Genomic DNA, 109504 nt, shown 5'->3' with positions numbered 1-109504 from the left:
GGGACCGCCTTCTACGCCCAGGGGGGGACGCCATGATCGACATGGTCATCGCCGAAGATCAAGCCATGCTGCGCGACTCGCTCGCGTGCGCCATCGACATGCAGGATGACATGCGCGTCGTCGCGGCCATCGCCGATGCTGCCGACGCCCTTTCCGCGGTCGAGAAGCACCACGCGAACCTAGCGCTTTTGGACGTGTGCACGGAAAACGATTCCAGCGGCATCGTCGCTGCTGCCGCCATCAAGGAGGCGCACCCCAACGTGCGCGTGGTCATCATGACGGGCATGCCAGAGATCACGTTCGTCGAACAGGCCCGCGCCGCCGGCGTGGACAGCTTCATATACAAGAACGTGGGCACTGCCGAGCTGATCGCCGTCATCCGCTCCACCATGGAGGGCTATTCCACGTTCCCTCGCCCCCAATCCAACGCGCTTTCCGGCGCCGCGGCGCTCACGCAAACGGAAATCGACATCTTGCGCCTGGTGTGCGAGACGAAAACGCGCAAGGAGATCGCGCAGGAGCTGTACCTGTCCGAAGGCACCGTGAAGCGCCACATCTCCGAGATCCTGGCGAAAACCGGCTACGACAACATCCTGCGCCTTGCCGTGCACGCGGTTGCCAGCGGACTCATCATCCCCGGCATGGGCCGCACCGGCGAGCAGACCGAGGAATAGCGCGCATAACTGCGACCCTTCAGGGCCTTACGTGTAGTCGGGCACCGCTTTCGCGCGCCCCTTCCCGTTCATTCGCACAAGACGCCCCGAGTAGGGCGCAGCTGCGCCCTACTGGGCTTTTGCACACCCCTTCTCGTGCACTCGCCCGAAACCCCTAACGCGAAACGCAAGCTTTTGCGGCTCCCCGAACGACAAGCTGGGCCGTTCGGTCCGCTTTCGCACCCCTTTTCGAGCCGTAGGGCGCTTCTTCGCCTTCCCCGCTTCTGCCATTATCGGGGTACGGAGTTGGAGACGACGAAAGGGGCGCGACATGGGGCTGTTCGGAAAGATGTTCGAAAAGAAAACCTGCAGCATCTGCGGCGGCGAAATCGGGCTTCTGGGCAATCGCAAGCTTGAGGACGGCAACCTGTGCAAGGAGTGCGCGGGCAAGCTGTCGCCGTTTTTCAGCGACCGACGCGCGAGCACCGTCGAGCAGATCGCCGAGCAGCTGGAGTATCGCGAAGCCAACCGGCAGAAGGTGGCGGAGCTCAACGTCACCCGCACGCTTGGCTGCGACATGAAGGTGATGCTCGACGAGGACGCGAAGCGCTTCATCGTCACACGCAATTCCCGTTGGCGCGACACAAACCCCGACGTTATGGACTTTTCCCAGGTCACCGGCTGCGACACTGAGATTCGCGAGACGCGCAGCGAGCTCACCTGGAAAGACGACGAGGGCCATTCGCAAAGCTACGACCCACCGCGCTACGACATCGACTACGACGTGTACGTCACCATTCACGTGAACTCGCCGTACTTCAACGAGATCACGTTCAAGGTCAACGACTACCGCATCGAGGAGCGCAATTCCGTGGAATACCGCGAGGCAGAGCGTCAGGCGCAGCAGATCCGCGAGGCGCTCACCCAGCTGCGCGAGACCGTGCGCGAGCAAGCGGCGGCAGCCGCTGCGCCGAAAACCGCGCAAACCTGCCCGTTCTGCGGCGCCACCACCGTCCCCGACGCGCAAGGTCGCTGCGAATACTGCGGCGGCGCCATGGGATAAGCGCCCGCCGATTCGATTTGCGGCAACCGCATAAGCAGGGCACACGCCTTCGGAAAGGGACCGAAGGTTCGCCATAGGAGCATCAACAGAAAGGGAGTGAGGGACATGAAGAGGAAGCTATTGGTATGCGCGTTGGTAGCATGCGCGATGACGCTGTGCTTGGCACTGACCGGCTGCGGCGGTGGCGCGGCCAACGACAAGGACGCAAAAGAGGCGTTCATCGGATCGTGGAAGCTGGCGGGCATGGTGTCCGACGGCGAAGAGGCAACCGCCGAGGACATCGCCATGCTCGACGCGTTCGGCATGAGCGTGGGCTTGGACGTCAACGAGGACGGCACCTGCGCGCTCATCATGTTCGGCGAACCCCTTGACGGCACGTGGGAGGCGAAGAGCGCTACGGAGGCCAAGTTCACCATCGACGGCAGCCCCATCACTGCGACCATCACCGACGGCAAGCTGCAGATGACCGACGACGGCTACGCCATGACGTTCGAGCGCGGCGAGGTTAAGGCCAATAGCAACGACGGCGATTCCAAGGCTGCAAGCACCACCGACAAGAACACCGTTGCCGTTGACAAGGTGCTCGTCGACGACGAGAACTGCACCATCACGGTGCTGAACAAGAAGCAGGATTTGCTCGACGACTGCGGCTACACCTTCAAGGTTGAGAACAAGACCGCCGACAAGACCATCCTGTTCATGGCCGAGTACGGCACCTTCAGCATAGACAACCAGATGGTTGACTTCACCCTGACCGAGACCGTCAAGCCCGGTATGTTCGTCGAGACCTTCGGTTACTTCGACAACACCAAGGTTACCGACATCGACGCCATGAAGAACGTCGCCGGCACCATCAGCCTGATGGATAACGACACCTACGACACCATCGCCAGCTATCCGATCGAGATCGCATAGCACTATGCGGAGGCGAACAAAGCGCCTCGCTGTCACTGCACGAAATGCGACCGCCTTGCTTCGCCGACACCGCGCGCAACGCAAACGAAGCGCCTCCCCCCCCGCGGGAGGCGCCTTTCGTTTCTCCACAATTTCAACGCTTACGAAACGGCTACGGTTTCTGCTAGGCTGAAAGCAATTAGTGGTAGTCGGTAGCGCCCTTAAGCGGGGGCTGCAAAGGATGAAAGCTTCCTTTGCAGCCCCCGCTTTTTGTTTTGTCGGGCACGTTTGCCCGCGCGGGCGCTGCGCAAAAGTCGGAAAGGAATGTACGGAAAACAGTATGCAAGGTTTTGATCCCCATAAGGCGCACATCGAGGTTGCGCACCCCTACCTAACCATGATGGGCCTGTATCTGGGCGGTTTCACGGGCATGTTCAGCGAGACGTCGCTCAACATCGCGCTGCCGCAGCTGACCGAGGCGTTCGGCGTCGACGTTGCCGTGATGCAGTGGATGGTCGTCGGCTATATGCTGGTCATCGGCATCGTGCTGCCCTTCGCCAGCTTGCTCATGAAGTGGTTCAGCGTACGCAAACTCACGCTGTTCGCGCTGGGCGCGTTCTTCGTCGGCTCGTTGATCAGCGGGTTCGCCCCCAGCTTCGAGGTGATGCTGGCCGGCCGCCTGGTGCAAGGCGTGGGCACGGGCCTGGTGCTGCCCATGATGTTCGCTGTGGTGCTCGAGGTGTTCGCCCCGGTGAAAATCGGCGCGGCCATGGGCCTGACGGCGCTCATCATCATGTTCGCCCCCGCCATCGGCCCTACCCTCTCGGGCATCATCCTGGGAGTGCTGAGCTGGCGCTTCATCTTCTTCACCTTCGCCGTGGTGCTGGCCGTGGCCATGGTGTTCGCTGCGAAGTTCCTGGTAAACCCCTACGAGCTGACGCGCCCGCGCGTCGATGCGATCTCGTGCGTGCTCTCGTGCCTGGGATTCGGCGGCGTGGTGCTGGGCGCCGGGCTCGCCAGCCTGTATGGATGGACCAGCGTCGAAGTGGTATCCGCGCTGGTCATCGGCGTGGTCTGCATTGCGACCTACGTGTATCGTCAGCTGCACATGGAGGTGCCCGTGCTTGATGTGCGCGTATTCTACCAGCAGGGCTACCGCGTGGGCGTGACGCTGGTGATGCTGAACTTCGGCATCACGCTGTCGGCCATGTACCTGCTGCCGCAGTACATCCAAAGCGGCATGCTGCTGCCTGTGGCCATGGCCGGTATGCTCATGCTGCCCGGCGGCGTGGTGAATTGCATCGTGTCCGTGATTGCCGGCAGGCTGTACGATCGCATCGGCGCCCGCATCCCGGCACGCGCCGGCTTCGCCCTTTCCATTGCGGGCACGGTGATGTTCCTGTTTGCGACGCCCGAGACTCCGATCGCGTACGTGGTTTGCGCTCACGTGATCTTGATGATCGGCGTGCCGCTGGCTATGTCGCCGAGCCAGACGAGTGCCTTGAACTCGCTGCCGCACCGCATGAACGCGGACGGCTCCACCATGATGAACACCCTGCAGCAGGTGCTGGGCGCCATCGCAACCGCCGTCGCCACCAGCCTGCTGGGCATGGGCCAGGCGGCAAACGCGGAAGGCGGCGCGGTCGCGTTCACCAACGGCGTGCACTGGGGTTTCACGTTCACCCTGGTGCTCGCAGTTGCCGCACTGGCGGTATCGATGCTGCTGAAGAAGCACAGCTATGCCGACGAGGCTGGGGCGCCCGAAGGCGGCGATGCGCCAGCGCATGGCGACGCTCCCGCAAGCGCCCCACAGGCCGAGGGCGCAACGGCGGCCGAGGGCTGCTAGCAATAGGAGCAGGTAGCCCACGCGGCTCTGATGTCCGCGTGGGCTAAGAATGCAAATCAGGCAAGAACCGCAAACAAGAGAAATCAACTGCCGATATAGATAATTCTCTGACGTTGTCTATTCCCCATCCGTGGCGTTATATGCCACAAATAATGACTCATTCACTCACTGTGCAGAAAATGCACAGTTTTCGACCCCTTTTGGCTCCTAAGCCCTGTAGATCACTGCCCGGTGACCGGCTTACACCGGTTACCTTTATATAGCTGGATATACCTTGCGCTGGTGGGTTGTCGTGTCCACCCATCCCTACCCGCGCACGTCCCAGCCAGCACGCACACCGAGCTGTACGCGGGGGCCGAGCCGTAATCTCGTTCTGCCAGGGTCCGACGCGATTGCTGCCAATAATTGCGCGAGTGCGTACGAGCAGACGGCGATCAGGGCCCATTCGGCGCCAAACGGCCGCGTCCCGCAACGCCGAGACGCGGCGAACCCCGATGCGCACGCGCTCGTTACACGAATCGGCTCGTTTATCAAATACGTTAGAGAAGGCGAACACGCACTCGCGCACTATTTGGCAGCGAGCGCATCCAAGCATACGAAAAAGGGGGCCGCAGGCCCCCTTTTTCGTATGCTTGGATGCAACGGCAGCTGAGTACACCGCAACCTCCGCGTCCGCTGCGACAACTGCGCCTGCGGCGCCGGCCATCAACAACCCTGGTGCTGCAACTATGCACGCAACGGCGGCTATATACGCCAAAGCTACCGCGTACGCTATGGCAATCGCAATTGCAGCGCTAGCAAACGATCGCCCGCCGTCTCTACTCCCCCATGAGCTTCTGGATGCGCTCCATGGCCTCGACCGTGGCGTCGGCGTCGCCGAAGGCGGTCAGGCGCACGTAGCCCTCGCCCGAGGGGCCGAAGCCTGCACCCGGCGTGGTGATGATGTTCGCCTCGGTCAGCAGCTTGTCGAAGAACTCCCAGCTGCCCACGCCCTCAGGCGTCTTGCACCAGATATACGGGCTGTTCACCGCACCATACACGGTGAACCCGACGGCCTCGAGACCCTCCTTGATCACGCGTGCGTTGTTACGGTAGTACGCAAGCGTCTCCTCGATCTGGCGCTCGCCTTCCTCGGTGTAGATGGCCGCGGCACCGCGCTGGATGATGTAGCTGGCACCGTTGAACTTCGTGCACTGGCGACGGTTCCACATGGCATTGAGGCTCTGGCCGTCGCGGACCAGCTCCTTGGGCACCACGGTGTAGCCGCAGCGCGCGCCGGTGAAGCCCGCCGTCTTGGAGAACGAGCGGAACTCGATGGCGCAGGTCTTGGCGCCTTCAACCTCATAGATGGAGTGCGGCACGCCCTCTTCGGTGATGAAGCGCTCGTAGGCGGCATCGAACATGATGATGGCGTCGTTGGCGTTGGCGTAATCGACCCATGCCTTCAGCTGCTCGGCGTTGAGCACCGTGCCGGTGGGGTTGTTCGGGCTGCACAGGTAGATGACGTCCGCGCGGCCCTCGGGCAGTGCCGGGCAAAAGCCGTTCTCTGCGGTGGTGGGCATGTACACAATGTTCGTCCAGCGCTCGGCGGCTTCGTCATAGTCGCCCGCGCGGCCGGCCATAGCGTTGGAGTCGACATACACGGGATACACCGGGTCGCACACGGCCACCACGTTGTCAACGTCCAGGATGTCGCCGATGTTGCCGCAGTCGGACTTTGCGCCGTCGGAGATGAAGATCTCGTCGTCGGCGATGTCGACGCCGAGCGCGTGGAAATCGCGCTTGACGATGGCGGCGCGCAGGAAATCGTAGCCCTGCTCAGGGCCATAGCCGTGGAAAGTCTCGGACTTGGCCATATCCTCGACGGCGGCGTGCATCGCCTCGATGACTGCCGGGACCAGCGGGCGCGTGACGTCGCCGATGCCCATCTTGATGAGCTTCGCCTCGGGATGCGCCTCGGAGTACGCAGCGGTACGGCGGGCGATCTCGGAGAACAGATAGCTGCCGGGAAGTTTCTGATAATTCGGGTTGACCTTAGCCACGAAGGGCCTCCTTGCACGTTCGGTTTCCGCAAGCGGCGGCGCAGCCGCGACCGCCGCAGTTTTCATACGGGCCCATTTTGCGGCGAATTTCCCCAAGATTTCCGAAATGTAACGTAGAGGTTCCCGGATTTAACACGGAAGCGCCGGCACAAGGCCGGCGCTTCACGAATGCGTCAAATAACGGCGCGGAGCCAGGCAAACTAGCGGATGCGGTTCGCAATCTGGCCGATCGAGATAACGGACGCGGTTCGTCATCCGACCGCACGAACTAGCGGAGCTAGCTCGTCGTCTAGCCGCCTGAGCTAGCGGATGTAGTTCGTCATCTGGCCGCGCTCGGCGACGGGGACGTCGATGCCCGCGGCCTTCCCGGCTTCGATGCACTTGAGCAGCCACGCCATGTTCTGCCCGATGTTGCGCATGGTCCGCAGGCCCTCCGCGTCCTGCGCGGCCTCGCCCGGCAGGCGTCCGTGCACGTTGTTCCAGTAGGTGGAGGACACAACGGGCATCTCGCAGATGGTGAAGTACTTGTTCAGCACGTCGAACGACGCCGTGGTGCCGCCACGGCGCGCAACGGCCACCGCTGCGCCGGGCTTATGGCGAAACGCCGCGCCACCTGCGTAGAACGCGCGATCGAGCGCGCACAGGATGCGGCCCGAGGGATGCGCGTAGTACACCGGCGTGCCGAACACGAAGCCGTCGGCCTGCGCAGCCTTGGCGATCAGCTCGTTGACCACGTCGTTGTCGATAGCACACTTACCGCCCAGCTCAGCGCACTTGCCGCAGGCGATGCAGTCGTTGACGGGCTTGTTGCCCAGCCACACGGTTTCCGTCTCAATGCCGTGCCCCTCAAGCGCGGCGGCAACCTCGGCGAGCGCAACCGACGTGTTGCCCTCCTGCCGCGAGCTGCCGTTGACCAGCAAAACCTTGCTCATAGGAATATCCTCTCGTCTGGATGACCCGGTAGATGTCGATTCCATTGTACAAGCGCCAACCGCCGCCAACCAAACAAGCACACACCCCGGACACTTCGGGAACGTAGCACTATGTGTCCGGGTGGGCGGAATGGCTAACATACGGACAAATCAATCCGGACAGTTAGCGCTATGTCCCCAAGGTGCCCGACCGTGCCCCCACCCCGGGCTCGCCTTATAATGAAAGGCAACCTTACGCCATCGCCTGAAAGGCCCCGCCATGAATCACCTGCCCACCGGCAAAACCAGCATCACGCCCGCCAGCCCTTCGCATATCGAGGTGCGCGGGGCGCGTGTCCATAACCTGCGGAACGTGAACGTCGACATCCCGTTGGGTCAGCTGGTGGGCGTGTGCGGCGTCTCGGGCAGCGGGAAAAGCTCGCTGGCCCTGGGCGTTTTGTACGCAGAGGGCTCGCGTCGCTATCTGGAGGCGCTGTCCACGTACACGCGTCGGCGCATGGGGCAGGCCGCGCGCGCCGACGTCGACGAGGTGCGCTACGTCCCCGCCGCCCTGGCGCTGCACCAACGCCCGAGCGTCCCCGGCGTGCGCAGCACCTTCGGCACCATGTCCGAGCTGCTGAACAGCCTGCGCCTGCTGTTCAGCCGCGTGGGCAGCCACCCGTGCCCGCACTGCGGCACCTACGCCCCGCCCTCCATGTCGGTGGCCGCCGAGCAGCCGATCACGTGCGCGACCTGCAGAAAAACCTTCTTCGGGCCCGGCGCCGAAGAGCTTGCCTTCAACAGCGGCGGCGCCTGCCCCACCTGCGGCGGAACCGGCACCGTGCGGCGCGTGAACGAGGCAGCACTGGTCCCCGACGAGAGCAAAACCATCAACGAGGGCGCCGTGCTTCCCTGGGGAAGCCTGATGTGGGACCTCATGAAGCAGGTGTGCGGCGAGATGGGTGTACGCCTTGACGTGCCGTTTTCCGAGCTCACGCCCGAGGAACGCGACATCGTCTTCCACGGCCCGGCCGAAAAGCGCCACATCCTGTACAAGGCGAAGAAAGGCGACAACTTCGCCGAACTCGACTTCACCTACTACAACGCCGTCTACACCGTGGAGAACGCGCTGGCGAAGGCGAAGGACGAGAAGGGCCTGGCGCGCGTGGCCCGCTTCCTGACCGAGGGGCCGTGCCCGGATTGCGAGGGCACGCGCCTGTCGGCGGCGGCGCGAGGCCCGCTCGTGCGCGGTATAAACCTGGCGAAGGCGTGCGAGATGACGCTCGACGAAGCCGTGACCTGGGTAGATAGCGTCCCGGAAACGCTCGCCGAGAACCTGCGCCCCATGGCGGTCTCCATCTGCGAGTCGTTCCAGCATACGGCGCGGCGGCTACTTGAGCTGGGACTGGGCTATCTGTCGCTCGATCGCGCAGGCTCCACGCTGTCCACCGGCGAACGCCAGCGCGTGCAGCTGGCGCGCGCCGTGCGCAATCGCACCACCGGCGTGCTCTACGTGTTGGACGAGCCCTCCATCGGCCTGCACCCCGCCAACATCGACGGCCTGCTGGGTGTCATGCGCGACCTGTTGGCCGACGGCAACTCGGTGGTGATGGTCGATCACGACACGCGCATCCTGGCCGCGGCGGACTACCTGGTGGAAATGGGCCCGGAAGCCGGAGCCGGCGGCGGGCATGTGGTAGCCTGCGGCACGCCGGCCGAGCTGCGGGCCGATGACCGCTCGCTGATCGGGCGGTATTTGCCGGATGGCGAAACGAAGGGCGCCGCAGTCGCGCCGGCGGGAGCTGCCGCGACGCCGAATGCGTCCGCCGCATCGGCGGGGGCAAGCGTTTGCATGGCGGAAGCCCCCGAAGCTGCGCCCCTTTCCGTGTCCGCGCCCGACCCCATGTCCAACGTGCGCCCGCGCTGCCCGGAGGGCCAGCTATTCGAGCGCGGCACCATCCATCTGGAAACCAGCCCGCTGCATACCGTGCACGAGCTGTCGGTCGACCTGCCCGTAAACCGGTTGACAGCGGTGACCGGCGTGTCCGGAAGCGGCAAGACCACGCTGGTGCTGGAGGAGCTGATTCCCGCACTGAACAGCGTAAACGCGGACGAAACGCTGCCATCCAGCGTGCGCGGGATCGACCCCGCCGGCATCGTCCGCGCGCAGCTCATCGACGCAACCCCCATCGGTGCGAACGTGCGCTCGACCGTCGCCACCTATTGCGGCGTGCTCGACGACCTGCGCCGCGCGTTCGCTCGCACCGACGAGGCAAAAGCCGCGGGCTTGAAGGCGGGCGCGTTCTCCTATAACACCGGCAAGCTACGCTGCCCCACCTGCGACGGAACCGGCCAGGTGTCGCTTGACGTGCAGTTCCTTCCCGATGTGGACGTCCCCTGCCCCGACTGCCGCGGCCGCCGCTACGGCGCCGAAGCCGACGCCATCACCTGGAACGGGCACACGCTCGCGCAGCTTATGGCCATGAGCATCGACGAAGCCCTTAAAGCGTGCGCCAGCCTGAAGAAGGCGCACGCCATGCTGCAAACGCTCCATGACCTGGGGCTTGGGTACCTCACGCTCGGCGAGGCCACGCCGGCGCTCTCCGGCGGCGAGGCGCAGCGCCTGAAGCTGGCCAGCGAAATGGGCAAAGCGCAGGACGGGGCGCTGTTCGTGTTCGACGAGCCTACCATCGGCCTGCACCCGCGCGACGTGCGCACGCTGCTGAACGTGTTCCAGCACCTGGTCGAGCAAGGCGCCACGGTGGTGGTGATCGAGCACGACCTGGACTTCATCCGCAACGCCGACTACGTGGTGGACATGGGTCCGGGCGGCGGCCAAGCGGGCGGTCGCGTGGTGGCGCACGGAACCCCGGCGCAAATCGCCCAAAACCCTGCCAGCCTGACCGGCAGCTATCTATAGAGGGAAAACGCCGCGTTTTGCGCAATGCAAAGGTACTTTCCTGCACCGTGGTTTTGAGGGCGATCAGAGCGCCCCCAAAACCACGGCAAGCGCAAGCAGCGCCGCCAAGAACGCAATGTTCCAAGCCGTGAACACAAGCAGATAGCGCCCGCGGATACCGGGGCGACCGACCATGACCGCCTTGAACGTGATGAGGCTTGCCATGGACGCGATAAGCGTGCCCAAACCTCCCAAATTCGTGCCCACGATCAGCGCCTGCCACTGATCGGTGAACCCCGAAAGCAGCACCGCCGCCGGCACGTTGCTGATAACCTGGCTGCCCCCTACCGCAGCAAGCAGCGCGTTGCCGCCCACCGCCGCGGAAAGCGCCTCGTGGAGCACCGGAACGCGGCCCATGTTCCCCACGAACACGAACAGGGCCGCAAAAGTGGCCAACAGCCCCCAGTCAACGCGCCGCAATAAGCTTGCATCTGAAAGCGAAACGCCTACCAGCACCAACGCCAGCAAAACGCGAACATCCAGCACGCCCAAAACCGCAGCCAAGCAGCACGCGAACAACACGCCGTACACCGCCAACCGCTTACGCGAGCGGGCGGAAAAACACCCGGGGGGAGCGGATTCAATCGACGAGGACGCCGGCGAGGCCCCGTTCCCTGAGCGGGCGGGCATGCAATCAGGCGCGGAACCTTCCGGGGCCGTCCAGCGCGCAGGCGGAACCTGCATCGCTGGATTATCGGCGGTGCCATCGGACGCAAAACCACCCGATGATGCAAATCGGGCAACGCCACCCGCGCCGCGCACTTCGCCGCCTCGAAAACGCAGCACGCACGCGAGCGCCAGCATCGCACCTGACGCAGCGGTATACGGCCCCATGAGCTGAAGAAACTCCCCAACACCCATGCCCGAGGCCGTGAACAGGTACAGGTTCTGCGGATTGCCCACGGGCGTGAACATGCTGCCGAGGTTCGACGCGATGGTCATGAGCGTGGCAACCAGGCACATGCGGCCCTCCATGCCCGCGCGGCGCAAAACCACCAAAGCCAGCGGCACGAACGTGATGAGCGCAACGTCGTTGGTCACCGCCATGCTGGCGAAGAACGCAAGCCCGACCAACACGCCGGCAACAGCGCGCTGCGTCCGAGCACGTGCGACCAACCACGCCCCCACGGCGTCCAATACGCCAAGCGAGCGGAATCCCGCCACCACCGCCATCAGGCAGAACAGCAGCGCCAACGTATGCCAATCAACGTAGGCGGCATACCCGGCATCGGGCGGCACAAGGGCGCACGACGCCAAGGCCGCCGCAACAGCAACGACTAGCACGGTCTCGCGCGCCGCAAAAGCCCGAATCACGCGCACAGCCGACCGAAGCGATATGTTTTCCGTCCTAATCATAAGATGCAAGGGTATCACGTTGCCTTCGAACGCAACGGGCAAACCTCCCGTCGCATTATCGCGATTCCGTCAGCTTTTCGCCGATTGAAACATGACGCCGCTATGCTAGATAACCGTACGCGCTAAGCGCGGTACGCCAATACCGTCCCGAAGGTGGTTCCAACGCATGTTATTCGCCAAGATCAAGCAGCATTACGAGGCCGTGGTGGCCGTGTGCTGCTTCCTGATATTGTTCACGAACGTGGGCCTGCCCTCTACGTCGTTTTCCGTATACCAGCCCTACCTGGTCGATCTGCCGGGCGTCGGGCATTCGGGTGGGTCGATCATCGTGTCGGTACGCACGTTCGTGTCGCTTCTGGCCATGTTGGTGGTCGGACGCTACTACGACCTGGTCGATTGCCGCATCGGCGCGTTTTTGGCAACGCTGAGCGTCAGTGCCGGGTTTGCGCTGTACTCGCTTGCCGGCAGCAACTTCGGCATGCTGTGCGGCGCCTCGGCGCTGACGGGCCTGGGTTACGGCTTCGGCGGCATGATCGCCTCAACCATGCTGATCAATCGGTGGTTCAGGGCGAACGTGGCCACCGTGGCCGGCGTCGCCGCGGTGGGCTCGGGCGTGGCAGCCATCGTCATCCCAAATGCGGCGGTGGCGCTCATCAGCGCTTTCGACCTGCAAACCGCATTCAGGGCAGAATCGGCGTTGGCCCTGGTCATCGGCGTGACCGTATTCGCTCTGCTGAGAAACGACCCGCGCGACATGGGCCTTACCCCCTACGAGGGAAGCCCGAAGGCGGTGAAACGCGAGCAAGAGAGAAGCGCCCAGCAGCTTGAACGCGTAAGGAAACGCCACGTCAACCGCGATCTTTCCCCGCGCACCATGCCGCTTCTGTTCCTGGCCATGATCATCATCGGCTGCGTGTCGGTCGGCGGCGGCAACTACCTGGCCGTGCTGTTCACCTCCGAAGGCTTCTCCGCCGAGCATGCCGCGACGCTCGTGGCCGTCAACGGGGCGTGCCTGACGGTGGCGAAGCTGGTCAGCGGCATGGCGTTCGACCGCTTCGGCACCAAACGCGGTTCGGCGGTCTTCTTCGCCCTGTATATCGCCGGCACGGCGGTGCTGTGCCTGTCGGATATGGGCAACACCGGGCTTGCCGGGCTGGGCGTGCTCATGTTCGGCATCGGCATGTCGCTTGGCACCGTGGGCATTTCGGTATGGTCGATCGAGCTAGCGCCGCGCGGCAAGGAAGCGCGCACCATCAAGAACTTCCAGGTGTGCTACGCGCTGGGCGGGTTCATCTTCACCTTCCTGCCGGGCTTTTTGACCGAAGCGTTCGGCACCTACCTGGTGTCATACGCGGCGCTGCTGGCGATGCTGGTGGTGGCGGCCGTCATCGTAATCGGCGTCTACACCGCCACCGACAAGCGAGCAAACCCGGACACTTAGGGGACGTAGCGTTAAGTGTCCGAAACGCGCTCGGCGCATGGCATAGCCGCGAACCGTTTACGCGATCGCCAGCGCCATGGAGCCGCACTGCTCGTAGAGATATTTGAACCAGTCGTAGTTGACGGTCACGTAGCCCTGCGTGGGGTCCATGATGCACGCCCGGTGGCCTTCCACACCCAGCAACACTACGCAATGCTCCAGGTCATAGAATGAGTTCGCCTCAAGTGGCTCGTCGAAATACGGGTCCTCGAAATCGAGCGTGGTCCACACGAGCACGGGCGTTCCAGACGACGCCTTGCTGGCAAGCTCGTCGAAATCGGTGCCGGTGAGGTTGGCGAAGCGCTCGCTTGCACCCGCTTCCTCAAGGAAGGCGTTGCCCGCCGCCATGATGGCGGGCGGCATGCCCTCGCCCGACCAGTACGGGTCACCCCAAAACGCTGAGGCGTAATCGTCGCCCTCCACGTCGAAGGGCAGCTGGTTCGCCACGATGGAATCGGGGTCGGCGTCGTGATCCATTGCTTGCAAAACCGCGGCGAGGGAATAAATCTCGCACCCTGCCGGCATGCTAGGATACTGGAACAACTCGGGCACGCTCGCGCTCGCGCCGCTCAAGCCGGTGAAGCTTACCACCTGCATCACATTGGGGCGGCCGAAGCCGCTCGGAAGCTCCCGCTCCATCGCACCCAGGGCGTCGCGACGATTGCGGGGGAACCCGTCGGCATTATCGGGGCGCATGCCGGGAGCAACAGATTCTGCAGCCTCGGCGTCCTGGGACTGTTGGTCCTGCTGCGTTTCCATCGAGTCATCGGCGGCATATGCCGTCTCCAGCGTTTGGGCTTCCAGAGCTTCCTGCGCGGCGCTCTGATCGCCGTCGCCGCTTGCGCCGGCGCGCCCATGGGCCGCCAAAACGCCGACGATCATCAACGCAGCCATCGCCGCAGCGATCGCCGCCACCAGCGAACGCCTGCGAACAGACCAGCTGCTAGCGCCGGTCGCCATGCGCGCATGACGGCCCGAGCGTGGAGCCGTGCGCGCATGACGCCCTTGCGACGTCCCCCGCTTGTCGAAATGAGTGTCGATAGGTTCTCCCATCACGTTCTTCCTAGAATTGCGCACACGCAAAAGCGCGGCTCATGTTCGTTTCGGAACATGATACCGACCGCAGCTTAAGCCTTTCTGAAAAGCCACGGCCCTGCTGCAGTTAAACCACAATTGGGGAGCAAACGCTCACTCGAGCTTCTGCTGGACACCTACGTCCTCGGGCTGGATATCGCGCACGATGTGCATAGTGACAGTAGCGGTCAGGCGCACGTTGCCCTGCTCGTCGACGATGCGCACATCGGCGATGGAGCTCGTGCGGCCCGTGCGTACGTCGCGTGCCTCGACGAACACGTGCTCGCCCAGCATAACGCCCCTGATGAAATGCACATCGCAGGTTTGCGTGACCACGTACTTGCCCAGCGTCCAAGGCACCGCGCATCCGCAAACGTCCACCAGGCTCATAAGGTAGCCGCCGAAGGCGTTGCCGAAGAAGTTGCAGGCCTTCTCGGGCACGACGACGGAATTGCGCACGAAGCCCTCTTCCATGACCTCGGGCTCAAGGTTACCGAGCCACTGGCGGTTCGTCTCGTACATCTCCAGCAGGCTCTCGCGCACAAACGCTTCCATGTGCAGCTTCCTCTCTTCAACCATCGCCGCAAACGAGCATCCCAAATCGCCGGCAAAATCCGGACACTTAGTGCTACGTCCCCGAAGTGTCCGAAGCGGACATTTCGGGGACGTAGGGTTATCTGTCCGGGTTAGCGTTGTTCGCGTTGACGGTTCTTCTCGGCGAAGTGCTCTTTCGTGACGATCTTGGTGATGAAGGTGCCTTCGGAAACCACATCGCCGGCGTCGTCTTTGGCCACCACGTGCCAGAACTGCTTGCGACCGCCGTAGCTGGGATCCTCGTGCTCAAGGTCGGCGAAACCGTGCAAAACGCCGGATTTGCCCGGCTTCTTGTGGCGGATATCGGACTCCAAACCGAACGGCAACTCCTTGTCGAAATCGGTGCGTGCCTCGGCGCCGCGGCTTGCGCACGATTCCAGCAGGGCAAGCGTGGCACCGCCGTGCAAAAAGCCATGCGGCTGGTAAATCTCCTCGGAAATGGGCATGGACATCTCAACATGCTCGGGAGTGACCACGTCGTAGGTGATGTGCAGAGTATCCAGAAGGGTCATGAAAACCTCCGAAAACGAAGGGGCCGCGAAAACCGCGGCCCGCAGGCTATTGTTTATCCGTTTCAGTATACGTTGGCGAACCCGGACCTTCCCCGGGCAAATCCCCCGACGTGACCGAAGGCGAAACCTCCGGAAGATCGACAAGGCGATCGCCGACCCTTGCGTCGCCGACCTCGAACGGCACCGTCGCCGCAGCGCCAGCGCGCCCGGCCCCCTCCGCAAACGGCACGGTCTTGGCGGCGCCGCTCGCCGGGCGCGGCGCATCCAGCGGCACCGTCACGCTAGCGCGCTCGGACCCGACTCCTTCCGCAAAAGGCACCGTCTGAGCAGCGGCACTCGCCACCGCGGCGCCGCCTTCCGGCACCGCACCTGCGGCCTGCTGCGCGCCATGCGTCGCATGCGCACCGGCCGCACCCGCCATACGCGAACGCAAAGCCGCCGCGCGCTTGAAACGAACAGCGTCGGCATGCGCCTCTTCCTGCAAACGCGCCGCGGTCGCAGCCGTACCGGCGACGGCTCCCATGTCCTGGTCGTATGCCGCCTTCTTCACGTCGCCCTTGAACGCCTTCGTGGTGTTGATGAGCACGGCGCCGATGATGAACGGCATCCAGAACACGATGCCGCGATACACCAGGCCGATTGCCGTGCCCGCCGCCGCCGACTCGCCGAAACTGGTGAACGCCACCACGACGGCCGCCTCGACCACGCCCACGCCCTGCGGCGTGACCGAAATCATGGCGAACAGCGTTGCCACCACGTAACCGCACACCAGCGCCGGCGCCGTGTCGACGCCGAACCCGATGCCCACCAGCGCGAAGCACGAAAGCTCGCACAAGCTGGCGATCAGCGAGCACCCGTACGCCTGCAGCGTGGGTTTGGGGCTATGGCCGATCATGCCGGCCGCCTCGGAAAACGCCTGCGCGATGCGCTCGGCCCACGGCTCGAGCGGCTTTTTGCGCACACGCCCGACCACCTTGCGGCTCACGCGTTCGACGGGCCGCAAAAGGCGCATAAGCGAACCGGGCTTTTTGTGCGCCAGGATAAGCAGCGCCACCATGGTTCCCACCAAGCACAACACCACCATGCCCATAAGGAACCACACAGGCGACAGCCCCACCGTGACGGCTAGGAAAATGAACGCGCACACCATGAGCGTGGAGAACGCGCCGTCGATGGTGATCTGCATGAGCAGCGCCGCGCCCGTGGCCTTGCCGGCGGGAATGCCGCGCCGTCGCGCGTCGTCGACCACCAACGTGGTGCCCGCCAGGTTCATGGACGGCGCGATGGTGTTCATGAAAAACGTGCCGAAGACCAGCGGCAACGTGGATTTCGGCTCCATGCGCTCGCCCACGGCGGCGAAGCTGCGCGAATAGGCGAAGCTTTGCGCGAAGTACTTCCCCAGCTGTGTGAGGATGGCCGCGACCAGCGGCAGGGGGCTTCCCTGCTTCATGGTCTCGCCCAGCTCCACCAACTGGTCGCCGCGCAAAAACACCACCGCAAGCACGATGATGAGCACCACGCCCATGAAAAGGTTCTTGACGTTGAATTTCATGCGGCCGCCTAACGTTGGCCCGCGGCGTCGTCGCAGCTCAGGAACTCGCGCAAATCGGTATGCATCAGGAAATCGAGCTCGGCCTTGCCGCGTTCGTCAAGGTCGGTTTCCACGAACAGGAAGCCGTAGCAGCCGAACGTGGGCACGTCGAACTCGCGCAGCTCCAAAACCCTATCGAAGCGCTCGGAGAACGCCGGGTAATCGAACTCTTCGTTCCCCGTCACACCCTCCGGCGGGTTAAGCAGCGACATGGTGTACACATGGTCGCCCGCATAAGCGAACGCGGCATCGTAATCGGGCAGCGCGTCGGTCAAAAACGCCTCATAGCTGCGGAAACCATAAGCGTGCTGGGCAACATCGGTGCCGCCCAAGCCGGCGAATCGCAAGGGGTTGAACTCGATGGGCCGGATAACGCCGCCGTCCTGCTCGTCCACGCGAACCTCGACATGCACCGGGAAGTTCCGCGCCCCCACCAGGGCGTTCACGCGCGAAAGCCACTCCTCGAAGGCGGGCGCCTTCTCGCGCACGATCGCCGCTGACGTGGTGTACATGCGATCGGACGTATCATCAGGACCGGCGAAATCATGACGCAACACGTTAAGCACGTGCGCCGCACCCTGCTCGTCGAAAAACGCATCCAGGGCATATTCTTGCCCCGTGATGAACTGCTCCAGGATGAAATCGCTGCCAGCAACAACGCTGTCGGGGTACATGTCCGCCCAAGCGGCAGCGTTCGACGCGAAATCGGCCAGCGCCTCGTCCCAATCGGCACGGCAGCGCACCGTGTGCACGCCCATGCTGCAAAACCCGCGTGCGGGTTTCACCACGAACGGCATATGCGGCTCAAGCTCGGGGAAGTCGAGTTTCCCCAGCTCATCAGCTGTGCATGCGCGGAAAAAGAAGTTCTCACCCATCTGCGCCAGAAGCTTGCGCATGGCAACCTTATCCTTGAACACGGTGATGGCGTGCGTAAGGCTGGGATTGTCAGCATGCGAGCAGATCCACTCGAGCGTGTTCTCGGAATTGGTGTACACGCGCTCGCCTGCGGAAAGGCGCGAGGCCGCCTCGTCCTCGTCGACCAGGTGCAACGCCCGCCCGGACGCAAAAGCCGTGCGCTCGGAGAACGCATTGCGAAGCACGGGGTGTTGCGAAGATTCAAGCCATTCCAACAACTGCGGCGAAGCATACGGTTCGTCAAGGATGACCATGGCAACCCCCTTCTCTAGCGGCCGACGCAAACGCGGCCCTCTAAGCATAATAAGGAAGTATACCCCCCATCAGCGCTACGCAGCACGACCAGCGCCCGGCCCTCACGCAAAGAGTATGCCGCAAGCCAGAAACGGGTGCCAGCTGCATTTGAGGAAGACAGCCTGCCGCGACGATGCGTTATTTGAAATAACTGCGCAAACACAGACCTTTTGATATGTAGGGACACCCCCAATAGTCCACATTTCTTCCTGGAGGATATCAATACTGGCGAAGGCCCCCGACACGCGCTCAATCGTTCTCGCAAATCAGATAGATCGGCGAATTGAACTATCCAAACATATCCGTTCGCCATAGCATTAAAAGCAGAGGCATAGAGCCACAACAACGATCTCGAGCGCAAACAACCCATACAACAGGCATAACGACCCGCGAGAACGCCATACTCCCAAACCTTTGCAAACAACACTGCAACGGCAAAAGCCTTGTTAATGCAAAAGGAGGTGAAACACATTGTCGCGATATGCCGAAATTCTCACATAAAGCCAGGAAAACGCGCTAAACTGGCAGAGCATGAGCTTAATAAATCAAAGTTCTGCGCTGGCGTTTTTCCAACCTGTACGCCATCTCGGAAACAGCCGACAAGGGGCATAAGCTCCGGAAAGCAAGCCGAGAACAGTTCGCGCAAGACGGAAAGCGCATAGGGAAAAGGAACAGGAATACGATCGCAAAGGGGTTCGAGAACAGCATGGCAAATCTGAAGAACGCCAAGCACGCGAAGATCGAAACGCGCGAGCCGGGCATCGTCGCCCGCGCCGGCATGGCCGCCTTAATGGCCTCCACCGTGGCGACCCCCGCCATCGGAGCCGCAACCGCATTCGCCGATGAGGTGAAGACGCAGCCCGCCGAGGGCCAGGACAAGCTGACGCAGGAGGGCGCAGCCCCCGAGCAGCAGCAGGCCCGCGACGAGAAGGCCGCCAGCGAGGAGAACCTCGCCGCCAAGCAGGAGGCCCAGAGCACGGCGGCGGCGGCCGAGAAGGCAGCAGGCGCCGAGCTCGCCTCCTCCAAGGCCGACGTCGCCGCCGCCAAGCAGCGCATCGACGCCTCCCAGGCGGAGGCAGACGCCGCCAAGCTCGCCGCCATCCAGGCGACCTACGACACCGCCCGCGCCGCGCTCGATGCGGCGGAGGCCGCCCTTGCCAAGTCAAACGATGCGCAAGCTACCGCAGATAAGGCTGCCAGCGCACTTGACGACGCCAGGAACAACGCCAACGCCAAGCAAAAAATCGCAAACGACGCCGCAGATGCGCTCAAAGCTGCTCAGGATGCCTACACCGCCGCGGGCGGCACCGCAGAGCTTGAGAAGGCGCAGGCAAACGCCGAGTCCGCTTCCAAGGCTCTTGCAGACGCAAAAGACACCCTCGCTGCCGCCGAGGCAGCCAACAAGAAGGCACAGGCTGCCCTCGTTACTGCTAACGAGAAGGCCGCTGCGGATGCTTCCGCGCTGAGCGCCGCGAAAACCCAGGCACAAACGACAGCCAACGCCCTGGCCTCCGCTCAGGCCGAGCTGGATGCAGCGAAGGCCGACCTCGCCCGCATCGAGGCCGGCGAGACCTCCGCAGAGGTGACCGCCGCCAAGGAGCGCATCGCCGCAGCAGAGCAGACCGTAAGCGCCGCTCAGGCAGCAAAGACAACGGCCGACAACGCACTCGCCACTGCGCAAGCATCCTCCGATGCATCGGCCGCCGCAGCAGCAACGGCAAAGGCAGAGTCCGACGCCGCTAACGAGGCAGCCGAGAAGGCTGATTTCGAGGCAACAAAGGCGAAATCAACCGCCGACAAAGCTGCCTACGAGCTGGCCGAGTTGAAGTCCCACCTTACCGTCGACGAGGCGTCGCTTGCCAAAGCAAAGGATGAGCTCGCAAAAGCCGAACAGGACAAGGCATCCGCCGACAATGTTGCCAAAGACGCCGCCGACCGCCTGAACGACGCTCAACGCGCCTACGACGGAACCGTTGCCGCGCTAAACGCCGCAAAGGCAGAACTCTCCCAATACCAAGAGAAGGCCAAGCTCGGGTCGGCAGGCTTCTTCCAAGAGGTCGGCGCCGATCTTGCCTATAAGTTCGTAACCGAGCCCGAGAAGTCGTCCGGAGTGGCGGACACGAACACGCACCTGGGCCAGACCGGCGATGCCACGAGCCTGGAGAACATGAAGAAAGCGCTCGAGCTCATGGGAAAGATCAACGAGATTCGACGGGCGAACGGGCAGGAAGAGCTCAAGGTCCTCGACTCCCTTGTGGCGATCGGCCAGGTGCAGGCGAACTACGGAGCGAAGAACTTCGATCATATGGGATGGGCCGACGGTTACAAGTGGGACACCGTATGGTCCGTCGGCGAGAACCTTGCCTGGGGATACCCCGACCCCTTCAAAGGGTGGTACCACGAGGAAAAGGCCCTGTTCGACAAGGCGGCTGCAGCTCTTTACGGCAAAACCGGGCTGGTCGGTGACGACGCATATCGACTGTACCACGCACATGCAGTTGAAATCGACAATTATATCCGGAACCTCGATCCTACGGAGACGGTAGGCCACTACATCGCGGTCATCGCGCCGTACAACACCTATTACGGCTGCGGATACGTTAACGGGTATCCGACATGCGAGCAGGCGTTCGGCGACGCAGCCATCCAGAAGCGCACCGGCGAAACAGCCTACACCGCCGGCGACTACTACGCTCGCTTCATGACGTACTACAACAAAGTTAACGGCAAGGTCGATCAGAAGCTTTACGACAACGTGGACAAGGCACTCAAGGACCTGAATGATATGAAGGCTCTCAAGGCACAGGTAGATGCCGATGCCGTTCAGAAGGCCCAGGCGGTCACGGATGCGACCACGAATGTCAAATACGCCGAAAAGGCTGTGAAGAGCGACAAGGCCCTCATTGCCCAAGGCGAAACCAACGCTGCTCAGGCAAACCAGGCTAAGACCGACGCCCAAACTGCAGCCAGCGCAGCCAAGCAGACAGCAACGGAAAAGCAAACCATCGCCACCAAAGCTGCCGAGACCGCCAAGGCCGACGCCAAGGCAGCCGAGGATGCCCGCGCCAAGGCCGACGATGCCGCTGCCGCCCTCAAGGCCGCCGAGCAGGAGCTGACGGCTGCGAAGGACCACCTCGACCAGGTGTCCTCCGACCAGCTCAAGGCCGCCCGCGACCGCGTGGCCCGCGCCGAGGCCGGCGTATCCAAGGCCCAGGCCGACAAGGACGCCGCCGATAAGACGGCCGAGGCCGCAGACGCTGCGGCATCAGCCTCCAAGGGCGCGGCGGGCGACGCCAAGGATGCGGCGGACGCCGCCGACCTCGCGCTCGACAACGCGAAGGGCGACCTCGCCAAGGCGGAGTCGGCCGACAAGGCCGCGCAGGACGCCCTGGCCCCCATCCAGGCCGCGAAGGACGCGACGGATGCCGCGCAGGCCGCAGCCGACAAAGCCATGTCCGAGCTGAACGCCGCGCAGATCGCGGCGCAGGACGCCCAGAGCGCCAAGGACGCCGCAGATAAGGCCGCCGAGGACGCGGAGGCCGAGCTCGCCAAGGCCGAGGAGCGCGCCGAGCACCTGGGCATCTACGCCGATCCGACGGCTCGCACCGCCACCACAGCCGAGCAGGCCTTCGAGGACGGCACGTTCGGCGACGAGTGGATCTCGGCCAACGCGCCGGAGCTGGAGGCCCTCGTGGCAGCCAAGAAGGCGGCCTACGACAAGGCGCTCGCCGCGAAGGCCAAGGCGGAGGCCGACCTGGAGAAGGCCACCGCAGACCTCGCCGAGAAGCAGGCAGCTTACGACGAGGCTGCCGCCGCGCTCGCGAAGGCCGAGGCGGAGCTCGCCGAGGCGCAGCAGTGGTACGACCGCATGCACCCCGAGGAGAAGAAGCCCGAGGGCAAGGGCGAGGCCGAGACCAAGCAGGTCGACGACAAGATCGCCGGCGCGAAGCACGCCAAGGCCGATGACAAGGCCGCAGGCGAGACCAAGCTCGCGCAGACCGGGGACACCGACGAGGTGTTCTGGATCGGCGGCATCGCGTTCGTGGCGGCAGGCGCCGCAGCCGCAGGCGCGGCCATGAAGCGCCGTCGCGAGATGCAGCAGTAAGATCCGCTCAGACAGGCCGGCAGGGACTTCCCTGCCGGCCTTTTTGCTGCCGCAAGCACGCCCCTTGCAAGCGGCGGTATACTGCTGCGCAGCAAGCTCGATTCGGACAGGGGGCATCAGTGCACGGCAATATCCCAGATGCGGTGGACCATGCGCTGCGCAGCCCTCGTTCCCTGGCGCCGTTGGTGCTGGTCATGGGCTTTTTGGGCGCCGCGGCACGTTATGCTCTGGAGATGCTCCTCCCCGCGCAGTGCGGCTTCCCCGTCGCCACGCTCGCGGTGAACATATTCGGTTGTTTCACATTGGAGATCATCAATCAATTCGTCGCACGGCGCACAAGCCTGCCGGCGCCGTTGGTGAAGTCGATGGGCATCGGGCTTATCGGGGCGTTCACCACTATCGCCGCGCTTTCCACCGAGAACCTGGCGCTTTTGCAGCAGGGGCGTTTCGGCATGTTCGCGCTGTACCTGGGCATCACCGTGCTCGCCACGTTCGGTGCCGCCTACGCGGGAAAGCGCCTGGCCGACGCCATGGGCCCGCGCTACAGTGCGCATCACCGGGCCGCGGCCCCGCAAGCGAACTCCCACCAAAACAAAGGCGGTGCGCAATGAGCCCGCTGACATTGATCATGGTCGGCCTGGGCGGAGCCGCAGGCGCGCTATGCCGCCATAGGGCGCTTTCGTTCATGAAACCTCGCTCGAACAGCTGGTTTCCTTGGCCGACGCTGCTGGTGAACCTTGCGTCGTGCACCGTCGCCGGGACGGCGCTTGCGGGAGCCGCCGCGCTCGGGCAAACCGCCTACATAGCGCTGACCATGGGGTTTCTGGGCGGCTTCTCCACGCTTTCCACCATGAACTGCGAGGCCGTCGATATGGCCACGGAAGGGCATCGCGGGGAAGCAGCCGCATATCTGGTGGTCACCTACGGCTCAACCCTAGGCGCCGCCGCACTGGGCTTCGCCCTAGCGCACGCAATCCTGGGAAGTTAACGCAGGCCGGCAGCCCTTTCAAGCACACAAGCCTTAGCTTTGGTACCGTCAATGCTTTTGCGCAAACGCACAAAGCGGCGCAGCGCGAGCACAATCGCCCACGCTGCGCCATTCGTCTACCGCAAGCTTGCACAGCACCGCCAACGCAGCGCGCAGAACCCGGCGCCACTACTCCGCACGCCTGCAACGCACCCGTTCCGCTACAGCCCCACCTTCGCTGCTTGGTACGTGCGGATGCGGTCGCGGAGGTTCTGCACGTCGAACAGCACCGACACCAAAAAAGCCACGGTGAGCGGAGCGCCCACGAAGCCATTGCGCGGCGCCAGCATAAAGATGAGCGGCGCGCCAAAGATCATGATGGGCACCAGCAGCATGACGAGCAGGCTTCCCATGCGCTTGTACAGGCCGTAGATGATGGAGGCCATCACATACAGGAACAAACCCGTTGCCGAGGAACCGGCGATGGAGAGCACCGCAAGGGCCACCACCTTGGCGGCCACCATGAGCGCCTCGTCGCGCAGACCCTTCTTCGCGCGAGCGAACACCTCTTCGCCGGTCTGTTGCTGCGCGCGTGCGGCGCGGAACGGCGCAAACGGGTCGAAGGGGTCGTATTCAACGGTGAACCCGCCGAACGGCCACTCGGCGCCACCAGTGCGCTGACCTGCGTCGTTCTGCCCCGAGCCCGGACGCTGCGAGCCAGCCGCACCGCTGAAGATGTCGTCCCAGCTGGTCCACACATACGTGGTCTGGCCCTGTGCCGCACCGCCGAACGGCCAGCCGGCGAACGGGTCGAACGGGTTGCCCTGGCCGGCGGCGCCGCCCTGCCCCGCCGAACCCGTCGGGTGCGCGTAAGGGTTGCCCGCATACGGACGCGGGTCGCGGCGCGGGTCGAACTCGGGCGACCAGCTGCGGTTGATCAGCACGTCGCGCGCTTCGTTGATCTGCTTGGTGAGCTCCTCGGCCTCGGCGTGCTCCTTCGAGTCCAGAGGAAATTTGTCGGGATGATGGGCGATAACGAGCTTGCGATGAGCCTTCTTGATCTCATCGTCGCTAGCCCCGTCGACCAAACCCAGTATTTTGAGCGCTTCTGATTTCTTCATAACGCCGACTATACGGGACGATGCCCGCCGCACAACCAAAACGCCGGGGATGTCACGCATTCGTCAGAAAAAACCGGCGCGAAAACCGCACGGACTCGCCAAAATCAGCGCATACAGAAAGCGGCCCGCCGAAAAGGCGGACCGCTCGCAGGTTGCCAGGTTTAGTGGCGGAAGTGGCGATGGCCGGTGAACACCATGGCGATGCCGTGCTCGTTGCACGCCTGGATGGACTCCTCGTCGCGCACGGAGCCGCCGGGCTGGATGATGGCAGTGATGCCCCACTCGGCCAGCGTGTCCACGTTGTCGCGGAACGGGAAGAACGCGTCGGACGCGCACACCAGGCCCTTGGGCTCCACGCCCATGCGCTCGCACGCCTCATGGGCGCGCTTGCATGCCAGCAGCGCGCTGTCCACGCGGTTGGGCTGGCCCGGGCCCATGCCGATGCCGGCGTGGTCGCGCGACACCAGGATGGCGTTGGACTTCACGCCCTTGCACACGCGCCATGCGAACATGAGCTCGTGCATCTCGGCGTCCGTGGGCTTGCGATCGGTGGGAACGGTGAAGGTTGCGGGATCCTCGGACACGTGGTCGACGTCCTGGACCAGCACGCCACCGTCGACGGAACGGACCTCGACGGCAGCCGGGGCGTCGATGCCGCCGGTGCGCAGCACGCGCAGGTTCTTCTTCTGCTGCAGAAGCTCAAGCGCGGCGGACTCGAACTCGGGGGCGATGAGCACCTCGACGAACTGCTTGTTCTCGTTGATGTGCTCGACCATCTCCAGCGTGACCTGGCGATTCGCCGCGATAATGCCGCCGAAGGCGCTCTTCGGGTCGCAGGCGAAGGCCTTGTCGTAGGCCTCGGTGATGTTCTCGGCCGTGGCGGAGCCGCAGGGGTTCTGGTGCTTCAGGATGATGACCGCCGGCTCGTCGAGCTCGCGCACGAGCGACCAGCATGCGTCGGTGTCCAGGATGTTGTTGTAGGACAGCTCCTTGCCGTTGAGCTGCTGGGCGTTGACCAGGCTGTGCTCATGGGCGAACTCGTCCACGCGGTAGAAGACGGCCTGCTGATGCGGGTTCTCGCCGTAGCGCAGGTCCTGCTGCTTCTGCATGTACAGAGCGCACTCGGGCGGGAACTCGCCCTGGGCCTCGATGCCCTCCTCGCAGCCGCAGCCCTCGCCGTGCTCGTGCGGATGCGCGGCCTGGACCTGGTCGAACAGGAAGTCGGCGATGGCGCCGTCGTAGGCGTTGGTGGTCTCGAACACCTCGAGGGCCAGCTCCATGCGGGTCTCGCGCGTGGTGGCGCCGCCGTTGGCGCGCATCTCGGCAAGGATGCCCTCATAGGTTTCGGGGTCGGTGACCACGGTGACGCTCTCGAAGTTCTTCGCGGCGCTGCGCAGCATGGAGGGGCCGCCGATGTCGATGTTCTCGATGCAGGTGCCGAAGTCCGCGCCGGACTCGACCGTCTTCTCGAATGCATACAGGTTCACGACCACCATGTCGATCATCTGGATGCCGTGCTCGGCCGCCTCGGCCATGTGCTTGGCGTTGTCGCGCTTGGCCAGCAGGCCGCCGTGCACCATCGGATGCAGGGTCTTCACGCGACCGTCCATCATCTCGGGGAACTTCGTCACCTCGTCGATGGGCGTGACCGGCACGCCAGCCTCCGCGATGACGCGGGCGGTGCCGCCCGTGGAGATGATCTCCGCGCCGAATTCGTCATGCAGCGCGCGGGCGAACTCGACGACGCCCGTCTTGTCCGTCACCGAGATAAGTACGCGCTTGACCTTCGGATCTGCCACTTGCTCTCTCCTTACCTTGAACCGTTCCTTGTAAGTCCGTTCCTTATCGCAAAGCGGGGCTTTGCGCCGAAGCGCTGCCCGCAAGATGCCTGTTTCGGGGTTGCCTGCCGGGCCCTAACGGCCCAGGCTTTCCTCGTGACGCGCCCGCGCCTCGGGGCTATAGCGCTGCGTATATCGTACATCGACCAGCTCGGCCACGATGGAGATAGCCAATTCCGCCGGGGTTTTGGCGCCGAATTTCAGGCCGATGGGCCGCTTGATGCGTTCCCAATCCGCCTCAGAGGCGCCGCGAGCCAGCACCAGGTCGTGCACGGTGGAGTTCTTCCCCTTGCAGCCCATCATGCCAACGTAGCGCACGTTGTGCTTGACGGCCCACACGCAGCCCTCGGGGTCGAACATGTGGCCGCGCGTGAGCACGCACACGTAGTCGTCGGGCGCGGGGGTGAGTTTGTCCAGCTCGTCGAAGTTGCCGCCGTCGAGCAGCACGCGCTCGGCGTCGGGGAAGCGCTCGGGCGAGAGGTACGCCGGGTCGTAGTCGACCGCGGTGATGGCGAAGCCCACGTGCGCGGCCAGCGCGCTCACCTCGGCCGCGGCGTCGGAGGCGCCGAGCAGCCACACGCGCACCTGATCGAACAGCGGCACGGAAAGCCAGGTCAGGCCATCGAACTGCTCGTTGTGCATGCCGGGGCCGCGGGTGATGTCTTTCATCTGGAACGCGTCGCGCGGGCTGGGCGTGCGCGCGGAGACGATCTCCTTCGCATCGTTGCAGAAGAACACCATGCCGGCGCCGTCGGCCGAGCCGGTGTCGCCGTACTTCTTCGTGACCTCGTTGTCGGTGTTGGCCTGGGCGGCGGCGGGGTCGAACACCACTTTGAAGCCCAGCCACGCCAGGTCGCCCTCGGCCATGGCGCGGGCGGCGCGCTCGAAGGTGGGCGCGTCGGCGGCGGTGAGGGCAGCAGAAAGCTTCCCCAGGTCATCGGGAGAAACGTGCATGTTGCCCTTCAGCGCCTCGGCGGAAAAGCACGGGAAATCGGCGGGCGAAAGCTCCACCGCGCGCCCCGCGCGAAGATCGGCGGCGATTGCCGCCAGCGTTTCCTTACTCACCAAGGTGCACCTTGCCCTCCGCGTCGACGCTCACGCGGCCGGCGGCCAGCCAGCCCAGCACGCGCGGATACAACTCGTGCTCCACCTGGTGGATGTGGGCTTCCAGGGTTTCAAGCGTGTCGCCCTCGCCCACGCGCACCGGCTCCTGCGCCACGATGGGGCCCTTGTCGTAGTCCTCGTTGGCGAAATGGACGGTGACACCCGTGACCTTCACGCCGGCGTTGAACGCATCGGCGATGGCGTGCGCACCCTTGAACGAGGGCAAAAGCGCCGGATGCAGGTTAAGCACGCGGTTGGGGAAGGCGTCGAGCATGACGGGCGTGACCTTGCGCATGTAGCCGGCCATGACCACGTACTGCGCGCCGGCTTCCTGCAGCGCGGCCACAATCTGCGCATCAGCCGCCTCGGAGTCGGCGTACTTTTCGCGGTTCATGACCAGCACGGGGATGCCGGCAGCGTTGGCACGCTCGATGCCGTACGCATCGGGACGCGACGCGACCACCTTCACCACCTCGACGGGCAGGCCCTTTTCCGCCTCATCGAGGATGGCCTGGAAATTCGTGCCGCTGCCGGAGAGCAGCACGCCGATCTTCAACTTTTCGGACACGAGACAGCCTTTCATCAAGCGGCGCCCAACCAGCCCCGCGATTCGCACTATGTAACCAGTATACGTGCAGGCGGCGAAGCAAGCCCCCGCTCTCGGCAAGCGCCATCAAGTATTCAAGGGGGAAGGAGAAAGGGGAAGGACCCCTTCGCCAAGCACGCGCGGCGCGTTCGCGCGGGAGCACTTGGAAACGCGAAGAGTCATCGCGAACACACCCCCGTCCCCTGTTCACCGCGAGAGGCCTTCGCGAACACGCCCCTGTCCCCTGTTCGCACGCAGAGCAGGCGCACATCTGAGCGACGTCGACGGTTAGCGTGTTATCATGTTCCGATAACGCACAAGCGTTCGCGATTGCGGCGCAACCATAGGAAGGGCTCCTACGCGGAGCGGGGTGACCCAGGTAACCGTTATGTCCGCAGACAGCTACGACGATTTCGAATATCGACCGGCTTCCGAATACACCTCGGAAGAGCGACGCAGGCACTATTGGGCCGTCGCCATCGGCTTGCAGGACGTCGATGGCCTGAAGGTGTCCGACTACCTGCGTGACCAAGCTCATGCCTACATTCAGGGCGAAAAGGGGCTCGACGAAGTTGGGGAGCTCGTTCGCGGGCGATACGCCGACGCCGGCGCAAGCCGGGAAAACAAGGAAGCCGACCTGGTAAGCCAACGCATCGCCGAGCTGCTCACGCGCGGCGCGTTCTTCCTTTCGCCCGACATGCTCACCACCATCCACGCGTACCTGTTCCAGGACCTCGACCCCACGGTTTACCACCCCGGCCAGTTCAAAAGCGAGCGCCTGATCAAGCAGGAGGAGATTCTCAACGGTGACAGCGTGCTGTACGCCGACCCGCTGACCTACGAGATGTCCCTTCGCGGCGCGTTCGCGAACGAGGCAGCCGCGGCGTACACGACGTTCACAGACGAGGAGCTGCGACGCTTCTGCCACACCATCGCGTTCCTGTGGCAGGTCCATCCGTTTTACGAAGGGAACACCCGCACCATCGCCGTGTTCTCGGAGCTGTACCTGAACAGCCTGGGGTTCCAGGTGGCGAACGACCCCTTCGCCAAACACGCGCGCTACTTCCGCGATGCGCTGGTGCGGGCGCAATACCGCAACGCAGCGGCGAAGATATTTCCCGACGACTCGTTCCTGATGCGGTTCTACAAAAACGTCATCGGAGAAGACGGCGGAGAATTGAACCGCACGGAAATGATCTGCGCCCGCCTTTTCGAGGACCCCAGCCTGCTGCGCAACGTCGACCCCAAGGATGCGTTGCGCACAGGGAAGGACGAAGGGCCGCGAGCCATCTAAACGCGTAAGCGCCTACAGCCCCAATTCGCCGATGACCTGCTTCATGGCAAGAGCCCACTCGAGCTGCTTGGCTATGAATCCTGGCCACGCGGCCTCGTTGTTCTTGATCTTGCAGCCATCTTTGTAGAAACGAAGCCCCGATGCCTTCTTGGCGTCGAAGGGCGTTGCCGCAAGGCCGAGACGTTTTTCAAACAAATCAGTGTTGTCTATGGCCTTGTAGCCGATTTCCTTGTCGTCGGGCGCGTAGAACTCGATGCCAATGCGGCCGTGCTGCGTGTCTATGAGCAGCGCGATGTGATAGGCAGACGTGCCGCAGCGCAACGTGGTCCAATGGTCTTTCGAGGGCTTCTGCGGGTTGAAAACCTTCAAAAACCCAGGTGTTGTCTGGGCCACCTCGCGATATTTGGTCCAGTACGATAGCTTGACGCGCTCGGTCTCGGAGAGGCCCTCGCTGAGCTTGATGACCTTCGTCCACTCGTTAGGCTGCTCGACCACGTTGAAGCGCGGGGCGGGCAGGGAGTCTCCGATGGACCAAAGCTCTATCTCCACTAGGAAGAACCCGAAATCGCTATCGGTGTGTTGGTTGAGCCACTCAATGGCCTGACGGTGCTCGTCGCGTGCGCGCGCCACCACCCATACGACAACCTCGGCGCCCTTACCGGCGGCGTAAGTGATTACTTTGCCTAGGTGATCGTGGTTAGTGTCCTCAAGCTGGTTCTCGACGATCACCTTGCGTCCGGTGCCAGCTTCCTGCGCATAGATGTCGACGTTGAACGAGCCCACCGACGACTCGGCCTCTATAAGCTCAAGCTCAATGCCGACTGCCGAGCTCAACATGACAAGATTGGGCTCCTGGGAGAGCCACTTGGTGAAGTCAAGCGCCTCATGTGGCCACACATCGCGCAGATCGACTTTCTTTAGCTTGTCGAGGTTATATTTCATCGCATTCCTATCAAATCATTAGCGCGTAGCCGCTTCGTCCGTATCAATTGAGAATTGAGCTATGCGCTATCGTTGCCCCAGTGCTTCCGCCAATTCTCCATCCGCGCGCTCTTCTCTGATGGATTCATCCCGCCAATCGCCTTAAGAACATCCTGCGGTTCAACATTCCCGCTTGTGTGCTTCAAGGAGTCTTTTGCTACGTCGTAGGCAAGCTGAACGGACATCGTTGCAGCAAAGGGTTTTTTCCTCCGTGCCAGATTGAACGCCTCAGCGGCTCCGCTTATCGAGTTGTTGAACAACTCGATAGCATCCATCTGCTCGGACGTGTTTTCGACCAGATAGTCAACAACGTTGTTTCCGACGTCGAAGCCAACCTTTCCTTGTCTATCCTGTTTGCCGAAAGGCGCCTTTTTCCCAAGGCCTAAATATGGTGTTTGAATTACGCCTTGTCGAGCGGCACTCGTTTCGAACATGCCATTGTTGCATCTGATAATTGCAGCATCTCTCACTTCGTTGCCGAAAAGCGGGCAAAACGCAAGCAAGATCCAATCAACGTAATCCGATGCTTTCTTGAGAAGCTCAAAGGCTTCGCAACTTATTGGGAACCGACCTAGAGATACCTTGATCTCCTTAAATCCATCATTAAGGAACCATTGACGCAAATCCGTATGGAATTCAATCAGGAATCCAAGCCGGATATCGGCATCGGCGTCAATCTGCATTATTTTCTCGCGATACGCATCGAGCTTGGACACATGCCCGCGACCATCCTTACCGAACAGTCCGGCGTCGAGCGAAGTGCTGATGTCGCCAACACAGGCGTTCGATTGCTCCCGTATCGCCCGACTAATCAAATCGCCAAGCCCTTGGTAAGCATCTTCCGCCAAAGCACCCCTACGAGCTGCATCCTCGTGTCGTTTTCGAAACCGCTCTGCATCGGAAGAGAACCTCGCAGACTTAGATTCAACCTTCTTACCCCTCCCGATATGGTGGTCAACGCGGAAGTGCTCTATGCCGACCATCCTTCTTCCACCTTCGGCTGTGATGAGAATATCGGGCCTATCGAATAAGCGGGCCTCGCCAGACAGTCGAGAGACATTCCTTCTCGCTTCTCCGCCTTTTGCCTTCGCAACTTTCAACGATTGCTCATAAATCGAAAGCTCTGCCTCCTCTTGATTCTCCTTGTGGCTCATGGTCAACCCCCGATTCATCCCTCCATCGCTTCAAGCAAGTCCTCGTACGTTGCCCATTGTGGCAGAACACGTCGTTCATGCCCATCTTATAAAAGAGCTTCCTGACGCAAGCGATTTTGACGTTCTCCATGTCGAAGATCCCCACTGCACCCATAGTGCCCTTGTTTTCGGCAACAAAGAGCACATAGCGCGTTCGCCTCTCCATTTGCATCGCATTTACGATATATACCCACTTCTATCATGGGTTTTACGTCCTGTTGAATGCTAAACTGATGCGGAAAAGATTTTCACGAGCGGTTGGTTCCCCTATCTTACGCTTCCCGCTTTTCAACCTCATAGGAGCCTTATGCCACGCAAAAGCACCAAGAAGAAGGATTCTGAGCTTACGCTCGAGCAAGTGCTGTGGAACTGTCGCGTTGCGCTTCGCGGCGTCGGCAGCATGGAGAAGAACCGCGACGCCGTCATCAGCCTCGTATTCCTGAAGTTCGCTGGAGACAAATTTAATAATCGTCGCAAGGAGCTCGCCGAGCAGTACGGCGACATCCCGGCATTCCTTGAGAAGCCTTCTTTCTACAACGCGGTCAACGTATTCTATCTGCCCGAACCTGCACGGTGGACTTACCTTGTCGATCACGCAGGAGACAACGCGATCGCAACTATCATCGATAACGCCATGAGCGAGGCGGAGAAGGCAAACCCCTCGCTCAGGGGCGCCTTGCCGCTGGGCCTGTTTGCCACGCTCGGCGCAACCAAGAGTTCCATTAAGTCGCTCATAGACGAGATTGCCAAGATCAGCGAGAAGCGCTACCACGAGGAAGACCTTATCGGACGCGTGTACGAGTACTTCTTGCAGACGTTCGCCGTCGGCAGCTCGAAGGAGGACGGAGAGTTCTACACACCCGCTTGCGTTGTTCAGCTCATCGCTGAGCTCATCGAGCCTTACGAGGGGGTCGTCTACGACCCGTGCTGCGGTTCGGGCGGCATGTTCGTGCAGTCTCACAAGTTCGTGGAACGTCACCACGGCAATAGCAGCGCGATCTCGGTCGTTGGACAGGAATCGAACCCCGATACGTGGCGCCTATGCAAAATGAACCTGGCCATCCGCGGCATTTCGAACAATCTCGGCGAGGAAGCCGTCTCAACCTTCGAGAAAGACCAGCATAAGGACAAGAAGGTCGACTACATCATGGCAAATCCGCCGTTCAACCTGAAGAACTGGCGCGGCGCCGATGAGCTTCTTAACGATCCACGCTGGAAAGGCTATCCCATACCGCCCGCGTCCAACGCGAACTACGCGTGGATCTTGCACATGCTCTCGAAGCTCGACGTTAACCATGGGGTTGCGGGCTTTCTGCTCGCCAATGGTGCCCTTAACGCCGACGGCGACGAAGGCGCTATACGCCAGAAGATCCTCGAGAACGACAAAGTCGAGGCCATAATCGTACTGCCTCGCGACATGTTCTACACCACCGATATCTCGGTGACGCTTTGGATCCTGAACATGAATAAGGGAGCCGGCGAAAAGGCCGGCCGCAAGCTGCGCGACCGCCGCGGCGAGGTGCTGTTCATGGATTTGCGCACGTGGAATGAGAATATCGAGAAATACACGTACGACAAGAATAAGAACAAGAAGAAAACGGTGCTCACGTCTGAGCAGATTTCTCGCGTTAAAGGCATCTTCGAGAGTTGGCGTTGCGTCGACGGCGGCTATGAGGACGTACCAGAGCTGTGCAAATCCGTCCGCATCAAGGGTGACGACTCTGATGGGCTCGCCATCGAGAGCCATGGATTCGCTCTCACGCCGAGCAAATACATTGAGTTCATTGACCATGATTTGGGCATCGACTACGAGAAAGAGATGGGCCGTATCCAGTCCGAGATGAAAGAGCTTTTGGCTACCGAGAAGAAGTCTCAGGCCATGCTCGAGGCCGCGTTCGAGGGTATCGGTTATGGGATTAATTAAAGCTAGACTGGGCGATTATATTGAGCAAGTCACTCAAACCAATGCTGATTGTGCGCTTAGCAAAGACGCTGTTGTTGGCATGACCATTACCAAGGAGTTAATTCCGACGAAGGCGAAACTAGAGGATGCCGACATATCAAAATATATTGTTGTACCGCCCAATACGTTTGTTTATAATCCACGGACCCATGGCAAACATATTGGATTTGGATTTAACGACACGATGCGTTCAGTCCTTATCAGCTGGAACAACGCCGCATTTCGAATCTCCCCCGCTAAGCGCGGCGAACTCGATGCGAGGTATTTGTTTCTTCATTTTTCGCGGGATGAATGGGACCGCGAAGCCTGTTTCTGCTCATGGGGCAGTTCTACAGAAGTTTTTAGCTGGAATGCCCTCTGTGACATGCAGATTTATTTGCCGCCGATTGAGGTGCAACGGAAGTATGTCGCCATCTATGAGGCGATGCTGGCTAACCAGCGGGCATACGAGAAGGGCCTCGACGATCTCAAGCTGACGTGCGACGCGCTTCTTGATCGGTGCAAGAAATCGAAGACGTGGGAACCTGTCGGTAACTACTTACGTGAAGTCGACGTTCGCAACTTTGACGGCAAGTGTGACGTAGCTTACGGTGTCAACATCAAGAAGGAGCTTATGCTCTCCAAGGCAAGCAGCGACGACTTGCTTAAATACAAGCTGGTCAAACCAGGTCAGATTGCATGCAATCTGCTTCATGTCGGTAGAGATGCCTCTTATCCGATTGCGGTGAACGAAACGGACTCCTGTATTGCTGTTTCACCAGCGTACTCTGTTTTCATGGCATCGAATACTGATATGGCAGTGTTTCTAATGGCTTGGTTCTCTCGTGCGGAAATTGGTCGTAATGGCTGGTTTATTTGCGATGACAGCATTCGAGGCAGCATGGCTATTGACCGCTTCTTATCTTGCGAAATGCCAATCCCCGACGGTGAAACAATTAAAGCTATCGCTGAATTAAGGAGAGCGTATTGGACGAGGGCGCGAATTAACGCCCGCCTCATAGCCCAGCTCAAGGACTTATGCCCCATACTTATCCGGGGCTCAGTCGAGGAGGCGTCGAGGTAATCATGGGACACCTATTCTCTGAGCGTTATGAGGAGTTGCTTCAGGACGAGTCAAACTGGTTTGGCGGAGATGACGGCGGCAGCGTTCCCTATAGCGCTAAAGTCCTAATCGCACGCGTCATGGAGGACTTCCGTGAGCCGATTAGTCTCCAGCCCAGTCGCTACGATAACTATACCGTCGATACCGACGCCCTTGATCTTGCGATACGCGAGCTCAACGAGAGCGTCGATTACCGGGTCGTTGACCTGGATATGATGTGCATGGGTTCGGGCCTTGACGAGGTTCATGCCCTTGCAAACGTTTGCACGCCGCACTTCTTCGACCTCATAGAACTCCAATACGAGGAGCTTTCCGACGACGCCGAAAACGGCAAGGGCGGTTTCCGCGACGAGATCAACAAGGTGCTCCGCGAGCAAGATATCCCCTGGATTCTCGTCGATGGACGGTTGGTCAAGATCGATTCCAGGCAGTTTGAGCAAGACCTAAAGCTCAAGACTCTCGGTGAGATGAAGGAACTCGAGGATGCGTGCCCTCTCTATCAGGGAGCTTACGACGAACTGAGGAAGGCCATCGATTTCCTGGGGCGCGGCGATTACGCCGAGGCTGTGATCAATGCCGAGAAGAGCTACGAGAGCGTCCTCAAGGTCATCTTGGGTTCGGGGTCCGAGACGGAGGCGGCCAACGGCCTTACAAAGCGTTTGCTCGAGGCCGGCAAGCTGTCCCTCCCGGAGGGCCTTAAGCCCGAGGCCTTCCAGAACAGCGTTCTTATGTCGCTTCCCATCATTCGCAACAAGGCGGCAGCACATGGCTCCGGAGCGACGGGGTGCGAGATGAGCAGGCCCATGGCCAACCTTGCCGTCAATCTGGCGTGCGCCCTTAACACATACCTCATCCAGGAAACGACCGACAAAGAGTAGGCAAGCATGGAAGCGGCAGACCTTAAATTCGAAAACAGCAAGTTCACCGAGGACGAGCTTGAGCAGGCGATCATCGAGCTGTTCCAGCAGCAGGATGCCGGCGGTGTTCATTGGAGTTATGCCAATGGCGAGCTGCTGCACCGCCGCTTCGACGAGCCGCTCATGGAAGACCGGTTGAAGTCGAGCCTTCGACGCCGCTATGCCGATATCGACTTAACTGAGGGCGAGCTCCAGACGCTCGTGAGCGAGCTCAAGCGTATCCCCTCGACTCCGCTCTACGACGGGTGTCAACGAGGGTTCTGGCTCATCAACGAGGGGTACACGCTTCTTCGCGAAGATGCGAACAGGCCTGCTGTCTATATCGAGTACATCGACTTCGACGACATCTCGAGTAACGATTTCCTCATCGTGAACCAATATACGGTCGAGGACGTGCGCACCCGTCGCCCCGACCTTTTGTGCTTCGTGAACGGCATACCACTCGCTATCCTCGAGTTCAAGACCGCCATAGAGGAGGATAAGACCATCCACGACGCGTGGAAGCAAATCGCCATCCGCTACGCGCGCGACATCCCGAGTCTGCTCAAGTACTGCTGCATCGCCGCGGTCAGCGATGGCGCCAACAGCAAGATCGGCACCGTGTTCACTCCGTACTCGTATTTCTACGCCTGGAACAAGGCCAATGACGTCGATAAGGTGTCGAACGGCATCAGCTCGCTTTACACCATGGTCGAGGGCGCGTTCGCGCCCGACCGCTTCCTGGCAATCGTTCGCGACTTCGTCTTCTTCCCAGACGACAGCAAAAACTCCACCGAGATAGTCTGCCGCTACCCGCAGTACTTCGCAGCGACGAGGATGCTCGACAACATTTGCGAGCACCTGCGGCCCGAGGGCGACGGCAAGGGCGGCACGTACTTCGGCGCCACTGGCTGCGGCAAGACGTACACGATGCTCTTCCTCTCGCGCCTGATGATGCTTCGACGCAGCGAAGAGCTGGGCAATCCCACCATCGTGCTCATCGTCGATCGCGAGGACCTGGACAACCAGGCAAGCGAGCTGTTCGTGACCGCGAAGCGGTTCCTGCACGACGAGAACGTGCGCAGCATCGAGACGCGCGACGACTTGGCTGAGACGCTGCGCGGGCGCGAATCGGGCGGCGTCTACATCACCACCATCCAGAAGTTCAGCGAGCAGATGGGTCTCCTTTCCGACCGCTGCAACATCATCTGCATTTCCGACGAGGCACACCGCACCCAGACGGGCGTGGGCTCTAAGCTCATGATCACCGAAGAGGGCGCCTTCACCCGCTACGGCTTCGCCAAATACCTGCGCGACGGATTCCCGAACGCGACGTATGTCGGCTTCACGGGCACGCCCATCGACGAGACGATCGCCGTGTTCGGCCCCGTTGTGGACCGCTACACCATGAAGGAATCGAGCGACGACGGAATCACCGTGCGCATCGCCTACGAGCCAAGGTTGGCGCGAGTGCTCCTCTCCGATGAAGAGGCGAAGAAGATCCAAGAATACTACGACCGCTGCGCCGAGGAGGGCTCGACCGAGGACGCCATCGAGGAGAGCCAGCGCGCCATGAGCTCGATGGAGGTGCTGCTGCGCGATCCCGACCGCCTTAAGAAGCTCGCAGCCGACATGGTCGAGCACTACGAGCGCCTCTGCGGGGAGAAGCCGGGCGTGGTGCAGAAGGCCATGATCGTCTGCTCTAACCGCGCCCATGCCTTCGACCTGCTCAACGCCATCCTGGCCATACGGCCCGAATGGGGCGTGGCGAAGAAGGCAGAAAATGAGAGCAAGCTTTCGCAAGAGCAGCTGGAGGAGCTCGAGGCGCTGCCCAAGATCAACATCGTGGCTACGCGCGGCAAGGACGACCCGAGGGGCCTCTTCGACGCCTGCGGCAACAAGGAATGGCGCAAGAAGCTGGACAAGCAGTTCAAGAATAATGACTCGAACTTCAAGGTGGCCGTCGTATGCGACATGTGGATCACGGGCTTCGACGTTCCCTCGCTCGCCGTCATGTATATCGACAAGCCGCTGCAACGCCATACGCTGGTACAGACCATCAGTCGCGTGAACCGCGTGTTCGAAGGCAAAGACCAGGGGCTTGTGGTCGACTACATCGGCATCAAAGAGAACATGATGAAAGCGCTCAAGACCTATGGCGGCGATGATTCCAGCGCTATTGACGATCTGACCGTCGCCCTAGGCATTTTCCGCAACCACCTGGCTATGATCGACGACCTCCTGGTCAACTTCGACTCGAGCGCCTTCCATACGGGCAAGCCCCTTGAGCGCCTCGGGTGCCTGAACAGGGCCGCCGAGTACGTACAGCTTTCGAAAGAGTTCCAGACGCGATTCATGGGACTCACGCGCATCCTGAAATCTGCGTACCAGATATGCTTCCCCTCGGGAGAGCTTTCCGACCGCGAGACCGTGATGTCCCAGTTCTACCTGGCAATCCGCTCCATCGTCTACAAACAGACCAAGGGCGATGCGCCCGATGCTGAGATGATGAACGAGGTCGTTGAGGAGATGGTACGACAGGCGATTAGTTGCACGGGCGTGGAGAGCGTTATCGACGCCGACGGCCCCGAGGACCTCTTCGGCGAAGCGGCAGTTGCCGAACTCAACGCCATGAAAATGCCCATCACTAAATTCAACGCTTTGATGAAGCTCGTAAAGCGGGCAATTAAGGATTACGGACGCACCAACAAGGTGAAAGCGCAACAATTCGATGAGCGCCTTCGCAAGGTGGTGGACGCCTACAACTCACGCGACAACCTTACCTTTACGAGCGAGGTCGTATCTGATTTTGTTGATAACCTAAGCGAGCAGCTCATTGACATTCTTCGCGATCTTAAGGAGGACAAGGACTCCTTCGAGAAGATGGGCATAACCTACGAGGAGAAGGCGTTCTACGACATCCTGGTTAAGGTGCGCGACGACCACGGTTTTATCTTCAACGACGAGAAGTGCATTGCGCTTGCAAAAGAGATTTCGAAACTCGTAAACGACAAGGCGCAATATGCCGACTGGTCGACGCGCGACGATATCAAAAGCCAACTCAACATGGATCTGACCGTACTGCTCTATAAGAACGGCTATCCGCCCGAGTGGGATGAGGAGGTTTTCGAGAAGGTCATGGAGCAGGCAGAAAACTTCAAAAGCTACGAGTAGATAGGTGGTCGAGGGCGTCCGCCTATCGTTCCGGAGTTATGCAAAAGGGCAACGATTAATAGCAGGTGCTGGATGGAACCAAGATATACGAATGATGAATCATTGCCAAAATTAGTGGCAGACCTTGCCAACCTCAAGCGCGAAGGGTCCTATTGGGATTTCAAGCGTGAGTGGCATGAAAACAAGGCGGACTTACTTCACGACATAATCTGCATGGCGAACAATCCCGAAGACACAACAGGGCTTTTGATTATCGGCATTAACGAAGAAGAGGACTTTCAGCCAACCGGCGACGTTAATCTCTTGGGCGAACGGAGGAATACGCAAAGCATCGTTAATATGCTGCGTGCAAAGCACTGGGCCGATGGGATTCCCAAAGTTCGCGTCGCATCGATTAAGCTGGGCAACGCTTGTATTGACGTTGTCCTAATTGACCACGATAGCGAATCCCTGCCTTATTATTTGACCGTTGATTATGGAGAGGGGCGCAGTGTTGTTCGTGCCGGTGCCGTCTATACGAGGAACGCTGACAACAATACCCCAAAAAAGGAGACGGCCAACCCGCTCGAGACCGAGCGACTTTGGCGTAGGCATTTTGGTTTGGACAAAACGCCACTTGAGAGGCTCCCTCAGCTGCTGTCCGAGCCTTCCAAATGGGTTCATACCCTTCCTGTTTTAGCGAGGGATGAGGAATATGGCGGGTACTGCTATTGCCACGCCGACTTTCCCGAGTTCACTTTTGTTCGCAAGCCTGAAGAAGGCTGGACCGGAGTCGAGTACTTTATGCTGGCTAGCCCGTTTTTCTCGCACCCAAACTGGTGGACAGCCTACTTCTACTACCATCAGACAATGATTCATAAAATGCCCGGTGCATATTCCGACCATCTGTGGATCCCGGCGCCAAGTATCTCCACCCTTCACAATTCTTACCGCGCGGATTTTTCCGAAGCCGCTCATTTCTACGCCTATTACCTTAAGGGCTCCATTGAGCGTATCGCGATGATGTTTGAGCTAGATGAAAGTAAAGAAGGTCCCAGCGCAGTCGAAGAAGTTCGTTTGCTTGATACGCTTATCCCAACATTCGAGGATGAGAATGAGCGTACTTGTTTTGAGGAATGGATCAAAACTCACTGGGATGAGTTCCTTGACCGTTGCGGGCAACAAACACGTTCGCGCCGTGTGCCTGGTAATCTATCTGGTTCAACGAATCGCTACGAGAGCATAGAGCGCCATGCAAGGGAATCGGCAACTTTGGTCGATCTACTGGAGGAGTATCGCGAGCATATGTGGAATGGGGACATGTAGTTGTGCGGCGGGCGGATACATCGAAGTTGGCGAGGCGGTAATCGCTGCAAGCGCAATCGGGGCTTTCTCTATAGCGGCATAGAGCCACCTCCGTGTGTTCACATTCCGCATGCAAGAAGGTCGCATGAGCGCAAGCTACCTAGACCATGATTATGACACCTGTTTCGCTTGAGACAACTTAATCCCCCGCACCTCTAGCGACGCAAAAGTCAGCACAAGCAAAAGGAGCAGCACCAAGATACATTCCGACTCCGTCCCAAACAGATGAAATAAACCCGGACCGATGTCCATCGTCGCTCGCTTGTTCAAGGACGACTTCTCAGGCACGGAAAGCTACATCACGTTGCCAGCGCGCCTCTACACTGCGCTGGAGATGCTAGCCGGAGGAGCCAAGAGCAAAACGCTCGAGGAGCTTGAATCGGTCCCTGGCAACGCGGAAGAACGTTGAAAACATGCTCCCTATACTCGAAGACAACCCAAAGAATGCCTCGAGCGACTATTGTCTCAACATCGCCACCTCGTTGTGGACAAACAAGCACAGCGCCCTCTGCGCTCCGGCATTCCCCGGCTATAACAGGCACGAACGATCAGATTGTCGAAGTGGACTTCGCACCACTCGAGGACAACGCCCAATTGTCGGCATGGCTAGGCAAGAACACCGGGAGCAAGTTCGGCTCGGCGCCAGAACTCGACAGCGGCACCGTATCGCCATCATCGGCACGCTGCACTTCGAGGACAACCGGGTCGACCGCCCGGAAGACGGGGAGGTCGAGGTAGCCTTCAGCACAGCTTCCGGTCCGACCGTCACGATTATGGGCAGCTCGACTTCAACGGGCACCTGTCTCTCACTTAGTGCGTGAACACACCTCCGTCCCCTGTTCGGCCCGGTAGGATAATGCGAACTAATAACGACCGAAAAGCAGGTGGACCATGGGAGCTTATATGATTCGCGCGGGGCGCGGTGGGGTTTACGCAGCAGACTAGCTCAAGCGCGGCATCATAGGTATCAGCTGGGACTTCGGAGGCGCGAACATAGCCGCCACGGACCGCAATGCAATCAAAAACGCCTACGCAGCAGCACACCCTTCCGAAAACAAGCTGATTGCTGCCGTCAATGTTGGCCAGGCCAATCGCTACGCCCGACGACTTATCAACGCAAGGTGACGGCAGCTACGCACCTACCAGGTCCATGAGCTCTTGCTTGCTGTGCACATCGAGCTTCGTGTAAATGTGCTTGGCGTGGCTGCGCACGGTGTTCTCTGTCAGGTACAGCGTTTCTGCGATGTAGGACTTCGTGCGGCCCTTGCACAGCATCTTCATCACCTCAAGCTCGCGCGGCGTTAGGCTGCGTTCGGCGCCGATGGCATCGCAACGCTCGTCGATGCTGCGATGGTCTTGCGGGGCGCTCACGCGTTCGCCGGACAACTCGGCGAAGATCCATTTGGTGTCCTGGTCGCGCACTTCCAAGAAGAACGTGCCCACCATGGCCAGCGCAAACATCAGCAGCGTGGTGAACGCCATACCGGAATGCCCTAGCGAAAACCAGCTCGAATGCACCGATCCTGCAGCAAAGGAAGCCGCGTACACGGCCCAGCCTACGCCGATGACCACGTTGCGGTCGGCCTTTGCGTGGCGCGCAATGTCGATGACGGTCAGCCATGTGAACAGCACCAGCAAGTCCCATGCGCTGCTTTCCACGCAGCGAATGAACGTGATCTGCGGCAGCAACGCCTGGCTGAGCACGTCGACAGCCAGAACCGCCAGCACGATGCGCCACAGCTGCGCGAAGTTGAACGCCCGCTTCGCGCCAATCACCACGGCCAGCACCACGCCCGAGATAAGCACCTCGAACGCGCGGCCGAGCAGGAACACGTCGGCCGTCGCCGCGCTTTGGTTGCCGAACGACGTGCCCACCAGAAACGCGGTAACGTAGCTGAGCACCGCCGCCGCAACCGCCACTTTCCAGAGGCCGCGCAGGTTATGCGACTCGAACCGCACGGCGGCGCGGCCGCCCACCGGCGCATCGATAAGCGAAATGCGGCACAGCAGCACCGATGCCACGGGCAGCGCCATGGTGATGGCGCACATGAGCGGAAACGGGCTGAAATGCGCTGCGCACTTCAGCACCGATGCGGCAATGTTGCCGATGAACAGGCAGCCGATGGCCGTTCGCAGGTTCACGCGCGCGTAAAACATGCCCCACTGCAGGTACAGCCAGCCAAGCACGCACGAGCACACGATGGTGGCGGGGTATTCAAGCGCATCGAGGTCGGGCGTGACGCTGGAGAACAACAGCGCCGCGGCGCCAAGCGCGCCGATGGCGGCGGCAACGTAGCCCGCCATCGGGGATTCCACGAAGGCGGGTTTGCTGCGGGCGATGAAGCCGAAGGCCACCATGGCCAGCGCTAACGCGAAATAGGATACTTGCCATGAAAGCTGGCCAGTAGGCGCTTCTCCACCTGCTGCGTTGATAAGGAACGCCCATGCAAGCGTGCAGCAGATGCCGATGGACGTCCAACGTGGCTTGTCCGACGCAGAAGGGGTTTTCCCTGCTGCGGCTATCGCCTTTGCGGGAACGTCCGATGCTGCCGCGGCCTTTCGCCCATCCGCTTTTCGTTCGCGCGGTTCCTGGACCTTTGCGACCATTCCGCCAGCAACCTTGCCGCAAGATGATCTCGCGCTGCTGCGTTCCATGTTCCTCACTCCTGTAATATTTGAAATGTGCTGCAGGCATAATAGCATGCAGATATGCGGGGCAAATAGCATTCTCCGACTATCTCGTCAATCAATTTGCCACTCTGCAGCCGAAGTCAAGTCGTTTCAGAAACTCCGACGAATGGCCGCAGTTGGTCAAAAAGCCTAGAACCCGAATGGCACGCCCGCCCTTCGCTATATTTCGCAACTTTCGCTTCTACCGCTTGCCGGAAACGCCACCCCGTCTCCGGCAAGCAGCGCTCACCTGCGGAAATGCGCTTCTCCCCCTCTTCGGGTACCCCCTATTTCACCCGCTTTGACGCATGCGTTACCCCAGGTGCGGGTGACGATTCCCTCAGCCGGCTTGCGTATCGTTCCTATCAGCCACAGACGTGGGAATCGGAATTCACGGAAAGGGACGAAGATGGATTCGATGGCTGATTTGAACCTGACGCAGTCGCGTCGCGGCTTCATCAAGGCGGCGGGCGCGACCGTGCTCGCTGGCGCCGCGGCCGCCGCGCTCGGCGGATGCTCCGCAAAGGGCAAGGAACCCAACAAGAACAACTTCGCGCAGTCGATCGGCGAGATCGATTGGGACGAGGAAACCGACGTGCTCATCGTGGGCGGCGGCCTGGCCGGTCAAGTGGCTGCGGCAACGGTGGCCACCGAGGGCAACGGCGCCAAGGCGCTGCTGCTCGAGAAAGGCGCGCTCGTGCTCGGCGACGGCGACAGCCCGTTTTCCGCCGGTCGCGTGCTGTGGACCGACGACGAGCACGCCGAAGGCTTCCGCCAGTACCTCTACGAGCTGCGCGGCGAGATGGACAACACGCCCGACGCGGTGCTCGATGCGTTCGCCGAGGGCATCCACGAGAATCGCACGTGGCTGGAAAGCCTGCCCGGGTTCCAGGACAGCTATATCAAGGCAACCACGCACTTCCATCCCGGCACCGGCGATACGTGCTACCCCGAGTATGCCGAGCTGCCGCACGGCTACAACCTGGGCGTGCTGTTCTTCCAGGACGAAAAGTACGACCACGTCATCAAGTTTGTAAACTCGGTGTTCGCGGAAAACCCCAACATCACGCACAAGCTGAACGCTCCGCTTACCGCGCTCATCCAGGACCCCGAGAGCAAGGCCGTCCTCGGCGGCGTGTACACCTATGAGGGCCAGACCGTGTACGTGAAGGCCAATAAGGGCGTCATCATGTGCTGCGGCGGTTTCGAGAACAACAAGCAGATGCGCGCCGACTACCTGTCCGCCGCCACTGCGCGCTGCATCGCCGGCCGCATGAACACTGGCGACGGCCACTACATCTGCGCCCGCATCGGCGCCGACATGTGGCACATGAACAGCTGCGCGGGCATGTGGACGAGCGTCAGCCCCATCGAGGGCGAAGACGTGACCATGCGCACGCCCAAGCAATTCGGCATCACCGTGGCCGAAAACGGCCGCCGCTTCTTTATGGACTGGGATTCCGACCATGAGCACGACTGGGAGGTCATCGACCAGAATCCGCTCAACATCAACGTGGGCAGCCGCCATGGCCACATGCAGTTCGGCGGCGAATGGCCGCACCTGCCCATGCCGAAGACCACGTGGTACATCCTGGATGACGAGGGCTACAAGAAGATGATGGCCTACTCGACGGCTCCGAACTTCGAGCCGTCGAGCGAGGGCTATGGCTACACGGCCGACACCATCGAGGAGCTGGCCGACAAGGCGGGCATCAACAAAGACGAGCTGGTGAAGACCGTGGCGCAGTGGAATCAGTACTGCGAAGACGGCAGCGACCCGGCGTTCTTCCGTCCGGCTAAGACGCTGACCCCGATCAAGGGCGCCCCGTTCCATGCGTGCCACTGCTCGACCACGATGCTCAACACCGACGGCGGCCCGCGCCGCAACGAGCATGCGCAGATTCTCGACCTTAACGGCGATGTGATCCCCAACCTCTACAGCGCCGGCGAGTTCGGCAGCGTGTGGTGCGACATGTACAACGGCGGCGGCAACCTGGGCGAATGCTGCGCGTTCGGCCGCATCGCCGTACGCAACGTACTGGGCATCGCGTAGGCGCCGAGCGCGTTGGAAAGGAAGTAAGCGATGAGCGAATCCGAAGAGACGAAACGCGAAGAGGCGTCGCAGCCGGCGGCCAAACGCCCGATGGAGAAGCGCAAGCGCCTGGGCATCACGCTCGGCTGCATCGCGGTCGTTCTGGTGGTGGCCGGCGCCGGCTTCATGGTGTGGCACGAGCAGCCGAGCTTTTGCAACGCCATCTGCCACGACCCGATGGACCCCTACCTGCCCACGTTCGAGGCCACGCCGGGGCAGCCGGCAACCGACAAGTGGGGCAACGAGGTCGAGGACGCCAGCAGCATGTTGGCCGCCGTGCACAATCAGGCGGGCAAAACCTGCATGGACTGCCACGTGCCGCAGCTTGACGAGCAGATGACCGAGGGCGCCGAGTGGGTCACCGGCAACTACGACAGCCCGCTTGGCGAGCGCACGTCCACGCAGCTGGTGGAGGCGCGCGGTCTTGAGAACTCCGACGAGTTCTGCATGAACACGAGCTGCCACCCTTACGGTCGTGACGAACTGGTGAAAAAGACGGCGTGGATGGGCAAGATCAACCCGCACACCCCGCAGCACGGTGAGCAGAAGTGCACCACGTGCCATAAAGCGCACCGCGCCAGCGTGAACTACTGCACGCAGTGCCACACCGACGCCGTGGTACCCGACGGCTGGCTGAGCTACACCGACAGCAAGCTGCTCGAGGAAGCCGCCGGCATAACCGACGAGCAGTAAGCTGCTGGCAGAAGCGACCGCAAGCTAGCCGCTTCGAGCGCACGCAAGCAACCGTCATGCCCAACAGGAGCGCACAAACACGAAACCCGCAGGTAGGGATTCCTCACCTGCGGGTTTCGCGCGTCTGAAGGCCAAGCGAAGCGTAACCTACCAAGGACGCTCATCCCGGTAGCCTGCCAAACCTGTAACAGATTGTTACAGTTTCAGGCGAAAGCTGATAAAAACTGTTACTTCAATTTCGACGACGATCGCGTTCGCCCCTTCACGGCCTCTACTATCGACGAAGTGCTGGAAACTTTTTTCGAACTGCACCCATCAAGCCGCTCACAAGGGACTTTCCTCTTCTTCGACGAAATCCAGGAAGTTCCCAATTGGGATATTGCTGCGCGGCGCATCGTCGATACCGAAAAAATCACCATGTACGTAACGGGGTCGTCATCCCGTATGCTTTCCACCGATGTAGCAGCGGAATTTCGCGGCAGATCGATCGCCTACGAGCTGCTTCCGTTTAGTTTTCGCGAATACGCCCGCTACCACCACGTGCTCGAAGATCAACAAGGAATGTTCGACAAAGAACAGCAATCGCTTCTGAAGCGGGCATGTCAGGATTATCCCGTGCAAGGTGGCTTTCCCGGCGTTCAAATGCTCGATGACAATGAGCGCGCCAGCGTGCTGCAAAGCTATGCGCAGTTCACAGTTGCTCGCGATGTCGTTGAGCGCCACGGTTTTTCGAACGCGGCGTTTGCGCGAAACCTGGCAAGAATCTCGCTCGCTTCAAGCGGACGCGATTTCTCCATCAGCAAGATAGACGGCATGAGCAGAAGCGCAGGCTATTCGCCCGGGCGCGCAACCATTTCTGCCATCATCGACGCCTTCGAAGACGCGCATCTGCTTCACCAGGTGTACGAGTTCACCCATTCCGCGCAAAAGGTTCGCCTGGGCGGCTTCAAGGTGTACGCGGAAGACCCCGGTTTGCTGTGCGCGCTGGCTCCTGCAACAAGCGATGGCCTGACCAGAGCGCTTGAGACGGCTGTGTACCTGGAAATGAGGCGTCGCGCATCTTCCCGCGTGGACTCTATCGCGTTGCTGAAGCTAAAATCCGGCAAGGAGATAGACTTCATCGAAGGCGATGAGGCGTTCGGAATTGCCTACGAGCTGATACAAGTGTCTCTGAGCATGAAAAACGAAGCTACGCGCCAGCGCGAAGTCTCCGCGCTGCAAGAAGCCATGGCGCGCTTCGAAAAGAACGCCGCAACCATAATAACACTCGACGAAGAATCAAACATCAACGTCCCCGAAGGCATGATTCACGTTGTGCCAGCCTGGAAGTGGTTGCTGGGATAGGACGCTCGAGCCGCTAAACTTAATTGGACCTTCTAGCGTTTTCATTAGAAGGTCCAAAAGTTGCGCCGTATAGCGACTATAGAGCCAAATGCTCATCTAGGAACGTAAGCACCTTTTTGCTTCCTTTTCGATAAGCGACTTTTATTCCTTACTCCGCCCGAGGCGCTTGGGGGAGCGCTGCTAGGGCTTCTGCTCGTTGCTGCTCGATAATTTCCGCAATCTCATCGTGGTAGGTTTGACGGTTTTGCGTTTCATCGGCTTTTAAGATGGCGAAATCGATGCCGGTTCCGATTGCGGTTCCGGCTACAAAACCCGCAACGTTACCAGCACCGGGCACAACGCTTCCTGTTACACTGCCGATTGCCGATGACGCGGTTTTCAGTCCCAATGACCTCGCAAGCGTCGTCGTCATCTTCGCAAATGCTTTTTCTCCAACAACTCGATCGACAACTTTCTTTGCAACGAAGCCGCCGACCGCGCCTGCCCCGACGCTGGTAGCGATTCGCTGGCTGTCTTCCATAAGTTGTTCAGAAGGCTTTTGGATTTCCGTCAATCGTTGAGGGTTGAACTCTGCTGGCTTTTGAAGCCAATCAGGAACGTTGGTCACCTCGCAATCCGCAAGCCTGTTCTTGAGCTTTTCCTGCAGTTGTGCTGCTTGCTCAGCGCAGGCTTGCATTTCATCGTTGAGCCCCGAATCATCGATGCCCTGGGAAAGCGACGTTGAGAGTTGGTTTCGCAGTCCTTCTTCTAGACTACCGGTGAATACGCGAATCACTCGTTCGTAGTCAGCCGGAAGCGAGTAATACCAATCAAGATAGTTATCAATGTTCTCGATCCGCTTATCGAAGGCAGCGTTAACCAAAGGCACAAGCGTGTTTTGCACGCGATTGGTTAACTGCGAGGTTTCACCCGACAGGTCGGACAGCACCATCTCGACAGCTTCTTGGTCGTACGTCTTTCCGTCGATGACGTAAACTGCTTTACCGATTTGATCCCGCACAAGCTGCTTTCCTTGCGAAACGCCGTCAATCGACTCTATCTCCTTAGCTTTCGCGTCGGCCCACAATGCCGCTGCTATAGGGGCTACTGCCAGGATGGCTGCAAGCGCAATCAGTCCAGGTTGTAACTTGCGCTGCTGAATGCGTTCCTCTGGTTCGCCCACGTCGGCAAGCGGCAAGAACAACTCGATAACGCAATCGGGCATCATGCAGGTGCATAGCAGGTTGACGAAGCCGCCAAGCGAACAAACTAGCAGGGCGATCTGCAGGCCAACGTATCCGCTCCACGATGCATCGGCGATATGGGATAGCAAACAAGACATCACCGTGTCGGTGTATGTCGTCACTAAACCGGCATCTGCCAACAATGTCGACGAGGATTCGCCGAAGGGATTCTCGTGAGCTAAGAAACATTCGAGAACGCTATTGACCTGAGGCGCAGCGGTGTTCACGACCACGACGGCCGAAGCGATGCCAAGAGCCGCCATCAGAAGCAACCCTCCAAGCAGCAGTGTTCCGGTTTTCTCGAAAACAAGCTTGAACTCGTGTGCCGAGATTTTGTTCGCCAGCATGAACGCGAACGGGCAAATGATGACGCCAACAATCGCGATTACCCATTCCAGTTGTCCCCATCGAACAACCGACAACAGCAAGCTGGCTATCGCAAAAACAGAAAGCACGAACGAGACGAGGATGCGCAGGATTTTGCCTCGAGTGATTTTCGCGATATATCCCGTTTCGCTAAGCAAGGTGCGGTCATGTAGTTTGGAGGTGAACAGCACATAGGCGAAGGTAGGTGTGGCTATTGCGGTCAGCAAAGCAAGCACAAATGCGAACACGATAATCGACATGGTGCTTGCGAACTTTGCGAAGCAGAACAACACGGCTAGCAGCGCCAACGCGCTTATTGCGTATCGTGTGTAAAACCGTGCGTCCGCTTTCGGCTTGGTGTTCCCGGGCAGAAGTTCCATCCCGTTGTCCTTCCTTTTGGCGCGGGTGTTCGCGCTCGCTTCCCTGTACCTATCATCTGCGGTTTCGACTGCTGACTTGCTATAGCAAGTCACCTTTTCTATTGTAGCTTTTACGATGCGCTTATGAGCACAGACGAGCGAAGAAAGCGGATGGGCGCGCGCATCAAGACGTTACGGGAGCAGCAGGGGCTGTCCCAGCGCAAGCTTGCCCTCATGATTGGCTCGAGCCAGACGCACATTTGGCAAATCGAGAACGGCACCGTGAACGTGGGACTTGACATTTTGTGCCGCCTCGCCGATGCCCTCGAAGTTAACGTACGCGACTTGATCGACTTCTAGCCGGCACCCACCTCGATAATTCCGCGCATACCCAACAGGCTCCGCACACGCTAACCGAGCCAAATCAGGCCGATGCTTTCGCATCGGCCCGCATCTAAGACTTGCTAACTAGTAGGCGCTTCTCGAATTGCACAAGCATCAGGATTTCAGCTTGGCCACTTTCAGGTCTAGCGATTTCACACTTTGGCTGCTCACAAGGTTATCGTATTCCGTGCCGTCGGCTTTCTTGCTAAACTCCATGGTAATCATGGTGTTCGGTTGCATGCTTTGCCCAACTACCACATAGTCAGCCAACGAATCCTTGTCATCGAGCTCGATATAGCTTCCATCGCTGGCTAGCACATTCATCGTGATGTATCCGCTACCATAATGGTCGGCAAGCGAGCCCGCCATACTGATATATCCGCATGAAGCCAGATTGCGCCCAACGTAATCCCGCAACGCACGCGTGTACTTATCTGGCGAGGAATCGATTGCGGTCATGCACGGTGCCGTACCGTCAACTTCCCCGATTTTCTTTACTGCAAGCACTATCTCTTCCTGAGACTCGCTTGCCACAAGATTATCGTATTCGGTCCCATCTTCCTGCCTCAAAAACTCAAGCTTGATTTCTGTATTGGGTTTCAGATTTTGGTCGTAAACAACGTACTGCTTCAGACTCTCTTCGTCCGTCGGGTTAATATACGCTCCTTCAGCGCTGACGTAGACGATCCCCAAGGTGCCGCTACCATACCGGTCGTGACGCAACTCGTCTAAAGCGGTATAGCCAACAGATGCCGCGTTCATTCCGCGGTAGTCTTTGACGTACCACGTATGCTTATCGGGAGAAGGCTTAATCGGTTCGCTTTGCTGAACAGCCGTTTCCTGCTGGGCCTCGCTACCTTTCTGCTCGACGTTTGATTGCTGGTCTTGAGGTGCGGCACAACCAGCAAACGCAAGAGCTAAGGCAAACATTGCGGCGCTTGCTGCAACGATGATCGCCTGTTTCATAATGGTTCCTTTCGGTCGTATTCCATATAGCCGCGAACTAACGAAGCGTCCGCAAAAGCAGCTCGTAGGCTCCCGGCCCAAGCCATACATCAACAACAACGGACATGCCGGGTGCATTAAATGCCCAGTTCAGAATTGCCTTTGCAGCAACATGCGACACGTTGTAACGTCCATGGATGTCGTCAATCGCGCCGGCAAGCGCAAGCGCGGCGCACGCTGATGCTTCAGAAGAATCAGCGTTCTCCACAAGCGGTGCAAAAGAGCGGGCAAGCCACCCGCGATGGGCGGCACAGTCAGCACTCATACCGTCCTGCCTTGCTTCTTCATCTACCATCTTGTGAAAGGCTTCGACCACCTGCGCATCGATTTCGTTCTCGATAAGCTCGCCAGCCAACATCGGTTCTTCACCCTGCGAAGCCATCAGCAACGCTCGCGCAGCCAGGAGCTGCCCCGCAACCTCTTCTTGTCGTTCTTTGAGTCTTTCTATGTGTACCGCCAGCAGCCCGGGTTCTGCCTCACTTCCAGTTGCTGGGTGCTTGCGCAGCTTTTCACCGATTTCGGAGAGACTCAGTCCCTGCTGCTTTTCCAGGCGGACCACGAACAGCGTTGCGACTTCACGTGCGCTATAAGTTCTCCTTCCCCATGTGCTGTTCTGGGGTTGTACAATACCCAACCCTCCTTTCCCGTTGTAGCAGCAGCGCTGGATGTCGCGCCGCGGCAATCCTGTCAGGCGCTCAACCTCGGAAATCGTCCAGCCACCGTGTTCGTGTGCGTTGTTCATGTGCCGCCCTCCCGAGTTCCAGCAAATCTGTTCAACGCTTGAACAGCAAGCAGGATTCGGCGATGAACTCGCGAAAGTTTCCTCAGCTTTGATTTCCCGCGCTTTTGGCTGCGAAGCGTTTGGCGTTCGCATATGCAGTCCTTTCCTTTAGCGACTTCGGCCCCAAGGGCCCTTTCGCTATAGGGCGTGCAAAAACTGCGAATCAAGCAGTCAGGCGTCAAGGGAGACGAGCGCAGCATATGATGCTCATCTTTTCGAAAAAGTGGCCACTGTTGGGCAATATCCCGAGAAGCTGAAGGAATTTAGGACAAATTGTGAGGATACCGAATGAGCGTTTTACCAGTCACCGTCAGGGCGCAAATGAGTATCCAAATATGTACTCAACGAAGGAATTCATGGAATAGGTGAACGGATTCAGGCTAATCAAGCATATGAGAAGTCTTTTATCGTTCAAGGTCTCAACTTTCTGTCCAACAGTGGTCATTTTTGTGAGTTCCTGAACCGCCAAAAGCAAGGCATACTGCTTGCTCATGAAATCGATTTTATACCGCTTGCGTTCGCGAAGCACGGCACCCGGACGCGCAATAGACGCCGCACCTATAAGGACAGCGGCCAACAAAGCTAAGGAAACCCCTGACGAAAGGCGCCCTCATGACGAATTCCGGTCCGAACAGGTACGATGTTGTCGGCAGCTTCGCGCCGCTGGCCAGCGTGCCAGCGGGCAAGCAAGTGGTGTTGGGACTCATGTTGATATAGCAGAACAGCGTCACCAGCGCGTGCCTTTTTTGCAAAATCATTAAACGCGGTCGCTTTTCATAGCATGCTCAAAGCGCTGAAACAAGCTCGTTTTCGTTACGTTCTCGATAATGCCCATCGGCAAAACCGCGCACCTCATCCAACAAAATGGCGCAAATCCATACGCGATCGAAAAATCCCGCCGTTTTACTTCTCCAGCTCCTTGATATGCGCTTTGCGCGAAGTGAGCAGGTAGGCCCACAGGGTGCCACCACAGGACCGATGACCATGATCACCTGCAGAACCAAAACAAGGCGGTGCGGCGCTCAGGTTTGAAGCAATCCTTGATTATCGCAGTTGAAACCGCACACACCGCGCCCGCACCCGTAGCCTCGATCAAACGGAACAGGATAAGCGCTTCGATGCTCCAGATCGCTGCGCAGGCCACGCTTCCCGCCGAAAATGCCACAAGCCCGCCGACAAGCACCGGTTTGCGACCAACGCGGTCGCAAACCGGACCGACATCGTCGGCTGCTCGAAACCCGAACGAGCAGACAATGCCGTAGCCGCACTCTCATCAAAGATAGCCCACGCATTATCGCCAAGGTCAAACACCGCAAGGGCGCCATGGTGAGTGCGTTTGCAATCAGATCGTTCATTGCCAGGCTTCGACCAGAAGACCGCGAGCTCTACGTTTCCACCGGCGGCTCCACCAAGGAAGCTCGCTATGAAGCCGATCACGCCTACGTCCCCGTTCGTCTGCTCGACCTTGACTCCTTCGTGCGTAACTACGTTGAGGTCTACGACAAAGTCAACGATAACGACCGCGCGATTCTCCCGCTCACCCGCGTCTGGCTGCCAGCGTAAAGAAAAGCATTAGCAAGCGTCAACAACCGCACAGGACGACAAACCTCTCGGAGCTTTCCCGTATCAATTGAGATGAGGTCCGAGAGGTTCCCAATCAGCCCGCGCCACTACACGAACGCACCTCCGCCTCCCCTGTTCCGTTCGAAAACAAATGACGCGCGATCCCCTAGCAAAATCAAAGGGCCGCTGGTTGTTCCAGCGACCCTCCTTTGTCCTTGCCTCACGTAGAGTCCGCAAGGACTGTTTCACTAACTGAATTGTAGCTCACATGCTCATAACGATGAGCGGCAATATGCTGAACGGGGCTAGTAGCTAAAGCCTCACGTTCACAGGCGCAGGGTTGCGCGCAAGGAAATCTTCAATAGTCTCCTTGTCTGACCCTCGAACGTACGCCGCCGCCTCGGGGCAGAGCTGCCCGAGAAGCGCCAGAGCATCAGCGTTCACGCGCATCGGGGATAGCTGCTCGCACTTCGGGTTGAAGAGCCGCTCGTTGTGCGCGATACGGTTGCGCACGCGCAGGATGCCGTCAAGCCGGTTCTGGAGCGCAACGCGCCTCGTGCCCTTCGGCCAGGCGGCATAAAGTCCTGTTCGCCAGATGACAGCCTCGCGGCTGCGGTCCGTAAGATGAACCCAGAAGCCAAGTGTCAGATTCGAGACAAGGTCACCGCTCGAAAACCCCTCGGGAAGCCCGTTCACGGCAACGTCGATGATCTTCCGATTGATGCGGTTGACGTCCACCGTGCCCTTGCCTGACTTCCTCATGACAGGCCTGCGCACAGGAGAGTCGCCATCGAGAAGCCAGTGACACTCGCCATCCCAACGAGCCTCCATCGTATCGTTGTAAGCATTGCGGAGAGCCACCTCGAAGTACGAGATGTCGCGCATGAGGAACTGCCCGAGCGCAACGTTCCAGCGGTACAGCTCGAGCGCCTTCTCGGCATCGCACTCGCTAGCTTCGAGGTAAGGGGCAAGACGTTCAGGGGAAAGCCACCTCTCAACCCACGGGAGGATATTCATGCCGTTGACGCAGGCGCGTTTCGTCTGATGGTTGCATTGCTCGTCAGCCAAGAAAACTCCTATAGATACAAATCGAGCCCCGGTGACTTGAATCAGAGGTCATTCCCGGGGCCATTGCCATATAGTATACCAACAGTTAATTAGTATATCAAATGGGCGTTCGGTAACGTTGCCCGTCCGCCACCCCGCCCGTGCTTGCCGGGCGACCCGTAGTTCCCGCAAAGGAACGAACTCACAAGCGAGCCTGACTCGAAGGCCGAGAACCGCGCGCTTGCACGAGGCAAGAAGATGCATCCGCAAACTCGAGATAGAGAACGCATTCTTGAAAAAAATGTCGCAGCCTTCTTTGCTGGAGCGTACATGGGCCCCTAAGCCTGCAATCGAGAAGATCGCCGTCGGGTTTCGTGCGCCACGTTTTCTGCTCAAGCTTATTGACACGCAAACGCCTAAGCGGCCATGATTGTTCTCTGCTGGAAAAACCACTTGGTTTTGCAAGGGCGTGTCCGCGAGGTCGGATGCGCCCTAGTTTTTTCCACCGAGAACGCGCGGGATGAACGGGCGAAAGCCGTCCTGTCTCGCTTTCCGCTTGTTACGAACCGTTAGCGAGCAACGCTCAATACAGAAAGGGCTGCCAAGCACTCTTGGCAGCCCTATAGCTAATGCACTGGAACTGACGATTGCTAACTATGCTAACGGAACCTAACAAAGCTGACGCATGCTGAAAAAGCTAACTGAACCTGAAAATGCTGACGTGTGCAAACCTAAACGAAAGATGCTATCCAGTAATGAACAGAAAGGTAAGGGAGACGGCCATAGCAATATTCGCTGCAAGCCCGACACCCTCGAAGCCGCGGTTAGCGCTATCAGGGGCTTCCCGCCCCTAGCGCAACCTTGTGCGCTACGAGGCGAAGCGAGCGGCGAACGAGACAGGGGATGCGGCCGAGGGCAGAACCGTCACGCGCTGCGCCATGGCAGGTGCGTACGCGACATTGGCTTCGCGAAGTGCGCGACGGATGCCGGCAACGACATCGCCGCGGTCGGCCATCTCCGGCGTCAACGCGACATACTCGGCAGGCTCCCCGGCAACGGAAGCCGACACGTCGGACGTGCGCACAACCGCGGAATTGCGATAGAAAGCAGGCCACCAAGGGTTTTGCGCTTCATCGTTCGCCATATCACTATGCGCCTCATCGGAAAGCAGCAGAATCGTACGGCCGAACGCGCGCTGGGCGCGGAACAGCGCGCCGGCGATGCCGTCGGCGACAGCTTCCGGATACGCCATAGCGATCGGATCGTTCGGCATGCTCACGATTGCCAGCTTCGTGCGCGGGGTGAGCGCACACTCGAGCGCGACGAAGTCGGGCAGCATCGTTTCCTCATCAAGCGAAACCTCAACCAGGCGAGCGCCTCGACCCTCAACAAGCGCACGATACGTCTGGCCGCAAGGCGCAAACGCAATCACTTCGTCTTCGGGCTTGAGCACCGCGCCCATAAACGCGTTGATGGCGCTGTCGACCCCGCTGGCCATAACGATGTCGGAAGCGGCATAGGAGGTGCCGAAACGACACTCCAGCGAAGCGGCAACGACCGACGCCGCGCCAAGACGTTCTTTCGTGAACTGCGAAACGAGCATTTCCTCTTCCCTTCCTAGCGCAATCTGCGCACGATGAAACCGCCCCGACGCATACGGCATAGGGGACAACGTCGCCACTTCGCGACGATAACCACAACAATGGGGAAACATATAGAGCATCGAGGCATAACGCATGCCCGATGGGGAAAATCAGATACGCTCGAACGAGCAGATTGCTTTCGCAACGATTGGGATTGTAGCGCACGCCACAAGAAGAAAACACCCCTGAGCGCCGATTTCCTCGCAAGCGGCGAATCGGGGTAACATGTCGTTTCCGCAGGTCAGATACCCATATAACCCAAAAATGGTGATGGGTTTTTAAGAAAATACCCCGATTCGCACGAGTGTCTGAGCATCGCAAAAAAGGCTGCATACGCGGCCTTTTGAGCCGCCTGCCGCTTCTCGGGCACAAGGGCGTTGCATGAACACGCCTCCGTCCCCTGTTCGCATGTCGAGGCATTGCGAGCAGCGGATTATCAGCAAGCACCAAGTCGACGCCGTTAGGCGCTTGGAGCGGATGCGGCCTTTGAGCAGGTTTGCGCGTGGCTAGCGACCATGCGGTAGAATGACAGCACGTCGTTGCCGGCAGACGAAAGGAGCGGAGCCAGATGATGGACGTCAGACCGCCAGAACTATCACGGCTCACCCTCATGTGCCGCGACCACGAGGTCGCCGAGTTCACCTGGAACCACGACCGCCAGGCCGTCACCGGCAAAACCCATGTCTTCGATGCAGGCCATGCGCCGCTCATGTCGGTCGACCCATACGGCAACATCACGCGAGACAGGCTCTCGATATGGTTCAAGAACAGGGGCATCCCCGACTTCCGCCCCGATGCCGTCGAGCGGCTGCGCGCCGTCGGCTTTCCCTCGGCCGCTTCCCTCATGGCCTCCGGTTTCGGAGCATCGCTGTCCGACCAATACTGGATTCGCCCGACCGGCTCGATCTCCACATGGAGCGACGTCAACTGTTTCGAGAACGATTTCAGCGAAGAGCTCGGCAAGCTACTGCTTCCGCACGACGCCTCATCGGTCCCCTCCCTCATCGAGAAGATCAGAAGCAACGCGAACATCCTCGCCTCCTCGCCCGATGCGGCCCTGAACGGCAACCTGCCGAAGCGCTGGACGATTGAGGGCGGACAGCGGGTGCTGGTCAAGTCGGGGCGCGCCTCTGGCAGGTTCCAAGAACCGTTCAACGAGAAGATCGCCAGCGTGCTGTGCTCGCGACTGCTCGGCATGGACGACTACGTTTCCTACGAACTCGAGGACGGCGGCTTCATGAAGTGGGCCTCCCGTTGCAAGCCCATGACCGACCAGACGACCGAGTTCGTCCCGGCGTATGCGCTGCTTTGCTCATCGAAACGCCCCTCGGACCTCGGGCTGTACGATTTCTACGTATCCACCTGCGCCGCTCACGGGCTCAACGTACGCGAGGACGTGGAGAAGATGCTCGTCGTCGACTACCTCATGGCGAACTTCGATAGGCACTGGAACAACTTCGGCGTGCTTATCGACAGCGAGAGCAGGGAATGGCTCCGCGCGGCGCCGGTGTTCGACACCGGCGAAGCCCTCTGGTGCAACCGCGAGCTCGCCCAGCCCTTCGGCGGCTACACGACGCCGCGCGCCGGCATGATGCGACCCTTCGCCCGCAGAATCGATGACCAGGTCGAACGGCATTGCCAAGACCTCTCCTGGCTCGACCCGTCCAAGCTCAAGGGCTTCTCCGAGCAGGCCTGCGACATCCTGCTCGGCAACCCCTTCATAGCCAACGAACCCGGCAGGATCGACAAGATCAAAGCCGCCATCGACCTGCGCGCCATGGCGCTGACCAAGCATGCCAGCAAGGTCTGCCGCGAACGCAGTTTCACCGTGCCCGACATGGGCACCGCGTCGAACGCAGCAGCGAAGCAGGCAGAGCGCCATCTGTGATTTTCGAAAGCCGAGACCCGCACTAGCGTTTCGGCATCGCAAAAAAGATTGCAACGCGGCCTTTTGAGCCGCCTGCCGCTTCTCGGGCGCAAGGACGAGCAGAGGGCGGAGGCGCGTTCTCGCGAATGGTCATTCGCAAAACACCGCGATAGAAACGGGTCTGGACAAGCTGCATGGTTCGCTCAGAGAAATCAGGAAACCAGGCCAGCATGTGCTGGCGCAAGCACGTTTCAGTGCGCCTCAAATCCGCCGCCGCTGCCGCGCTATCGCCGTTTTCGAGGTTCCGGATTGCACGCAACGTAAGCCAGGATTATACGAGCATCGTCTTGAACGGGCAGTAGGGCGCAAACCTCAAACACTATCAGCTATGTTACCGCTGACGACATATCCCCTCCTTACGCAACCAGTTCCAACAACGCTTGGGTTAGCTGCAACAGAGATGCGTAAAAACCGTTGGGGGATTCACGTTCTACCGCTTCGCGCAAGGCTGGCATCCAGGAAAGCGGGCGGGTGCGCACGAAGTCGACAGCATGCTGCGCCGCGCTCAGGGCGTTTTGCGTATTCGCATCCGCGCCTTCGCTCGCAGCAGAGGGAACACACCCTGCATCTGCTCCCCAATCCTCGCCTTCACCTACTCGGCGGCATAATTCGCTTGCCAGCAGAAGCTCGATGCCCATATGGTCCTCGTACTGTCTTCCCGCCTGCGCCAACTCCAAACCGTTGTCGCGCAAGGCCGCGCGCATTTGATGAGTCGCCTCGCCGAACCCGACGGCACAACCCTGCTGGCAGTAAAACGTCTCCCACGGGGCAACAGCCGGTTTCGGCGGCCCCACGAACAGATGCGCGAACTCCACCGATGCGCGTTGCACTCGATCATCAAGATTACTCGCGCCATCCCTGGCGTCTAAAACACAAACACCGGTTTGCGCTTCCCGCGACGCGGCCGCCGCCTCTTCGCGCCCGTCAAGATACTTCACCAGCTTATCTGCCGCATTCGCCACCTCGGCGTCTTCGCACGCCGCAAGCACTTCCCATAGGCAAGCATCAAATATAGCCGCACTCTGCACACCTGCCTGCAAGGGCGGCGTCAAAAGCGCGTTGCCGGCAATCGCCAGCCAGGGCGCCACCTGCACAAACGTTTCCCTATCCACCATCATCGCAATCCGCTACCTCTCACGAAAAAGGGAGCCGGTCACCGATTGCAACCGACTCCTACACGCCATAGCTATTGTTCACCACCGCATTTTGGCAGCACGCACTTCGATAGGATCATGTACGCCAGCGCACCCGCGCACACCACGCCCGCAAACACTACGACCTCCGGCAGCGTAGGCGCATATACGCCCAGCGTAGTCCACACGTCGCCGGCATCGCCTACCTGAGCGGCAGCCGTACCCAACGTAATGCCGTTGCCGCCATAGACGTTCGGCACGGTGAAGCTGGTGAACAGCAGCCACGCACGCTTGCAGAACACACCAAGCACTATCAGCGCACTCGCCAGCACCACACACGCCGGATTTTCGCGATTCCGAGCGAACACGAGTACCAAGAACGGCACAGCCAAGCCACCGATAACCTCAAACCAGAAGAACGGCGCCGTCTTGCCGGTGGTCATGATAGCCAGCGCCTCGGCCTCGCCCGCACCCGGGTAACCCATGGTCAGGCACTCGCAGCCGATGAAGAACGCGTCCACCGCCACGAACACCGCAAGCAGCCCCGCCAGCGACTTCATCAAATCGCGGTCGAACTTGAACAACTTCGCACGGTCAAGCGCCAAAAGGCAGATAAGCAGCAATGCCAGACCCGAATCGCAGGCCGATGCCACAAAAATGGGAGCCATGATCGCCGAGTACCACGCCTTGGCAATCTGCAGGCCGAAAATCCATGCCGTCACGCTGTGCACCAGGATGGCAACCGGCAGCGCCACACGAGAGAGCACTGCCACCTTGCGCTCGTCGCCGCGCACCAACCACACCAGGTCAAGCACGTTGATAACCAGGTAGCACGTGATAACGATCATGTCCCACGCAAGCGGACTGACGAAGTTCAACCCCACGAACATGCGCCACACACGCGCCACGCCGCCAAGGTCGATGAGCACGAACGCGCCAGCACAGCAGATGCATACGATGGACGTGATGACCGCCGGCACCGACACGCGCTTAAACGACTCTATGCCGAACACGTGCGCCGAGCTTGCCACAATCAGACCGCCAGCCGACAGGCCGACGAAGAACATGAACGCCATGATGTACAGACCCCATGAGTTGGAGTTGTTCATGCCCGTGATACCCAGGCCGTACGTCTGCTGGGCAACCCAGCAGCCCACCGCGGCTAAAACCACCGCCGCCAACACGACGACAACCGCCATAGTTCGCCCGCTGAACAGGGCTTTTCGCTTATCCATCCATCAACCCCCTAGTTCACGTAAAACACTTGCGGGCGCGTGCCCTTTTCCTCGAGCAGCACATGACCGCCACGACGCCAAAGCCTCGACACTGCCGAATCCGGATCATCCAGGTCGCCGAACACGCGGGCATCGCCCGGGCAGCAATGCACGCACATAGGCTCGTCGCCGCGATCGGTACGCTCCTTGCACAGGCTGCATTTCTCGGCCACGCCGCGCGGGCGAACCGGCACGTCGGCATCGCCATAGTGGAAACCTGTCGCGCGCACAGGCTCGTTCCAGTTGAACACGCGGGCGTTATACGGACAGGCACCCATGCACATACGACAGCCGATGCAGCGGTCGTAATCAATCTCCACGCGACCCTGCTCATCTTTGTATGTGGCGCCGGTCGGGCACACCTTCATGCATGCAGGATTCTCGCAGTGCTGGCAAGCAACCGGCAGATACGTACGCGAAAGGTTGGGGTACACGCCAACAGCGTCGTCGAACATCTCCACGCCCTCGGTAAGCACGCGGTTCCACAGCATGCCATCAGGGACGTTGTTCTGCATCTTGCAAGCGATCGAGCACGTGTTGCACCCGATGCAGCGGTGCAGGTCTATTGCGATAGCCAGTTTCGTCATGGACTATTCACCTGCCTTTTTGATCTCAATGAGCGTGTCGTTATACGGAATCATGGGACCGAACATCATGTCGTAACCGCGCGGGTTCATCGTATCGTTGGATACGCTTTGCATCAGCGTCCCATTAAGATACTGACGGTACGTGCTTTCGGCCATAAACGCGCTTTCAGGCTGCACGGCGTTGTTCAGGCGCAGCTTCGTGCGGAACGAACCGCGATCGTTGTACACCTCAACCTCGTCGCCATCGACAAGGCCACGCGCAGCGGCATCGGACGGGTTCAGCTCGATATGCGGCTCGAACAGCTGCTGGATCCACTTCGCACCCGAATAGGCAGAATGCACGCGGAAGCGCGAACGAGCTTGGCTGAACTGCAGCGGGTATTTTTCGCGCAGCGGGTTTTCCGGGTACGCCTCGTTAGGACGCTCCCACTGCGGGAACGCCTGGCCCCACGCCAGCATGTTCTCGTAGTACGGCTCCTGCTTGGTCGAAGGCGTTGCGTAGGTCATGCCCACTTCCTCGCCGACGGTATCGTCCCAATCCAGCACCAGCTTGCAGGCACCGTTTTCCCTGTTCAGCGCTTCAAGTGTGATACCTTCACACGACGGGTCGTCCGTGGTCAAGATAGCGCGAGCATATTCTTCGCCATTCTCCGGATACAAACCGCCCAGCCCCATGGCTTCGGCAATGCCCTTCTCAATGTAGAAGTCGGATTTGGAATCGAACAACGGGTCAAGCACCTTCTGGTTCTCCAGAATATAGCCGTTGGCGTTCTTCACGCCGCCCACGCTGTCGGCGCACTCGAACTTGCTGCACACGGGAAGCACCAGGTCAACGTAGTCAACAACCGAGCTGTGATAGATGTCTGCCAGGCACACGAAGTCCAGCGAATCCAACCAACGCTGCGTTTTTGCCCAGTTCGCCGCCTTCTGCGTGGGAATATCGCCGAAGAACATGGCCGCGTGCACGTCGTCGGTGTTCACAATGTCGTAGAAGCCTTTTTTGCTAGGCGTGGGCTTTCTGTTCTCAGGCAGCTTCCAGGCGCCCAACTTGGCCTCGGACAGGACAGTGTGGTAGTGGTAGATACCGCAACCGGTGCCGCGCTTGCCATAGTTGCCGGTTAGCGAGGCGATAAGCGCATAGCAGTGGCCGGCGATGTCGTTGTTGAAGAACTTATCGATACCGCCCACGCCATTGCAGATGATAGACGGACCCTTTGCATACTCGCGCGCCACCTGGGCGATAGTATCGGCCGGCACACCGGTAACGCCCTCGGCCCAGTCGAGCGTGTAGTCGGCCATCTGCTGCTTGAGCAAGTCATACTCGGTGATATATTGCACACCGTCCACCGTGAAGGTGCCTTCGAGCGCAGGCTGTGCGCCCGGCGTATCATGCAGCACAGCCGCACCCGTTGCGCTGTCCCACACATACGGGGCTTTCACTTGCTTCGGCTTGCCAGTTTCCTTATCCACCGCATCGTGCATCTCGCCGAGGACCTCACCGGTTTTCGCGTTCACAAGGAAGGGGAACGACGTGTGCGCCAGCATGTGCTCGCGATCGCACAAGTCGTTGTCCAGCAGGTACTTCACCATTCCCAGGAAAAACGCCGGGTCGGTACCCGCGCGCAGCCCAACCCACTGGTCTGCCTTGCTTGCCGTTGCCGTGAAACGCGGGTCGAGTACGATGATCTTCGTGCCAGCAGCCTGAGCATCAAGGAAAGCGCGCGACCACATCATGCCCGTTTCCAGCACGTTGCAGTTGGCCATAAGCACCACGTTAGCCTGCTTCCACTCCCATATGGTGTTGAGCGCGAACATGCCCGACCAGCCGAACGCTTGACCCTGACCGTTGCCCTGGCCCATGTCGTAGCCGTTCAAACCGCCAGCTTGCGCGCCCAAAATGGAAGCTAGTAGCGGACTGAAGCGCTGCGAAGCCTCCGTGGAGTATTGAATCCACAACGCCTGCGAACCGTACTTGTCGATGGTGGCCTGAAAATTCTCGGCGATGATTTTAAACGCCTCGTCCCAGCTGATCACCTCGAACTGACCGCTGCCACGTTCTCCCACGCGACGCATAGGCGATTGAATGCGCGCTTCGCCATAGATGTGCTCAATCTCGGAAATGCCCTTAAGGCACACGTTTTGGAAACGCTTGTCACTATTCGGGCGCGGTTGCACCATGACCAGGCGTCCGTCACGCACCGTGCACTGCAACATGCAGTTACACAGGCAATGCTCGTTGTGGTAGGTGAACGCCGTGCGCTCCTCAGGCGCCGCTGTTGCCTGCGCAGGTGCCAGCCAGCCCTGCGTGGTGGCCATACCGCCCACAGCAGCAAGTGCGCCGCTGGCAGCACCTAGCCTGAGGAAGCTACGACGATTAAGCACCGCACGCATCCTTTTGCTACCTTCCATATCCTCTCCTTCGTTCCGCATATCCCGTTTTCCTAGGTAAAAGGGATATAATTACGATGACCGATTTATACTGGACCCGTTTCGCACCTGCATTATGGAGGGTATGGAAACCTCGTTCACTGCCCAGCTTCGCGATATGGTGCTTAGGCAACGAACGCAAGGAATCGGGGTATAATCGACACATTTCGAACGAAGGGGATTTCGCCACACGTGCATTTTTCTGTGGCGAAACGCATGGGCGCAGCCAAGGTACGGGGGGAGATCATGACCGAAAGCAAAACAGATTTGCGCGTCGTGCGCACGCGCAAACTCATACGCGATGCGTTCATGGATATGGTGGGCGAAGTGGGCGTGGCAAGAATCACGGTGAAGGATTTAACCGAGCGCGCCGGCATCAACCGCAAGACGTTCTATCTGCACTTCGAATCTATCGAAGCGCTGTACGACAGCGTGATGAATGAAGTTATGAACGACTTTTTCGATAATTACGAAACCACTGCCGACCAGCCAAAAGACCTTGACGGTCATGCGCAGCGTTTCTTTATGTTCCTTGTCGGGCAAACTCCTACCATTGAGAAGCTTATCTGTTCGCCCGGACCCTACGACTTTGGCAACCATATCTATCGTGAGCAGATGATGCGCTATAAGTCCGCTGGGCAGGACCCTTTTGCATGGATGGACGCCGACGCTGAGGAGCTGGTGCTGAACTTTATCCGCACCACGGCGCTGGACTTTTACCGCGAATGGGTGCGTCGCGGCAAACGCGTCGACCCGCAAGAAGCGGCGCCGCTGCTCGGCGCCATCACCTGCCATGGCGCCGCCCCGCTCATGCGCTAGTGTGGGGCCTCGGGCCGAGGCCCCCACACCATTAACGTCGTCGGCAAGCTCGAAGGACAGGATCCCCGTTCCCAGGCCGCTCATCTGGGTTTTCACCAGCTCGTGATACGGCGAGCTTTCCAGCCCGGGGTACAGCACGCGCTTCACGCACGGCACGCCCTCCAGGTAGCGGGCCACCGCCAGCGCGTTGGCGCAGTGGCGCTCCACGCGCATCCCCTCTCCCACCGTGCGCTTCACGCCGGCGATATGCGTCACCTTCATGAGCGGGTTCGTGGGCGTCTCGAAGTTTACTTGGCGCGGCTACGCGCGCGCTAGACTGAAGTCATTAATCAAAAAGGACCGCAAACGCGGTCCTTTCGGTCATGCAAGTTGTAACGGAGATGCCGGAGTTTACCCCTGATACCCGTACAGGTTGCCTTCGCCCGTGTACTGCACCTCGCCGGTGCCGGACACGATGCGGCCGACGCGATAGGTCTTCTCGCCGGCTTCGGCCAGAGCGGCCTCGACTTCCTCGGCGCGCGCGGGGTCCACGATCAAGATCATGCCCACGCCCATGTTGAACGTCTTGAGCGCCTGCGGCTCGGACAGCTCGGCGGCGTCGCACACGTACTTCGCCACGGCCGGCACGGGCCAGGTGCCCAGGTTCACCTGCGCGTCCACGCGCTCGTTCAGCGCGCGGTTGAGGTTCTCGGAGATGCCGCCGCCCGTGATGTGGGCCAGCGCACGCACGGCGCCCGGGCATGCCTTCAGCGTACCGAGCACCTGCTTCACGTAGATGCGCGTCGGCGTGAGCAGCGCGTCGGCCACGGACTGGCCGTCCAGCGCCTCCACCGGCGCGAGCAGCTCTTCGCGGCTTTTGCCCTCCACGCACACCTTGCGGGCCAGGGAGTAGCCGTTGGAGTGCAAGCCCGAGGATGCCAGGCCGATGAGCACGTCGCCCTCGGACACGCTTTCGGGGTCGAGCATCTTCGGTTTGTCGACAACGCCCACGGTGAAGCCGGACAGGTCGTAGTCGTCGGGGTCCATGACGCCCGGGTGCTCGGCCATCTCGCCGCCGATGAGCGCGCAGCCCGCCTGACGGCAACCCTCGCCGATGCCGGCAACGACCTCGGCCACGTGCTCCTTGCGCAGTTTGCCGATGGCGATGTAGTCCAGGAAGAACAACGGCTCGGCGCCGCACGCCAGGATGTCGTTGACGCACATGGCCACCAAGTCGATGCCCACCGTGCCGTGCTTGCCGGCCAGCTGGGCAACCTTGAGCTTCGTGCCCACGCCGTCGGTGCCGGAAACCAGCAGCGGCTCGGCCATGTCCTTGGCCGCCGCGATGCTGAACAGGCCGCCGAAGCCGCCGATGTCGCCGACGACCTCCGGGCGATACGTGGAGTGCACCGTCTCCTTGATGGCGTCAACGGCGCGCGCGCCCTCGGCGGTATCCACGCCTGCTGCCTGGTACGTAACTTCCTGCTTCGTCACTGGATGCTCCTTATCTGATAGGCGGGAACCCGACCGACCCTGCGGCCAGCGCTCCCGCACCGTTAACCTTCCAAAACCCGGACAGTTAATCCTACGTCCCCAAACTGTCTGGCGTGTTTGCGGTTGCTAGACGCTGACTTGGGTGTTTTCTGCTTCTTGCGCTTCCTTTTCGTAGGCGGCGGCGAAGTCGGCCTTGGTCATGAAGCTGTTGCGCGCGGTGTAGGCGGGGATGTCCACGGGGTACTCGCCCGAGAAACATGCCTCGCAGTAGCCCGGCGTGCGCACGTCGGGCAGGCTGTCACGCAGGCCCTGCAGGCTGATGAACGCCAGCGAGTCGGCGCCCATCCACTCGCACATCTCGTCGTTGGTCATGTTCGCGGCGATCAGCTGGTCGCGCGTGTCGGTGTCGATGCCGTAGAAGCACGGCCACATGACCTCGGGGCTGACGATGCGCATGTGCACCTCGGTGGCGCCGGCGTCGCGCAGCATCTCGATGAGCTTCTTCGACGTGTTGCCGCGCACGATGGAGTCGTCGATGACCACCAGGCGCTTGCCGCGGATGACGGAAGGCAACGGGTTGAGCTTCAGGCGGATGCCCAGCTGGCGCATGGCCTGCGTGGGCTGGATGAACGTGCGGCCAACGTAGCGGTTCTTCACGATGCCGTCCGAATATGGGATGCCGCTTTCGAAGGCGAAGCCCATGGCCGACGGGATGCCGCTGTCGGGCACGCCGAGCACCAGGTCGGCGTCGGCCGGCGCCTCGCGGGCCAGGATGCGGCCCATGTTACGGCGTGCCTGATAGACCGACTGACCGTCCATGACGGAGTCGGGGCGGGCGAAGTACACGTACTCGAAGATGCAGCTGGCGCGCTTGCGCGGCTCGACGCCCTGCTCGGAGGTGACGCCGTCCTTGTTGAAGCGCACGATCTCGCCGGGCTCGACGTCGCGCACGTATTCGGCGCCCACGATGTCCAGGCCGCAGGTTTCGCTGGAAACCACCCAGCCGCGACCCTCGGGCAGCTTGCCGATGCACAGCGGGCGGATGCCGTTGGGGTCGCGGAACGCATACAGCGTGTCGGGGCTGGCCAGCACCATGGCGTAGGCGCCCTCCATGTACTGCATGGCGTAGCGGATGCCCTCGCGCAGGTGGTGCGTCTTCTGCGTGACGCTGCCGATGGCCTTGGCGGCCACCTCGGAGTCGGTGCCAGCGCGCAGCTGGATACCCTCGTCGATCAGGCGGGCGCGCAGGCTGTTGGTGTTCACCAGGGTGCCGTTATGCGCCAAGGCGATGAGGATCTCGTCGATAGCCGAGATATGCGGCTGCGCGGCCTCCCACGACGCCGCGGCGCCGCTGGTGGAATAGCGCGCGTGGCCCACGGCCACATAGCCTTCGAGCGCGGCCAGGCGCGACTCGTCGAACACCTGGGTGACCAGGCCCAGGTCCTTCGACACCATGATGGTCTCGCCATCGCCCACGGCGATGCCGGCCGACTCCTGCCCACGGTGCTGCAACGCCTGCAGGCCGAAGCACGTCATACGTGCAACGTCCTCGCCGGGGGCGAACACGCCGAACACGGCGCACTCCTCCTCCAAGCGGTCGGGGCGCTCTCCCGGCAGAATCGAGGTGCTCATGCTGCTGTCTCCTTTGCCGCTTCGCTGACGGCGGCCACGTCCTCGGGGTTGATGTTGCTATCATCGGCAACGACGCTGCTGGCCGCTGCTGTTGAACCGGATTCGTACGCGAACAGCACCCACCGGCCGTTGCTGGCCAGGTTATCGCAGGTGGAGAACGCGAACGCGTGCTTCATGTCGGCGGCAGAGGGAAGCCCCGCCACCGTGACGACGGAACGGTCGACCTTGTCCTGCACGTAGGCCTGGCGCTCCTGCTCGCTGGCGAACGCCGTTTGAGCCAAAGGATCGTCTGCCGCGCAATGCACGATGGAGAAGGTGGTGAGCTGGTAGTTCGCCGTGGGCGTGAACACGTACACGGTGCGATGGCCGTTGAACGTGTCCGCGTCGCCGAAATCGGCGAAGGGCGAGAACATGGAGCCGTCGTTCATATGATGGCCGTACACGATGTTGTTCGCATCGGAGAAATCGGCGGCATTGGTCGCGGACAGGAAGATGCTGCCGAACGACACCCAGCTGGTCTGCCCGTAGAAGTCGGTTTTCAGGTAATGCTCGTCGTCGGTGCCGTGCACTATGGGGAAGTTGACGGTGGTGCCAGGAACGTAGATCCACCCCACCACGTCGGGGTTGATGGCCCGCAAAGCGTCCCAATCGACGGTGAAGCTTGCAAGGTCCATACGCTGAAGCGCAGCGGCATCGGGAGCGTTGAAACCGATCTGCTCGAGCTGCTTGTTGTTCTGCTGGCCGTGCCAATAGCCGTAGCCGATGAAGGCCAGCGCGCCCGCGGCGCATACGAACACGATGAGGGAGATGATGAACACCACGCGCCACACGCCGCCCGAGCGTTTGGGCTTGCGCCTACCTTGGGAAACGGAAACGGGCCGCACGGGACCCTGCCCTTGCGGGGCTGCGTGCGCGCCGCGCGATTGCACGCGGTTATGCTGGTATTCGGACAATTCACGCCTTCCCAAGCGTCGAAGCGCGAAAAACACGCAAGACGCCTCCGCAGTAGCTCGGAAACCTCATCTACCTATGACATAGTACGAAACATCCCCAGGTCGGGGGACATGCCGCCCGCGAAATACCGCAAATCAACGCAGGATGTTCGAAAAAACGCCCAGCACCCGCGTGGCGCAGCCGCGAACAGCCGCCCAACGGGGCATCCAAGAAGCCTCCCCCTCAAAGGACGCCCTTTACGCGCTCGAACCCCTCGCAGTCCGCAAAAGCCGCATGCGATGCGCGACGGGCGGATGCATCGCGCGCCAAAACGCAAGGGAGCGCACCGTGCACGATGCACGACGCGCTCCCCCGCCTCGGACTGCCACTAGGCATTCCGCGTTAGGCCTATTTCTTCTTCATCTCGTCGAGAAAGCCCTTCAAGATGAAGCCGATGATCACGATGACTATGACCGCGACTATGACCGGAATCGTCCAACTTGGAACCATAACGCAACCCCTTTTCCTTTATATATGCGCAGGCTGTCTCCGACCGGCCGGCGCCCTGCACCCAATGTGGTTATCAAGCAATACTACCGCGCCTTCACTCGCCGTGCAACCGCGCCTCGAGCGCATCGTTGATGACCTCGAGCGCCTTGACGCGGGCGAAGCGCTTATCGTCGGACTCCAGCACGATCCACGGCGCGAACGGCGTGGACGTCAGGCGGAACATGTCCTCGACAGCGCTTTTGTACTGCGGATACTTGTCGCGGTTGCGCCAATCCTCGTCGGTGATCTTCCACTGCTTGGCGGGGTCTTCCTGACGGGCGCGGAAACGGGCGAGCTGCTCGTCCTGACTGATGTCCACCCAGAACTTCAGCAGCACGGCGCCCCAGCGCACCAGCTCCTGCTCGAACTCGTTGATCTCGTCGTAGGCGCGAGCCCACTGGGCGTCGGTGGCGAAGCCCTCCACGCGCTCCACCAGCACACGGCCGTACCAGCTGCGGTCGTAGATGCCCACGTGACCCGCCTTCGGAAGGCGGGTCCAGTAGCGCCACAGGTGAGGATGGGCGAGCTCGGGCTTGGTGGGCGCCGGGCTGGGGAAGATGGTGTAGGCGCGCGCATCGAGGGCCTGGGCCACGCGCTTGATGGCGCCGCCCTTGCCCGCCGCGTCCCAACCCTCGAACATGAGCACGAGCGGGACGCGCGCCTGGTACATCTCCATTTCCAGCTTGTTCAGGCGCTTCTGCTGCTTTTTCAGGCGATCCTTGTACTCTTCGTGATCGAGCACCAGGCCATGATCGACCTGGTCAAGGCTGGGAACCCTGTCCACGATGCGGAAGCGACTCGCTCGCGGGGCGTGAGCGGCCTGCGCGGCAGCCTGCTCGGCGGCGGCTTGCACCACGGCAAGCTGCTGCTCGGGGGAACGGCCCTCCAGCGGCACCTCCTCGGCCGCACCGGCGCTATTGGCCTGCGCCTTCGCGGCCGCCGCAAGGGCGGCGGGGTCCTTCTTCGCGTAAAGCGCCTTGTCGAGAGCGTCGACCAGCGTCTCGGTGATCTTGAGGTTGGCGCGACGCTTGTCCTCGCCGTTGATCAGGTGCCACGGCGCGTACGAGAAGTCGCTGCCCTCGAGCAGATTGTCGTACAGGCGGTACGCCTCCTCGTATTCGCCGATGGTGGCCATCTTGCCGTCGGACACGCGCCAGGCGGTGGCGGGGTCGCGGCGCAGGCGCGTCAGACGCTTGCGCTGCGCCTCCTTCGTCACGTGGACGAAGAATTTGACCACCACGTAGCCGTCGTCGGTGAGCTGCTTCTCGAAGTCGGCAGAGCTGGCAAGTGCGCCGCGCAGCGCGTCGATATGGCGCTCCTCGGCGGCCTCGCGCACGGCGCGCGCAACCGTGGCGCGGGGGTGGAGGACCTTGCCGTTTTTGATCTTCACCTCGCCGAACTGGGTGTAGAGCATGCGCTGCACGGCCGAGGTGTACCAGCCGCGGTCGTAGAAGGTGATGGTGCCACGGCCGCCGAGCGCCTTCCAAAACTGCTGCATCATGGGATAGAAGCCGCCTACGCCGTGCTCCGCGCCCGGGAACGACGCCGCATCGACGGCGTTGAAGTTCTCGGTGACGTACACGCTGGTGGCGCGGGCGTCAAGGTTGTACATAAGGTCGGAGATGCGGCTGCCCTTGCCCGCGCCGTTCCAGCCCTCGAACAGCACCACAAGGCCCACGCCGGCGGCGCGCGCTTCCTGCTGTAGCACCACCAAACGCTCGGTCAGCGCATCACGGCGTGCCTTGTATTCTTCCTTCGGAAGCGGTTCCTCAGAGAAATCGACGGTCTCCAGCATAGGCGGCCCTCCCCTTCGCAATCGATACCATCCCACACGGCTAGCGGCCCCGAGCAGCGCAACGACGCGTGCAGCATGGCAGGAATCCTTCCTTTCATGCTAGCACACGCCGAAGCGGGAACGGCGGCGACGGGGAATCGTAACCAACCGTTGACTTTACCTGCGACGCCGGCGCGTCGCGAGGGCGGCCGCAAGGGCAGCCACCGCCGCCGCAATGAGCGCCGCGACACCGGTTGCCGCGGCGCCGGTCTTAGCGGCAGCGTCACCCGTTTGCCCAAGCGCTGCGGCTACAGAAGCGTTAGCGGAGCCGTCCGGGTTATCCGGGTCGCCAGGGTCGCCCGAATTGTCCGAATTCGAGTCGTCCGAGTTGCCGGAACCAGGTCCGGGGTTGTCGGAGTCCGAGCCCGGTTTAGACGGATCGGACGGGTCCGGCTTATCCGGGTTGTCAGGTCCGTTCGGGTTATCCGGGTTGTCCGGGTTATCGGGACCATCCGGGTTGTCCGGGCTCGGGCCAGGCCCGGGATCTGGCTTGCCGGGATCCACCGGATCCGGCCCGGGGTTAGGCCCAGGCTCGGGCTCGGGCCCTGGTCCAGGACCCGGACCAGGGTCAGGCGGATTCGGCGGATCGGGATCAGGTCCCGGGGCAGGCGGGTTCACCGGACCAGGGTCGGGCGACGGCCCCGGACCCGGTTCAGGGCCAGGCCCCGGTCCAGGTTCGGGGTTATCCGGATTATCCGGCCCAGGCTCGGGCCCCGGCCCGGGTTCGGGATTGTCGGGGTCGGGACCAGGACCGGGGTCCGGATTATCGGGATCGGGTCCCGGACCCGGATCGGGCGGATTCGGCGGATCAACCGGACCCGGTTCGGGGTTGTCAGGGTCAGGATCGGGACCAGGCTCCGGGTTGTCGGGATCGGGGGTCGGACCCGGCTCCGGGTTGTCGGGGTCAGGACCCGGCTCCGGGTTGTCGGGGTCGGGACCCGGCTCCGGGTTGTCCGGGTCCACGGGTCCCGGCCCGGGATCGGGCTCCGGCTTCGCCTTCACCGTGAGCGTGCCCGGCACGATGGTTGCGGCGAAGTTGGGGTCGTCGACACCTGCATTAATAATGTAGTCACCAGCCGGCGACTTCTCGTCGGCATCGCACGAATAGCGAACCTCGACCCCACCCGTGTTCGCACGGCTCACCAAGCTGCTGGTGAAGGCGGGGTTGCTCTCCCCTTCCATACGCTCGGCGTCGTCCACCGCCACCAGAAGCTGGGCAGGCGCCACCGAAAGGGTCAGCTCCACATCGTCGGCCGCAAGGTAGTTGCGGCTCCCGGCCGCCCGAGCGATCACGCGCGCGGTACCGGCGGCGTTGATCGTGGCATAGCGGCCCTGTAGCGAAACGGGCGCGTCGCCGCCGGCATCCTGCACAAGCTCGAACGTCACCGGAGTCTTCGCCGTGTTCTGCAAAACGATGCCCGGGCCGCCGAACACGCCCGAATACGACATTGGGCCCGTGATAGCCTGCGGCGCCTTCGCTATGGCGAACGAGGCCTTCTGCTCGCCGACCAGGTTCGGGTTCTCAACGCGCGCCGTCGCAACGTAGCTGCCGCTGTCGCGCGGAGCTTCGAAGGTCGGGCCGTACACGGTGCCATCGGTGCCATCGGCGCCCTCGTACGTCACGGAATAATCCCGCTCGCTCAGCTCGTGCGCATCCACCTGCACACCATGGGCATTCCCGTCGTACACGCAATCAACCGCCGCGATGTCGAAGGAAACGGGCTTTTGCGCAATCGCAAACTCGGCGACGGTGCGCCCGACGTACCCGTTTGCTGCCAGTCCTGCCACCACCCGGTACGTGCCCGCATCCGTGGGAGCGGTGCTGCTGGAATAGCGGGTGTCGCCCGTTCCCGTGAAAGACAGTTTGACGGAGCCTGCGCACCCGTCCGGAACGCCCTTAAGCTCGGGGGCCTGCGGCTGGCCGTCGTACACGAAGTTCGCCTCGGCAAACGACAAATCCGCCTTCTGCGGCGCCATCGTTAGCGCGAAGCGGGCAACGCACGTCTGATCAGCGGAATCGGAGCACGTGATGTCGAAGCCGAACACTCCCGCGCTCTCCGGCGTTCCCGTGATCCGCACCGCGCCGTCCTCGGCAACCTCCAGGTGCAAGCCCTCAGGCAACGCGCTGTCAGGCGCAACCGCATATGTATAAGGCGCGGTGCCGCCGGTGGCGGGCTTGATTGCCCCAACGTATTTGCTATGAGCGGTCGCAACGGGCAACCCGCATGCGTTGAACGCCAGGTCTTCCCGCTTGGCTATGGACACCTCGGCCCGATCGGTCTCGACGGACGTCGCCGTACCCAGATACGTTTGCGTGATGCGGCAATAGTACGAACCCGCATCCGCCGCCGCAGCGCGATCGAACGTCAGCGAAGCAGATGTTTCGCCCTCAAGCGCCACGTCCTCGCCGCCATCGAACACGCGGAACCACTGGTAGCCCAGCTCGTGCGACGCCGCGGCCCCGCACGAGACCTCCTCGTGGGCAAGGACTTCCTCGGCGGCATCGGCCGCAACCGAAAGCGTTGCCGCTTCGCCCTCATGCACGCTGGCGCCCTGCGGCTGGGCCTTCACCACGGGCTGGCCCGCGCGAGCGAACGAGAACGCCAGCCTTTGCGGCGCATCGATATCGTTCAAGGTGACGCGGTAGCTTCCGCCCTGGTAATCTGCGATGTCCAGCTCAACGGAATCCGAGATGGAGCCGTCGCGCACGTCGACCACGGTCGCTCGCTCCAAGTAGCACCCGTCATAAGGCGTCGCCGTGAACGAGGCGCTGCCGCCCTGGGGCACGGCAGCGCTGGCCGGATCAACCATGCCGTTGACCGCCGACGCTTTCACCTCAAGTTTCGGCGTCTCCGCGAATCGCGCCGCCACCGTCACGTCGTCTTCAGGCGTGAACGTCCAAGCCGCATCCGTGCTCACCGGCCTGGAACCCGCGGCGCCGTCCTTCCCGATCGCATACCAGCCATCGAAAACGTAGCCTTCATCGGGCACGGCGCGCAACGTGCACGAGGAGCCATTCTCCACCTTGTCGACCAGGGCGCATCCCCACTCATCGTTTTCCGACGAGCCATCGATATGCCCGCCGTCGCGCGGGTCGACCGCCACGACGTTCCACGAATCCCTTACGTAATACGCCGTGTAGGTCTTGTTCGCCACCGCCGGCCGCACGATGACCGGGCTGAAGCCCACCGGCGCGCCGCGTTCATCGATCCAGTAGCGGAACCTCCAACCGGGGAACGGGATGGTCACCATCCACGTCGCCGTCAGGTAGCCGTCGCCGGTGAATGGGACCACCGTGGAGAAGCCCGCGCTAGCCGGATACGTGTCCACCTGCAGGTCGAAACCAGCGTCGTAGAACACGGCCGTCAGCTGCATGTCCTGCTGGGCGATGCCCACGTACACGGCGTTGTAACTCAAGACGGCGCCCGCATCGTTAATCCAATGCGAGAAGCGGTAGGTCGACCACGGGATGGCCATGGCAACGAACGGGTCGCCCTTGTCGCAGGTCTTCGTAGCGCTTGTCAAGCCATTTCCGCTGGTCAGAAATGCCTTTCCGCGCAATATGGAGCTTTGGGACGCGGTGATGGTGACCTGCCCGTCCGCCTCGAACTGCGCGTAGTACATCACGTCGGATTCGGCCTCGAAGCCGAGCACCTCGTCCGTGCTGACCACGGCATGCCCCTCCCGATCGGAGGTCCACCCGACGAACCGGTAGCCCAGACCCGCGACGGCGTTGAGCGTGACGGTCTCTCCCGCCTCGTAAGCGCCGGTACCCTGCACGCGGCAACGGCGGTTCGTGGACTTGCCCTTCACCACCGGGGTCGCCTTGACCGCCACCTCGTACGGGTCGGCGAACTGCGCCTCAAGCTCCAGCACGCCGTCGTCCAGGGACTCGACCAGGTCCTCGTCGAGCACGAACCAGGTATCCGCATCGTCGGCGAAATGCGTCTTCGAGCCGTCCGCGCCCACCAACTGCCAGCCGACGAAGCGCCGGTCGTCGGTCTGCCGCGCCTGAATGTGCACCACCTGGCCGAACTCGTACACGCCCTCGCCAGACAGCTCGCCGATGCCCTCGACGTTCGAGCTGAGCGACACGCCATAGGAGTTGCGCGTGAAGCACGCGGTGTACGCGGCATCGCCCGTGACGGTCACCGTGCACTCGGGAAGGCCGCTGACCTGCGCACCCTGCGCGTCGCGCCAGCAATCGAAGGTGAAGCCGGGCTTGGCCGTGGCCGACAGCGTGGTGCGCTGCCCCTCGTCGAAGCCACCGAAGCCGCTCACGTAGCCCGCCTCCGCCGGGGAGGCGATGGTGGTCACCGTGAACGAGCCCATGCCGAACACGGCCTCCAGGTCGATATCCGCGCTCACCGGGAAGCGGTATGTGGCGTCGGTTGACAGGCAGACGCCGCCGCTGAACCAGCCGACGAAATGCGCCCCGGCTGCCGGGATGGCGCTGACGCACGCTACCTCGCCTGCGGCGTAGGTGCCCGAGCCCGTGGCGCTGCCATAGCCTTCACCTGCGGAAACGTTCACGGTGAACTGCTTGGCGGCGAACACGGCGGACAGCTTCGTATCGCTGGAGGGTACGAAGCGGTAGTCCGCATCGCGGCTCACCACGTTGCCCTTGGCATCGGCCCAGTATTCGAACGCATAACCCGAAAGCGCATGTGCGGAAAGGGCTGACGAATAGCCGGCGCCCACCGTCCCGGCGCCTTCCACCCAGCCGGCCGACCGGTTCTCTACCAAGCTCCCGTCGCCGTCGGCCACCGCAGGCACCGCCGAAACCTCGTACGAGCGCTCCTCGAAATGCGCCACGTGCACGTGGCTGCGCATCAGGCGACATGTGAACTCGGGTTCGAAGGACTCCAGCTCGCCGGTAGCGGAATACCAGCCCGCAAACTCGTAGCCGGGCGACGCCTGCGCCTTGAGCGCAACCTCCGCGCCGCGCTCGGTGAACACGCGGCTGGCCCGCACCGACCCACCGTCGGCGGGGCTTGCCACAGGCAGGCAGACCACTTCGTAGGGTTTGAACGCCGCCGTGACCGTGCACCGCTCCGATTTGGCGGTCAACCCCTTCGCCACCACATCGCATTCCATATCAAGGCTGGTGAAGATGCCGTTCACGTACCAGCCCCAGAAGAAATACCCTGTCTTCGGCTCGGCCTTCAGGTGCAGCGTCTGGCCCAGCGAGAACGAATCCGTCGCCGGGGTGACCTCGATGCCGTTGCAGGTGACCGTTCCGCCGAGCCACGTGTCGGCCGCGATAACCACCTCGGGCTCCGCGCCCTTGAACACCGCCTTGTACGTCTGATCCTCCGTCACGCGCACGGTCAGCTGCTGCTCGGGGTGCTTCTTGCGGCTGCCGTCCTTCCAATGGGCGAACCGGAAGCCCTCGTTCGGGTTCGCCTTGATGGTCACGGTGCTTCCGTATTCCGCCATGACCGCGTCGACGCCGGGGTGTCCCTCGATCTCGACGGAGCCGCGTTCGACCAGGTGCGAATTCGTCTCCACGCTTATGCGGTAACGTTTAGCGGCGAACACCGCGCGCACCACCGTGTCCTGCTCGGGAGTGAACTCAAGGTGGTCGGGGTCCGTTCCCATGGGAACCCCGGAATCGCCGAGGTACCAGCCCTTGAACGTGAACTTGTCGCGCACGTCGTCGGCAAGCTTCACGGAAAGCGTGACGGGCTTGCCGCTTTCGCAGTAGCCGTCGCCGGTCACCGTATACTTGCCGGCTAGCTGGTCGACGGGTTCGGCCACCACGCTCACCTTGCACAGACGCTGGAAGCGGGCGGTCACCGTGCAGTCTGCCACGGGCGCGAACGTATAGGTTTGATCATGCGAAGCGAAGGTGGGTGCCACATCGGCCGCCCCGTAGCTGATATACCAGCCGTCGAACAGATAGCCCTCGCGGGCCTCCGCCGTAGCGGTGACGCTTTCCCCTTCGGGCACATCGAGCACCTCGCCGACGCTTTCGCCGTTTTTGAGCGTAGCCATCCCGCCCTCCACGGGGTCGGCGGCGGCGCGGACGGAATGCTCATCCTTGCCGTCCATCACGGCCGTGACGCGCCCGTTGCCGTCCACGCGATACTCGCATGTATCGCCGCGGTCGATGACGGTGCGCCCCGAATCGTCGCTTTTGCGCCACTCCACCAGCTTGTACTTCTTTTCCGGGTCGTCGACGCGCGCAGCAGGCACCGCCGTGAACGTGAGGATATCGCCATCGGCCGCCCTGACCACGCCGCCCTCGACGGGCACGCCGTCGCAGAGCACTTGCGCGCCCTCGTCGGGGTCGGCGCCCACCACGATGGTGCGGTCGGCCTTGCGGAACTTCGCCACCAGGTGCCTATCAATCTCGGCGGGGAACACGTACACGGGGGCCTTCGAGACCTCTATGCCGTCCTCGAACCAGCCGACGAACGCGTAGCCCTCGCCTTCCGTGGCGATCACCTTCGCCTCCTGGCCCTGCCGCGGCGTCTGCACATCGGGCGTGGCGTTGCAGCCGGTGGGGATGCCGGCATCGACGCCCGTCACCTCGGCGGACGTGGTGATGCGCACGTTGCGTTCGAACACGGCCGTCATGGCCACCACCTCGGGCGTTGCGTCGGTGATGCGGATCTGCATGCGCTGCGACACGGAGCGCTCGACGCCGTCCTCCTTCCAGCACACGAAGCGATAGCCCGGGTTGGGAACAGCCTCGAGCTCGGCGATGGTGCCCTCGAAATGGATGCCGCCGCCGCGCACGATGCCGCCCTCCGCGGGATGGGCGGTGGCCACGATCTCGACCGAATGGTCGCCGTGGGGCTTGTTCGGATCGTTGTCGTGCTTGTGATCATCGAAGATGTCCTTGATTTCCTTGAGGACGTTCTTGCCGATCTGGGCCAGCTCCTCGATGGTCTCGGCGCCGGCGATGTCGATCATGGCCTGCGCGATGATGGGATCCACGATCTCGCCCAAGCCGTATACGGCGGCGACGATCCCCACCGTGCCCAGCACCGCAAGCAGCGCGATCTGGAGCGCTTCGAACGCCTCGAACTCATCTTCCGCCACGCGGAAATGCGCCACCAGCTCGGTGTCGCCGGTCAGCAGGAACGTGTACGAGCCATCGGACGCTGCGGGAACCGTGTTGCCAAGCGCATCGGTAGCGTAGTCGAACACGTAGCCCGGCTCGGGCACCGCATTCACCGTTACCTGCTGGCCGATGCCGTACAGGCCCGAGGTCAAGAAGTAGCCCGGGGCGTTGCCGTCCTCGTCGGTGCCGGCGACGCTCAGCACCACGCTCGCCGGGATCGCCGAGTACCAGGGCGTCATCTCTATCTGCGCGGATTCGTTCGCGGGCTTCGCGACTTCGTATTCGCAGGTTGCCTGATCGCTGATGGCCACGGAATCGTCGCCATCAGCCGCGTACCAGCCCACGAACTGCGCGTTGTCGGGCGTCGCGGAAAGCTGGACGGTTTCTCCGACGTTGCGGTAGCAGCTCACCGCATCAACCTGCAGATGGGCGTACGCTTCGGAATGATCGGTTGTTTGAGCAGGGTTGATATGCACCCCCACTTCCTTCAGGGAGAATCGCGCCTGCAGCGTGGTATCGCCTGCGGGCGTGAACTCGTACACGGGGGATTCGCACACACGCTCGCCTGTGACGGCATCGAGCCAGCCGGTGAAGACCGTGTCGTCATCGCGCATGGCCAGGGCCTTTGCGTCAAGCGTGACCACCTGGCCGCCTTCCGAGGTTAGGTTGCCCGTCACCTGCGGGACTTCCACCCCTTCCATAAGCGTCCGGCCGCCCGTGTCGAGCGTCTGCTCGTAACTCACTTTGCAGGGGATCGGCTCGAACGTAGCGGTGTAAAGCGGTGACCGCTTTACCAGTGCGTCAGTCTGATCGGCGCTTTCGGCGGTCACAACCAGACTCTCCCCGCCTTCGATGGGTTCGCCGTCGCGTAACCAGCCGGAGAAGGCAAAGCCCGCGTTCGGCGTTGCGGCAAGCGTGACCTGAGTCCCTTCTTCATACATGCCGGCACCGGAAACGCTGCCCCGATCGGGCTGCGCCGACGCGGCGCGCACGGCCACCCACGTCTGCGAGAAGTCGAATGCGAACCAGCCGGTCACCTCGTCGAAGTCCTGGACCCGATACGCGTACGACGCCTCGGTGGACATCAGCTCGCCGCGATGCATCCAACCCAGGAAGCGGCACCCCTTCGCCGGGATCGCCGAAAGCTTGACGGTCTGACCCAGCTCATATGTGCCCGAGCCGCTCACCTGGCCGAGCGCCAGGCCGGACGCGCTTTTCGCGGACACGTTGACCTGCCCGTACTCCATCAGCACGGCGATGGGCGTCTCGCCGGCGACGGCTTCGTATTCGATGGTGTCACCGGGACGGCTTCCCAGATAGTGCCCGTCAAGCGAGCTCTCCCAATGGTCGAAATGGTACTTCGCCGCATCGTATTCGCAGGTCAGCGTCACATACTTGCCCGCATAGGTGGTGAAGCTGCTGCCCATGTCGCGCCCGTCGACCACAACGCTGGCCTTTGCGCCGATAACCTGCCGCCCGTCGGCGCTGCCCAAGTGGACCTCCGGCGCCACCTGCGCCTTGTCGGCGAACACCGCCGTCAGCAGCGTGTCGCGTTCCACCGTGAACTCGTACCACTGGTCCTCGGAAAGGATGTTTCCTTCCTCGTCAGTCCAGTAGGCGAACGTCCTGCCGGGCGTGGTGGCGTTGGCCACCACCACGCAGGTTTCGCCGGGCTTGTACTGACCCGCGCCGGTGGCGCTGTCCCCGGAGGAGAGCGCGCCGTCATAGCGGATATCCACCGCCAAGTCGGTGTTGCCTCCTTCGCGCATGGGCTCGGCAGAGTACGCGTCAAGGTACACCTCGCCGTCGTCGTAGGTCATATGGATGCGCTGGCCGTGGAAACTTGAGCGGAACAGGTACCCGTCATCGGGGTACACCTCGATGAACTGGGCGAACGCGCAGTTCTTCAAGTCCTCATAAGCGAACGAGCTCCTGCCGTACCCGTGGTCGAACGTGACCTTCATGCCGGCAAGGGAAACCTTATCATCCTCGGCGTACTCCATGACGTTAGGGTCGTGCTCGATTCGAAGGTCCTTCAAGCACTCGGCAACGCTGACGGGGGTTGCGCCGTTGCAGCCGTCCCAATTCAGCTCAGGGAAACCCGACCGATACAGGCCGACCAAGTCAGACGGCACCATCACCTGCATCCCGCGCTTGGGGAACGTATCGACGTCGATGAGCACCGCATGGTCGCACCGGAAGTACGCGTAGTCCAAGTTCGTGTCGGCGAACGTCCGACTGGGCAGCTCCTCGATCTGCGAGCCACTCGGCAAGATCAAGCCGCCGTCAAGGTTCGACCCGGAGAAGCACCCGTCGCCCAGCTGGCTCACCGACGTGTTCGTCTCAAGGCCCGTCACGTGCAGGTTGGGGCAGTTGGCGAACGCCCAGTTGCCGACCGAGGCGATCTGCTGGTTTTGCCCCAGGCCCGTGTCGGAAAGGTTCTGGCAACCCTCGTACGCGTCGGTGGGGATGGACGTCAGCCCCTTCACATTCCCCAAACCGGTGGACTCAAGGCCGCTTTTCAGGAAGCAGCCTTCCCCCAAAGCGCCCATTTCAGCGGGCTTCTTAATGGAAAGGCTGGTCAACGAGGAGCAGCCGGCAAACGCCTGCGCGCCGATCGAGCCGATATGCATATCCGAGAAGCTGATGAAGGAGAGCTTCGCGCAGGCGGCGAAGGCGAAATCGCCTATGGAATCCAGACGGTCGTTCTCGAAGCGCACCGACGTCAAGCTCGTCGAGCTCTCGCACAGACCCTTGGGGATGTTGGCAGCGTGATAGTCGACGATGAGGTTCGTGACGTCGCGCGCGGAGATGGCGTTGCGCTCGGGGTCGTCCTCGTCGACGGGCTTCGTCAAATCGCCCTGTTCATCGCAGGCGTACACGTACCCGTTGGCCATGAGCTTGCCGAACGGGTACAGGACCCCCTGCTGCGCCGGCTCATCGCCGGCGGCACGCTCGGCCGGGTCGTCCGCTACATCGGCGGCTTCCCCGGCGGCCTTGGGGCCCGTTTCGCCGCCTTCGGGCGATGCGGAATCGGCACCTTCGCCAGCACCCTTGTCGGCCGACGATGCGGAATCGGCACCTTCGCCAGCAGGCGACGAAGCATCAGTGGCAGTGTCGTCGCCGTCTTCGCCAGCAGGCGACTCGGCATCGGAACCCGAAGACGCGCCCCCGGCATCCGCCGCGGCGCCAACAACCTCGACGGCGGCGCCGCCGGTCAACGCCGCTTCGCCCGAGCCCTCCGACAACGCTGAACCCTGCTCGCCAACCGACGCGGAGGGGGACCCACCCGCACCCGTCGCATCCTCGCCCGCGCTGGCAGGGATGGGCGTGAACGAGACCACGAGCGCCACGGAAAGCAGCACTCGGAGAAGGGCATTGCAAATACCGACGCTCTTCATGGAAGGCACCTTTCAACTGCGTCTCCGACCTGCGGAACGCAAGGGAATGCATACCTTATATTGTAAGGGATGGCAGGGCCCCGCCACACGGGAATCCGGCCGCCGCAAGCCGCCCCGAGCCCGCTTCGCCACCACAAGCTGCCGCCGTGCCGCGCTCAACCGCCGCGGAAGCGGCAACGTTAAGGGAGCGTAAAATCTTCTCTCGAAAGCCGTCAGCGACGCCCGCGCACGTCAAGCGAAGGCCCGCAACCTTTATCATGGGTAAGGTTCACTTCATGCCGACGCATCACGCCGGCGCCATCGCAAAGCGCAACCGACGCGCAGCGCCATCGAGGAAGGAAAACGGCAATGCCCACCTACGGCGTCATCGACCTGGGGTCGAACTCCATTCGCCTTGTCATCTACGAAGTGAAGGACGATCGTCGCAGCACCTATTCCAGCAAGGACTTCAAAAGCATCATCAACGACAAGGTGATGGCGGGCCTTGCCGCGTTCGTGGAGGATGGCGTGTTCACGCCCGACGGCGTGGACCGCGCCGTCAACGTGCTGAAAAGCCATATGAAGCGCGTGCGCTACTTCGGCTGCAAGCGCGTCGACGTGTTCGCCACCGCCGTGCTGCGCAACGCCGTGAACTGCACCGAGGCCGTCGCGGAAATCGAGCGGCGCTGCGGGCTGGCGGTCACGCTGCTGTCCGCGCGCGACGAGGCGCACCTCGGGTTCGTCGGCGCCCGCTGCTCCACCCCGCTCGAGCGCGGCACGCTCGTCGACATCGGCGGCGGCTCCACCGAGCTCACCCGCGTCGAGGGCGGCCGCGACAGCGACGATGTGAGCCTCGGCCAGGGTTCGCTGTCGTCGTTCGCGCGCTTCGTTCGCAACATCCTGCCCGTCCCCATCGAGATGGACGCCATAGCCTGCGAGTTCCGCGGCAACCTGCGCCGGCTGCCCAGCCTCGAGCCCTACAAGGCCCCCACGCTCTACGGCGTCGGCGGGTCCACCCGCGCGGCGGCCAAGCTGATCCAACAGCTCGACGAGCTGCAAACTCGCCCGCGCGAGATCCAAGCCGAGCAGGTGCAGCAAATCCTCGAAGCCTGCCGGGAAAACCCCTCCGCCTTCGGGCACGCAGCGCTGAAGGCCTCCGCCGAGCGCGTGCACACCATGGTTCCGGGCTGCGTCATCTTAGCCGAGCTCTTCCGCCACCTTGGCGCCGATAAGCTGGTGATCTGCAAGCACGGCGTGCGCGAAGGGTACCTGATCGAGCGCATGCTCGGGGTCGTGTCGGCACCCCCGCAAGCGGACTGATCGAATCCGAAACAGAATCGTTACCTTTTTCACCCCATTTTTTCAGCCACGGTGGCGGATTCGGCTGGTCGCAGCATCAAAACAGAGTAAAATATGAGTTGAGGGGACGTGGTTGTTGGGGAACCGCGCCACCTTGGCGTCGCACGTTATGCAATCATCGATTCCGCTTGGCCGCCCGCAAGCGGCCGCACGCACATCGAATCAACGAAGACGCATCGCCCGGCGCACGCTTCATCTATGACGTCGAGGGAAGGGAACGCCATGAAAGCAAACGAATCCACAACGCATATAGGATCCACTCCCTACATGCAGAACCGCGAGCTGTCGTGGCTCACGTTCAACGAGCGCGTGCTCGACCAAGGCGCCGATGAGACCGTCCCGCTGCTCGAGCGGCTGAACTTCATCAGCATCTTCTGGTCCAACCTCCAGGAGTTCTTCATGGTGCGCGTGGGCAGCCTGACCGACCTGTCGCTTCTGAAGAAGCAGGTCCTCGACTCGAAGACGGGCATGACGCCGGCCGAGCAGATCTCCGCCATCCATAAGCGCTGCCACGAGCTGTACCCCGTGCAGGAGCAGACCTACGCCGAGGTGCGCCAGGCCCTGGCCGCGCACGGCGTGCGCCACCTGCGCCCCGCCGATCTCAACGACGAGCAGCGCGCCTTCCTGGCCGACTACACGGCAGCCAACATCATGCCGTTCCTGTCCCCGCAGATCATCAATTCGCGCCACCCCTTCCCCCACCTGGAGAACGGGTCGCTCTACGTCATCGTGCGCCTTAACGAGGAAGTGGGCCCGAAGAAATCCAAGAAGAAGGACAAGGCCAAGGACGGCAAAACCGTCAAGGCCGCGAAAATCCATCCTTCCGCGGAGGAAAGCGAGAACCTGGGCGCCGAGGGCGTCACCGTGGGCATCCTGCCCATGCCGCGCCAGTGCGCCCGCGTCATCAAGCTGCCGGGCGAGGGCTTCCAGTTCATCCTGCTCGAGCACGCGGTGGAGATGACCGCCGCCCAGGTGTTCAGCATGTACACCGTCAAGCACACCAACGTCCTGTGCGTCACGCGCAACGCCGACCTGGACGCCACGGAGAACACCGACGAGTCCGACGAGGATTATCGCGAGCACATGAAGCGCATCCTGAAGAAGCGCGGCCGCCTGGCCCCGGTGCGCCTGGAGTCCGAGCGCCCGCTTTCCAGCGTGCTGCAGGAGCTTCTGCTCGATCGCCTGAACCTCAAGCCGCATCAGACCTACGTTACCAGCGTGCCGCTCGACATGAGCTGGACCTGGGGCCTTGGAAGCAATCTGCCCGAGCAGGAGCGCATGGCGCTGTCCAACCCCCCGTTCACCCCGCAGTGGCCGGCATGCCTTGACCGCAACCGCTCCATCATCGAGCAGGTCTGCGAGCGCGAGGTGCTGCTCAGCTACCCCTACGAGTCCATGGACGCGTTCGTGCAGCTGCTGCGCGAGGCCGCGGCAGACCCCACCGTCATCTCCATCAAGATCACGCTGTACCGCCTGGCGCGCCAGTCGCACCTGGCCGAAGCGCTCATCGCCGCCGCCGAGTCCGGCAAGCAGGTCACAGCGCTGTTCGAGTTGCGCGCCCGCTTCGACGAGTCGAACAACATCGAGTGGTCGCAGCGCTTCGAGGAGGCCGGCTGCAACGTCATCTACGGCTTCCGCGACTACAAGGTGCACAGCAAGATCTGCTGCATCACGCGCCAAACCGAGAACGGCCTGCAGTACATCACGCAGCTGGGCACGGGCAACTACAACGAGAAGACGGCGAAGCTCTACACCGACCTGAGCTTCATCACCGCCGACGAGACCATCGGCCGCGATGCCACCGAGTTCTTCCGCAACATGCAGCTGGAGAACGCCTCGGACAACTACGACATCCTGTCCGTGGCTCCGCTGCAGATCAAGCCCGGCATCATCGCCAACATCGACGAGCAGATCGCCCTTGCACGCGAAGGCAAGCCGTGCGGCCTGTTCTTCAAGACCAACAGCGTCACCGACAAGGACATCATCGTCAAGATCGCCGAGGCAAGCCAGGCGGGCGTGCCGGTCACGCTGCTCGTGCGCGGCATTTCGTGCCTGGTCCCGGGCGTGCCCGGCTACACCGACAACGTCCGTGTGGTCTCCATCGTGGGCCGTCTGCTCGAGCACAGCCGCATCTACGGCTTCGGCCCGCGCGAGAACATCAAGATCTACCTGTCCAGCGCCGACCTCATGACGCGCAACATGGAGAAGCGCGTCGAGATCGCATGGCCCATCCTCGACGAGGGGCTGCGCAACCAGGTGCTCGACTACATCGCCACGTGCCTGCGCGACACGGCGAAGCTGCGCGAGCTGAAGGCCGACGGAACCTACACCAAGCTCGGCGAGCTGGCCAAGCCCGACGAGCCGAAGTTCGAGTCGCAGGACTTCCTCATCAAGGAGGCCCAGCGCGCCCGCGCGGCGGCTGCCGAGGCCAAGGCCGCACGCAATGCGAACTCCCGCAAGCTCATGAACGAGCAGCGTCAGGCGCAGATGGCCGAAGCCGAGGCTAAGGTGGAGGCCGTGGCCAAGGCGGAAGCCGCAGCCGCAGAGGCGGCCAGGGAGGCCGAAGCCGCCCACAAGGCCGCGCTCGAGGCCGAGGCCGCCGCGAAAGCCGCCGAGGCGGAAACCGCCGCGAAGCCTGCCGCAAAGCCGCAGCCGGCGCCGAAACCGCAGGCGGCCCCCAAGCCCGCCGAAGCCGCAGCCCAGCCCGTACCGGTGAAGGCGCAGGTCATCAACGAGCCCATGCAAGCGCCCAGCCATTCCGGCATCCAGCGACGCCCCGAGAAGCCCAGCCTCCTCGCCCGAGTCCTAGCGAAGTTCATCCGCTAACCCCAAGAACCCCGCTCACCAAGAAACGGAAGGCGGTTCAGAAACCTCGCTCACGCGGGGTTTCTTTTTGTTTGCGGGAGCCGTACGTGGGCGGTTGCGAGTGCTAGCTTGGCGGCTTGGCCGCCTGTGTGGCCGAATAGGGTGATACGTCTGCGTTTGGTGGGGATGTTACTTGGTAGTCGCTCAATAGCAATCGGTGTTTTTCCTGCTCACAGGCTTGATTGCAAATCGACCACCGGCGTCTGCCCCATTCGAATGCAGACGTATCGATGCTTTGACGGGATGGATGGCGAGAAAAGTGGATCGAAGCACAAACAAACGAAAAGGCCGACCCCGCTAATCGCGGAATCGGCCCTGGTGGCATTGCTTCTTTCGCCGCCCAGCCCTTAGGCTCGGACGAGCGCGGGAGCATCGAACGCGCAACGGCGTCTTCGTTCGCCGCTTAGATCTCCCAGCACTTGGCGTGGTCTTTGTTGGGCGTGCGCACGTTCACTTCCTGGTTCTTCAGGGAAACGCGGCTGCCCGCGGGCACGCTGGAGATGACGAACGCGCTGCCGGCGATGATCGAGCCTGCGCCGATGACGGTCTCGCCGCCCAGCACGCTGGCGTTGCTGTAGATGGTGACGTCGTCCTCAATGGTGGGATGGCGCTTCACGCCGGACAGCGCCTGGCCGGCACGCGTGGACAGAGCGCCCAGCGTAACGCCCTGGTAGACCTTCACGTGGTTGCCGATCGTGGTGGTCTCGCCGATGACGACGCCGGTTGCATGGTCGATGAAGAAGTACTCGCCGATCGTCGCGCCGGAGTTGATGTCGACGCCGGTGCGGCCGTGGGCGTACTCGGACATGATGCGCGGGATGAGCGGCACGTCCTGCACGTACAGCTCATGCGCGATGCGGTACACGAAGATGGCAAAGAAGCCCGGGTAGCTGAAGATAATCTCTTCCTTGCTCTGGGCGGCAGGGTCGCCGTCGAAGGCTGCCTGCACGTCGGTCAGCAGGATGCGCTGGATTTCAGGCAGGCGGCTGAAGAACGTGGCGCAGATTTGATCGACGCGCGCGTCCAGCTCTTCCGTTGCCAGGCCGCCGCGGAACAGCAGCGCCTCGCGCAGCTCGCGGCGCAGCGAATCCTCGATGCGGATGAGCGTTTCGCCGATGAAGTACTCGGGGTTGATGCCCGTGGGCGTTTCGTCGCCGAAGTAACGCGGGAACATGACGCGGCGCAGGTCCTTCACGATGTTCACGATGGCAAGCTTGTTCGGGAAATGCTTGTTCGGGTCGGTGAAGAAGATCTCCTCGCGCTCGCTGTAGTTTTTCGCGATGCCTGCAACGATGTCGTTCAATTGATCCTTGTCCAGCATGATGCCTCGCTCTCTCGTCTGTGAGCGCCTATATGTCTTGCCCCATCTTATCACGGTTGTCTCTAGACATAGTAGGCATTTCGGTTACAGACCGATGCGATTCGGCAGAGGCCGCGCCGTTCGCACGCCGGCTGATGAGTCGCCGGCGTGCAACGATTCAGGCGGTGCGGCAACTGGCAGCCCCCTTCCTCATGTAACCCGCACCTTAGCGTGCCAAGCAACGATTTCGCGGGTTTTGCCCTGTTCAGCGGCGGATAACATGAAGGAATCGCGACGATTGGCAAACGGTTGCCGCCCTGACATTGCAGGGAGACGACGTGATGATTATCGTGATGAACGGTAAAGGGAGGGACTATAAGTTATACTAGGCTTACTAAGTCGAACAAGGAGAGACGGTACGATAGCGTAATGAAGCAGGGCACCATTTTCACGAACGCCGCGCTTGCCGCGGTGCTGGCAACATCCATGGCAACGGCCCCCGCCTTGGCGGGTCTCGCGCATACGCCGGGTACCGCCCCGGCAGGCGTTGCGTACGCGGCGCAGGCAACGCCCATCGAAAGCGTTGCCAACACCGGCGACTGGACCGCAACCGACGCGGAGAACAAAGCCATCCTCGACAAGGCCGAAGCCGCCAAACTCGTCGGCCTGAAGCCGCTGAAGGCGTATCTTTCCGGCGAAACCGTAGCTGCAGCGGATTTCCTCACCATCGACGTCGACGCGCTTGCAACCATAGACGCCGACCTGGCGAAACTAGTCAAGCAGACGCAGAAGGCCATCGCCGATTCCAACGCAAGCTCCGAGCCTGAGGCAAAACCCGAGCCCGCCACGCCCGCGCAGCCCGCCGAAACCCCGACCGCACCCGCCGGGTCCAGCACCCCGTCCGAAAGCGCCGGCAAAGGCGCCGCCGCGGAGAAGCCCGCCGAGGACGTGGAGGACGCCCCCGAGGACATGGTTCAGGAAAGCGCCACCCTTGACGAGGACGAGCTGGTCTACGTCTCGCGCAACCTGACCACCGAGCAGTTCATCAGCCAGATCGGCGAGCAGGCCCGCGAACTGTGCCAGGAAAACGACCTATACGCCTCGGTCATGATCGCGCAGGCCGTAGTGGAGTCGGCATCCGGCTCCTCGGGGCTTTCGTGCGAACCCTATAACAACCTGTTCGGCATCAAAGGCGCCTACGAGGGCAAAAGCGTGCGCATGAAAACGCAGGAAGACGACGGCAAGGGCAATCTGGAGACCATCGTCGCCGAGTTCCGCCGCTACCCCAGCCTGACGGAATCGCTCAAGGACTACGTCGGCCTGCTCACCGCCGATTCCCTGTACGCTCCGGTGAAAAAGTCGAACACGAGCACTTACGAGGATGCGTGCAACTACCTGCAGGGGCACTACGCCACCAGCACCACCTACTCGCGCACGCTGAAAGCCTATATCGACACATACGATTTGACCCAGTTCGACGTCCCGAGCGAGCAAGCGAAGGCAGAGACCGCAACGCTTGAATCCGTGCTCAAGCCCACCGCCTCGCAGGCATCGTTCAAAACCGACTCCGATGACTTCGGCATCACCGTGCCCGAGGCCGGCCTTCCCAAGCGACAGACGAACCCCGTGGTAGCGGGGCTGCTTGCCGCCCTTGTCGCAGCAGGCGCAGGAGCGTTGGGCTTCTGGCTGTACTGGCGCCGTAAGGTCGAAGGCGAGAACGCCGCCCACGCCGCAACAGGCGCGCACGCATCGGGCAATGAACCCGCCAGCCAAGATGACACCGCAGCATGGTCGGTCGATCAGGCAATAAAAGACTGGTCTAAAGACGACATCCTGTAATAACAAAAGCCGGTAACCGGTGTAGACCGGTTACCGGCTTTTCATTTCACCACGCTCGCTTAGATCTCGCGCTCGACAACTTCAGCGATGGCCTTCGCATGCTGCTCGGCAGCCTGCTCGTCCATGGCCTCCACCATCACGCGCACGACCGGCTCGGTGCCGCTCGGACGCAGCAGGACGCGACCGTCCTCACCGAGCGCCGCTTCGGCAGCTGCCACGGCATCGGCGATAGCCTGGTTGCCATCAGCCGCATGCTTGTCCTTCACGCGCACGTTGATGAGCGTTTGCGGGAAGCGGGTCATGGCTTTCGCCGCTTCGCCAGCGGACTTGCCGGCGCGCTTGCAAGCGGCCAGGAACTGCAGCGCCGTGACCAGGCCGTCGCCCGTGGAGTTGTGCTCCAGGAAGATGGTGTGGCCGGACTGCTCGCCGCCGATAACGTAACCGCCTTCGCGCATGGCCTCGAGCACGTAGCGGTCGCCCACCTTCGTTTGGATGAGGTTGATGCCCGCATCGCGCAGCGCATGCGTCAGACCCAGGTTCGCCATGACGGTGGACACGGCGGTGTCGCCGACCAGCAGGCCGCGCTGCTTCAGGTCGATGGCGCACACGGCTTCCACCATGTCACCGTCGATCTCGTTGCCCTCGGAGTCCATGAGCATGACGCGGTCGGCGTCGCCATCGTGCGCGATGCCCACATCGGCGCCGCACTCGGCGACCAGGGCGCGCAGAGGCTCCAGGTGCGTGGAGCCGCACTGGACGTTGATGTCCGTGCCGCAGTAATCGTCGTTGATGACGGTGACGTCGGCGCCCAGACGGCGCAGCGCCTCGGCGCTGGTCATGCAGGATGCGCCGTGGCCCGTATCAAGCGCCACCTTCAAGCCCTTGAAGTCGATGCCCTGCTTCTCCACGCTCTGCACCGCGTGCTGGATGTACAGTTCGCAAGCGTCCTCGACGGGCACGGCCACGCCAACCTCGTCGCCACGGGGCAGCTCGTCGGCTGCGGCGCCGCCGCGCGCCATGAAGGCCTCGATCTCGTCCTCGACGGAGTCGGGCAGCTTGAAGCCCTGGCCGTCGAAGATCTTGATGCCGTTGTACTCCGGCGGGTTGTGCGAGGCGGAGATGACGATGCCGCCGTCGCAATGCAGCTCGCGGGTGAGCAGGGCGATAGCCGGCGTGGGGATGATGCCTGCCAGCAGCGCCGTGCCGCCCATGGACATGATGCCGGCGGCAACGGCCGACTCCAGCATATCGCCCGACAGGCGCGTATCCTTGCCGATCAGGATAGTGCGGCCCTTGAAGGCCACAGCAGCCTGACCCAGCTGGAAGGCCATCTGGCACGTAAGCTCCTTGTTCGCAACGCCGCGAACCCCATCAGTACCGAAAAGACGTGCCATATTACTTACCCCTTTTCACATGCTCATCGAAAAGACGGATGGCGCCTTGGGGGCGCTCCTCGTCGGTCATGCGGTTGTTCAGCTCGGCAGCGAACTCGTCGATGCCGATGCCGTAACGTTCAAGCACGACGAGAAGATGATACACCACGTCAGCGGCCTCATAGCGCAGATGGTCGCAGGCCGCGTCGGCCTTGGCGGCGAACGCAACGGCCATGCCCGCGTGCGACCCCTCGTAACCGGCAAGGCCCGCCAGCATCATCTTCGCCGCTTCCACGTCCTTGGCGGCCAAGGCCACCTCGTTGGACTCCTCGACCACCTTCTTCAGCGGCGAGTCGGCATTGCCCGTGAGCAGGCGGAACGTGTAGCTGCCCTCCCCTGCCTCACGGCGAGCATGGATGGTTCCCGCCAGCGCCTCGAGCGTGGCGCCGATCTGTGATGCGGGAGCCTGCTCCCCCTCGGGGATGTAAGTTTTATCGCTCATGAAAAGCCTTTCAAACGTTAGCGGGCGCGGGCTCTACAGCCGTTCGGCCCACCGTAACGAAAAAAGGGGCGCGCCGATGCGCGCCCCTTTCAGCTGGCGTTATTCCTCGCCGTTAGCCTGAGCCTCGTTGGACTCTTCCTCGTCCTTACGACTGGTCAGGCCGAAGCCCAATGCACCGTTGCCCAGAAGCTCGTCAAGCTCCTCGAGGTTGCGGTGATAGCTGCGCGGCGGCAGCGCCTCGCCCAGCATGTCCTCGCCTTCGGTGTTGAAGGTGGCCGGCTCATCGCCGCCGATGAGGATGGTGTCATCCGGGCTGAACACCATGTCGAGCAGCTGGCTCATGTCATCGGAGGATGCGCTCAGGTCGTCCTCGATCACATGCAGCAGGTTGTGCTGCTCGAGGCCTTCTTTGAGCTCCTCGATGGCCTTCGCGCCGATGCCCTCGATGCGCAGCAGGTCGTCCTCGGTGTGGCCAACCAGGTCGGCCACGGTCTCGATGCCCGCCTCGCTGAACTTGTTCGCCCAGCGCTGCGACACGCCCAGATCGTCGTAGATGTACAGGCGCGAGTCCTCATCGGACAGCTGCGGGCCGCGATGACCCAGGGACAGGCCGCTGTAGTAGCTGCCGTAGTTGCCGCCCATGTTGAGGTAGCCCTCGCCATCCAGCGACCAATCCTGGGGCTGGGGCAGCAGGTCCTCGATCTGGCGCAGGTCGTCCGGAGCGTAATCGGGCAGCATATCGCCCTCGACCGGAGCGGTGGGCTTGCCCTTGTAGGTCAGGCCGACGTCGCGGTAGCGCTTCAGGCCCGTGCCAGCCGGAATCGGCTTGCCGATGATGACGTTCTCCTTCAGACCCACCAGGTGGTCGACCTTGCCCTCGATGGCGGCGTCGGTGAGCACCTTCGTGGTCTCCTGGAACGATGCGGCGGACAGGAACGAATCGGTGGCCAAGGAAGCCTTCGTGATGCCCAGCAGCAGCGGCTGGCCCACCGGCGGGTTCTTACCCTCGGCGATGAGCTCGTTGGCAACGTTCTCGAACTCGAAGCGGTTGACCTGGCGGCCCGGCAGGAAGTCGGAGTCGCCGGCATCGAGCACGGCCACCTTGCGCAGCATCTGGCGCGCGATGACCTCGATGTGCTTGTCGTTGATGTCAACGCCCTGGGACACGTACACGTCCTGAACCTGGGCCACGATGTAGCGCAGCGTGGTGTTCGGGTCGGTCAGGCGCAGCAGGTCGTGCGGGTTCACGGAACCCTTGGTGAGCTGCTGGCCGATGCGGACCTGGCAGCCATCCTCCACGCCCGGGAGCATGGTGGCGCGGGCCGACACCACGTACTCGCGGAAGTTGCCTTCCTGGTCGTGAATGGTCAGCGTCTTCGTGTTCTTGTCGGAGCTGATCTGCAGCGTGCCGGAGATCTCCGCCAGCACTGCCTGGCCCTTAGGCTTGCGGGCCTCGAACAGCTCCTGGACGCGCGGCAGGCCGTGCGTGATGTCCTCGCCTGCAACGCCGCCGGCGTGGAACGTACGCATGGTCAGCTGCGTGCCGGGCTCGCCGATGGACTGTGCGGCGATGATGCCGACGGCGGTGCCGATGTTGACCGGACGGCCCGTGGCAAGGTCCCAACCGTAGCACTTCTGGCACACGCCATGCTCGGCATGGCAGGTCATGACCGTGCGGATGGTGACTTCCTCGACGCCCGCGGCCTCCATGGCGGCAAGCTGATCGATGGAGGTGATGTAGTTGTCGCCCTCCATGACCACGGAGCCGTCGGTGCCCTTGACGTCCTCGAGCAGGCAGCGGCCGATCAGGTTCTCGTCCAGCTCGCCCTTCTCGTTGTGCAGCGGGTACGGAACGCCAATGTTCGTGCCGCAGTCGATCTCGTGCACGATGACGTCCTGCGCGACGTCGACCAGACGACGGGTCAGGTAACCGGAGTCGGCGGTACGCAGAGCGGTATCGGCCATACCCTTACGAGTGCCGTGCGTGGAGACGAAGTACTCCAACACCGACAGGCCCTCGCGGAAGTTCGACTTAACCGGAATGTCGATGGTGCCGCCCTTGGTGTCTGCCATCAGGCCGCGCATGCCGGCCAGCTGGCGGATCTGCTTGATGTTACCTCGAGCGCCGGAGTCGGCCATCATGAAGATGGGGTTGAAGCTGTCGAAGTTGGCAGCCATGGCCTCGCCGACCTCTTCGTTGGCATCCGTCCAGATGTCGACGACCTGCTTGTGACGCTCCTCGGGGCTCATCAGGCCCATCTCGTAGTCCTCGTCGATGGCTGCGACCTTATCGTCGGCAGCGGCCAGGATGTCGGCCTTCGTCGGCGGCACGGTGGCGTCGTAGACGGACACGGTGATGCCGGCGCGGGTTGCGTAGTGGTAACCCGTGGCCTTCAAGCCGTCCAGGATCTCCGGCACGTCGGCCAGCGGATAACGGTTCGTGACGTCCTCGACCAGACGACCGATCTCCTTCTTGTTCATCTGGTAGTTCAAGAAGGGATAGTCCTCCGGGAAGGAGTCGTTGAAGATGATGCGGCCGATGGTGGTCTTGATGCGCTGACCGGCCTTCATGTCCTCGTACTTGCCGAACGCGTTGGCCACGCGGGTGTCCTTGCTCAGGCGCACCTCGATCTTGGCCTGCAGGTCCACGTCGGCGCGAGCGTCATAGGCGTTGCGGGCATCGGCGAAGTCGATGAACGCGCGGCCCTCGCCCGGGAAGCCGTCGCGGGCTGCCGTCAGGTAGTAGGAGCCGATGATCATGTCCTGGGTGGGCACGGTCAGCGGGCGGCCATGAGCCGGGGATTTGATGTTGTTCGCGGACAGCATGAGCACGCGGGCCTCGGCCTGGGCCTCGGCGCCGAGCGGCACATGCACGGCCATCTGGTCGCCGTCGAAGTCGGCGTTGAATGCGGTGCAGGCCAGCGGATGCAGCTTGATGGCCTTGCCCTCGACGAGAACCGGCTCGAAGGCCTGGATGCCCAGACGGTGCAGGGTTGGTGCGCGGTTGAGCAGGACCGGATGGTCCACGATGACCTCTTCCAGCACGTCCCACACGTAGCTGGCGCAACGATCGACGGCGCGCTTGGCGGCCTTGATGTTGGCAGCGTACTCGAGCTCGACCAGGCGCTTCATGACGAAGGGCTTGAACAGCTCCAGGGCCATCTGCTGAGGCAGGCCGCACTGGTGCAGCTTCAGCGACGGGCCGACGACGATTACCGAACGGCCGGAGTAGTCGACGCGCTTGCCGAGCAGGTTCTGACGGAAGCGGCCCTGCTTGCCCTTGAGCATGTCGGACAGCGACTTCAGCGGACGGTTGCCCGGGCCCGTGACGGGACGGCCGCGACGGCCGTTGTCGAACAGGCTGTCCACAGCCTCCTGCAGCATGCGCTTCTCGTTGTTCACGATGATCTCGGGGGCACCGAGGTCAAGCAGGCGCTTCAAGCGGTTATTGCGGTTGATGACGCGACGATACAGATCGTTCAGGTCGGACGTGGCGAAGCGGCCGCCGTCGAGCTGCACCATGGGGCGCAGGTCGGGCGGGATGACCGGGACGACGTCCAGGATCATATCGGAGGGCTTGTTGGTGGACTTCAGGAACGCGTCGACCACCTTCAGGCGCTTGATGGCCTTGGCGCGCTTCTGGCCCTTGCCGTTGGCGATGACGTCGCGCAGCTCCTCGGCCGTGGCCTCGAGATCCATGGCGTCCAGCAGGTCGCGCACGGACTCGGCGCCCATGCCACCGGTGAAGTAGTCACGGTAGTTGGCGCGCATCTCGCGGTACAGGGACTCGTCGGGGACCAGCTGCTTCGGCTCGATCTTCATGAACAGGTCGAAGGCGTCCTGACGCAGGGCCTTGCGCTCGTTGAACTCCTCATAGATGTCGGCGATCTCCTCTTCCACCTCTTCAGGCGTGAGGCGCTCGTCCTCGTCGATGTCGTCGACGAAGTCGTCGTCCTCGGGGACATAGTCCACCGACAGCTTGCGGGTCTGCTCGATCAGGCGATCGCGCTCGACGTCCAGCTCTTCCAGATCGGCGGCCAGCTCATCGCGCAGATCCTCGACGTCCTCGTCGCGCGCCTCCTTGTCGACGGAGGTGATGATGGAGCTTGCGAAGTACAGGACCTTCTCCAGCTCCTTCGGCGGGATGTCGAGCAGGTAGCCCAGACGGGACGGGGAGCCCTTGAAGTACCAGATGTGGCTGACGGGGGCCGCCAGCTCGATGTGGCCCATGCGCTCGCGGCGAACCTTGCTGCGCGTCACCTCGACGCCGCAGCGCTCGCACACGATGCCCTTGAAACGCACGCGCTTGTACTTGCCGCAGGCGCACTCCCAGTCCTTGGTGGGACCGAAGATCTTCTCGCAGAACAGGCCGTCCTTCTCCGGCTTGAGCGTGCGGTAGTTGATGGTCTCGGGCTTCTTCACCTCGCCACGCGACCAGCTGCGGATATCCTCGGCGGAAGCCAGGGAGATGCGCAGGGCGTCGAAATTGTTAACGTCGAATTCCGTCGTCATTTATCGCTCGTCCTCCTTGCCGATCAGGTCGTTGTCGTCTTCTTCTTGCTTGGTATCAGCCATCAGCTCGCCCAGCTCTGCGGCGATGTCGTCGAGAGCGCCGGCTTCCTCGGCCTCGGTCTTGCGCGCATCGTCGGCGATGGCGTTGTACAGGGCCGTATCGGCGTTGTCGCGCTTCACGTCGTCCAGATCGGGGTCATGGGTGACGTCGATGGTCTGATGGTCGTGTCCCTCGAGCTCGACGTTGAGGCACAGCGACTTCATTTCCTTCACCAGAACCTTGAAGGACTCGGGCACCTCGGGAGCCGGCGTGTTCTCGCCCTTGACGATGGCCTCGTAGGACTTCACGCGGCCCGACGTGTCGTCGGACTTCACGGTCAGGATCTCCTGCAGCACGTTGGACGCGCCATACGCGTACAGGGCCCACACCTCCATCTCGCCGAAGCGTTGGCCGCCGAACTGCGCCTTGCCGCCCAGGGGCTGCTGCGTGATCAGGCTGTAAGGGCCGGTCGAGCGGGCGTGGATCTTGTCGTCGACCATATGGCCCAGCTTCAGGATGTAGGTCTGGCCGACGGTGATGGGCTCGCGGAACTTCTCGCCCGTGCGGCCGTCGTACAGCCATGCCTTGCCCGTGCGGGACAGCTGCGGGACGAACTCGTCGCGCGCCAGGTCGCCGTACTTCTTATGGTTCCAGTTGATGAGGTTACGGTTGGCGGCGTCGATGGCGTCGGAGATCTCCTCCTCGGTGGCGCCGTCGAATACCGGGGTTGCCACGAACTGCGGGCCCTCGACGGGCTCGTCGGAGTTCGGGTCGTCGTTCCAGCCCCACTTCGCGGCCCAGCCCAGGTGGTTCTCAAGCAGCTGGCCGACGTTCATACGGGACGGAACGCCCAGGGGGTTCAACATGACGTCGATGGGCGTGCCATCGGCCAGGTACGGCATGTCCTCGACCGGCAGCACGCGAGAGATGACGCCCTTGTTGCCGTGACGGCCGGAGAGCTTGTCGCCCTGCTGGACCTTACGCTTCTGAGCCACGTAGATGCGGACGAGCTCGTTGACGCCGGGCGCCAGCTCGTCGCCGGCGGCGCGGCTGAAGCGGTGGATGTCGATGACGCGGCCGCCAGAGCCGTGCGGCACCTTCAGGGAAGTGTCGCGGACCTCGCGGGCCTTCTCGCCGAAGATGGCGCGCAGCAGGCGCTCCTCGGCGGTCAGCTCGGTCTCGCCCTTCGGGGTGACCTTGCCCACCAGGACATCGCCCGGGAACACCTCGGCGCCCACGCGGATGATGCCGTCGGCGTCCAGGTCGCCGATCATGTCGTCGGAGATGTTCGGGATCTCGCGGGTGATCTCCTCCGGGCCCAGCTTCGTGTCACGGGCGTCAAGCTCGTACTCGCTGATGTGGATGGAGGTCAGCAGGTCCTCGGACACCACGCGCTCGGACACGATGATGGCGTCCTCGTAGTTGTAGCCTTCCCAGGGCATGTACGCGACCATGAGGTTCTGGCCCAGCGCCAGCTCGCCGCCGTCGCAGGACGGGCCGTCTGCCAGCACGTCGCCGGCCGCCACCTCGTCGCCCTTGCGGACGATGGGGCGATGGTTCATGCAGCCGGACTGGTTGGAACGCTGGAACTTCGGAACCAGATACTCGTCGTACTCGCCGTCGTTGTTGAGCACGATGATGGTCTGGCCGTCAACGTAGTCGACCACGCCGGGGTTCTGCGCGATGAGGATCTCGCCGGAGTCGACCGCGATGCGGTGCTCCATGCCGGTGCCTACAAGCGGGGCGTGCGGCTTGAGCAGCGGCACAGCCTGACGCTGCATGTTCGAGCCCATGAGGGCGCGGTTTGCGTCGTCGTGCTCGAGGAACGGGATGAGCGACGTTGCGACCGACGTCATCTGACGCGGGGAAACGTCCATGTAGTCGACCTGCTCGGGCAGCACCTCGCCAGGCTCGCCGAACACGCCGTCGGCGTCCTTGGTACGGCAGAGAACGCGAGCGGCCTTCACGAAGTTGCCGTTCTCGTCGGTGGTGCCGAACTCACGGGTCTCCAGGTTGAACTTCTCATTGGCCTGGGCGATCGTGTGGTTCTCTTCCTCGTCTGCCGTCAGGTAGTCGATGTCGTCGGTCACCTTGCCGTCGACCACGCGACGGTACGGGGTCTCGATGAAGCCGTAGGGGTTGATGCGGCCGAAGGTTGCCAGCGAGCCGATAAGGCCGATGTTCGGGCCTTCAGGCGTCTCGATGGGGCACATGCGGCCGTAGTGGGAGTTGTGGACGTCGCGGACCTCGAAGCCTGCACGCTCACGGGACAGGCCGCCCGGGCCCAGTGCGGACAGACGGCGCTTGTGCGTGATGCCTGCGGCAAGGTTGGCCTGGTCCATGAACTGAGACAGCTGGGAGGAGCCGAAGAACTCCTTGATGGCCGCCACGATCGGGCGGATGTTCACGAGCGACTGCGGGGTGATCTCGTCGGGCTCCTGCATGCTCATGCGCTCGCGCACCACGCGCTCCATACGGGACAGGCCGATGCGGAACTGGTTCTGGATCAGCTCGCCGACCGTGCGGATGCGGCGGTTGCCGAAGTGGTCGATGTCGTCGACCTTGACGCCCTCGGCACCGGCATGCAGGCCGATGATGTACTGCATGGTCTTGGTGATGTCTTCCTCGGTCAGCGTGGAGCAGGTAGACTCCTCCTGATCGAAGCCGAGCTTCTTATTGATCTTGTAACGGCCCACTTTCGCCAGGTCGTAGCGCTGCGGGTTGAAGAACAGGCCCTCGAGCAGCGTACGGGCGGAGTCGATGGTGGGCGGCTCGCCGGGACGGAAGCGCTTGTACAGCTCGATGAGCGACTCCTCCTTGGTGGTGGCGGGGTCGCGGTCGAGGGTGCGCAGGACCATCTCGTCGCTGCCGAGCAGGTCGATGATCTCCTCGCGGGTCTCGGCCAGGCCGAGGGCGCGGACGAGCAGCGTAGCAGGCTGCTTGCGCTTGCGGTCGATGCGCACGGACAGGATGTCGCGCTTGTCGGTCTCGAACTCCAGCCATGCACCGCGGCTGGGGATGACCTTTGCGTTATACAGCGTTTTGTCGGATGCCTTGTCGCGCTCGGAGCCGAAGTACACGCCCGGGGAACGCACGAGCTGGGACACCACGACGCGCTCGGTGCCGTTGATGATGAAGGTGCCGCGGTTGGTCATGAGCGGGAAGTCGCCCATGAACACCTCCTGCTCCTTGATCTCGCCCGTCTCACGGTTGATGTAACGGATCTCGACGTACAGGGGCGCCTGATAGCTGACGTCCTTTTCCTTGCACTCGTCGACGGTGTACTTCGGGTCGCCGAAGCGATGGTCGCCGAACTCGACGCACATGTCCTTCGTATTGTTCTCGATCGGAGCGATGTCCTGGAACGCCTGGTCGAGACCCTCGCTCATGAACCATTTGAAACTATCCGTTTGAATGGCGATGAGGTTGGGCACGTCCATGACGTCAGGAATCTTCGCAAACGAGCGGCGATTGCGATAAAGTACTGTCTGACCAGCATTTTTGTCTTGGGCCACGAGGCTTTTCCTCCTTCAGGTGCATCCGCAAAACTGCGAAAAAGTTGCAATTTGCTAGAATACGGCGAAATGTCAAGTCCGTCAAGGAATTTTTTCACGAGCTGTGGAAATTTGTTGGTTTTCGCCGCTTCACCTGGGGAAACGCAGATATGACTTTTCTCGTGCGGAAAGCATTTTAGCACGGCGGACGGCATGGGAGCCCTAGCGCGTGGGAAAGCGTTATATTGCAGCATCAGGCGGCGGCGTGCGTCCCGCCGCGGTCGCGGCGATGCCTTCGCCGACGGGGAGCCACGAGGGGCGCGAAGGCAAGGGCGATTCCCACAAGCAGCAGCCAAGCGCTGCTCACACTTTGCCTTATGTGGTATCCGCCCGCTTGGGGTTGTTCCCCGACTTGACTCCAAGTAATATCGACTGCGGCCCCACGAAGGGCCGCTACCCGAAAGGACCCTTTCCTTCTATGGACATCGCCTGCAACACCGACAAGGCCCGACGTCCCGCGCTCCGTGCGTGGGCGTCGCCTGCCATATGCTACGCCTCCGCCTTTGCCATCCCGTTCGGCATACTGGTTGCCACGTTCGCGCTGCTGGGCATCTACCCGTTCGGCGACGTGTCGGTGATGATGCACGACATGCCGGTGCAATACGCCGATTACTTCGGATGGCTCATCCAGGTGATGCATGGGGAAGGTAACCTGCTGTACAGCAACGCCGCCGGCCTTGGTGGCGGCATGTTCAGCCTTTTCACCTATTATCTGTCGAGCCCCTTCAATACGCTAGCGTGGTTTTTCACGCCCGAAACCGTGCCGCAGCTGCTCTCGTGGCTGACGTTGCTGAAGATACCCGCCTGCGCGGCGGCGTGCCTGGGCTTTCTGCGCGGGCGCTTTCTGGCCCCCGAGGCGGCCACCTGGCGTGAGGCGCGCGCCCTGGCCGCGGCGGCGCCGACGACGAGCCAAGGGGCGCTGGTGCTGCTTTCCTGCGCCTATGCGCTTTCTTCTTACGTTTTGGGCTATGCAAGCAACATCATGTGGCTTGACGGCGTGATCATGGCGCCGTGCGCGCTGCTGGGCGTGTGGCGCCTTATGCAGCGCCACGCATGCGCCGGTCTGTTCGCCGCGGCGGCGGGCGCCATCTGGTTTAACTGGTACACGGGATATATGGTGTGCCTGCTGTGCGTGCTGTACTTCCTGTACGAGCTGGCGCGCCGCACCGAGCTGCGCGGGCGACGCCTGCGAACCTGCGGACGCTTCGCCGCCGTCATGGCCCTTGCCGTTGGCGCCGGGATACCGGTGCTGCTGCCCACAGCGCTGTCGCTTTTGGGCGGCAAGGGCGCGCACGCGGGACTGGCCTCACTTGCGTTCGAAACGGGCCTGGCCCGCAACCCGCTCGCCGTGCCCGATCTGTTCGGCATCGGCACCACGCCCGGCATCACCACGCAGGCCAACCGACCGGCTGTGGTGATATCAGCGTTCGCCCTTGTGGGCGCGGGCACGTTCTTCGCCAACAAGGCCATCGCCGGGCGTGATCGCGTGGCGGGCGGCGTGCTCGCCGGCTTCATGCTCGCAAGCCTTGTCCTGCCGCCGCTTACCACCATTTGGGCCGGTTTCGTGCCCGAAAGCTCGTACACCAACCGCAACGGGTTCGCGATTCTGCTGGTGCTGGTCATGCTGGCAGCCGAAAGCCTGCTTGCGCTGCGCCGCCTGCCTGCGCGAACCGCGGGCGTGCGCGCTGCCGTCGGCGGCGGTATCGTGCTAGCTGCCTTTGCCGTTTCCGCGGCGTTTCTGCGGTTCGTCAAGCATGCGTTGCCGCAGAAAGACGAGCTTGTTCTCCTGGAGTGCATCTTGCTTGCGAGCTTCACCGTGCTGATAGCCGCTTTGGCGCTTGTCGGAAAGGCTGCCAAGGGCGATCAGCGGGCGCTCGTCCCCCCCGCCAAGCGCACCGATGCGCCCAAAGCCGCGACTTACGCGCTGTGCGCGCTTCTGGTGGCGGCGTTCGTAGGCGAGCAAGCCTTCGACGCGCAAGCGCAACTGAGGAAATGTATCCACACCGTCAGCGGCTATGCCGAAGACCTGACCAGCCTTGAGGACACGTACTCCACGCTCAGCGCGGGGCAGGACGGCTTCGTACGCGTGGGCAACACCAGCGCCTACTGGAGCAATGGCAGGAAGGGCGGCGGCAAGGACAACGGCTCGGACAACATGGCGCTTATGCTGGCGTACAGCACCTTCGACCACTACTCCTCCACGCAGGAATCGCGCATCCAGGAGCTGCTGCGCAACCTGGGCTACAGCAAGGTCACGCCATTCGGCACCTACTATATGAGCCCGAACACCGTGGCCGATGCGCTGCTCGGCGTCACCAATATCATCGACGACGGGCAGCCGGCGGCCGCGCAGGCCGACGGCTCTGCAGTGCCGCGAGGCAGCTGGCGCCCCTGGCGCAACGAGCTTGCGCTGCCGCTTGGCTGGGGCACCACGGGAACCGCTCAGGTGAGCTGGAGCGACGACCCCTTCGCAAACCAGGCCGCCATGCTCGCCGACGCAGCCGGGCTTGACGGAAACGCCGCCGAGGGCCTGTTCACCGCCCCGGACGTGCGCGATGCGGACGAGACTGAGACCGCCGGCACAAACGCAGCTGCTGACGGGAGCGCGAGCGCAAGCGCCGACGATGTCAGCAGGCAGTTCGCCATCACGGCGCAAACCGACGGGCCGCTGCTGCTGTTCTTCCCCACCCTGTATCTGGACGACATCTATTACGAGGGCGGCATCGCCTGCAGCTTGAGCGTTGACGGGACCAACGTGCAAACCATCGGGCGGCGTGGGTCCTGCAACATCGTGTACGCCGGCACCGTTTCCGCAGGTCAAACGGTTAACGTAAAGCTCACGCCCGCCAACACGGCGCAGGTGGCGTACCACGACGACGGCTCCACGACCACCGTGGATGAAGCGCTGTACCAGCCAAGCGCCGAAGAGGCGGTCAAGGCCCAGGTGCTTGACGTGGGCAGTCTGCAAAACCAGCTTTCGCGCATCGATTCCGCCGGTTTTGCGCTCACGGCATACGAGAACGGACGGATTGCGGCCACGTTCAACGCCGCCCAAGATGAGACGCTTGTGATTAGTCAGCCCTACGAGGACGGCTGGACCGCCACGGTCAACGGCAAGCCGGTCGAAGTGCAGGCGGCCTATGACGGGCTGATGGGCATACCGGTGCAAACCGGTGACAATGTCGTCGAGCTGCGCTACCTCACGCCCGGGCTTGTCCCGGGGGCGGTTGTGGGCATTGCGTCCGTTACGCTGTTCGCCGTATGGCGCATAGCAGCGCGCAGGCGTAGCATGTTGCAAGATGGCGAATAATCGAACGATGATCGGCCAGGTATGCTTGCACGGTGATGGCCCAGAAGCCGCAACGGCGGCTGCAAGGCGGCTCATCGCACTGCAGCGAACCACGCTCGGCCGCGTCGATTCGCCCTAAGGCGCTACCGCACGCCCACTTCGCAAGGAAGCGCCGCGCCCGGCGGGGAGCGCGGCGGCAAAGCTAGATTGGAACGAACACATGAGCGACGCCCTGTACGACCTGACGCTGGTGGTCCCCTGCTACAACGAGGGGGACAACATCCCGCTGTTCTACAAAACGGCCACCGAGTGCTTCGAGCAAGCAGGCGTGGGCATCGAGATCGTGTTCGTGAACGACGGCAGCCAGGACGGCACCGCGCAGCTTTTGCGGCGCGTGGTGGAGTCCGCACGTGGGAAGCACGCCGTACAGGCCATCGACTTCTCACGCAACTTCGGCAAGGAATCGGCGCTGTACGCAGGCATGCAGGCGGCGCGCGGCAATAATATCTGCCTCATCGATGCCGACATGCAGCAAACGCCCCACGACGCGCTGCGCATGTACCGCCTGCTCATGGAGAACGCTGACGTCGACTGCGTGGCCGCATGCCAGGTCGACCGCAAGGAGGGCTTCGTGCTGAAGCTGTTCAAGCGCGCGTTCTACCGCACGTTCAACGGCATGGCCGACGACATCTCCATCCCTGCAAACGTCAGCGATTTCCGCGTATTCCGCCGCCCCGTGCGCGACGCGCTGCTCGCGCTCCCCGAGCGCGAGCGCTTCAGCAAGGGCCTGTTCGCCTGGATCGGCTTCAACACGCTTGAGATTCCCTACGAGGCCGAGCAGCGCGCCGCCGGCACCAGCAAGTGGTCGTTCAGGAAGCTGTTCCGCTACGCCGCCACGGGCATCTTCGGGTTCACCACCTGGCCGCTCAAGATCGCGGTATGGCTGGGCAGCATCTGCGCCGTCGCGGCGGTGATATACCTGCTGTCAGTGCTGGCCGAGTACCTGCTGTACGGAACGAACGCCCCGGGCTACCCCACGCTGGCATGCCTGATCCTGCTGTTCGGCGGCCTGCAGCTTGCTGTGCTAGGAGTGATCGGCGAATACCTGGGCCGCGACTACATCGAGAACAAGCGCCGCCCCATCTACCTGGCAAAAGAGCACCTGGACAGCACGAAGGAATAGCGAAGCGCCCCAAAAGGGGCGCTTGCTTTGCCCGGGTGGACAGTTCGCGCGCCGCCCGGAGTCATATGCCCAAAAAACAAAGGGCCTTGCCTGAACTTTGCCCCTGATTCGAGCGCGGTTCGGGCAAGGCCCTTTGTTTCGCGAACTCCCTGGTCAGCTTGCTGGGGAAGCCGTTAGGCGCCGTCGCGCATGGCTTTGAGCTTTTCCAGGACGTCCGGTTTAATCCGGTCACCGAGCGTGCGCTTGAGCGCAACTTTCGGCGTTTCGTCGAGATGCACGTCCTCGTAGTACATGCCCACCTCGCGCGAGAACCCGTTGGCCGACATGCGGTCGATGCCGCCGCCGAACACGGTGTCCTGGATGGTGGCGTCGGACGTGACCACCATGGTTTCGACGTTGCGCACGCGCGCGTCGTGGGCCAGCTTCTCAATGACTTTGTCGGCCGAAGTGCCGGCGGGGCTAAACATGATGCGCACGCCGCCGATAGTCTCCACCTCGCCGGTGGAGAACTGGTTGTCGCCGCCGTCGAACACGATGACGGCCTTGTATTCGCGGCCGGCGAAGTTGATGACGTCGTTGATCAGACGCTCGCGCGCCGTGTTGAACGCATCATCGGTATAGTCGGGATGCGCGAACGCCTCTTGGTAACGCGACCCAGAGCGCAACACGTTGTAGCCGTCCACCAGCAGGATCTTCTTACGCTGCTTTGCCATCACGCATCCCTCCTTTCATACGATACAAAAATAATCGCCGCAGGCCCGCTGAAACCAGCGAGGGCGATTGAACGCCTCCGTCCCCCTGTTCACGGACGGGTGCGGTTGCTGCTAGGCGGTGTGGATGTTCTGGCGCAGCCACTCGTACATGACGGCGGTGGCGGCCTGCGCCACGTTCAGGCTGGCCACTTCGCCTTCCAGCGGCAGCTTGGCGTACATGTCGCAGTGCTCGAGCACCAGGCGGGACACGCCGTCGTGCTCGTTGCCCAAGACGATGGCGATCTTGCCCTTCAGGTTCGCATTCCACACCAGGTCGTCGGTGTGCTCGGTTGCGGCGCACACCCAGAAGCCCTCCTCTTGCAAGCGGTGGATGCTCTGCACGATGTTGGACACCTGCGCCACGGGCACGTGCGTGATGGCGCCCGCGGAGCTTTTGTACGTGGAAGCCTCGACGCGTGCGCTGCGCTTGTTGGGGATGATCAGGCCCGATGCGCCCACAGCCTCGCAAGAGCGGCTGATGGCGCCCAGGTTGCCCGCGTCGGTGAGGTGGTCGCACAGGACCACGAGCGCGCGGCCGTCGTGCTCCTCGGCGTAGCTGTTGGCAGCGTCGACCACCTGGCCGATGCCCACGTAGTTGAACGGCGCGGCCTCAGCCATGACGCCCTGATGGCTACCGCGAGCAGACTTCTGGTCAAGCTCGTCGCGAGGCACCTGGATGACCTTCACGCCGTTGCGCTTGGCCTTGCGCATGATGTCCTCGATCATGGGATCGCGTTTCATGTAATCGCCCATAAGAATACGGCGCATGGGCACGCCGGTACGGAACGCCTCGATGACGGGGCGCTTGCCTTCAATGTAATCAGCCATGTGATGGGGCCTTTCGGTTCTGCAAGATAACGTAGATCGATTGCGCTATTGTACCAGCCGCCGCGCGCCCAGGCTTCCCACAGCGCCAATCGCCGCAAGACCCCCATGCACCGCTTAACGCATGTTGGCGGGCCAATCGCTGTTCGCGGCATCGCTGCCGCCCGATGAGCCCTTGCGCGCTTCGTCATCACGGCTGGCGCCGCGGGCGATGCGCGCGCCGGCGTGCCGCTGATGCCGCTCGGAGTCGCCGCCATGCAGGAAAAGCCCCGACAGCACTTCGCCCACGCGATGCATGCCGCGGGCGATGCGCGGCGTCAGGTCGGCTTCGGAGGTTGTGCGCCAATCGAAGTACACGCTCCAATAACGCAGCGCCACCACGGCGAGCACGCATGCGATGCCCGCGAGCGCCAAGGGACATCCGAAGCGCGCCAGCACCACGTACACCGCCGCGCCGCCAAGCCCCGCGACGGCATAGTAGTTGCTGCGCTGGAACACGCCGGGCACCTCGCCGACGCAGATGTCGCGGATGGCGCCGCCGCCGACCGCCGTGATGCCGCCCATGATGACCGACAGCACCATACCCTGCTCGAAAGCAACCGCCTTCGAAGCGCCGGCCAGCGCGAACAGGCCCACCGACAGCGCATCGGCCAGGAATACCGTTGCCTCGAGATGCTTGAATATGCCGCGGAAGTAGAACACGAACGCGCAGATGAGGATGCAGGTGACGATAAGGTCGGGATGCGAGGTGAAATACACGCCCGTGCCCTGCATGAGCGTGTCGCGCAGCACGCCGCCGCCGTAACCCGTGATCAACCCGCACACCACCGTGCCAATGATGTCGAGCTTGCGGTCGCACGCGAACAGCGCGCCGGTGAGCACGCCGGCGATGACGCTGAAATAGTCGATGCTCCACGGCACCGTGAGCACCGGCGTGTCGGCGAAGATCCCCTGCAGCCAAGCTTCCATGTGAACCCCTATTCAGCCCGCCGAACGTGAAAGCGGGCGCGCCAAAGGGGCGCGCCCGCTTCGCTTGCTAGCGATTATGTAACCACATAAGAAGCCAAATTACCAGGGATGACATGTTGCGGCGAGCTTGTCCTGAGGCTATTCCTCCCCTGTGCCCTTCACATCCACGTTGCCAGCCAGAACGGCACGGTAGTCGGCCAGGTTCTTCTTCAGAAGCTGGGGAATATCCAGCTCGTAAGGGCAGCGAACAGTGCAGGCGTAGCACTCGGTGCAGTCCTCGATGGCGTTCATGCGCTGCTGCCACTCTTCGCCAAGCCACCCCTTCGACGGCGCGCGGCGGATCATGAGCGACATACGAGCGCACTGGTTGATGACGATCTCCTGCGGGCACGGCATGCAGTAGCCGCAACCGCGGCAGAAATCGCCGGCAAGCTCGGCGCGCTCGGAGGCGATGAACGCGCGCATCCCTTCGTCAAGCTGCGGCGTTTCGGTCATGAACGCAAGCCACTCATCGAGCTCTTCCTCGCGCTGCACGCCCCAGATGGGCAGCACGCCCGGGAACTGGGTCATGAACGCCATGCAGGCGCGGGCGTTAGCGAGCAGGCCGCCGGCCAGGCCTTTCATGGCGATAAAGCCGATGTTGCGCTGCTCGCACAGGGCAACCAGCTCAAGCTCGCGGTCGGAGGCAAGGTAGCTGAGCGGGTACTGCAGCGTTTCGTACAGGCCGCTTTCCACGCACTCGAAGGCAACCTCGAGCTTGTGCGCCGTCACGCCGATGTGGGCAATCTTGCCCTGCTCCTTGGCCTTGAGCATGCACTCGTACATGCCGGTGCCGTCGCCTGGCTTGTAGCACTGGTCGACGCAGTGGAACTGGTATAGGTCGACATGGTCGGTGCGCAAAAGGCACAGCGACGTTTCCAGATCTTCCCAAAACGCCTCGGGCGTGCGGGCCTGGGTTTTAGTGGCGATGGCGACCTTACCGCGCATGCCCTCGAATGCAAGGCCGACGCGCTCCTCGCTGTTGGAATACGCGCGCGCCGTGTCGAAGAACGTCATGCCGCCCTCGAACGCGCGGCGAAGCAGCGCCACGGCGTCCTGTTCGGAGATGCGTTGAATCGGCAGCGCCCCGAACGCATTCTGCGGCGTGACGATACCGGTAGACCCCAACGTAATGGTGCGCATGCTCATCCCCCTGTCGAAAAAGGCCCGCCCTCCGTTGGGAGGGCAGGCCGAAATACCTGTGGACTATTCTATTCCTTCGTCGGCTATTCCGTTCGCAACATATGCCCGAATTTATACACCGCTTCGGAAAACGCCTCGTAGTGTTCGACGCAGTGGGCATCGCTAGCGATGTAGGTGTACAAACCGGCTTCGAACAAACGCTGGGCAGGTTTGCGCTCTTTGCCCATACGCCCGCCGCGGATGAAGTCGGACGATGCCTGCAACACGCACCCACAGCTGATCAGGCGCTCCGCAATGGAGGTATCCTCCTGGATGGCCTTGTATCGCTCGGGATGGGCGATGATCACATCGAGCCCCATGCCCTGCAGCTCGTAGATCTCACGTTCGTATTCCTCGAAATCGCGTTTGGTGGCGTGTGTGGAAAGCTCGAGCAGCAGCGTCTTGGAATCCTGGAAACACAGGTAGGGCGCCCAGTCCATTCCCAGCTCGCGCAGCTTGCGGATGTTCACCTCGAAGCCCATGCGCATGGGGATGGGCGAACGCGGGGCCAGCTGGTTGAACGCATCCCACATGGCATCGAAATCGAAGTACGGGTCGCGGCAATGCGGCGTGCACACGATCTCGGTGATGCCGGCCTTGTACGCGGCATGGATCATGCGCACGCTCTCGCCGAGGCAGCTTGCCCCGTCGTCAACGCCGGGAAGGATATGGCAATGCAGGTCAAGCACGTCGACTACCCTCTACGAGCACCGTTGTTCTGACGTCCGTAGTTAGCGGGGTTCGCGGCACCGCCATGCTTACCGCCGCCGCGCGGGACGTTGGGACCGAGGTTGCGGGAATCGACCTTCACCGCGGAAGAGGAGCCCTTCTCGCGCTTGCCCTGCTGGTTGTAGTAAGCGTAGTAGTACTCGGACTTCTCGACGTTGCAGTAGTTCATGACGACGCCCACCACGTTGCCGCCGGCCTTCTTCAACTGGTCGTAGGCCTGCAGCACGGCCTGGCGCTTCGTGAAGTTCTCGCGCACCACCAGCACGGCGGCGTCGACGATGGTGGAGACCACGGCGGCATCGACGAACATGCCGACGGGCGGCGTATCGAAGATGACGTAATCGAACATCTGCTCAAGCTTATGGGCCAGCGCGGCGAAGCGCTTGGAGGCGAGGATGTCGGCGGGATTAGGGATGTGCGGCTCGGCATCGAGCAGGAACATGTTCTCGGTGTTGGTGGAGACGATGGCCTGCTGGATGGGCATGGTATCGGAGAGCACCGAGTACAGACCGCCCGTGGAGCGCACGCCGAGCATGCCGGCCAGCGTGCGATTGCGCATGTCGCACTCGACCAGGCACACGCGCATGCCCGAGGACGCGATGGCGCGGGCGACGTTGCACGTGACCGTGGACTTGCCTTCGTTGGGGATGGAGCTAGTGAACACCAGGGAACGGATGGGGTTATCGACGCTCATGAAGCGGATGTTGGCCATCAGGGTCTTCGCGGCGTTCTGCATCTCCATATCGTCGCCGCCTTTAGGTTTGCGAGCCATAGCTTATTTACCTCCCTTGAGAGCAGGCATGCGGCCGATGACGGGCAGGCCCAGCAGGTCTTCGATCTCGTCGGCGTTGCGCACCTTCGTGTTGAGCATATCGGACACCACGACGATGGCGATGGCGACGAACAAGCCGGCGAGCAGCGCGACGGCGATGTACATGGGACGATTGGGGCCGGAGGGCGCCGTGGGGGCCGTGGCCTGGTCGATGACGTTGACCGACTGAACGTCCATGACCTGCTGCGCGACCTTGGAGACGTTGCTGGCCATATCGTTGGCGATGGTGGCGGCGATATCCGGGTCGGTGCCGGTGACGGAAAGCGTGATGACGCGCGAGGTGGTCTCGCTGGTGACCTTGGTGGAGTACCCCTTCAGCGACTCGAGGTGCAGGTCCTTTGCGGTGTCGGCCTCGATGCGGTCGCTCTTGAGCAGCGTGGACACGTCGTTGGCCATCATCTGGCTGGCGTTGAGGTTGGAGTAGTTCGCAGCATTGTCGGAGTTCGCCGAAGACTGCTTCGCAAGCACGTACATGCTGGTGGAAGCGGTATACGTGTTGGGCAGCGCGACGAAGCAGACCACGGCGGTCGCAAGCGCGCACACGATAGGCAGGACGATCATGAGCTTCAGATGCTTGCGCATAAGCTGAAGCAGCTCGAGCAATGTCATGAATAAACCTCTCAAGTCTCGGGGCAATAGCCTTACCATTATACCCTGCAATGGAGGGGCGGGTACAAAGTTGCTCCACTTCAGCAGAAAAGACCGAAAGCCGTGGAGATTCGTGCACAATCGCGGTCTTTTCGGGCTCAAGCGCTTCCCTTTTGTGAAAACACCATCATAATAAGCGGGTTGCTTCTCACGAAATTCTTTCTAATCTTCTTTTCGCGCGCTCTTCCACGCACCGCGCAAGGCATATAGAAAGCGGCTCGCGTCAAGCGCAAGCACGCCGCCTGGGGCGGGTGCGATGAATTGGTACATAGGTTGCAAGCGCTTGACTGAAACCGATGCCGCCCGTTTCCGGACGCCTTGGTTTGCTGCGCGCTGCTTCCGCGAAGAGAAACGGATCTTACATGACCGCATTTGCAGAACTGGGCCTGTCCGAGGCAGCCCTCGCCGCCGTCGAGCGCATGGGCTACGACTCCCCCACGCCCGTTCAGGAGCAGTCCATCCCCTACATCCTGGAAGGCCGCGACGTCATCGCCGCCGCCTCCACCGGCACTGGCAAGACCGCAGCGTTCCTGCTGCCCACACTGTCCACGCTCGAGCGCATGAAGGGCCGCGGCCGCGCCCCGCGCGTGTGCGTCGTCAGCCCCACGCGCGAGCTGGCTCAGCAGATCAGCCGCACGTGCATGCAGATCTCCCGCAAAACCGGCCACTTCGTGACCACCGTGTACGGCGGCACGCCCTACGGGCCGCAGATCCGCGAGCTGCGCGGCGGCACCGACGTGCTCATCGCCACTCCCGGCCGCCTGAACGACCTGATGGACCGCGGCGTGGTCGACCTGTCCGAGACCAAGGTGCTCGTGCTCGACGAGGCCGACCGCATGCTTGACATGGGCTTCCTGCCCGACGTCACCAAGATCGTGGAGCACACGCCGGCCGAACGCCAGACGCTGCTGTTTTCCGCGACCATCGACAGCTCCATCCAGAAGAACCTGGGCAACCTGCTGAAGGACCCGGCCATCATCGAAATCGCCCGCAACGGCGAGACCGCTGCCACCGTGGCCCAGTACATCATGCCCATCGCCAACCGCAAGAAGCAGGAGCTTCTGGAAGCGGTGCTCAACGACAAGGGCCACGAGCGCGTCATCGTGTTCGCCCGCACCAAGAACCGCACCGAGGAGTGCGCCGAAGCGCTTGAGGCCGCCGGTTTCCACGCCGAGTCCATCCACTCCGACAAGACCCAGGGCCGCCGCCGTCGCGCCCTGGAGAACTTCCGCCGCGGCAAGACCGACATCCTGGTGGCCACCGACGTGCTGGCACGCGGCATCGACGTGCCCGAGGTGAACTACGTCATCAACTTCGACCTGCCCGACATGGCCGAGGACTACGTGCACCGCATCGGCCGCACGGGCCGTGCCGGCGAGGAGGGCTTCGCCATCTCCTTCGTCACGCGCGAGACCATGAAGACGCTCAAGGAGATCGAGAAGCTCATCGGCAAGGACATCCCCTTCACCACCATCGAGGGCTACGAGACCGATCCGTCCGTGCTGGAGAAGCCCAAGCGCGGCGAGCGCAAGGGCGGCACGCGCCGCGGCGGCAACAAGCCGGCAGGCGCCCGCCGCACCGGCGAGAAGCATGCCGAGCGCGCCGAGCGCGAGGGCCGCTGGCCCAACGCCGGCGAGGGCCGTCGCCGTC

The 109504-nt window shown here is 62.0% G+C and carries 70 protein-coding genes and 1 pseudogene; 28 read left to right on the top strand and 43 right to left on the bottom strand.

Annotation, left to right across the window (positions count from 1 at the left end; genetic code table 11):
* The 4 genes from SFHG_RS07490 to SFHG_RS07475 form a co-directional block, all read left to right on the top strand.
* Positions 1 to 674, top strand: a 674-nt coding sequence (locus tag SFHG_RS07490) for a response regulator transcription factor (protein ID WP_238318304.1), incomplete at its 5' end; no start/stop codon positions are given.
* A gap of 310 nt (positions 675 to 984) precedes the next feature.
* Positions 985 to 1716: a DUF4428 domain-containing protein gene (locus SFHG_RS07485; protein ID WP_042435814.1), complete on the top strand. Its 732-nt coding sequence runs from the start codon at positions 985 to 987 to the stop codon at positions 1714 to 1716.
* 105 nt (positions 1717 to 1821) lie between these two features.
* The gene (locus SFHG_RS07480; RefSeq protein WP_042435811.1) at positions 1822 to 2631 is read left to right on the top strand and encodes a hypothetical protein; all 810 of its coding nucleotides are present in this window, start codon (positions 1822 to 1824) and stop codon (positions 2629 to 2631) included.
* A gap of 319 nt (positions 2632 to 2950) precedes the next feature.
* Positions 2951 to 4456, top strand: a complete 1506-nt coding sequence (locus tag SFHG_RS07475; RefSeq protein ID WP_202898150.1) for an MDR family MFS transporter — start codon at positions 2951 to 2953, stop codon at positions 4454 to 4456.
* Between the two features lie 818 nt (positions 4457 to 5274).
* On the opposite strand, the gene SFHG_RS07470 is transcribed toward SFHG_RS07475, so the two are convergent.
* Together SFHG_RS07470 and SFHG_RS07465 are read right to left on the bottom strand one after the other, a co-directional pair.
* Complete coding sequence (locus SFHG_RS07470; protein ID WP_042435809.1) at positions 5275 to 6498, bottom strand: LL-diaminopimelate aminotransferase; 1224 nt, start codon at positions 6496 to 6498, stop codon at positions 5275 to 5277.
* 302 nt (positions 6499 to 6800) lie between these two features.
* On the bottom strand, positions 6801 to 7430 hold the full coding sequence (locus SFHG_RS07465) for a flavodoxin family protein (protein ID WP_042435806.1): 630 nt from the start codon (positions 7428 to 7430) through the stop codon (positions 6801 to 6803).
* Positions 7431 to 7689: 259 nt separating this feature from the next.
* On the opposite strand from SFHG_RS07465, the gene SFHG_RS10975 reads away from it, so the two are divergent.
* On the top strand, positions 7690 to 10329 hold the full coding sequence (locus SFHG_RS10975; RefSeq protein ID WP_042435804.1) for an excinuclease ABC subunit UvrA: 2640 nt from the start codon (positions 7690 to 7692) through the stop codon (positions 10327 to 10329).
* 63 nt (positions 10330 to 10392) lie between these two features.
* Here the strand turns inward: SFHG_RS10975 and SFHG_RS07455 are convergent, their stop codons facing one another.
* Positions 10393 to 11652: an SLC13 family permease gene (locus SFHG_RS07455; RefSeq protein ID WP_162096568.1), complete on the bottom strand. Its 1260-nt coding sequence runs from the start codon at positions 11650 to 11652 to the stop codon at positions 10393 to 10395.
* A gap of 238 nt (positions 11653 to 11890) precedes the next feature.
* Between SFHG_RS07455 and SFHG_RS07450 the strand changes: the two genes are divergently transcribed.
* A complete protein-coding gene (locus SFHG_RS07450; RefSeq protein ID WP_042435800.1) occupies positions 11891 to 13165 on the top strand; it encodes an MFS transporter in 1275 nt (424 codons plus the stop codon).
* 57 nt (positions 13166 to 13222) lie between these two features.
* Here the strand turns inward: SFHG_RS07450 and SFHG_RS10165 are convergent, their stop codons facing one another.
* The 5 genes from SFHG_RS10165 to SFHG_RS07425 all read right to left on the bottom strand — a co-directional run bounded on the left by SFHG_RS10165 (position 13223) and on the right by SFHG_RS07425 (position 18144).
* A complete protein-coding gene (locus tag SFHG_RS10165) occupies positions 13223 to 14257 on the bottom strand; it encodes a C39 family peptidase (RefSeq protein ID WP_052297861.1) in 1035 nt (344 codons plus the stop codon).
* 135 nt (positions 14258 to 14392) lie between these two features.
* A complete protein-coding gene (locus tag SFHG_RS07440) occupies positions 14393 to 14833 on the bottom strand; it encodes a PaaI family thioesterase (protein WP_042435797.1) in 441 nt (146 codons plus the stop codon).
* 131 nt (positions 14834 to 14964) lie between these two features.
* The gene (locus tag SFHG_RS07435) at positions 14965 to 15384 is read right to left on the bottom strand and encodes a PaaI family thioesterase (protein WP_042435794.1); all 420 of its coding nucleotides are present in this window, start codon (positions 15382 to 15384) and stop codon (positions 14965 to 14967) included.
* Between the two features lie 46 nt (positions 15385 to 15430).
* A complete protein-coding gene (locus SFHG_RS07430; protein WP_081469006.1) occupies positions 15431 to 16936 on the bottom strand; it encodes a lysylphosphatidylglycerol synthase transmembrane domain-containing protein in 1506 nt (501 codons plus the stop codon).
* Positions 16937 to 16944: 8 nt separating this feature from the next.
* Positions 16945 to 18144 carry an ATP-grasp domain-containing protein gene (locus SFHG_RS07425; protein ID WP_042435792.1) on the bottom strand — a complete coding sequence of 400 codons (1200 nt, stop codon included), beginning with the start codon at positions 18142 to 18144 and terminating at the stop codon, positions 16945 to 16947.
* Between the two features lie 746 nt (positions 18145 to 18890).
* On the opposite strand from SFHG_RS07425, the gene SFHG_RS10160 reads away from it, so the two are divergent.
* The 3 genes from SFHG_RS10160 (at position 18891) to SFHG_RS07410 (ending at position 23277) form a co-directional block, all read left to right on the top strand.
* Positions 18891 to 22289 carry a CAP domain-containing protein gene (locus tag SFHG_RS10160; protein WP_052297860.1) on the top strand — a complete coding sequence of 1133 codons (3399 nt, stop codon included), beginning with the start codon at positions 18891 to 18893 and terminating at the stop codon, positions 22287 to 22289.
* A gap of 119 nt (positions 22290 to 22408) precedes the next feature.
* A complete protein-coding gene (locus tag SFHG_RS10155; RefSeq protein WP_052297859.1) occupies positions 22409 to 22900 on the top strand; it encodes a fluoride efflux transporter FluC in 492 nt (163 codons plus the stop codon).
* Positions 22897 to 23277, top strand: coding sequence for a fluoride efflux transporter FluC (locus SFHG_RS07410; RefSeq protein ID WP_042435790.1), 381 nt, complete (start codon positions 22897 to 22899; stop codon positions 23275 to 23277). Before SFHG_RS10155 ends, SFHG_RS07410 begins: the two co-directional genes overlap by 4 nt.
* A 200-nt stretch (positions 23278 to 23477) precedes the next feature.
* On the opposite strand, the gene SFHG_RS07405 is transcribed toward SFHG_RS07410, so the two are convergent.
* From SFHG_RS07405 to purN, 4 genes are all read right to left on the bottom strand, one after another.
* Positions 23478 to 24377, bottom strand: a complete 900-nt coding sequence (locus SFHG_RS07405; RefSeq protein WP_042435787.1) for a J domain-containing protein — start codon at positions 24375 to 24377, stop codon at positions 23478 to 23480.
* Positions 24378 to 24538: 161 nt separating this feature from the next.
* Positions 24539 to 26176, bottom strand: a complete 1638-nt coding sequence (purH, locus tag SFHG_RS07400) for a bifunctional phosphoribosylaminoimidazolecarboxamide formyltransferase/IMP cyclohydrolase (RefSeq protein WP_042435784.1) — start codon at positions 26174 to 26176, stop codon at positions 24539 to 24541.
* Between the two features lie 114 nt (positions 26177 to 26290).
* Positions 26291 to 27280 carry an XdhC family protein gene (locus SFHG_RS07395; protein ID WP_042435781.1) on the bottom strand — a complete coding sequence of 330 codons (990 nt, stop codon included), beginning with the start codon at positions 27278 to 27280 and terminating at the stop codon, positions 26291 to 26293.
* Positions 27273 to 27887: a phosphoribosylglycinamide formyltransferase gene (gene purN, locus SFHG_RS07390; protein ID WP_042435779.1), complete on the bottom strand. Its 615-nt coding sequence runs from the start codon at positions 27885 to 27887 to the stop codon at positions 27273 to 27275. Before purN ends, SFHG_RS07395 begins: the two co-directional genes overlap by 8 nt.
* Positions 27888 to 28293: 406 nt before the next feature.
* Between purN and SFHG_RS07385 the strand changes: the two genes are divergently transcribed.
* Positions 28294 to 29199 (top strand): Fic family protein, encoded by a 906-nt coding sequence (locus tag SFHG_RS07385; protein ID WP_042436203.1) that lies wholly within the window; start codon positions 28294 to 28296, stop codon positions 29197 to 29199.
* Between the two features lie 12 nt (positions 29200 to 29211).
* On the opposite strand, the gene SFHG_RS07380 is transcribed toward SFHG_RS07385, so the two are convergent.
* Both SFHG_RS07380 and SFHG_RS07375 read right to left on the bottom strand, forming a co-directional pair.
* The gene (locus tag SFHG_RS07380; protein ID WP_042435778.1) at positions 29212 to 30141 is read right to left on the bottom strand and encodes a DUF4268 domain-containing protein; all 930 of its coding nucleotides are present in this window, start codon (positions 30139 to 30141) and stop codon (positions 29212 to 29214) included.
* Positions 30142 to 30200: 59 nt separating this feature from the next.
* Complete coding sequence (locus SFHG_RS07375) at positions 30201 to 31334, bottom strand: hypothetical protein (protein WP_148514807.1); 1134 nt, start codon at positions 31332 to 31334, stop codon at positions 30201 to 30203.
* 346 nt (positions 31335 to 31680) lie between these two features.
* Here SFHG_RS07375 and SFHG_RS07370 point away from each other — a divergent pair, with 346 nt between their 5' ends.
* From SFHG_RS07370 to SFHG_RS10150, 5 genes are all read left to right on the top strand, one after another.
* Positions 31681 to 33297: an N-6 DNA methylase gene (locus tag SFHG_RS07370; RefSeq protein ID WP_042435771.1), complete on the top strand. Its 1617-nt coding sequence runs from the start codon at positions 31681 to 31683 to the stop codon at positions 33295 to 33297.
* Positions 33284 to 34399 carry a restriction endonuclease subunit S domain-containing protein gene (locus SFHG_RS07365; RefSeq protein ID WP_042435769.1) on the top strand — a complete coding sequence of 372 codons (1116 nt, stop codon included), beginning with the start codon at positions 33284 to 33286 and terminating at the stop codon, positions 34397 to 34399. Before SFHG_RS07370 ends, SFHG_RS07365 begins: the two co-directional genes overlap by 14 nt.
* A 2-nt stretch (positions 34400 to 34401) precedes the next feature.
* Positions 34402 to 35316: an AbiJ-NTD4 domain-containing protein gene (locus SFHG_RS07360; protein WP_042435766.1), complete on the top strand. Its 915-nt coding sequence runs from the start codon at positions 34402 to 34404 to the stop codon at positions 35314 to 35316.
* Positions 35317 to 35322: 6 nt separating this feature from the next.
* A complete protein-coding gene (locus tag SFHG_RS07355) occupies positions 35323 to 38508 on the top strand; it encodes a type I restriction endonuclease subunit R (protein ID WP_042435763.1) in 3186 nt (1061 codons plus the stop codon).
* Between the two features lie 72 nt (positions 38509 to 38580).
* Positions 38581 to 39813 carry an ATP-binding protein gene (locus tag SFHG_RS10150; RefSeq protein ID WP_148514806.1) on the top strand — a complete coding sequence of 411 codons (1233 nt, stop codon included), beginning with the start codon at positions 38581 to 38583 and terminating at the stop codon, positions 39811 to 39813.
* A 1170-nt stretch (positions 39814 to 40983) separates the two neighbouring features.
* Here the strand turns inward: SFHG_RS10150 and SFHG_RS07345 are convergent.
* The gene (locus tag SFHG_RS07345) at positions 40984 to 42459 is read right to left on the bottom strand and encodes a helix-turn-helix transcriptional regulator (RefSeq protein ID WP_162096567.1); all 1476 of its coding nucleotides are present in this window, start codon (positions 42457 to 42459) and stop codon (positions 40984 to 40986) included.
* 472 nt (positions 42460 to 42931) lie between these two features.
* Between SFHG_RS07345 and SFHG_RS07340 the strand changes: the two genes are divergently transcribed.
* The 3 genes from SFHG_RS07340 (at position 42932) to SFHG_RS07330 (ending at position 46651) form a co-directional block, all read left to right on the top strand.
* Positions 42932 to 44575, top strand: coding sequence for an FAD-dependent oxidoreductase (locus SFHG_RS07340; protein ID WP_042435760.1), 1644 nt, complete (start codon positions 42932 to 42934; stop codon positions 44573 to 44575).
* Positions 44576 to 44605: 30 nt separating this feature from the next.
* The gene (gene cgr1, locus SFHG_RS07335) at positions 44606 to 45307 is read left to right on the top strand and encodes a cytochrome c-type protein Cgr1 (protein ID WP_042435759.1); all 702 of its coding nucleotides are present in this window, start codon (positions 44606 to 44608) and stop codon (positions 45305 to 45307) included.
* A gap of 192 nt (positions 45308 to 45499) precedes the next feature.
* Positions 45500 to 46651, top strand: a complete 1152-nt coding sequence (locus SFHG_RS07330) for an ATP-binding protein (protein ID WP_081469004.1) — start codon at positions 45500 to 45502, stop codon at positions 46649 to 46651.
* Between the two features lie 148 nt (positions 46652 to 46799).
* Here the strand turns inward: SFHG_RS07330 and SFHG_RS07325 are convergent, their stop codons facing one another.
* Complete coding sequence (locus tag SFHG_RS07325; RefSeq protein ID WP_042435757.1) at positions 46800 to 48620, bottom strand: hypothetical protein; 1821 nt, start codon at positions 48618 to 48620, stop codon at positions 46800 to 46802.
* Between the two features lie 150 nt (positions 48621 to 48770).
* Here SFHG_RS07325 and SFHG_RS07320 point away from each other — a divergent pair, with 150 nt between their 5' ends.
* Complete coding sequence (locus SFHG_RS07320) at positions 48771 to 48959, top strand: helix-turn-helix domain-containing protein (protein ID WP_238318303.1); 189 nt, start codon at positions 48771 to 48773, stop codon at positions 48957 to 48959.
* 138 nt (positions 48960 to 49097) lie between these two features.
* On the opposite strand, the gene SFHG_RS07315 is transcribed toward SFHG_RS07320, so the two are convergent.
* The 3 genes from SFHG_RS07315 to SFHG_RS11255 form a co-directional block, all read right to left on the bottom strand.
* Positions 49098 to 49949, bottom strand: coding sequence for a hypothetical protein (locus tag SFHG_RS07315; RefSeq protein ID WP_042435752.1), 852 nt, complete (start codon positions 49947 to 49949; stop codon positions 49098 to 49100).
* A 37-nt stretch (positions 49950 to 49986) separates the two neighbouring features.
* Positions 49987 to 50730 (bottom strand): MerR family transcriptional regulator, encoded by a 744-nt coding sequence (locus SFHG_RS10460; RefSeq protein ID WP_162096566.1) that lies wholly within the window; start codon positions 50728 to 50730, stop codon positions 49987 to 49989.
* A 1027-nt stretch (positions 50731 to 51757) separates the two neighbouring features.
* Positions 51758 to 52024: an MFS transporter gene (locus tag SFHG_RS11255; protein WP_081469036.1), complete on the bottom strand. Its 267-nt coding sequence runs from the start codon at positions 52022 to 52024 to the stop codon at positions 51758 to 51760.
* Between the two features lie 71 nt (positions 52025 to 52095).
* On the opposite strand from SFHG_RS11255, the gene SFHG_RS11250 reads away from it, so the two are divergent.
* Positions 52096 to 52332, top strand: a complete 237-nt coding sequence (locus SFHG_RS11250; RefSeq protein WP_238318302.1) for a hypothetical protein — start codon at positions 52096 to 52098, stop codon at positions 52330 to 52332.
* Between the two features lie 312 nt (positions 52333 to 52644).
* Here SFHG_RS11250 and SFHG_RS07295 read toward each other — a convergent pair whose 3' ends face one another.
* Both SFHG_RS07295 and SFHG_RS10145 read right to left on the bottom strand, forming a co-directional pair.
* The gene (locus SFHG_RS07295) at positions 52645 to 53400 is read right to left on the bottom strand and encodes an Abi family protein (RefSeq protein WP_052297855.1); all 756 of its coding nucleotides are present in this window, start codon (positions 53398 to 53400) and stop codon (positions 52645 to 52647) included.
* 847 nt (positions 53401 to 54247) lie between these two features.
* Positions 54248 to 54982, bottom strand: a complete 735-nt coding sequence (locus SFHG_RS10145) for an aminotransferase class I/II-fold pyridoxal phosphate-dependent enzyme (RefSeq protein ID WP_052297854.1) — start codon at positions 54980 to 54982, stop codon at positions 54248 to 54250.
* A 608-nt stretch (positions 54983 to 55590) separates the two neighbouring features.
* On the opposite strand from SFHG_RS10145, the gene SFHG_RS07285 reads away from it, so the two are divergent.
* Entirely contained in the window at positions 55591 to 56910 is a 1320-nt protein-coding gene (locus SFHG_RS07285) for a hypothetical protein (RefSeq protein ID WP_202898147.1), read from the top strand.
* Between the two features lie 395 nt (positions 56911 to 57305).
* Here the strand turns inward: SFHG_RS07285 and SFHG_RS10140 are convergent, their stop codons facing one another.
* The 4 genes from SFHG_RS10140 to SFHG_RS07265 form a co-directional block, all read right to left on the bottom strand.
* Positions 57306 to 58067, bottom strand: a complete 762-nt coding sequence (locus SFHG_RS10140) for a TorD/DmsD family molecular chaperone (protein ID WP_052297853.1) — start codon at positions 58065 to 58067, stop codon at positions 57306 to 57308.
* Positions 58068 to 58135: 68 nt separating this feature from the next.
* On the bottom strand, positions 58136 to 59317 hold the full coding sequence (gene nrfD, locus SFHG_RS07275) for an NrfD/PsrC family molybdoenzyme membrane anchor subunit (RefSeq protein ID WP_042435740.1): 1182 nt from the start codon (positions 59315 to 59317) through the stop codon (positions 58136 to 58138).
* 11 nt (positions 59318 to 59328) lie between these two features.
* Positions 59329 to 59943 carry a 4Fe-4S dicluster domain-containing protein gene (locus tag SFHG_RS07270; RefSeq protein ID WP_042435737.1) on the bottom strand — a complete coding sequence of 205 codons (615 nt, stop codon included), beginning with the start codon at positions 59941 to 59943 and terminating at the stop codon, positions 59329 to 59331.
* Between the two features lie 3 nt (positions 59944 to 59946).
* Entirely contained in the window at positions 59947 to 62352 is a 2406-nt protein-coding gene (locus SFHG_RS07265; RefSeq protein ID WP_042435734.1) for a molybdopterin-dependent oxidoreductase, read from the bottom strand.
* A gap of 264 nt (positions 62353 to 62616) precedes the next feature.
* Here SFHG_RS07265 and SFHG_RS11135 point away from each other — a divergent pair, with 264 nt between their 5' ends.
* The gene (locus SFHG_RS11135; protein WP_238318301.1) at positions 62617 to 63189 is read left to right on the top strand and encodes a TetR/AcrR family transcriptional regulator; all 573 of its coding nucleotides are present in this window, start codon (positions 62617 to 62619) and stop codon (positions 63187 to 63189) included.
* 45 nt (positions 63190 to 63234) lie between these two features.
* Here the strand turns inward: SFHG_RS11135 and SFHG_RS11245 are convergent.
* The 6 genes and pseudogenes from SFHG_RS11245 to SFHG_RS07235 all read right to left on the bottom strand — a co-directional run.
* Positions 63235 to 63402 (bottom strand): annotated as a pseudogene (locus SFHG_RS11245) (PLP-dependent transferase); the annotation flags it as partial.
* A gap of 177 nt (positions 63403 to 63579) precedes the next feature.
* Entirely contained in the window at positions 63580 to 64662 is a 1083-nt protein-coding gene (purM, locus tag SFHG_RS07255) for a phosphoribosylformylglycinamidine cyclo-ligase (protein ID WP_042435732.1), read from the bottom strand.
* Between the two features lie 126 nt (positions 64663 to 64788).
* Positions 64789 to 66294: an amidophosphoribosyltransferase gene (purF, locus tag SFHG_RS07250; protein WP_042435731.1), complete on the bottom strand. Its 1506-nt coding sequence runs from the start codon at positions 66292 to 66294 to the stop codon at positions 64789 to 64791.
* Positions 66291 to 67247: a class B sortase gene (gene srtB / locus SFHG_RS07245; RefSeq protein WP_202898146.1), complete on the bottom strand. Its 957-nt coding sequence runs from the start codon at positions 67245 to 67247 to the stop codon at positions 66291 to 66293. Before srtB ends, purF begins: the two co-directional genes overlap by 4 nt.
* A 584-nt stretch (positions 67248 to 67831) precedes the next feature.
* Positions 67832 to 69571 (bottom strand): hypothetical protein, encoded by a 1740-nt coding sequence (locus SFHG_RS07240; protein WP_042435729.1) that lies wholly within the window; start codon positions 69569 to 69571, stop codon positions 67832 to 67834.
* Positions 69572 to 69727: 156 nt separating this feature from the next.
* A complete protein-coding gene (locus tag SFHG_RS07235; protein ID WP_052297851.1) occupies positions 69728 to 80083 on the bottom strand; it encodes an InlB B-repeat-containing protein in 10356 nt (3451 codons plus the stop codon).
* Between the two features lie 348 nt (positions 80084 to 80431).
* Between SFHG_RS07235 and SFHG_RS07225 the strand changes: the two genes are divergently transcribed.
* Positions 80432 to 81382, top strand: a complete 951-nt coding sequence (locus SFHG_RS07225) for a Ppx/GppA phosphatase family protein (RefSeq protein ID WP_042435723.1) — start codon at positions 80432 to 80434, stop codon at positions 81380 to 81382.
* Between the two features lie 261 nt (positions 81383 to 81643).
* Positions 81644 to 84247, top strand: coding sequence for a polyphosphate kinase 1 (gene ppk1, locus SFHG_RS07220; protein ID WP_042435720.1), 2604 nt, complete (start codon positions 81644 to 81646; stop codon positions 84245 to 84247).
* A 442-nt stretch (positions 84248 to 84689) separates the two neighbouring features.
* Here ppk1 and SFHG_RS07215 read toward each other — a convergent pair whose 3' ends face one another.
* Complete coding sequence (locus SFHG_RS07215) at positions 84690 to 85607, bottom strand: serine O-acetyltransferase (RefSeq protein WP_042435718.1); 918 nt, start codon at positions 85605 to 85607, stop codon at positions 84690 to 84692.
* A 408-nt stretch (positions 85608 to 86015) separates the two neighbouring features.
* On the opposite strand from SFHG_RS07215, the gene SFHG_RS10130 reads away from it, so the two are divergent.
* Positions 86016 to 87425: a glucosaminidase domain-containing protein gene (locus SFHG_RS10130; protein ID WP_052297850.1), complete on the top strand. Its 1410-nt coding sequence runs from the start codon at positions 86016 to 86018 to the stop codon at positions 87423 to 87425.
* Positions 87426 to 87484: 59 nt separating this feature from the next.
* Here the strand turns inward: SFHG_RS10130 and glmM are convergent, their stop codons facing one another.
* The 4 genes from glmM to rpoB form a co-directional block, all read right to left on the bottom strand.
* Entirely contained in the window at positions 87485 to 88819 is a 1335-nt protein-coding gene (glmM, locus tag SFHG_RS07205) for a phosphoglucosamine mutase (RefSeq protein WP_042435716.1), read from the bottom strand.
* Between the two features lies 1 nt (position 88820).
* On the bottom strand, positions 88821 to 89300 hold the full coding sequence (locus SFHG_RS07200; protein WP_042435715.1) for a phosphoribosyl-ATP pyrophosphatase: 480 nt from the start codon (positions 89298 to 89300) through the stop codon (positions 88821 to 88823).
* A gap of 99 nt (positions 89301 to 89399) precedes the next feature.
* Positions 89400 to 93812: a DNA-directed RNA polymerase subunit beta' gene (locus SFHG_RS07195; RefSeq protein ID WP_042435712.1), complete on the bottom strand. Its 4413-nt coding sequence runs from the start codon at positions 93810 to 93812 to the stop codon at positions 89400 to 89402.
* The gene (gene rpoB, locus SFHG_RS07190; RefSeq protein ID WP_042435709.1) at positions 93813 to 97367 is read right to left on the bottom strand and encodes a DNA-directed RNA polymerase subunit beta; all 3555 of its coding nucleotides are present in this window, start codon (positions 97365 to 97367) and stop codon (positions 93813 to 93815) included. It lies immediately after the preceding gene.
* Positions 97368 to 97824: 457 nt separating this feature from the next.
* Here rpoB and SFHG_RS07185 point away from each other — a divergent pair, with 457 nt between their 5' ends.
* Together SFHG_RS07185 and SFHG_RS07180 are read left to right on the top strand one after the other, a co-directional pair.
* The gene (locus SFHG_RS07185; RefSeq protein WP_042435708.1) at positions 97825 to 100716 is read left to right on the top strand and encodes a YfhO family protein; all 2892 of its coding nucleotides are present in this window, start codon (positions 97825 to 97827) and stop codon (positions 100714 to 100716) included.
* A 199-nt stretch (positions 100717 to 100915) separates the two neighbouring features.
* Positions 100916 to 101878: a glycosyltransferase family 2 protein gene (locus SFHG_RS07180; protein ID WP_042435706.1), complete on the top strand. Its 963-nt coding sequence runs from the start codon at positions 100916 to 100918 to the stop codon at positions 101876 to 101878.
* A gap of 173 nt (positions 101879 to 102051) precedes the next feature.
* Here the strand turns inward: SFHG_RS07180 and SFHG_RS07175 are convergent, their stop codons facing one another.
* The 7 genes from SFHG_RS07175 to SFHG_RS07145 form a co-directional block, all read right to left on the bottom strand.
* Positions 102052 to 102591 carry an NYN domain-containing protein gene (locus tag SFHG_RS07175; RefSeq protein WP_042435704.1) on the bottom strand — a complete coding sequence of 180 codons (540 nt, stop codon included), beginning with the start codon at positions 102589 to 102591 and terminating at the stop codon, positions 102052 to 102054.
* Between the two features lie 111 nt (positions 102592 to 102702).
* Positions 102703 to 103458, bottom strand: coding sequence for a 23S rRNA (guanosine(2251)-2'-O)-methyltransferase RlmB (gene rlmB, locus SFHG_RS07170; protein ID WP_042435702.1), 756 nt, complete (start codon positions 103456 to 103458; stop codon positions 102703 to 102705).
* A 114-nt stretch (positions 103459 to 103572) separates the two neighbouring features.
* Positions 103573 to 104424, bottom strand: a complete 852-nt coding sequence (locus SFHG_RS07165; RefSeq protein ID WP_042435699.1) for a trimeric intracellular cation channel family protein — start codon at positions 104422 to 104424, stop codon at positions 103573 to 103575.
* A gap of 138 nt (positions 104425 to 104562) precedes the next feature.
* Complete coding sequence (locus SFHG_RS07160) at positions 104563 to 105606, bottom strand: aldo/keto reductase (protein WP_042436180.1); 1044 nt, start codon at positions 105604 to 105606, stop codon at positions 104563 to 104565.
* Between the two features lie 83 nt (positions 105607 to 105689).
* Complete coding sequence (locus tag SFHG_RS07155; protein ID WP_042435696.1) at positions 105690 to 106334, bottom strand: CpsB/CapC family capsule biosynthesis tyrosine phosphatase; 645 nt, start codon at positions 106332 to 106334, stop codon at positions 105690 to 105692.
* 5 nt (positions 106335 to 106339) lie between these two features.
* Positions 106340 to 107146, bottom strand: a complete 807-nt coding sequence (locus SFHG_RS07150; protein ID WP_042435695.1) for a CpsD/CapB family tyrosine-protein kinase — start codon at positions 107144 to 107146, stop codon at positions 106340 to 106342.
* Between the two features lie 3 nt (positions 107147 to 107149).
* Entirely contained in the window at positions 107150 to 107815 is a 666-nt protein-coding gene (locus SFHG_RS07145) for a YveK family protein (protein ID WP_042435693.1), read from the bottom strand.
* A gap of 401 nt (positions 107816 to 108216) precedes the next feature.
* Between SFHG_RS07145 and SFHG_RS07140 the strand changes: the two genes are divergently transcribed.
* Positions 108217 to 109504, top strand: a 1288-nt coding sequence (locus SFHG_RS07140; protein ID WP_081468997.1) for a DEAD/DEAH box helicase, incomplete at its 3' end; no start/stop codon positions are given.

The organism is Senegalimassilia anaerobia JC110, assembly GCF_000236865.1.
GTDB classification, from domain to species: domain Bacteria; phylum Actinomycetota; class Coriobacteriia; order Coriobacteriales; family Eggerthellaceae; genus Senegalimassilia; species Senegalimassilia anaerobia.
This window is presented reverse-complemented; position numbering and strand designations above follow the sequence as displayed.

What these genes read in the sequence shown, in the direction of transcription:
- SFHG_RS07485 (WP_042435814.1), top strand. Translation starts at nt 985, where the DNA reads ATGGGGCTGTTCGGAAAGATGTTCGAAAAGAAAACCTGCAGCATCTGC.
- SFHG_RS07480 (WP_042435811.1), top strand. Translation starts at nt 1,822, where the DNA reads ATGAAGAGGAAGCTATTGGTATGCGCGTTGGTAGCATGCGCGATGACG.
- SFHG_RS07475 (WP_202898150.1), top strand. Translation starts at nt 2,951, where the DNA reads ATGCAAGGTTTTGATCCCCATAAGGCGCACATCGAGGTTGCGCACCCC.
- SFHG_RS07465 (WP_042435806.1), bottom strand. Translation starts at nt 7,430, where the DNA reads ATGAGCAAGGTTTTGCTGGTCAACGGCAGCTCGCGGCAGGAGGGCAAC.
- SFHG_RS10975 (WP_042435804.1), top strand. Translation starts at nt 7,690, where the DNA reads ATGAATCACCTGCCCACCGGCAAAACCAGCATCACGCCCGCCAGCCCT.
- SFHG_RS07450 (WP_042435800.1), top strand. Translation starts at nt 11,891, where the DNA reads ATGTTATTCGCCAAGATCAAGCAGCATTACGAGGCCGTGGTGGCCGTG.
- SFHG_RS10165 (WP_052297861.1), bottom strand. Translation starts at nt 14,257, where the DNA reads ATGGGAGAACCTATCGACACTCATTTCGACAAGCGGGGGACGTCGCAA.
- SFHG_RS07440 (WP_042435797.1), bottom strand. Translation starts at nt 14,833, where the DNA reads ATGGAAGCGTTTGTGCGCGAGAGCCTGCTGGAGATGTACGAGACGAAC.
- SFHG_RS07435 (WP_042435794.1), bottom strand. Translation starts at nt 15,384, where the DNA reads ATGACCCTTCTGGATACTCTGCACATCACCTACGACGTGGTCACTCCC.
- SFHG_RS07430 (WP_081469006.1), bottom strand. Translation starts at nt 16,936, where the DNA reads ATGAAATTCAACGTCAAGAACCTTTTCATGGGCGTGGTGCTCATCATC.
- SFHG_RS07425 (WP_042435792.1), bottom strand. Translation starts at nt 18,144, where the DNA reads ATGGTCATCCTTGACGAACCGTATGCTTCGCCGCAGTTGTTGGAATGG.
- SFHG_RS10160 (WP_052297860.1), top strand. Translation starts at nt 18,891, where the DNA reads ATGGCAAATCTGAAGAACGCCAAGCACGCGAAGATCGAAACGCGCGAG.
- SFHG_RS07410 (WP_042435790.1), top strand. Translation starts at nt 22,897, where the DNA reads ATGAGCCCGCTGACATTGATCATGGTCGGCCTGGGCGGAGCCGCAGGC.
- SFHG_RS07405 (WP_042435787.1), bottom strand. Translation starts at nt 24,377, where the DNA reads ATGAAGAAATCAGAAGCGCTCAAAATACTGGGTTTGGTCGACGGGGCT.
- SFHG_RS07385 (WP_042436203.1), top strand. Translation starts at nt 28,294, where the DNA reads ATGTCCGCAGACAGCTACGACGATTTCGAATATCGACCGGCTTCCGAA.
- SFHG_RS07380 (WP_042435778.1), bottom strand. Translation starts at nt 30,141, where the DNA reads ATGAAATATAACCTCGACAAGCTAAAGAAAGTCGATCTGCGCGATGTG.
- SFHG_RS07375 (WP_148514807.1), bottom strand. Translation starts at nt 31,334, where the DNA reads ATGAGCCACAAGGAGAATCAAGAGGAGGCAGAGCTTTCGATTTATGAG.
- SFHG_RS07370 (WP_042435771.1), top strand. Translation starts at nt 31,681, where the DNA reads ATGCCACGCAAAAGCACCAAGAAGAAGGATTCTGAGCTTACGCTCGAG.
- SFHG_RS07365 (WP_042435769.1), top strand. Translation starts at nt 33,284, where the DNA reads ATGGGATTAATTAAAGCTAGACTGGGCGATTATATTGAGCAAGTCACT.
- SFHG_RS07360 (WP_042435766.1), top strand. Translation starts at nt 34,402, where the DNA reads ATGGGACACCTATTCTCTGAGCGTTATGAGGAGTTGCTTCAGGACGAG.
- SFHG_RS07355 (WP_042435763.1), top strand. Translation starts at nt 35,323, where the DNA reads ATGGAAGCGGCAGACCTTAAATTCGAAAACAGCAAGTTCACCGAGGAC.
- SFHG_RS10150 (WP_148514806.1), top strand. Translation starts at nt 38,581, where the DNA reads ATGGAACCAAGATATACGAATGATGAATCATTGCCAAAATTAGTGGCA.
- SFHG_RS07345 (WP_162096567.1), bottom strand. Translation starts at nt 42,459, where the DNA reads ATGGTCGCAAAGGTCCAGGAACCGCGCGAACGAAAAGCGGATGGGCGA.
- SFHG_RS07340 (WP_042435760.1), top strand. Translation starts at nt 42,932, where the DNA reads ATGGATTCGATGGCTGATTTGAACCTGACGCAGTCGCGTCGCGGCTTC.
- cgr1 (WP_042435759.1), top strand. Translation starts at nt 44,606, where the DNA reads ATGAGCGAATCCGAAGAGACGAAACGCGAAGAGGCGTCGCAGCCGGCG.
- SFHG_RS07325 (WP_042435757.1), bottom strand. Translation starts at nt 48,620, where the DNA reads ATGGAACTTCTGCCCGGGAACACCAAGCCGAAAGCGGACGCACGGTTT.
- SFHG_RS07320 (WP_238318303.1), top strand. Translation starts at nt 48,771, where the DNA reads ATGGGCGCGCGCATCAAGACGTTACGGGAGCAGCAGGGGCTGTCCCAG.
- SFHG_RS07315 (WP_042435752.1), bottom strand. Translation starts at nt 49,949, where the DNA reads ATGAAACAGGCGATCATCGTTGCAGCAAGCGCCGCAATGTTTGCCTTA.
- SFHG_RS10460 (WP_162096566.1), bottom strand. Translation starts at nt 50,730, where the DNA reads ATGAACAACGCACACGAACACGGTGGCTGGACGATTTCCGAGGTTGAG.
- SFHG_RS10145 (WP_052297854.1), bottom strand. Translation starts at nt 54,982, where the DNA reads ATGCTCGTTTCGCAGTTCACGAAAGAACGTCTTGGCGCGGCGTCGGTC.
- SFHG_RS07285 (WP_202898147.1), top strand. Translation starts at nt 55,591, where the DNA reads ATGATGGACGTCAGACCGCCAGAACTATCACGGCTCACCCTCATGTGC.
- SFHG_RS10140 (WP_052297853.1), bottom strand. Translation starts at nt 58,067, where the DNA reads ATGATGGTGGATAGGGAAACGTTTGTGCAGGTGGCGCCCTGGCTGGCG.
- nrfD (WP_042435740.1), bottom strand. Translation starts at nt 59,317, where the DNA reads ATGGATAAGCGAAAAGCCCTGTTCAGCGGGCGAACTATGGCGGTTGTC.
- SFHG_RS07270 (WP_042435737.1), bottom strand. Translation starts at nt 59,943, where the DNA reads ATGACGAAACTGGCTATCGCAATAGACCTGCACCGCTGCATCGGGTGC.
- SFHG_RS07265 (WP_042435734.1), bottom strand. Translation starts at nt 62,352, where the DNA reads ATGGAAGGTAGCAAAAGGATGCGTGCGGTGCTTAATCGTCGTAGCTTC.
- SFHG_RS11135 (WP_238318301.1), top strand. Translation starts at nt 62,617, where the DNA reads ATGACCGAAAGCAAAACAGATTTGCGCGTCGTGCGCACGCGCAAACTC.
- purF (WP_042435731.1), bottom strand. Translation starts at nt 66,294, where the DNA reads ATGAGCACCTCGATTCTGCCGGGAGAGCGCCCCGACCGCTTGGAGGAG.
- SFHG_RS07240 (WP_042435729.1), bottom strand. Translation starts at nt 69,571, where the DNA reads ATGCTGGAGACCGTCGATTTCTCTGAGGAACCGCTTCCGAAGGAAGAA.
- SFHG_RS07235 (WP_052297851.1), bottom strand. Translation starts at nt 80,083, where the DNA reads ATGAAGAGCGTCGGTATTTGCAATGCCCTTCTCCGAGTGCTGCTTTCC.
- SFHG_RS07225 (WP_042435723.1), top strand. Translation starts at nt 80,432, where the DNA reads ATGCCCACCTACGGCGTCATCGACCTGGGGTCGAACTCCATTCGCCTT.
- ppk1 (WP_042435720.1), top strand. Translation starts at nt 81,644, where the DNA reads ATGAAAGCAAACGAATCCACAACGCATATAGGATCCACTCCCTACATG.
- SFHG_RS07215 (WP_042435718.1), bottom strand. Translation starts at nt 85,607, where the DNA reads ATGCTGGACAAGGATCAATTGAACGACATCGTTGCAGGCATCGCGAAA.
- SFHG_RS10130 (WP_052297850.1), top strand. Translation starts at nt 86,016, where the DNA reads ATGAAGCAGGGCACCATTTTCACGAACGCCGCGCTTGCCGCGGTGCTG.
- glmM (WP_042435716.1), bottom strand. Translation starts at nt 88,819, where the DNA reads ATGGCACGTCTTTTCGGTACTGATGGGGTTCGCGGCGTTGCGAACAAG.
- SFHG_RS07200 (WP_042435715.1), bottom strand. Translation starts at nt 89,300, where the DNA reads ATGAGCGATAAAACTTACATCCCCGAGGGGGAGCAGGCTCCCGCATCA.
- SFHG_RS07195 (WP_042435712.1), bottom strand. Translation starts at nt 93,812, where the DNA reads ATGACGACGGAATTCGACGTTAACAATTTCGACGCCCTGCGCATCTCC.
- SFHG_RS07185 (WP_042435708.1), top strand. Translation starts at nt 97,825, where the DNA reads ATGGACATCGCCTGCAACACCGACAAGGCCCGACGTCCCGCGCTCCGT.
- SFHG_RS07180 (WP_042435706.1), top strand. Translation starts at nt 100,916, where the DNA reads ATGAGCGACGCCCTGTACGACCTGACGCTGGTGGTCCCCTGCTACAAC.
- SFHG_RS07175 (WP_042435704.1), bottom strand. Translation starts at nt 102,591, where the DNA reads ATGGCAAAGCAGCGTAAGAAGATCCTGCTGGTGGACGGCTACAACGTG.
- rlmB (WP_042435702.1), bottom strand. Translation starts at nt 103,458, where the DNA reads ATGGCTGATTACATTGAAGGCAAGCGCCCCGTCATCGAGGCGTTCCGT.
- SFHG_RS07165 (WP_042435699.1), bottom strand. Translation starts at nt 104,424, where the DNA reads ATGGAAGCTTGGCTGCAGGGGATCTTCGCCGACACGCCGGTGCTCACG.
- SFHG_RS07160 (WP_042436180.1), bottom strand. Translation starts at nt 105,606, where the DNA reads ATGCGCACCATTACGTTGGGGTCTACCGGTATCGTCACGCCGCAGAAT.
- SFHG_RS07150 (WP_042435695.1), bottom strand. Translation starts at nt 107,146, where the DNA reads ATGGCTCGCAAACCTAAAGGCGGCGACGATATGGAGATGCAGAACGCC.
- SFHG_RS07145 (WP_042435693.1), bottom strand. Translation starts at nt 107,815, where the DNA reads ATGACATTGCTCGAGCTGCTTCAGCTTATGCGCAAGCATCTGAAGCTC.